The sequence below is a fragment of the Haloactinopolyspora sp. genome (genome assembly GCF_027324685.1).
Classification (GTDB): domain Bacteria; phylum Actinomycetota; class Actinomycetes; order Jiangellales; family Jiangellaceae; genus Haloactinopolyspora.
Genome location: NZ_DAHVSH010000008.1, coordinates 1 through 112,586 on the forward strand (window position 1 = coordinate 1; position 112,586 = coordinate 112,586).

Consider the following 112,586-nt stretch of genomic DNA (forward strand, 5'->3'; position numbering starts at 1 on the left):
CCACAATCGACCGAGGACATTTCCCGCCCGAAACACCCATCCACGCGAAGGGATGTTTCCGCACACTGTCGAACCGGTTCGACACCCGTCGACGCGGTCCGACGAAAGGAGTACGCACGAGCTCGGACAGGGACGGACGAGCACCGACGACCACCTGAGCGACGACCCAGGAGCAGCAACGATGGTGCGACCAAGTGCAGCACGGACCCGCGTCGTGGCAGTGTCCGCGGCGTTGGCCACAGTGAGCACCGGCCTGGTGGCCGGCAGCTTCGCCGTACCGGCGGGCGCCGCCGACCCGCCTGCGCCGATCCTGCAGTACGACTTCGACTCCGACGATCCGCAGAGCGGTACTATCACCGACACGTCCGGCAACGGCCTCGACGGCACGCTCGCCGGTACCGGCGCCGCGCACGTCGACGACGGCGATGGCGGCGACGCCCTGAGCCTTCCGGGAGGCGCCGCCGACTCCGGCGGCGCGTACGTCGAACTGCCAGCCGAAGCGCTCGACGGCACGGACGACCTGACGGTCTCCCTACGCGTCCGCTGGAGCGGGAACACGGCTCCGTGGCAGTGGATGTACGCGCTCGGCACCGACACCAGCCGCTATCTGTTCACCACGCCGCACCACGGCGACGGCCGGCTCCGCACCGCGGTGACCACGTCCGGCGCGGGCGGCGAAGCGACGATCACCGGCTCGGCCGCGCTGCCGGCCGAGGCGTGGAAGACCGTCACCGTCACCCTGGACACCACTGCGGAACGCATCACCACGTATCTCGACGGTGTCGCCGTCGCCTCTGCGCCGACCACCGTGAGCGCCGGTGAGCTCGTGGACGACTCGGCTGATGTCGCCGGCTACATCGGCAAGAGCTTCTACCCCGATCCGCTGTTCGACGGAGCGGTCGACGATTTCCGCGTCTACGGCTCCGCGTTGTCGGCCGAGCAGGTGGCCGCGCTTGTCGGCGGCGGCACCGCCACACCGACCGGACTGGCGCAGGACACGTTCGACCTGAGCACGACGGTGGGAACCGCTCCGGACCTGCCCTCGACGGTCCGCGCCACCTTCTCCGACGGCTACGACCGCGACGTGGACGTCGACTGGGCGGACGTGTCACCGGGCGACTACGCCGAAGCCGGCGAGTTCACGGTGGACGGGACCGCGGCCGGGATACCGGTCACCGCGACCGTCAGGGTGGTCCGCAATGAGCTGGTCGTGGACCTGGCCAAGAACACCGAGGCCTTTTACGGCGGCGCCTCCGGCAGCCTCTACGGCCTGTACGGGCCGGGCCTGCCCACGAACAACGTCATCGAAGGCATGAACGTCCGCACGGTCGCCACGAAGGGACAGGACGGAGCGCAGCATCCGGGGTCGGATGCCCTGGAGGTCGTCAAGCCGCTGGCCGACGCGAGCGACGGCGACGTCTACGTCCGGCCGACCGACTTCTATCGCGGCTTCCCGTACCAGTGGCCCGGCGACACCCCGGACGAGAAGCTGGACGGCTACGTCGACGTCGTCGAGCGTCAGCTCGACCAGATCGCGCAGCTCGCCCCGGAGTACCGCGACAACCTCGTCATCGAGCCGTTCAACGAGCCCGAGGGCAACATGTTCGGCACCGGCCAGTGGAGCTACGACGGGGTCAGCTGGCTCGACGACCCGACGGACTACTTCGCCGCCTGGGACCGGATCTACCGGATGATCAAAGACCGGCTGCCCGGTGTCCGGATCGCCGGCCCGAACACCAGCGCGCTGTACTCGCAGGTCAAAGGGTTCATGGAGCACGCCGTCGAGGCCGGGACCGTTCCGGACATCATCACCTGGCACGAACTGAGCCACCCCGAGAACGTCCGCGACAGCGTGGCCAGGTACCGCGAATGGGAGGCGGAGGTGTTCGCCGGCACCGCGCACGAAGGCACCGAGCTGCCGATCAACGTGGACGAGTACGCGTTCAATTACCACACCTCGGTTCCCGGGCAGATGATCCAGTGGTTCTCGGCGATCGAGGAGTCCAAGATCGACGCGATGCTGGCCTTCTGGAACATCAACGGCAACCTGTCGGACTCGGCCGTGCAGGCCAACCGGGCCAACGGCCAGTGGTGGCTGTTCAACGCCTACGGCCGGATGACCGGGCACACCGTGGAGGTCACGCCGCCGTTCCCGGGTGAGAACTACACCCTTCAGGGCCTCGCAACGCTCGACGAGAACAAGGCCCAGGCCAGGGCGCTGTTCGGCGGCGACGACGGAGACGGCAGCGTCCGGTTCGACAACATCCCCGCCGACCTGTTCGGCGACCGGGTGCACGCGTGGATCCGAGAGATCCCGTGGACCGGGCAGATCGGTGACTCCGCCCAGCCGGAGCTCGTCGACGAGCGCGTGGTCGAGGTGGAGGACGCCTCGGTGGAGTTCGACTTCGGTGGCGACCTGCCGGAGCTGACCGAGTCGTCGGCCTACGAGGTCGTGCTGGCGCCGGCCGGCGCGGGCACGCCGGGCGGTGTCGCGCCGGCGCTGTGGGAGCAGTCCCACGAGGCCGAGGACGCCGAGTACACCGGGTCCGGCTACAGCCTGAACGGGCCGGAAGGCTCACCCGACGACGTGTCGAAGTTCTACACTTCGGGCGGGTTCCACGTGGGCGGGCTTCGCACCGGCTCGGACGGTGTGCTCGACTTCACCGTCGACGTGCCGGAGGACGGCACCTACGACCTCAGCGTCTTCGCCAACTCGCTGAACACGCACGACCTTGTCCAGGAGCAGGGCCCGACCAACGTGTTCCTGCGGGTCGACGGCGGCGCGGAACAGGAATTGCACCTGCCGTTGGGTTACAAGTGGGTGGTCTGGGACCACGCCGACACGACGGTCGAACTCACCGAGGGCAGGCACACCATCTCGCTGGCGGCGCAGAGCCTCGACGGTTCCGGCGCCACGAAGGGCGATGCTCTCATCGACCGGATCGTGTTGTCGCTGCCGAACCCGGACGCCGAGGTGTCGACCTACGAGGCGGAACTGGCCGAGCTCGACGGGGCGGCAGCCGTCTACGACGACCCGCGGCTGAGCCGTCGCGGCGTATCCGGCGCCGGTGCCGCCGCGCTCACCGAGGGCGATGTCGCGACGTTCTGGGTCTACTCCGCGGAGGACGCCGAGTCGACCATCAGTGTGCACACGCTCGGCCGCGGCACGGCCGAGCTTGCGGTGAACGGCCAGGACGTCATGTCGGTCGGGCCGGCCCCGGCCGCGGCCGCGGTTTCACTGTCCGGCGGCATCAACAAGGTCACCGTCACCGGGGTGTCCCGGACGTTGCTCATTGACCGGATCGACGTCGAACCGACCTCGGGCACCCTGCGCACGTCGGTCTACGAGGCCGAGGACGCCGATACGGCCGGAACGGCCGAGGCTACGCCGTTGTCACTGGCCAGCGAGGGCTCCGCGGTCACCGGGATCGGCGGGGAACCCGGAAACTCGAACACATTGACGTTCGAGGTGACGGCTGAGCGCAGCGGTATGCACGCGATGCGGCTGCGCTACTCCAACCCGGAGCAGTCCGAGGCGTCGCACTACAACCCCAACCCGATGGGGCGTCGCGCGGACATCTCGGTCAACGGAGCGGAGGCCGAGAGCGTGCTCCTCCCGGGCACGTTCCACGAGAACAACTTCTGGCAGACGACGGTTCCGGTGGAGTTGACCGAAGGCACGAACACCATCGTGTTCTCGTCCGAGGAAAAGCCGAACTTCGACGGTGTCACGTACAGCGAGGACCTGTGGCCGGGGATCCACCTGCGCTCGCAGTACGCCCCGGTGATCGACAACATCTCGATCACGGAGTTCTCCAGCCGGACGCGGCCGAGTCGGCCGTGATGCCTGGCGGTTGACCTCAAACGGGCAACCGGGCGGCCACTGACTTCCAGGAGCCGGCCCGGTTGCCCTCCGGGTCGACTGATAGAGCCGTCGAACCGGTTCGGCAGAGAGTGAGGAGTCACGCGTGGTCACGATCGGCGATGTCGCGCGAGCGGCCGGGGTATCCCGGAGCACCGCGTCGTACGCCCTGTCCGGCAAGCGCACGATCTCGGCGGAGGTACGACAGCGGGTGAACGACGCCGTCGTCGAGCTCGGATACACCGCGAACGCGGGAGCCCGGGCACTGGCGACGTCGAAGACGATGGTCATCGGGTTGCTGGCACAGTTCCACGAGGACGAGTTCGCCCCGGCCATGTTGCAGTACATGCTCGGCGTCTCTGACGCGGCACGCGAGCTCGGCTACGACATCCTGCTGGTCACCGAGGCCGACGGCGCCCGCGCGCTCGGCCGGATCACCGACTCCCGGATGGTCGACGGCGTCGTGTTGCTCAACGTCGCCGAGGACGACCCGCGACTGTCCACGTTGCGTGCCGCTCCGCAACCGGGCGCGCTCGTCGGCCTGCCCGGCAACTGCTCCGGCCTCGACGTGTTCGACCTGGATTTCGAGGAAGCGGGCCGGACGATGGTCGACCACATGTACCGGCTCGGGCATCGTGAGCTGATCCTGGTCTCGCAGCCCGAGCACGTCGTCGAACGGGGTGGCGCCTACGTGTGGCGGCTGCAGAACGCGGCGCTGGAGCAGGCGAGCCTGCGCGGCGTCAGGCTGCACGCGGTGTTCGGCGACTCCAAGCAGCCCGCCGTCGGACGACTGCTCAACGACCTGCTGGACACGCACCCGGAAGCCACCGGGTTGCTGCTCAACAACGAGGCCGCAGCGGCCGCGCTGCCGTCCGTACTGCACGCCCGCGGGCTGAGCGCACCCGCGGATTTGTCCGTCATCGGCCGCTACTCCGACGAGTTCGCGCGCACGTTCTCGCTGCCGTTCTCGTCGATCGAGAGCGCACCCGACCGGCTCGGGCGGATGGCGATACGCCAACTCGTCCGCCGGATCGAGTCGCCGGAGGCCAGGAAACAGCCGCACGTCGTGCGGTTGGTCTCGCCCGAGCTCGTCGACCGCCGGAGTACCGCGGCTCCACCCACCTGAACCATCCCATTCAAGGAGGAATACCGTGATGCGTCCCTCGAACCGTGCCGCGAGCGCGGCCGGAACCGCCGTCCTGTGCCTGGCCGGGCTCGCCGCATGCTCGTCATCCGACGACAGCACGCAGGCCGGCAGCGACACCTACACCTGGTGGGACCCGTATCCGCAACACGACGATTCGTCGGACTGGGCACAACGGGTCTCCGCGTGCGGCGACGAGGCCGGCGTGACGATCGAGCGCACCGCCTACGACACCACCGCGCTCACCAACCAGGCGTTGCTGGCTGCCCAGGAGGGCACGTCGCCGGACATCATCCTGCTGGACAACCCCGCCGTGTCCACGCTCGCCGATGCCGGCATGCTCACCACGATGGAGGAGTTCGGCCTGGACACCTCCCGGTTCGACGAGAATCTGCTGAACGCGGGCGTCGTCGCCGGCGACGCGTACGGCATCCCGATCGGCGCCAACACGCTCTCGCTCTATTACAACCAGCAGATCCTCGACGCCGCCGGCGTCGACCCGGCGTCGATCACCGACTGGCAGTCGCTGACCGCGGCGCTCGAGCAGGTGGTCGCGAACGGCGACGAGGGCATCACGTTCGCCGGCATCGGCACCGAGGAGGGCTCGTTCCAGTTCCTGCCGTGGTTCTGGGGCGCAGGCGCCGACCTGCGTGAGCTCGACTCCCCGGAGGCCGTCGCGGCGCTCGAGCTGTGGAAGGGGTGGCTCGACGCCGGCTACGCGCCGAACACGGTGATCAACAACTCCCAGAACACGACCTGGGAGGAGTTCCTCACCGGGCGGTTCGCGTTCGCGGAGAACGGCACCTGGCAGGTGAACGCCGCCGTCGAGGCCGAGTTCCCGACCGGCGTCATCCAGATCCCCGGCCAGGACGGCGGGGTCGCGCAGACGCCCACCGGCGGCGAGTTCATCACCGCGCCGGTCCAGGAGGATGACGCCCGTTACGACGTCACCAGCCAGATCGTCGAGTGCATGACGACGCCGGAGGGCCTCGTCGAGACCGCGAACACGTTCGCCTACTACATCCCGTCGACGCAGGCCGCGCAGGAGGAGCTGCTGACGCAGAACGCCGCGCTCGAGCCCTGGGTCGAAGCGGTTCGTAACGCCAAGGGCCGCACGAGTGACGACCTCGGCATCGACTACCCGAAGATCTCCGAGGCGCTGTGGACGGCCGTGCAGAAGGCCCTGAGCGGCTCGATGAGCCCGCAGGAGGCCCTGGCCGAAGCGCAGACCAACGCCGAGGCCGAGACCGAGTGATCCTGCGGCGCGGGTATCACGCACGAGCCGGACGAGGAACCGTGAGATGAGATCCACCAGCCCCAAGACCAGCGGAGACGGCGCGTCCGACGGCCGGGTGGCGACGACGCCGCCCGGCCAGCCGGACCGCCCGGCGAACGCCCCGCCGGACGCACCGGCCGCCCCCGCACGCAGGTCCCGGCTACGCGAGCCACGGTGGGCGGCGTTCGCGTTCATCGCTCCGCTGCTCGCCTACCTGACGATCTTCTACGCCTATCCGCTGTACCGGAACATCGAGCTCAGCCTGCATGACTACACGCCACGCGCGTTCGTCATGGGCAACCCGGAGTTCCTCGGCCTGGCCAACTACGTGGACGTCGTCACGTCGGACGCGTTCGGCCTGGCGCTGCGGAACACGGCGCTGTTCACGTTCGTCTCGATCGCTGCGCAGTACACCATCGGCCTCGCCCTGGCGGTGTTCTTCCACAACAACTTCCGGCTGTCCGGGCTGCTGCGCGGGATGTTCCTGATCCCGTGGCTGCTGCCGTTGATCGTCTCGGCCTCCACGTGGTCGTGGATGCTGAACAGCGAGAACGGGATCGTGAACTCGGTGCTGGAGTCGTTCGGGATCGGCCAGATCAACTGGCTGACCTCCCCGGACTGGGCGCTGACCTCCGTCATCATCGCCAACATCTGGCTCGGTATCCCGTTCAACCTGGTGATCCTCTACGCGGGGCTGCAGAACATCAGCAAGGACCTGTACGAGGCGGCCGCGCTGGACGGCGCGACCGTCTGGCAGCAGTTCTGGCGGATCACGTTCCCGCTGCTGCGGCCCGTGTCGGCCGTGACGCTGCTCCTCGGGTTGATCTACACGCTCAAGGTCGTCGACGTCATTTGGATCATGACCACCGGCGGCCCGGGCAACTCGTCGACCACGCTGGCGATCTGGTCGTACCGCGAGGCCTTCGGCACCGGCCAGCCGGAGTTTTCGCCCGCCGCCACGGTCGGCAACCTGCTCATCGTCATCGCGCTGGTCTTCGGGTCCGTTCATCTGTACCTCCAGCGACGGCAGGAGCGGACATGACGGCACGACGTACCTGGTGGAAGACGGCGCTGGGCATCCTGTTCACCGCGCTGATGCTCTTCCCCGTCTATTGGATGTTCAACGTGTCGCTGACCAAGACGAGCGACATGCGCGCGGATCCCCCGCACTGGTTCCCATGGGATCCGACGGCAGAAGGATTCACCGACGTGTTTGCGCAGCAGCTGCCGGCGCTGTCCACGAGCCTCGGCATCGGCCTCGGCTGCGTGGCGCTGACGCTGGCGATCGCCGCGCCGGCCGGGTTCGCCATCGCCAAACTCCGGCCCTGGGGAGCAGGGCCGCTGAATTTCACGCTGCTGGTGGCGCAGATGATCCCGAGCGTGGTGATGGCAATGGGCTTCTACGCCATCTACGTACGGCTGGGCTGGCTGAACACCGTCTGGGGTCTGATCATCGCGGACTCGACCATCGCGGTGCCGTTCGGTGTGCTGCTGTTCACCGCCTTCATGTCCGGGATCCCGCAGGAGCTGATGCACGCGGCCAAGATCGACGGCGCCGGGGCGTGGCGCACGTTCCGGTCGGTGGTCCTGCCGGTCAGCAGGAACGCGATGCTGACCGTCTCGCTGTTCGCGTTCCTGTGGGCGTGGTCGGACTTCATCTTCGCCTCGACGCTCAACCGCAACGGCGACAAGATCCCGATCACGTTGAGCATCTACAGCTACATCGGCAACAACACGACCCAGTGGAACTCGATCATGGCCACCGCCGTGGTCGCGTCCATCCCCGCCGCGGTGCTGCTCGTCGTCGCGCAGCGCTACGTCGCCGGCGGCGTCACCGCCGGCGCCGTCAAGGACTGACCCGGCACCGCCGCCACTCCCTTCTGCACGAGGAGCACCACCCATGGTCACGTTCCACCCCACGGCGACCGCCCTCGAGGTCCGGCACCGGCACGAAGTGCTGACGATCGAGGCCTGGGGGACGGACAGCGTCCGCGTCCGCGCGGCGCAGTACCGGATCCCGCCGGACAGTCACGGAGCGCTGGACGCCGCGCCCGCGGCCGGCCCGCCGGCCGTCGACGTCGGCGACGGTTCGGCGCGCTTCGTGCACGGCGAGCTCACCGTCGACGTGGCGTTCGACCGCGACGCCGCCTACCCGGAGCCGCTGCTGACGTTCTCGCGGACGAGCACCGGCGCCGAGCTCCTCGCCGAGAGCCGGGAGCACTTCTGGCTGCCCGGGGCGCGGTACTTCCAGGGCAACCGGTCCGGCGCGTACGAGATCCACCAGCGGTTCGCCGCGTATCCGGACGAGCGGCTCTACGGCCTGGGCCAGCGCACGCACGGCCGGCTCGACCTCAAGGGGCTGACCCTCGACCTGGTTCAGCGCAACGCCGAGGTGTCCGTCCCGTTCGTGCTCTCCAGCCGCGGCTACGGGCTGCTGTGGAACGTCCCCGCCGTCGGACGGGTCGAGTTCGCCGAGAACGGCACCCGCTGGCAAGCAGGCCAGGCGCGGGAGATCGACTACTGGATCACCGCGGCGCCGACGCCGGCCGGGATACTCGCCCGCTACGCCGACGCCACCGGCCACGCCCCGGACCTGCCCGCATGGGCGAGCGGGTTCTGGCAGAGCAAGCTGCGCTACCTCGACCAGGAGGAGCTGCTCGGCGTCGCGCGGGAGTACCGGCGCCGCGGGCTCCCGCTGTCGGTCATCGTCACCGACTACTTCCACTGGTCCGCGATGGGCGACTACCGCTTCGACCCCGCGGAGTGGCCGGATCCGCGGGCGATGGTGGCGGAGCTGGCGGAGATGGGCGTCGAGCTCATGGTCTCGGTGTGGCCCACCGTCTCGCCGCTGTCGGAGAACTTCGCCGACTTCCGTGACCGCGGCATGCTGGTCGGCTCCGACCAGGGCGTCGAGTACCACCAGACCATCCAGGACAAGGGCATGGCCACCCCGATGCCGGTCGCGTTCTACGACCCCAGCAACCCCGCCACGCGCGAGTACGTCTGGGAGCTGATCCGCCGCAACTATCTCGATCACGGCATCCGGGTCTTCTGGCTGGACGCGTCCGAACCCGAGCTGAACCCCGCCCATCCGGGCAACCTGACCATGTACGCGGGTCCCGGGGCGGAGGTCGCGAACATCTACCCGCGGGACAACGCCCGGCTGTTCGCCGAGGGGATGGCCGCATCCGGGCGGGAACCGACCGTGTTGCTGTCCCGCTCCGCCTGGGCCGGCTCCCAGAAGTACGGCGCCGCGGTGTGGTCGGGCGACATCCCGGCCACCTGGGACTCACTGCGCCGGCAGCTGCGCGCCGGGCTGAACCTCGCGATCTCCGGCATCCCCTGGTGGACCACCGACATCGGCGGATTCCACGGCGGCGACGCCCGCGACCCCGCCTACCGGGAACTGATGATCCGCTGGTTCCAGTACGGCGTGTTCTGCCCCCTGTTCCGGCTGCACGGAGACCGCGAGCCCCGGACGCCGACGTCGTACGCGCAGACCGGCGGCCCGAACGAGATCTGGTCGTACGGCGACGAGGCCTACGAGATCATCTCCGGCCTGTTGCACCTGCGTGAGCGGCTGCGTCCGTACATCCACGAGCAGATGACGGCCGCGTCGCGGACCGGGCTGCCGCCGATGCGTCCGTTGTTCGTGGACCATCCCGCGGATCCGCGCGCATGGGACGTCGACGACGAGTTCCTGTTCGGTCCGGACATCCTGGTCGCGCCGGTGACACATCCCGGACAACTCTCCCGCAGGGTCTACCTGCCCGCCGGAACGCGCTGGATCGACGCCGCGACCGGCGAGGCCGTCGACGGCGGCTGCACGCGTGACGTCGACAGCCCGCTCGACCGCATCCCCGTCTTCACCCGCGAGGGTGCCGACATCCCCCTGACCGCATGACCGCAAGGAGCACCGTGACTGCGCACCGCACGTCGACCGGCACCGACCCCACCGGCGGGCGACCGGTCGTCCCCTCGCTCGGACGGCAACGCCCGCTCGGGCTGAACGAGGTCCAGCTGACCAGCGGGTTCTGGGCGACGCTCCAGGCCACCAACGCCGCAGCGACGTTCGAGCACTGCGAGCACTGGATGGAACGGCTCGGGTGGCTGGCGAACTTCGACCGGGTGGCGGCCGGAACCACCGGACCGGACCGCCCCGGCTGGTCGTTCTCCGACTCCGAGGTGTACAAGCTCATCGAGGCGTTGAGCTGGGAGTTCGGCCGGTCCGGGAACCCCGCTGCCGACGAGGCCGTACGCCGGCTGACCGCGCGCATTGCGCCCGCCCAGGACCCGGACGGCTACCTCAACACCTGCTACGGCCACGCACACCAGCAGCCGCGGTACAGCGACCTGGAGATGGGACACGAGCTGTACTGCACCGGGCATCTGCTGCAAGCCGCGGTCGCGCGGCTGCGCACCACCGGCGAGGACGAGCTGGTGCGGGTGGCGCGGCGGGCCGCCGATCACGTCTGCGAGACGTTCGGCGACGACGGGCTGCGCGCCGTCTGCGGGCATCCGGAGATCGAGATCGGGCTCGCCGAGCTGGGCCGTGCGCTATGCGAGGAAAGGTATCTGGAACAAGCGCGGCTGTTCGTGGACCGTCGCGGGCACGGAACGCTACGCGATATCCCGCTGGGCCGCGCCTACTTCCAGGACGACGTGCCGGTCCGGAAGGCGGACACGTGGCGCGGGCACGCCGTGCGCGCGTTGTATCTCGCCGCCGCAGCGGTCGACGTCGCCGTCGAGTACGACGACGCGTCGCTGCTCGACGCGGTGCGACGGCAGTGGGCGCACGCCGTGGCGCGGCAGACGTACCTGACCGGGGGGATGGGCTCGCGGCACCAGGACGAGGCGTTCGGCGCGGACTGGGAGCTCCCGCCGGACCGAGCCTACTGTGAGACCTGTGCGGGCGTCGCCTCGGTGATGGTGTCGTGGCGGCTCTACCTCGCCACCGGCGACATCCGCTACGCGGACCTGATCGAGCGCACGTTCCTGAACGTCATTGCGACCTCGCCGCGCTCCGACGGCCGAGCGTTCTTCTACGCGAACCCGCTGCACCAGCGCGTCGCCGGCAACTGGCCCGGCGAGGACAGGGTGAGCCTGCGCGCGGAGAGCGGGGCGCGCGCGGCTTGGTTCGACGTGTCGTGCTGCCCGACCAACGTCGCGCGGACACTGGCGACGTGGCACAGCTACGCGGCCACCGCAGGCGAAGGCGAGCTGACACTGCTCCAGTACGCGGGGATGCGGATCTCGGCGGATCTGGGCTGCGGCCGCACGCTGGGGCTCGAGGTCGCGACGTCGTATCCGGACGACGGCCTGGTGGTCGTCAGGGTGCGGCAGGCGCCCGCAGAGGCGGTGGCGTTGCGGCTGCGGGTGCCGTCATGGGCGCACGGCGCGATGCTGGAGGAGGGGGAACGGCGCCACGACGTCGCGCCGGGCACGGCGGTGGTCGACCGTGAGTTGGTCCCCGGCGAGGAGATCCGGCTGCATCTCCCGGTGACTCCGCGGTTCACCCGGCCGGACCGGCGCGTCGACGCCGTCCGCGGCTGTGTCGCGGTGGAGCGCGGCCCGCTGGTGTACTGCGCGGAATCCGTAGACCTGCCGCCCGGGACGCGGCTGGACGACGTGACCGTCGACACCTCTCATGCGCCGATGGACGGCGACGGCGGTGTGCTGGTCCGGGGCCTCGTCGGTCCCGAGACCGACGCTGAACCGTCCTGGCCGTACGCGGCGGCTGCAGACGGCGCCCCGGGTTGCGCCGAAGCCGCTGAGATCGTGCTCGTGCCGTACCACCGGTGGGCCGAACGCGGACCGTCGGAGATGCGGGTCTGGCTGCCCGCGACGGCCCGCGATCGAACCACCCGGTGACACAGCTCAGACGTCCCGGCGCTTGAACACGAGCGCGGCGGCCAGCGCCATCAGGACGTAGCTGGTGAAGACGGTCACCGCTGCCGGACGGACCAGGTCCTCACTGGTCCGGAGCCGACCCGGTGACGATCGTCGCGGCTGGTTCGGTTCGCTCGTACATCACCGTTCGCCCGGACCGGTGCCGGCTCAACAATCCAGCGTCGTGGAGCAGCCGGAGGTGGTAGGAGACCGTCGCGGGGCTCAGCCCGTGCCGGGCGGCCAGGTCGGCGGTGGAACGCGGTACGCCGAGGTCGGCGAGCAAGGCCGCCCGGCTGGCCCCGAGCGGACCGGCCGCCCCCACCAGCGGGGACGGGAGCGACCACACCTGCCCGCGGCCGTGTGCGGGGTAACCGATCATGGCTTGCCCGCGGCGACCCAGCCAGACCGCCGGGGTCGGCAGGAAGACCGACGGGGTGAGCACCACGCCCGACGCGCAACCGACACGCGCGGTGCGCGCGTGCTCGAGCTCGATGCACCCACCGTCGCAGGACAGCGCCGGATGCACCGTACCGACGATGTCGGCCAGCCCGGTCCGGCTCGCGAGCGTGGCGTGCCGCCGTACGTCGGCATCGAGCACCCGGCGTACGCCGTCCCACGAATCAGCGAGCAGCACCTTCCAGCACCGGAGCAGCTGGTCGGCCACGCACGCGGTCAGTGCTTCCACGCCGCCGTCGTCGAGCACCTCGGCGACTTCGCGCGGCAGCGGTGGACGATCGTCGCCGCCGGACCCGCCGGACCCGCCGGACCCGCTGGGCCAGCCGGGCCAGTCCACCCCGGCAGCCCCCGCAGACCCCTCGAGCCCCTCGAACCCCGCGAGCTCCCTGGCATCCGCCCACACCGGCGCCACGTCCAGCCGGAACGCCGTCGCGAGCTGGGCGAGCACCACCGCGGCCGGAGTCGCGACCAGCGCGGCGAGCTCCTCGTCGAGCGTCGGCTCGTATCGGTCCGGTACCGGCACCAGGAAGTCGGGGACGTACCAGTGATCGTGCTCGACCAAGGCGAGCACGACCGAGATGGCCGAGCGGTCGACCTGGCGGCGCGTTCGCCGGACCCATCGCTCGGCGTAGGGCGCACGACTCGGATGCGTCAGCACTTCCAACCCGTCGCTGAGCTCCACCAGCCGTGACAGGGCGAATCTCGAGCGGGCGAGACCGTGCGTGGCCAGGTCGAACGTGAGCACGTCGTGCCCCCGAGGTGAATTCGACGTCATTCGAATCCTTGGCGCGCACATCGCGCGCCGAGGTCGACTCACCGTAGCCGATGCCGAACGGACGGAGTACCTGTGAACCACGCGCACCTGATCGACCGACGTACGCTGCTTCTCGCCGCTGGCACCGCCGGCGCGAGCGCACTCACCCACGCCGCGGCCGGCGCTGCCCCGCCACCGCCGCGTGGCGTGGTGGCCACGCGCCATGTGGGCGCGGTGGAGGTCATGTGCTTGCTCGACGCCGCAGGACCATTCGGCCTGGGCACCCCGGACGAGGCATTCCCGGACGCGACCGACGCCGACTGGGCGGCAGCCCGCGCGGTCGACCCCGAGGCGTTCACCGCTGACGGCCAGTGGCATCTCAACTTCCAATGCTTCGTGATCACCGGCCCCGGCAGCCGTGTCACGCTGGTCGACACCGGCGTCGGACCCGCCGGCAGCCCCGCGTCGGGATGGGCGCCGGTACCCGGCCGGCTCCCTCAGGCCCTCGCCGACATCGGCATCGAGGTGAGTGACGTCGACCTCGTGGTGCAGACCCACCTGCACTCCGACCATGTCGGGTGGGCGGTCCACCCCAACGGCGACCCGGTCTTTCCGCGCGCACGCTACGTGGTGCAGCACACCGAGGTGGCCGCGTTGGAAGCCGCCGGCAGCGCGTTGGTGCCGTATGTCGTGGAACCGCTGCGAGCCACCGGACAACTGCACGAGGTGCACGGGCGCACCCAGCTGGCCGGCGGGCACGGCCGAACACGCCATCGCGTCACAGCGGTACCCACGCCGGGGCACACCCCCGGGCACCAGTCGCTCGTCGTCAGCGACGGCGCCACGGACATCGTCGTGACCGGCGACGTCCTCGTGCACGCCGTGCAGTTGGTGAACCCGGACGTCAGCTACGCGTTCGAAGACGACGACGCACGCGCACGCGGCACTCGCCGCAAGTTACTGCACCGCGCGCGGCGCCGCGGCGCCCTGCTCGCCACCGCGCACCTCAACCGGCCGTTCGTCAACGTCGTCTGAGCCGTTCGCCGACGTAGCCTGATCGGCGGTCGGATCGGCGGCCTGATCGGTGGCCTCATCGGTGGTCTGATCGACGAATGTAGGATCAGAAATCACATGGTCACAGCACCCGCATCCGCCCCGGCGGACATCGCCGCCGAGGCCCGCCGCCGTCGCACGTTCGCCGTCATCAGCCACCCGGACGCCGGTAAGTCCACCCTGACCGAGGCGCTGGCGCTGCATGCCCGAGTCATCGGTGAGGCGGGCGCCGTGCACGGCAAGTCCGGCCGTAAATCGGTGATCTCGGACTGGATGGAGATGGAGCAGGCTCGCGGCATCTCCATCACCTCGGCCGCGCTGCAGTTCGAATACCACGGACACGTGATCAACCTGCTCGACACCCCCGGCCACGCCGACTTCTCCGAGGACACCTACCGCGTGCTCGCCGCGGTCGACTGCGCCGTCATGCTCCTCGACGCCGCGAAAGGCCTCGAGCCGCAGACGCTGAAACTGTTCGACGTGTGCCGCCACCGCGGCGTGCCCGTCATCACCTTCGTGAACAAGTGGGACCGCCCCGGCCTGCACGCACTCGACCTCGTCGACCAACTGGCCGAACGCATCGACCTGCACGCGACGCCGGTCAACTGGCCCGTGGGTGAGGCGGGGACGTTCCACGGCCTGCTCGACCGCGGCACCGAGACGATGATCACGTTCGAGCGCGCCCCCGGCGGTAGCCGGATCGCCGATGAGTCCGTGCTCTCCGCGGGAGAGGCGAAGGCGGCGTACCCGAACGAGTGGAGCGCTGCTCTGGACGAGCTCGCCCTGCTCGACCCCGTCGACGACGAGTCGTTCCGCGCCGGGTACTCCACCCCGATGCTCTTCGGAGCGGCCGTGTCGAACATCGGCGTGCGTGCCTTGCTGAACACCCTGCTCGAGCTGGCCCCGGCGCCGTCAGCTCGCGAGGACGTCGACGGCTCGCCCCGCCCCGTCGACGCCCCGTTCTCCGGACTGGTCTTCAAGGTCCAGGCCGGGATGGATCCGGCTCACCGCGACCGGCTCGCGTTCGTGCGAGTGTGCTCCGGGCGATTCGAACGCGGGACCGTCGTCACCCATGCCGCCACCGGAAAGCCGTTCGCCACCAAGTACGCGCGCGCCATGCTGGGCCGCGAGCGCGGAACCGTCGACATCGCCTTCCCCGGCGACATCGTCGGGCTCGTCAACGCCTCGGCGCTCACCGTGGGCGACACGTTGCACGACCACGACGCCCCCGTCACGTTCCCGGGCATGCCGAGTTTCGCACCCGAACACTTCGCCACCGCGCGCACCACCGACACCGGCAAAGCCAAGCAGTTCCGGCGCGGCATCGAGCAGTTGGCCGAAGAGGGCGTGGTGCAGATCCTGCACTCCGACCGCCGGGGCGATGGCGCGCCGATGCTGGCCGCGGTCGGCCCGTTGCAATTCGAGGTGGCCACCGCCCGGTTGAAGCAGGAGTTCGGCGTGCCTGTCGCGCTGGACTCGCTGCCCTATTCGCTGGCCAGGCGGACCGCGGCCGAGCACGTGGCGCTACTGAACGGTGAAGCCGGGGTCGAGGTCGCCGAGCGCCGCGACGGCGCCCTGCTCGCGTTGTTCCCGGACAAGTGGCGACTGTCCTCCGTGCAGCGCCGGCACCCGGACGTCGTGCTCGAACCGCTGGTGGCCGGGACGAGCTGACGCGCCGGTTCAGCGCGCCCCCGGTCCGTCCGATCCGGCCGGGTACTCCTCCAGCGGGACCTCTCCTGCCGTCCATGCCGCGAGCACCGGCTCGACGATGCGCCAGCACTCTTCGGCCTCGTCGCCGCGGACCGACAGCGTGGTATCGCCCGCGACGACCTCGCGCAGCAGCCGGCTGTAGGAAGGCAGACGCTGCTCGCCCACGTCGGCCACGAACGCCTGCGACTGCAACTCCGCCGGGTCGCCGGCGCCGTTCAGATTGACGTCGAAGCGGATGGAGTCCGGCCCCATGGTGAACCGCAACTGCTCGACAGCGCCTCGGTTGTCGAACGGCTGGTGATTCGGCGGCCGGAACCGGACGACGATCTCACGGCGATCCGCGCCGAGTGCCTTGCCGGTGCGCAACCGGAACGGCACGCCGGCCCATCGCACGTTGTGGATGCTGAACGTCACCTCGGCGTAGGTCTCGGTGGCCCGATCGGCGTCGACGTCGGGTTCGTCGACATAAGCCGGTACGGCCGAGCCGTCCGGAGACCGTCCGGCACTGTAGCGGGCCCGGCGCGACGCTTCGCGCATCCGTGCCGGCTCGGGTGGCCGTACCGCCCGCAACACGTCGGCCTTGCGGTCACGCAACTCGCGCTCGTTCAGTTCGGTGGGCGGCTCCATGGCGACCACGGCGAGCATCTGCAGCAAGTGGTTCTGGATCATGTCACGCAGCGCGCCCGCGTGGTCGTAGTATCCCGCGCGGCCCTCGAGCGCGATGGTCTCGTCGAAGACGATGTCCACCGATTCGATGTGCTCGGCGGTCCAGGCGGATTCGAACAGCCGGTTGCCGAACCGCAAGCCGAGCACGTCGAGGACGATCTGCTCGCCGAGGACGTGGTCGATGCGGAAGACGTGATCCTCGCTGAACTCCTGCCGGATCAATGCGTTGAGCTGCTGTGCATCAGCCTGGTCGACGCCGAACGGCTTCTCCACGACCAGCCGGCTGCCCGGCGGCAGGCCGACCTCGCCCAGCGACGCGATGGTGTCATGGAACACCGCGTTGGGCAGCGCGAGGTAGACCGCGATCGCTCCGTCCAACCCGGCCACCGCGGCGCGGAGGTCGCCGGCCTCGGTGGCGCTGCCAGGCCGGTAATCCAGCCGCGAGCACAGCTCGGCCCGAGTGCGCTCGGGCAGGTGTGGGGCGTGCTGGCGCAGTTCGTCGACGACGTGATCGCGGTAGTCGGCCGTGTCGATCTCGGCGCGGTCGACGGCCACGATCCGCAGCCGGGCCGGGAACAAGCCGGCGTCGATGAGTTCCGCTGCTGCCGGTAGCAGGTATCGCGTCGCGAGGTCACCGTGGCCCCCGAGGATCAGCAGCGTGTTGACGGCCGGACTCCGTGTCGGTGGATCACCCATCGATACAGTGTGCGCCATGACCGCCCGACCACTGCACGAACTCGTGGAACCCGGATGGGCCCGGGCTTTGGAGCCCGTCGCGGGAAAGATCGCGGAGATGGGCGAGTTTCTGCGCGCCGAGCTCGCCGCCGGACGCAGCTACCTGCCCGCCGGCCCCAACGTCCTGCGGGCCTTCACCCAGCCGTTCGACGACGTACGCGTGCTGATCGTCGGGCAGGATCCCTATCCGACGCCCGGCCATGCCGTCGGCTTGAGCTTCTCCGTCGCGCCGCACGTACGCCCGCTACCCCCGAGCTTGGTCAACATCTTCCAGGAGTACGTGTCCGACCTCGGTCATCCGATGCCGAGCACGGGCGATCTGTCGCCGTGGGCGGACAACGGCGTGCTTCTGCTCAACCGCGCCCTCACGGTCGCGCCGCGTTCGCCGGCGTCACACCGGGGAAAGGGATGGGAGCAGGTGACCGAACAGGCCATCCGAGCCCTCGTCAACCGTCCCACGCCGTTCGTCGCCATTCTTTGGGGACGCGATGCGAGAAACCTTCGGCCACTTCTTCATAACATTCCGTGCATCGAATCCGCCCACCCGAGCCCGATGTCAGCTCGCAACGGATTCTTCGGCTCCCGGCCGTTCAGCCGCGCAAACGCCTTGCTGCAGGACACAGGGCTGCCGCCGGTCGATTGGAAGTTGCCCTGAGACCCGGGCTCTCCCCTGTTCACACAGCGAGATTCGCACTTGTGCATCAAGGCTCGAACCATCGTATGCTTCCCGGCGCGGGCCCAAGGTGGTACTGTTTCGGCGGTTGCAGTAACAGTTCCTCGCACGTCCTTGAACGCCCGTGGGATGTTATCGCGGGCGTTTTTCGCTTCTCTGTGCCCAGCACTGTGGTAGCGGGAGACGGCGGCAGCAACCCGGAGTCGCACGGTGCGGCTTCCGACACCGTCCCGTAGGAGGACACAGCACATGGCACAGGGAACCGTCAAGTGGTTCAACGCCGAGAAGGGCTTCGGCTTCATTGCGCAAGACAACGGCGAGCCCGATGTCTTCGTGCACTACTCGGCGATCCAGACCGAGGGCTACCGCACGCTGGACGAGAATCAGCGGGTGGAGTTCGAGATCACCCAGGGCCCCAAGGGGCCGCAGGCGGACTTGGTGCGTCCGGTCTGACCAACCCGTCACACCGCTGCCCCTTCACCATCCAGGTGAGGGGGCAGTGGTGCGTCTGGCCCGGCTCACCCGTCGGATCCGAGCAACCAGCCCATCAGCAGCTCGCCGCGCGCGTCATCGTCCATGACCGGACAGGCCAAGCAGTACTGGGCCGTGTCGCGATAGACGAAGCAACATCCGCCGCGCACCATCCAGGTCACGGCCCCGCCCGGACCGGTCACCCGCAAGCGCCGGGGGCGCGCGGACATGCTGGGCACCCGCTGGGCCAGCGCGTCGATCAGAGCGGTGGAACGCGACCACGCATGCCTCGTCGCGGCGGGCAGCGCACGCGGCGAGCCGGCGGAGCGCGCAGCCCAGGCCAGTCCGATCGCCATGATCGAGTCAGGCACCGTGCTCCACAGAACCCGACCGCCCAGCCCACTGCTGCGGTGAAGGTGGTCGACGACCGGAGTGAGCACCTCTAGAGCCGACTCCGCCACCCGGTCCTCGAATTCGCCCGGCTCAGCGGGCACGATGTCGAGAGCCTCGTAGGCCACCCGGTCACAGAACCCACCGGCCCGGAAGCCGAACCACGCTCCAGCCGGTTGCGGCGGCGGCACCACCCCAGGCCCCAGCGAACCCGCGACGGTCGGGCCGACGACGGCGTAAGCCACGCCCTGGAGGAAGGCCATCGCGGCAGCGTTGCGACTGCCGCCCACCGCGCGGAGAGCGTCGAACGCCGTCGCCACCACAGTCGGCTCACCCAGCCGCGCGGCCGGGACCCACGTCGTCGAGCCGGGGTTCGCGATCGCGGTGGCCGGCTCGGGCACCGGCACGCCAGGCACGAGCCGGCAGGCCGCGCGCAGGCTCGCCATACCGCGGGTCACCGCCATGATCTCTGCCACCTCCGCAGCTCACCGGTCTACCCGCAACTGGGCTGCTCCGAGCCGTAGCGGGCCGGTCAATGCCATCGGTTGCACCAGCGATGCTGGTACGAACCAACCGAAAAACTTCGCCGACTCGTACTTGATAACAGACCGATAACGTGATTCTGTGTGACTACGTGGTCAAGCAAACGCCACTCCGCTTCGATCTGGAGAGGTGCTTGGCCATGACCATGAAGGCACTGCCCCCCGTCGATGCACGTACGACAAACCCGCACGCCGACCGCAACGAGCTGACCAATCGCCTCCTCAAGGCCGCGGCCAGCGCGTCAGAACCCGAGCGACGCCGACTCATCGACGAGGCCGTACTGCTCAACCTCGGCCTGGCCGAGTCCATCGGCAAACGCTACAGCGGTCGCGGCATCGAACGCGACGACCTCGTCCAGGTGGCCTACCTGGGTCTGGTCAACGCCGCGCGGCGGTTCGACCCCGACATGGGTAAGGACTTCGCCTCGTTCGCCGTCCCCACGATCACCGGTGAGGTCAAACGGCATTTCCGGGACCACGGCTGGGCGGTACGACCACCGCGGCGAGTTCAGGAGCTGCACTCTGCCCTCGCCGCCGCCTCGTCAGAGGTGGCCCAGCGGCTCGGCACGTCGCCGACCGCGGCAGATCTCGCCGAACACCTCGAGGTGGACCTCGATGAAGTGCTCGAGGCCAGCGCCTCGCACGAGTGCTTCACCGTGGCCTCCATCGACTACCGCGGCACCGACGGCGAGGACACCCCGCTGGCCGATGCGCTCGGCGACGACGAGACCGGCTTCGACCGGGCCGAGGCCGTGGTCGCGTTGGGTCCGGCCTGCCGAGGCCTGCGCGAGCGGGACAGGCGAATCGTGTACCTACGGTTCTTCCGCGGCTGGACCCAGCAGGAGATCGCTCGGGAACTCGGCGTCACCCAGATGCAGGTGTCACGTCTGCTCGCGCGCATCCTGACGCAATTGCGTCGCGACCTCGGGGTGGACGAGCAAACGACCACCGGAAAGGCTGCGGCGACACCTGCGCCGTGATGCACCAACCACGGTGGCCTCGCCGGACGGCGGGGCCACCACCGCCGCGGTGACCGTCAGCCCGCGGCGTTGACGGTGTCACAGTCGCGCCGGGCCGCTTGGCGCGCGGCCATGGATGCTTCGAGGGCATCGCCGATCTCGTCGTAGAACGAGGGCGAGATCGGCGACCCGGCCGCGGCCGCGCTGACTTGCGAGCGCACGCCGTCTTCGCGCGTGACGAAGCAGACTCCGCCCCCGCGCTCCTGCGTGCGCCGATGCAGCGCCGCCAACACGTCCGCCGCCGCGGGATGAACCGCGCTGGCGTTGCCGAGGTCGAGGACGACATGGCGGACGTCGTCGGCAGCCGCGGACGCCTTGATCTCGTCCGCGCTTCCTTGATCGACGTCGCCAGGTACCGTCACGATCGTGCATCCCCCGAAGTCTCGGTAGGTCACAGTGACGTCGTTGCTCACTGCCGCCTCACCACCATCCGGGCTGAGAGCACAGAGACCACCGGGTGCGCTCCTTCATCGGTGCCAAGATCCGACGCCTACGATTACCGAGAGTGACAGAACGTGTCAAGAGCGTCTCGGAAGATCACGCGCCGTCACTCTCGCACGTTGGACGGCACATTTCAAGATCGTTTAGTTTGGCGGCGTCGTCCGGTTTGGCGCGCGGGCCTGCCGTCAGAGGAGAACGTCAGCGCGTCTCGTCGCGCACCCACGTCAGGTACTCAGGACTACCAGCGGTGACCGGGACGACGACGACCTCAGGAACGTCATAGCCATGGTGCTCGATGATGTAGGAGCGCAACGCCTCGCTCCGGTCGGCCGCCGTCTTGAACTCCAGGCGCCACTCCGCCTCGGTCTGTACGTCGCCTTCCCAGCGGAACACGCTGGTGATGGGGCCGACGATTTGCGCGCACGCCGCGAGCCGCTCGCGGACCGCACCAGCGGCGAGCTGCTGAGCCGCCTGCTCACTGTCGGTGGTCGACATCACGATGACGTGTTCGGCATCCATGCAGTCGCAGAATAGCGCCTCGCCGACCCGCGAAGGCGGCCCCACGGCATGCGCGCCCCGAACGCGCCAGGACGAGCAAGGAGGTTGCGGCCCCGGCCTCCGCAGCGAGCCGGGGCCGCAACCCGTGACCCGGTTGCGACGCTTTCGCGTCGGCCGGGCGCTCATGGGCCCTACCGTCGTCGAACGGCAGAGCGGCTTTCTGACTTCCCGCCCGTCTGGTCAGCGCTCGACGACTGACCGGACGAGTTCCCCTGTCCGGGGTGCTCTGACGGCTTCTGCCCGGGCGAACCCTTGCCGTTCGAGTTCCCCTGTCCGGGGTGCTCCGACGGCTTCTGCCCAGGCGAACCCTTGCCGTCGGAGTCCCCCCGCCCCGGATGATCCGACGGCCGGCTCGCAGGGAGCTCGTCTTCGCTGGTGCCCGACGCGGAGCGGCCGGACTCGCCGCTCTGCTCGGCCCGGCCGATGCCCGAGTAGGGTTCGGGGTCTGCGGCCGGCTCCAGCACGCCGGGCGACTCCGTGTCGACATCGTCGGCGATCTCGTCGGACTCATCCCGCTCATCGGCTGTGAACGGCAGCACCGTCTTGATGATGGAGTCGACAGTGCGCTGGGCTCCGTCAGGCCATGCACCGGCCATGGTCACCCCGGTGCAGGCGGTGAGCACGACGGCCATCCCGGTCGCGAAACGCGCCCGAGCACCCATTCCGGCCATCCGGCGGCGGCGCGTCTGCCGGCCCACCGAATCCGGCGGCGCTACCGGCTCGATGCCGCTGAAATCGCCGGTGGCCATGCGCTGGGCGAGTTCGCGGCTCGGCGCGACGCGAACGGTCCCCGCGGCCTTGACCTCCTGCACGAACTCGGCGACCGGCCGGAATTCGGGCACGACGACGTCGCCACGCAGCACAGCCTCAGCCGTGGCGTCGTCGATCTGGCGTTGAGTACGCATCTCGTTCATGTCATCGCTGGGCGCGCTCACAGGGGTACGCCTTCAAGCAGAATTTTCTTCCGCAGCGCCGTCAGGCCTCGCCGCTGCAGCGCTTTGACCGCACCGACGGACTTGCCGAGGACTTCGGCCACCTGGTCGACGGTCAGGTCGGCCACCACCCGAAGCAGCAACACCTCGCGCTGGTCCGCGGAGAGCTGAGCGCACAGTTCGTCGACCCGGCCGCGGCCGAGCGCCGCCAACGCGTCCTCTTCAGCGTCGCCATGTCTGCGGTCGAGCAGATCGATACGGTCGGTCACCGTGACCGGCCGGCGGGCCCGCCGACGCCGCTCGTCGACCAGCCGCCGGTGCGCGATGGTGAAAACCCAGGAACGAAACTGCCGCTCATCACCCTCAAAGGCGGCAAGACCGGCGAAGACGCCGAGAAACACGTCGCTGGCGAGATCGTCGGGCTCGTCCGAGCCCTGCAGCCTGGCGTAGCCCGTCACGACCGGGGCCAGGTCGGTGTACAGGCGTTCCAGCGCCCACGACGCACCACAGCGCGCCGCGTCGATGATCGGGCCGAACTCCTCGCCGACGGACAGAGTGTCCTCCTCGCCGCACCGCCGGACGGACGGTGCGATCACGAGGTTACGGGCAAGTAGCCGATTCTTCGAGATCCCGTCCGAAATGAACACCGCCGGCGGTTCCGCGTCGCCAGGTCTGCTCGACCCGCGGTCCGGCTCGGTCGACAATGGCGGGGTGGACACCGAGACGTTCGACCTGACGACCGGGACCGAGCTGGTCACCGACGTGACGGGCCTGGTGCGGGAGTATTGCCGTGGCCGTGGCGACGGCCTGTGTCACGTGTTCGTCCCGCACGCGACGGCGGGCCTCGCGCTCATCGAGACCGGCTCCGGCACTGAGCCCGATCTCGGCCAGGCCATCGACCGGTTGCTGCCACGCGAGGACATCTACCGACACCGCCACGGCAGTACCGGTCACGGCCGGGACCACGTGCTACCGGCGTTCATCTCTCCGTCTCTGACCCTTCCGGTCGTCGACGGCATGCCCGCCTTGGGGACCTGGCAATCCGTGGTCGTCGTCGACAGCAACGTCGACAATCACCACCGGCAGCTCCGGCTGTCGTTTGTCGCCGGCTGAGCTCGCAGCCGTCGTCGCACGACCGGCCGCGCCGAGGCGTGTCCTGAGCCGATTCGTGGGTACGGACCATCCATCCGACGGAGGTGATGGTCATGCAGACTGTCGAGTGGGACATCGACGTGGCGTTTCAGGAGGACACCGACCGTACGGAGGCCACCGTGACGCTAGCCCTGGCCGACGGGTCGCAACTGCGGGCGCACGGGACGGCCAAGCGCAACCCGGACGACCCCGCGCGGCCTCGCATCGGTGAGGAGATCGCCGCGGCCCGGGCCCTGGCGGACATGGTGCACCAGTTGATGGACCGGGCCGCGACGGAGATCGAGGACATCACCCACGAACCCGCTCACCTGAGCGTGTGAGCCGCGACGGCGAACTACACCCAGCCTTGCCGGGCGGCCTCCCAGGCCAGCTGCATGCGGGTACGTACGTGTGCGAGGTCCATCAGTGCGTGCACCCGGCGCTGAACGGTGCGCACGCTGGTACCCCGGTGTGCCGCGATGGCTTCGTCGGTCAACCCGGACAGCAGCAGTGACAGCAACCGCCGATCGTCGTCGCCGAGCACCGAGTTGTTGCGCGCGGGCGGGGTGTGCTCGCTGTCCACGTGCAACGGGACAGCCGCGGCCCACACGAACTCGAACAGCTCCAGCAGCGCGTCCAACACCGCGCCCTGTCGGATGAGCACCCCGACCGGCGTGCTGTCGCGCTGCGCCAACGGCAGCAGTGCGATGGAACGGTCGATCGCGAGCATCTTGATCGGCAGTTTCGTGTGTACGCGTACGAGGTCACCGTCGCGCAGGCCCTCTTGCACCGCCGCCAGGCTGCCCGGGTTCTCCAGCGCCTCGGTCTCGAAGACCGCTCGCCCGCGCGCGGACGGGTGAGCCTGTACGCGTTCCTCGGACTCGACGACGATGGCCGGCGGCTTGATGAGGTTGAGCACCTCGTGGCGCGCCGAGGCGAACAGGTTCATGGTGCACTGCCGCAACGCTTCTTGACCCCGAACGATCTCGAAGACACCGGAGGCGTCCATCGCCAGGCTGGTGGCCCGGTGATGCGCCGACAGCCGGTCCAGGGCGTCTTGCGCTTCGCGCAGCTCGCGTAGCCGCTCGGCGATCATCGACTCGACGACCCCCGGCGAAGCGGCCACGAACCGCGGCGGGACATCGCCGGTCGTGCTGACGAGCCCACGCCCGGCGAGGGCGGCCAGGGCGGTGCGAATCGCCGCCGGCGACAGGTCGGTGGCCTGCGCGATCTCCGCCTCCGTGGCCGACATCGTCGTGACCAGATGCCCGTAGACCCGGTCTTCGTCCGGGCTCGCGCCGAGAACGGTGAGCATCAGAAGCCCGCGCCGATCATGGTCACTGAGGTCGCCGGCATCGTCCCCTCCCTGCATGACGTGCACCGATGGGCAGACTAGCGCGCCGGGCTTCCCGGCGGCGGCGCGGCCCGGCACGGTACGGCGCGAAGTCTGGTGAGTACTTTCGCCTCAACTGGGCATGATGGGCACCGATGAGACGCCAACGTTCCCCCCTGCGAGCCGCCACCGTCGGCGCCGCAGCACTCGCCTTGACCGCCGCTGCCTGCCAGGACGACGAGCCCGCCGCGTCGTCGCCGACCGAGGAACCCCACGTCGGTGCCCCGGCGGAATTCGTCACACGGCCGGAGCTGACGCCCCCGCTGATCGAAGTCGAGACGTCCGGGCAGGTGGACCCGGCCGACGACGACCTCATGCTCGTGGCGCCCAAGGGCGAGGAGTCACCGATGAACTCCCTGCTCATCGCCGACGCCGAGGGCGAGCCGGTGTGGATCCAGGACACCGACGGGAAGAGCTACGACTTCCGCGTGCAGCAGTATGAGGGCGAGCCGGTGCTCACGTACTGGCGCGGGGAGAGTAGGGAGCAGGGCTACGGCATCGGTGAGTTCGTCATCTTGGACACCTCGTATGAAGAGATCGCCACGGTCACCACGAAGGGGACCAAGGCCGACCTGCACGAGATGACCATCACCGATGACGGCACCGCGTTCCTGGTCAGCTATCCCACCGTCGGCGGCCAGGACCTCACCGAGCTCGACGGCCCGCGGGACGGCTACGTCCTCGACGGCGTCATCCAGGAGATCGACATCGCCACCGGCGAGGTCCTGTGGGAGTGGAGCGCGCTGGACCACGTCGAGCTGTCCGAGACGCTGAACAAGTTCGAGTATCGCGAGAAGCAGGACGGCAGCAAGGAACAGCCGTTCGACTACTTCCACATCAACTCCGTCACCGAAGACGGTGACCACCTGCTCGCCTCGGCGCGCAGTACCCACGCCATCTACCGGATCGACCGGCGCACCGGCGAGGTCGATTGGACGCTCGGCGGTTCGGCCAGCGACTTCGAGATGGACGACGATGCGGTCTTCGCCTGGCAACACGACGCCCAGCGCCAACCCGACGGCACCATCACGCTGTTCGACAACGAAAGCTCGCCCGCTGTCGGCGAGGAGTCCCGCGGGATGCGCCTCGATGTGGACACCGAGACCATGACCGCCCGCGTGGTCACCGAGTACCTGCCTCCCGATGGGCGCCTGGCGCCGAGCCAGGGCAACCTGCAGGTCCGTGAGAACGGCAACGTCGTCGTCGGCTGGGGCTCCGAGCCCTTCTACTCCGAGTACACCGCGGACGGCGAGTTGCTGACCGACTGGCAGTTCAGCGGAGGCCAGAGCTACCGCGCCTACCGATTTCCCTGGCGTGGGCAACCGAGCGAACCGCCGGCCATGGTGGTCGAGGACGGCACGGCCTGGGTGAGCTGGAACGGCGCGACCGACGTGGCGTCGTGGCGGTTCCTCGCCGGCGCCGATGCCGACAGCGCCACCGAAGTCGCCACCGTCGAACGCGACGGGTTCGAGACCTCCGCCGAGGTCCCGGATGAGCCGTATGTGGCCGTCGAGGCGTTGGATGCCGACGGCGAGGTCCTGGCCACCGCTGAACCAGAGGCTGCCTCGGACGGATCCTGACCGGCGTCCCGGACGAATCAACTGCGCGCGGCTGGGTACCCACCGCGTGTGACGAACCAGAGCCTGAGCCCAGAGCTGAACATCACCGAGCTGGGGCGACAGCTGCGGGTCGACGCCGTGCGTTGCGCCGCCGCCGCCGAATCGGGTCACCCCACGTCGTCGATGTCGGCGTCGGACCTGATGGCGACGCTGTTCGCCCGCCATCTGCGGTACGACTTCGACAACCCGGACGAGCCGAACAACGACCACCTGGTCTTCTCCAAAGGCCACGCGTCGCCGTTGCTGTACGCGCTGTACAAAGCCGCCGGCGCGATCACCGACGAGGAATTGCTGACCTTCCGCACGCTCGGCAGCCGGCTCGAGGGTCACCCCACTCCACGGCTGCCGTGGGTCGACGTCGCCACCGGTTCCCTCGGCCAGGGGCTCCCGTTCGGCGTGGGCATGGCCATGGCGGGCAAGTTCCTCGATCAGCTGCCGTACCGGGTCTGGGTCCTCTGCGGCGACAGCGAGCTCGCCGAGGGATCGATGTGGGAGGCCTTCGAGCATGCCGGCTACGAACGGCTGAACAACCTCGTCGCCATCGTCGACGTGAACCGGCTCGGCCAGCGTGGACCCACCCGACACGGCTGGGACACCGCGGCCTACGCCCGCCGCATCGGCGCCTTCGACTGGAACACCATCGAGATCGACGGCCACGACGTGAACGAGATCGATCAGGCGTACACACAGGCGGTGCAGTCCGACCGGCCGACGGCGATCCTCGCCCGGACCGTCAAGGGCGCCGGCGTGGCCGCCGTCGCCGACCAAGAAGGCAAGCACGGTAAGCCGGTGGCCGAAGCCGATGACGCCATCGCGGAACTCGGCGGGCCGAGCGACCTGCGGGTCACGGTGTCGCCACCGCAGACCGGCACGCGGCCGCACGACTTCGGCACCGCTTCAGCCATCAAGCTGCCGGAATACGAGGTGGGCACCGAGGTGGCGACGCGGACCGCGTTCGGCGAGGCGCTGGCTGCTCTCGGCACCGCTCGGCCCGACGTGGTCGGGTTGGACGCCGAGGTCGCCGACTCCACCCGGATGCAGTTCTTCGCCGATGCGCATCCGGAGCGGTTCTTCCAGTTCTACATCGCCGAGCAGCAGATGCTGGCCGCGGCCGTCGGGATGCAAAGCCGTGGCTGGATTCCGTACGTGGCGACGTTCGCCGCCTTCCTGACCAGGGCACACGACTTCGTCCGGATGGCAGCGGTGAGCGGTGCCGATCTCCGCCTGATCGGCTCGCACTGCGGCGTGTCGATCGGCGAGGACGGTCCGTCGCAGATGGGGTTGGAGGATCTGGCCGCGTTCCGAGCCGTGTACGGCAGCGTGGTGCTCTATCCGTCGTGCGCCAATCAGGCGGCCGCGCTCGTGGCGGGGCTGGCGGACTATCCGGGTATCGCCTACCTGCGTACCACCCGCGGTGACACGCCCGTGCTGTACGGCGCGGACGAGGAATTCTCCATCGCCGGCAGCCGGGTGTTGCGCTCGTCTCCGGCCGACCAGGTGACCCTGGTCTCGGCCGGCATCACCCTGCACGAGGCGCTGAAAGCTGCGGACGAGCTCGCCCGCCAGGGCGTGGCCGCGCGCGTCATCGACCTCTACTCGGTCAAACCGGTCGACGCACAGACCCTGCGCCGGGCCGCGGCGGACACCGGGCGCATCGTCACGATCGAGGACCACTGGCCTGAGGGCGGACTCGGCGACGCCGTCCTCGAGGTGTTCTCTCACGGTGAGCCCTCGCCGCACGTGCTCAAGCTGGCCGTGCACGGCATGCCTGGTTCCGCATCGCCCGCAGAACAGCTGCGCGCGGCCGGCATCGACCACACCGCAATCAACGAGGCCGTCTTGCACCTGCTCGGGCAGTGACACCGTCCACGCGGAGGCGGCCGGCCATGATCGTCCTTGGAGACAGTACCCATGACGTTCCGAGACCGTGACGACGCAGGTCGCCGCCTGGCCGACAAGCTCAGCGGCAAACCTTTCGATCGGCCCGTCGTGCTGGCGCTGCCGCGTGGCGGCGTCCCGGTCGCCGCGCATGTCGCCGACCGCTTGGGTGCGCCGCTGGAAGTCTTCGTCGCCCGCAAGATCGGCGCACCCGGTCAGCCGGAGTTCGGTATCGGCGCCATCGCCGAGGGCGACGACCTGATCATCGAGACCCGTGATGCCCGCCGGCTCGGGATCAGCGGTGCCCGGATGCGTGCGTTGGCCGCGGCTGAACGCCGCGAACTGAACCGCAGGGTCGAGACCTACCGCGGCACCGTTGACCTGCCCGACCTCGAAGATCGCGATGTCATCCTGGTCGACGACGGCCTGGCCACCGGCGTCACCGCCGAAGCCGCCCTACGCGCGCTACGGCGACACCGGCCACAGCGGCTGATCCTCGCGGTCCCGGTGTGCCCGCCCGAGACCGCCCGCCGTTTGACGGGCATCGCCGACCAGGTCATCGCGGTGGAGTCGCAACCTGGCATGGGCTCGATCGGCTCGTGGTATGAGAACTTCACCCAGACCAGCGACGAGCAGGTGGTGGCGCTGCTGGCCACCCGGCGACCCCGGCAGGCCGAGATCGCCGTGCCCGGCGGCGGCAGTGTGTACGGCGACTTGGAGAGCCCTCCGGACCCGGTGGGCGTGGTGTTGTTCGCGCACGGCAGCGGAAGCAGCCGCAACAGCCCCCGCAACCGCCACGTGGCCCGGGCCCTGCGCCGCCGCGGGCTCGCGACGCTGCTCATGGACCTGCTCACCGAGACCGAGGAACTGCAGGACGCCGCAACCGGCAGCCTGCGCTTCGACATCGAGCTCCTGGCCGACCGGCTCGACCTGGCCCGCGAGTGGCTCAGCGATCAGGCCTCGACCGCTGGGCTGCCGTTGGGCTGCTTCGGCGCGAGCACCGGCGCCGCGGCCGCGCTGATCTGTGCGGCCCGCGCCGCGGACCAGGTCAGTGCCGTGGTGTCGCGCGGCGGGCGCCCGGATCTCGCCGGGAACGCCCTGCGACAGGTCAGTGCGCCCACCTTGCTGATCGTGGGCGGGCGCGACGAAGTGGTACTCGACCTGAACCGGCAGGCGCTGGAGCAATTGAGCGGGCCGAAGCGGCTCGAGGTGGTCGACGGCGCCGGACACCTGTTCGAAGAGCCCGGCGCACTGGATGAAGTCGCCCGGTTGTCCGGCGACTGGTTGATCGACCACCTAGCCCAGCGACCGTCGGTGTCGAACCGGGCCTGATGATGTCCGGCGGGCTCAGCCGGCCCACTCCAGCAGCGGTTCCCGGCGCTGCGGGTCACGCAACTCCGCGATCGACTGCTTCTCGAGCTGGCGCACGCGCTCCTTGGTCAGCCCCACCCGCTCGGCGACTTCCTGCAACGTGTGCTGGCGGCCGTCGGTCAGGCCGTAGCGCAGGCTGACGATCAGCGCCTCGCGCGGCGGCAGGGTCGCCACCAGCGAGCGGATCTCCTCCCCCAGCGCTTGGAACTCGACCACGTCCGGGGCCCGCAGGTCCTCGGTGTCCTCGATCAGGTCGCCGACGTTGGCGCTGCCGTCGTCGCCGACCGGTAGGTCGAGGCTCACCACGTCGCGCGAGATCGTGCGCAGTTCCTCCACGCGCTCCGGAGTGAGATCGGCCTCCTCGGCGACCTCCTCGGTCGTCGGCTCACGCCCCAAGCTCACCTGCAGCTTGCGGTCCACGCGGGCGAGCTTGGAAATGCTCTCGACCACGTGCGCCGGCAACCGGATGGTTCGCGCCTTCTCGGCCCGGCCGCGTTCGATCGCCTGGCGGATCCACCACATCGCGTAGGTGGAGAACTTGAACCCCTTGGTGTAGTCGAACTTCTCGACCGCCCGGATGAGGCCCAGGTTGCCGTCCTGCACGACGTCGAGGAACGACAACCCCGTGTTGCGGTAGTACTTTCGCGCCGCCGCGACCACCAGGCGCAGGTTGGCCCGGATCATGTGGTCTTTGGCGCGCTCTCCGTCTTCGGCGATGGCCTGCAGCTCCGCGCGGGGATGAGCCAGCTCCTGCCCCTCCTCGTCAGCTCGCCGCAGAAGCTCGGCCGCGTAGACGCCGGCCTCGATCCGGCGGGCCAACTCGACCTCTTCCTGAGCAGAGAGCAACGGCGTGGAACCGATCTGCTTGAGGTAGTGGCCCACGAGGTCGTAATCCTGGTCGAGCTCGCGCGGCTCGTTGCGCGCGGCCGCCTCGATGCCGCGCTCAGTCACCATCGTCATCGCCTCTCCTCAGCGTTCGTACAAACCCACCAACGTGCCACGCTCGAGCATGGCGGCATCGGCAGCACGGTAGATGTCCTCGACGGTGGGTGCGTCAGGTAGGTCACCCCGGGCGGACAGCGCATATACCGTGAAGACGTATCGATGCGGACCGTCGCCCGGTGGCGGCGCAGGACCGCCCCACCCGTTCTCGCCGAAACCGTTGGGCCACTCTAGGCCTCCGGCCGGCGTTACATGTTCTGGAACGCCACCGGCATGCGGATCTATTCCAGTGACGAGCCAGTGGAGGAACGATCCACCAGGCGCATCGGGATCTTCGCACATCAACAGCAATTCCACGGCATCGGGAGGTACACCGACCCATTCCAGCGACGGCGACACGTTGCCGGCGTCGTGTGCGTGCCGATCGGGAATCACCCCGAGGTGTTCGAAATCGGGGCTTCGTAGTTCGATCGCGCCCATCGTTGGCGCCACCTTCCGTCGTGAGCCGGCCGGCTCGGCTCCGACGACACGCGCCACAGGGGGCGGTTCCAGTCCATCGGATTCCGGCCGAGTTCGAGTAACAGAGCTGATCTTCGCGGTTGCCGCCATGACCCCACCGTCCCGTACCCGCCACTGTGATCCAGACACCCGTGCTGCAGGCATCTGCAGGTACGACGCGCACCCGGACAGTTCCGACCTGTCGTTTGCCCTCGACGAGCGGGGGTAGAGCCAAGGACATGTCGAACGAATCAGTGACCGACGCTGCTGGCCGAGAACGCCCGACCGGCTTCCCGCCGCAGCAGCAACAGCCCCCCGGGACCACCGACGCCATGACCCCGGTTCCGGACCACGGCGAGGACACCTACCGTGGCCACGGCCGCCTCGAAGGGTTGCGGACGCTGATCACCGGTGGCGATTCCGGCATCGGGCGGGCCGTCGCGATCGCGTTCGCCCGCGAAGGCGCCGACGTCGTCATCTCGCACCTGCCGAGCGAGACCGCCGATGCCGAGGCGACGATGGCCCACGTCGTCGCGGCCGAGCGCAAGGGACTGGCGGTCGCGGCGGATCTCACCGAGCCCGACGCCTGCGCCCACCTCGTCGCCCGGGCCACCAACGAGCTCGGCGGGCTCGACGTGCTGGTGAACAATGCCGGCTACCAGATGGCCCGCACCGTCGGCATCGAACAGATCGACACCGCCCAGCTCGACCGAGTCTTCCGGACCAACCTCTACGCGCTGTTCTGGATGGTGCAGGCGGCGTTGCCGTCACTGGGCCCGGGCAGCGCCATCATCAACAACTCCTCGATCCAGGCGTACGAGCCGTCGGTGTCCCTGCTGGATTACGCGGCGACGAAAGCGGGCATCAACAACGTCACGGTCAACCTGGCAGCCGAGCTCGGCCCGCGCGGCATCCGCGTCAACGCCGTGGCGCCCGGTCCCATCTGGACGCCGCTGCAGCCGGCGACCCAGCCGACGGAAAAGGTCGAGAAGTTCGGCCAGGACACCCCGCTCGGCCGGGCCGGGCAACCGGCTGAGGTCGCGCCGGCTTTCGTCTTCCTCGCCTCGCCCACCGAGGCCAGTTACGTCTCTGGCACGGTGCTCGGCGTCACCGGGGGCAAGCCCGTCTTCTGACCACCACCGGCGTGGCTGGACGATGATGCCTCTATGGACGCTTCCACGGCGGGCACCGACCCGATGCCTCGATCGCTGACCCCGATGGCCGCGACGCCGTCGGTGTTGCCGGCCGACGAGTCCGGCTGGGGCTTCGAGATCAAGTGGGACGGGGTACGCGCCGTGGCCTTCTGCGACCGCGGCGCGTTCCGGCTGACCGGACGGACCGGGAGCGATTTCACGAAACGCTATCCAGAGGTCGGCGGCCTCGCCGAGCAGCTCGGGTCGCGCCGGGCGGTGCTGGACGGCGAGATCGTCGCCTTCGACGACGACGGCCGGCCGAGCTTTCAGCGGCTGCAGCCACGCATTCACGTCAGCTCCGACGCCGACGTCCGGGAGCGGCAGCGCACGATTCCCGTCGTCTACGTCATGTTCGACCTGTTGTACGACGACGGCCGCTCGTTGCTCGCGCTGGGATACGAAGACCGCCGCCGCGAGCTCGAGGCCTTGGGCCTCGGCGGCCCGCACTGGCAGGTGCCCGCCTATCACCCGGGCGAGGGACGAGCGCTGCTCGAGGCCACCCGGACTCGAGGCTTGGAAGGCATCATCGCCAAGAGGCTGGCCAGCCGGTATCGACCGGGGAAACGCACCCGCGACTGGCTCAAGATCAAGAACGTCCGGCGCCAAGAGGTGGTCATCGGCGGCTGGGTCGCCGGGAAGGGCCGCTTGAGCGGCGGATTCGGCGCGTTGCTCGTCGGCTACTACGACGATGGCCAGTTGCGCTACGCCGGCAAGGTCGGCACCGGGTTCGATCGCGCCGCGCGCGACCAACTGCAAGCCGCGCTCGATCCGCTGCGCCGGGCGGACAGCCCGTTCGCTGGGCGCCAACCGCAGAGCGACGCCGTGTTCGTGGAGCCCCGGCTCGTGTGTGAAGTCGAATTCGCCGAATGGACCAGCTCAGGCACGTTGCGGCATCCGTCGTACGAAGGGCTGCGCGACGACAAGGATCCCACCGAGGTGGTCCGGGAGGACCCGCAACCACCACCCGACGCGGAATGACCCGCTTGGTCAGCTGTCGCCGGTTCGAGCCTGCCGGCGTTCGGCCGTCATTCTCCGGCGCAACTGCCGACGCTCGGAGGTGTCCATTCCGCCCCACACACCGTGTTGCTCGTCGCGCTCCAATGCCTCCTCGAGGCATGACTTCTGTACCGGGCACCGACTGCAGATGGCTTTCGCCTGACGCTCCTGTTCGCGTTTACGCCGCAGGGGCACGCCGTCGGGTACGCAGAACAGATCGGCGTCGACGGATCGACAGGCGGCGTACTCCCACCACGGCGCATCCAGCATCGACCGGGCGCGACCGACGGACGGAGCATCGGCAATAGTCATGCGGGGTGCGTACCCGCGCCGGCGCTGCCGAAACGCCAGCGGCGCGGTTTGCCTCAGCCCCGCGCGGGTAGCCCACGGGCATGGCCACCACCGAGCCGAGCGATCGTGCCAGAGCCGTCCTCGACCGGCACGGCAAGACCTATGCCGAGCAGGCCGGCATCAAGCTGAGCGACAAACCCTCTGCGCTGTATCGGCTGCTCGTGCTGTCCATGCTGCTCTCGGCACGCATCGACGCCGGCATCGCGACGGCCGCGGCCCGGGAACTGTCGAAGGCGGGCTTCCGCACGCCCGAGCGGATGGCCGCGGCCACCTGGCAACAGCGGGTCGACGCTCTCGGCCGCGGCCATTACCGCCGTTACGACGAGCGGACCTCGACGATGCTCGGCGACGGTGCCCAGTTGCTTCTGGACGACTATGCCGGTGACCTTCGCCGCCTGCACGGTGCGGCCACGAGCACCCGGCAACTGGAGAGCCTGATCCAACGGTTCCCCGGTGTCGGTCCCACCGGCTCGGCCATCTTCTGCCGCGAGGTCCAGGGCGTCTGGCCCGACGTCGCCCCGTATGCCGACCGGCGCGTGCACGACGGCGCCCGCAAGCTCGGCCTGCCGGAGTCGGCCGAGAAACTGGCCGAACTCGTGCCCAACGCCGAGTTCCCCCGGCTGACGGCGGCTTGCGTACGAGCAGCGCTCGACCCGAGCATCGCCGACGATCTCCCGTGAAGCCGGCTCAGGGCTCCTCGGAGAGCTTGCCGTTGGTGATGACGCGCTGCGCCACGACGCGCAACTTGATGTTGTTGTCGCGGGAGTAGCGCCGCAACAGGGCGAAGGCGCGATCGTGATCGAGGCCGTAGCGTTCCATCAGGATGCCTTGCGCCTGCCCGATGAGGTGCCGGGCGCCGATGGCCTGGCGCAGCCCCTCTTCCTCACGCGCCGACGCCAGGGCCACCGACGCATGCCGGCCGAAGATGTCGGCGACGTCCAGATCGTCGTCATCGAAGGTGCCCGGCTGGTGGCCGTAGAGATTGAGCGCACCGACCGTGGCGGTCGCCGTGTGCAGCCGAATCGACAGGACGCTACGCAGCCCCAGCTCAGCAACTTTCGGGCCCCAGTTCGGGAACCGCTCGTCGGACGCGGTGTCGTCGGTGATGAACACGTCGCGGTCCCAGATCGCCTGGATGCACGGCCCCTCGGCGAGATCGACCTGCAGTTGGTCGGCCTGGTAGACCCGGTCATGGGTGGCCACGGCGGTTTCGATGCGCCCGCGCGAGTGCAGCAACATCAACCCGGCATCGTCACATGCGGTGGCGTGCTGCGCGTATTCGACCACCCGGTCGAGGGTGTGTTCGGTGTCGGACTCGTTGAACATGGCCAGCGCCATCTTCGCGAACTCGTTGGCGTCCGGTTCGTGCACAGCCCTGCCTCCTGACTCCGTCAACCACAGCCCCAACAGGGAGAACGGGCAGGCGTCTCCAGTTGTGCCCCCGACGCTGCCCAGCGTACCGCTCCATCGTGTCGTTCAGGCCGCGCTGGGTATGTCCTTCAGCGAAGGTTCCCCGGTACCGGTCGCCGAACGGATTGTGAGGGCCATGGGCAAGGAGACGAACAGGCACATTCGGGCCGTCGTCATCGGGGGAGCCGGTTTCATCGGCTCGCACCTCTGTGAAGCACTGACCGAGTCCGGCGCCAGCGTCACCTGCGTCGACAACTTCGAGACCGGGCGTCTGACCAACCTGCGTGCCCTGGTGGAACGACCGGGCTTCCGGCTGCTGCGGCAGGACATGCTCGACGGCATCGAGATCGCCGGCCCCGTCGACGTCGTCTACCACCTCACCGCACCGGCCACGCCGAGCGACTACCTGCTCGACCCGGTACGGGCGACGCGGGCTGCCAGTGTGGGCACGCTGAACGCCCTCGAACTCGCCCACCATCACCACGCCCGGTTCGTGCTCCTGTCGACCTCGGAGACGTACGGCCCACCCACGCCGGAGCCGCTGGACGAGGCGCATCCGGGCGCGATCGACCCGGTGGCCGCCTACGGCGCCTACTACGAGGCTCGCCGGTTCGCCGAGGCCGCCACCTCGACGTATCGCGCGGCGTACTCTCTGTCCACCGCCATCGCCCGGATCTTCAACACCTACGGGCCCCGGATGCGCCTCGACGACGGGCGGGTCCTGGCCCGGCTCATTCGCCAGGTCCTCACCGACGGCGCGGTGACGATTCCGGGCTCCGGAGCACAGCGCCGCTCGCTGTGCTACGTCGACGACACCGTCGCGGGCGTGCTGGCGCTGGCGAACAGCGCACATCCGGGCCCGATGAACGTCGGCAACCCGGACGACGTCTCGATCTTCTCCCTCGCCCAGCAGTTGATCGACCTCACGGACGGCCACTCTCCCGCGGCCTTCGTGGAGGCGCCGCCCAACTTGGGCCATTCCCGCCGCCCGGACATCACGCTGGCCGGCGAGGTGCTGGGATGGCGGCCGCGGGTACCGGTGAAGGAGGGTCTGGCCACCACGATCGCCTGGTTCAGGGAGAACGGATCGGCTCATGGCTGGCGGTGACGACCGCGCCCGGCACTCGGGCGTGCTCGTTGTTCGAAGACGCCACGCAGCCCGTCTTCGGCGACGGGCAGCGCACGGCACGGATCATGATGATCGGCGAGCAGCCCGGCGACATGGAGGATCGTGCGGGCCAGGCGTTCGTCGGCCCGGCCGGACGGCTGCTGTGGCAGGCGGTGGACGAGGCCGGCCTGGTGCGGACGGATCTGTACGTGACCAACGCGGTCAAGCACTTCAAGTTCCGCCGCGCCGAGCGTGGCAAACGCCGGATTCACCAGAAGCCGAACGCGGCCGAACTCGCCGCCTGCCGGCCGTGGTTGCGCGCAGAACTCGCGGCCGTACGACCGGAGATCGTCGTCGTGCTCGGCGCCACGGCCGCGGCGACGACGCTGGGTTCGTCGTTCCGGGTCAGCCGGCAGCGTGGGCAAGTGCTGGCGTGGTCGGACCTCGCGGACGGTTCCCCGCTGGCCCGTGATGGCGAGCTGCCGATCGACGACGCGCTCGTGGTCGCCACCGTGCACCCGTCCGCGGTGCTGCGCTCGCGTGAGCGCGCAGCGGATCATGCGGCCTTCGTCGCCGATCTGGACGTCGTGGCCCGGATCGAGCCCGGCTCCGTCACCGCGCAGGGTTGAGCGCTACCTGCGGCCACGACACCGGGCCGCAAGCGCTCAGCTCTTGCGCGACTCCATCAACCTCGACGCCGCGATCACGCCGAAGGCGGCCAAGGCGACCTGCACGATGAGCTCGATCCAGTCGATGCCGGAGGTGTCCCGGAGCGGGCCGACGATGGCCGTCCCGATGAGCGCGGCGACGACGCCGATGAGGATCGTGAGCCAGATGGCGATTTTCTGCTTGCCCGGAACGATGAGCCGGCCCAGTGCACCGATGACGATACCGACGATCAGTGCGGAAATGATTCCACCGATTTCCACGAGTTCCTCCCGGCGCCGTTGCCGCTACCGAACTACCTGCACACACCCTACTCCGCGATAGTCAAATGATCATGTTCACTTGGCAATTCCCTGCCACACCACCCGTGCACGCCTCGTGATGCGACACAACGCCTAGTGGTGCAAGCCACCCCGCGCGCGCCTGCCCCATGCCCACCGCCGCCGCGTTCGCGTCCGGCGCCGTTGGGTACGAGGTCAGCGGAAGGGTGGTGGCGACATGGCACGGTCGATCTGGAGCGGCGCGCTCACCTTCGGCATGGTCTCGATCCCCGTCCGGCTGTACAGCGCGACGGAAGAGCACGAGGTCAGGTTCCATCAGTTCGAGCGCGACACATCAGACCGGATCCGCTACAAGCGCGTGAACGAACGCACCGGCAAAGAGGTCGAGTACGACGACATCGTCAAGGGCCACGACGTCGGCGGCGGCGACTACGTCATGGTCGAGCAGGACGAGCTCACCGAGATCGCCCCGGGCCGCTCACGCACGCTCGAGATCTCCTCCTTCGTCGACCTGGCCGAGATCGACCCGATCCACTTCCAGAACAGCTACTACCTGGCGCCGTCCGACGAAGACAACCAGACGCCGTACGCGGTGCTGCGCGACGCGCTGGCGAAATCGGACCGAGCCGGCATCGCGACGTTCGTCATGCGCAGCAAGGAATACCTGGCACTGGTGCGGGCGTCCGGCTCCGTCCTGGTGCTGGAGACGATGCTGTTCGCCGACGAGATCCGCGACCCGCAAACCGAACTGCCCGACTTGCCGGCCGAGACCTCGCAGCGCAAACAGTTGTCGATGGCCATCGATCTGATCGAGGCCATGACCGAGCCGTGGCGTCCCGAGGACTATCGCGACACCTACACCGAGCGAGTCGAGGAATTGGTCGAGGCCAAGCGCGAGGGCGAGGAGGTCGTCAAGGGCGCTGAGCCCGAGCCGGCCACAGGCGTATCCGACCTGCTCAGTGCGCTCGAAGCCAGCGTGGAGTCGGCCCGTGGCCGACGTAAGGGCGCCGGCAAGAGCAAGGGCAAAACCAACGGCAAGGGCAGCGCCGAGGATCAGCGCGGAGAGCCGAGCGAGCCGTCGAAAGACGACCTCAGCCAAGCGTCCAAAGCCGATCTGGTCGAACTCGCCCGCAAACTCGATATCTCCGGGCGCTCGACGATGAACCGCGACCAGCTCGCCGAGGCCATCCTCGAGGCTCGCAAGGCCTCAGCAGCCTGACGTCGCCCGCTCGGCGCCGACGAGGCCACAGTTGCACGCACTCGAAACCGACAGTCGGCGGAAGCGAGCGTTTAAGCTCGGTGCATGACCGGCTCCAGGAGGACGGAGATGGCAGCAGAGAACGACATCATGGCCAGAGTCCGGGAACTCGTCGAGCAGGAGCGCCAACTCCGCGATCGGGCGCAAGCCGGCGAACTGTCCACCGACGAGGAACGCGCCCAGCTCAAGCAGGTCGAAGCCCAGCTCGATCAATGCTGGGACCTGTTACGGCAGCGGCGCGCTCGGGTCGAGGCCGGCCAGGACCCCGACGACGTCGAGCCTCGCCCGGTCGACGAAGTCGAGGGTTACCTGCAGTAGCGCGAGCATGGACGTCGAGTCCGACATCACCGCGCTGTACGCGCTGCCGCTGGAGGAGTTCGTCGCGGCGCGCAACGCGCTGGCCAAGAGGGCCAAGTCCGAGGCGAGTGCGGAGCTGGCGGCGAGCATCAAGGCGCTGCGCAAACCAACGACGACGGCGTGGCTGGCCAACCAGCTGGCCCGCGAGCGCGCCGACACCGTGGACGAGTTGGTCGGCCTGGGCGAGCAGATGCGCGCGGCGACCGACTCCCGCGACGGCGACCGGCTGCGTGAGCTGGCCGCGCGACGCAAGGAACTGGTCGACGAGCTGCTGACCGCTGCGGCAGCCCTGGCCCGCACGGCGAACTACGGCATGAGTGACGACGTCAGCTCAGGACTGGGCGAGACGTTCCACGCGGCCGTCGCCGACCCGGATGCCGGCGCGGAGCTGCGCGCCGGTCGGCTCAGCAAGGCGCTGCAGAACGTGGGGTTCGGCCCGGTGAGCGGCAGCGGCGAAGCAGCCGAGGTGATCTCGCTGAGTCGTGCGCGAGAGGCGCGCAACCGGCAGGAGCCGGCACCGGCGGCGTCCCGTGACGGCACCGGCGGCACCGGCACCCGCACCCGCAGCACCCGCACCGAGCCGGACCAGCCGGCGGAGGAATCGCCCCAGCAAGCCCAGCGCCGCCGCATGGCCGAGGCGCAGGCAGAGTTCGAGGAGGCTCAGTCCGCCGTCGAGGCCGCTGACGACCGCGTGGACGATCTCACTGCCGAGCTGGACCGTCGCCGCAAGGCGCTCGAGGACGCCGAGGCCACGGTCGAAAGTCTCGAGGCGAAACTGAAGGCCGCCCGCGCCGAGGCCGAGGACGCCAAGGCCGACGTCGACGCTGGTCGGCATCAGCTCGATCAGGCCGAGGTGGACGCCGAAGCTGCCCGCAGCCGGCGTCGCGAGATCAAGCAGCGCCTGGCCCGACTCCGCGACGAACGGCTGGGGCGAACCTGAGATGGTGCGAGTGGAGCGGCTACGCGCGGATCACGCGCCTGCGGTGCTGGCTTTCGAGCTCGAGAACCGGGAGTACTTCAGCCGGTCGATCCCGGACCGCGGCGACGCGTACTTCGCCGAGTTCGCCGCGCTGCACCGCGCCCGGCTCGCCGAGCAGGATGCCGGCGAGTGTCACTTCCATGTCGTGTTCGACGACGACGGCGCGCTGGTGGGCCGCGTCAACCTCGTGGACGTCGAGGACGGCATCGCCGAGCTCGGGTACCGGGTGGCCGAGCGAGCCGCAGGGCGCGGGGTGGCGACGGCCGCGGTCGCCCAGGTGTGCCAGCTCGCCGTGACGTCGTACGGGCTACAGGCTCTGCGCGCCGTCACCACCCTCGACAATGCGGCCTCCAGGGCCGTGCTCCGCCGCCACGGGTTCACCGCCGTCGGAGACGTCACCGTCGACGGCCGGCCCGGCGTGCGCTACGTGCGTCGTCTCGTCGACTAGTTCACGACGATCACAGATACAGGATGTCGCGCAGCACGCCGGGATAGTTCGTGATGATGCCGTCGACGCCGAGGTTGATGTACTCACGCATCAGCTGCCCGGTGTCGATCGTGTAGACGCTGATCGTCATCCCGAGCTCGTGAATGCGATCCACCAGCTCCTGATCGGTCACCCGATAGCTGGGGTTGACCTGCTCGGCCCAGGTGCTCGCGTCGACCAGCTCGTCGTCACTGGGCCGGGACCCGTAGAGCAGCCCGATCGGGACCTCGGGCGCGATGTCGTGGTACGTGCGCATGGAGTCGATGTCGAACGACTGGACGACGAGCCGGTCGGTGCGCAACGAGCGCGGCAAGTAGCCCGGAATGGACGACAGTTCCTCGTGGATCTGGGCCTCGATGCCGGGATACAGGTCGGGGCTCTTGAGCTCGAGCAGGAATCCGGTCCGCGGCCCGAGGGCCTCGACCACCTCGCGCAGGGTGGGCACGGGCTCGCCCGCGAAGTCTGGGGAGAACCACGATCCGGCGTCGAGCTGGCGGATCTCTGCCAACGTGAAGTCGCCGACGTTCCAGGGCGCGCGGTCCGGGAAGACCTCTTCGACGTTGGTGGTGCGCTCCAGCGTGGTGTCGTGGATGATGACGAGCTCGCCGTCGGCGGAGCGTTGCACGTCGACCTCGACGAAGCTCGCCCGCTGCTGGACGGCGTACGCGACCGCGGCGACGGTGTTCTCGGGCGCGATGCCGGAGGAACCACGGTGCGCGACATCGATGACGTCCGGCGCGGGGTCGGCCTGGGCGGGTGCCGCCAGGGCTAGCGCGGAGACGAACACGGCGGCGGGCAACAGCGTCAAACGCATCGGTGCGCTCCTTCGTCCGGACGGGTCGTCGTCCGGCTCGGTCGGCCTATCGTGACGGTTGTCACTTTTGTCAAACAGAGTGTCATATCCCTGACTACTTCGTGAACACGCAGAGACTTCTCATCCTCGACGCATGGTTCAGTAGCCCGATGATCTGTTCACGCGGACGCCGTGGCCCTGATCAGGCCTCGGCGCCGAGTGGCGCGACGATGCGGCCGTCGTCCATCCCCAACCGGAACAAACCGATCGCCGCCCGGGCCCGGGCGTGCGCGCTCGCGGCGTCGGGCCCGGTCACCAGGATGTGCCCGAGGCGGCTGTTGTTGTCACAGGGGTGGGCCACGCGCTGCGGCGTGGTGATCTCGCACCGCACGACGGTGTCGTCACCAGCCAGCTGTTCCACGCCTTCGACCGCCGTCACCCTGCCCGGCTCCGGCGACATCACGAAGGCGACAGCGCTCGCGGGCGCCTGAGCCGGGTGCCGCTGCGCGGACGCGGGATCCCCCAGAGCGAGCGCGACGAGCAGCTCGAGCGGGTCGACGCCGGTGACCAGGCGGACCAGGTCGAAGATGTACCCGCCGCCCTGCCGAGGGTTGATCTCCACGATCCGCGGTCCAGCCTCGGTCAGACGGACCTCGGTGTGACTGAGCCCGTGGCGGTGGCCGACGGCCGTCAGCGCCGCGCGCACGTGGGCCTGCACCTCACGCGCCTGGTCCGGCGCGATCATCGCCGGAAAGACATGCCCGGCTTCGACGAACGCCGGCGCGCCGGCGACGTCCTTGCCGGTGATGCCGAGCACGGTGGTCACGCCGTCGTAGGTCATCGCCTCCACACTCACCTCGGGGCCGTCGAGCAGTTCCTCCACGAGCACGAGCCGGGCGAGCCGCTGGCCCCTGGTGTTGTGCTCGGCCGCGGTGATCTCCCCGTACGCGTCCTTCAGCGCGGCCTCGTCGTCGGCTCGGCAGACCGACGTTCCCGAGTTCAGGTCGACCGGCTTGGCGACGACCGGATACCCGATGCGCTCGGCTGCGGCACGGGCCACCGGCCACGTGTCCGCCGCCGCGTGCGCGGGCGTCGCGAGCCCGGCGCGGGCCGTCGCCGTACGGACCTCGTGCTTGCGCAGCATGCGCTTCACGACGTCGGGAGCTGGTCCCGGCAGCCGCAATGCATCCGCAGCGTGGGCGACGGCCTCGAGGTAGTAGTCGCAGGTCGTGACGACGCCGTCGATGCCGCGACGAGCAGCGAGCGACTTCGCGGCGGCCACGACGGCGCCGTGATCGTTGGTGTCCACGATGACGATGTCATCGGCGTCTCGCACCACCGGGTGCGCAGAGCCGTCCGCTGCACCCGGGTACAGCGCCGGGTCGCGAGTGAGCAGGACGTATCGGTGACCGAGCGCATGGATCAACGGCGGGAGCCGGAGCCCGGTCGAGTGCAACCAACTCTCGACCATCAGCAGGGTTGCCATGTCACTGCCCACTGCTGGTGCGAGCCAGCACGACGGAGTTGATGACGTCGTTGACCGGGTGGACGACGGACAGGACGTCGTAGGCCGTCATCGCATCGACGTCGATAGCCGGGTACAAAACGGTGCGCAGGCCGCGGGCGCTCCGGGCGAGCAGGATCGACCGCGGCGCCATGGCCGATGCCAGGTGGGCCAGGATCCGCTGTTTCTCTCCGGGGCCGGTTCCCACCAGAGCGGCGAGGACGACGATGTCGTACCGGGACAGGTCCGCGTTTGCGGCATCAGCTTCGACAAGCCGCAGGTCAGGGTAGCCCAGCGTGTGCGCCACTGCGCCCGCGGCGTCCAGGGCGAGCGGGTCACGGTCGATGAGGTCGACAGGCACGTTCAACTCACCGGCGATGAACAGCGCGCTCAACGGCAACGGCCCGGCACCGACGAAGGCCACCGACCGCACCCTGGTGGTCGCCGCCGACGCGAGAACCCCGACCTCCATCCGGCTCAGCCGACGGTAATTGTCGAGGTAGGGAAACTGCTCCAGCTCGGCCCGGGGGGTTGCAGCGGTCGCGATACGCGCTGCCCAGGCCGTCTCGAGCGCGGTCTCGCCTCGTGCGCACAGCTCACGCAGCCGAGCACCGATCACGGCGATCGCCGGATCGCGCATGATCTCGGCCACGCATGCATCCGGGACGGCGAGCACCAGCCGCACCAACCGGTCGAACAGCTCGTCGACGGCCGGGCCCGGCTCCAAGCTGGGGGCCGCATCCAGTTCGCGGGACAACGTATGCAGCGCGGTGATCACGGTATCGGCACGAACGGCGCGCCGATCCGTGGTCGTGTCGATTCTGGACGAATTGGTAGTGAGACTCATGTTCATCAACACGGATGTTGTCACACCGCGACCGCGCGGGCGGGCGAACCGGCGAAAAAGCAGGTCGATCTCCGGCGGTACCTCGTGCCACGATCGGCCCCATGCGACCACCATGGATGCTCGATGAGCTCGCGCACGCCGGCCCCGAACATCTCGACCCGGAGTTCGTCGCCAACTTCGACCGCAAGCAGGGCCACCCGGACCCGTCCGACGACATCGCGGCGTTGACCACCCACGGCGTGGACGACACCGCGACGGTCGTCGACCTGGGCGCCGGTACGGGGCAGTTCGCTCTTGCCGCAGCGGCGCGGTTCGCGCGAGTAGTGGCCGTGGACGTCGCCGCACCGATGGTGGAACACCTGCGCGCGCGGGCCCGCGAGGTCCGCGCGACGAACGTGGAGGTCGTCCAGGCCGGCTTCCTGGGCTACGAGCACACTGGGGCGCCGGCCGACGCCGTGCACACCCGGCATGCGCTGCACCAGCTACCGGACTTCTGGAAGGTGCTGGCGCTGCGGCGGATCGCCGCGACAATGCGCCCCGGCGGTGTGCTGCGGGTGCGCGACCTGATCTACGACCTGCGCCCGGACGAGGCCGCTGCCGCGTTCGACTCGTGGCTGGCAACCGCAGGTACCGACCCGGCCACCGGTTACACCGCCGACGACTACGCCGAACACATCCGCACCGAGCACAGCACGTTCCGTTGGCTGTTCGAATCGATGCTGGACGAGACCGGATTCGACATCGTCGACGTCGAGTTCACCGGGCCGTTCTTCGGCGCCTACACCTGCCTACGCCGCTAACGGCCGGGCACGAACTCCTGCATCTTGGTCTTCGCTCCCTGCACGAGCACCCGCCAGGCATTGGGGTCGCCCTTGAGCAACGCCTGAGTCGTCGCCGTCATCTGCTCGAACGTCGCATGCGGCGGGATCGGCGGCACCTCCGGGTCGCAGCGGACGTCGAGCACCGTGGGGCCGCCGGCGGCAAGCACGCGATCCCAGGCGGGGCCGAGGTCGTCCGGGTCGTCCACCTCCACGGCTTCGAGCCCGAGCTCGCGGGCGACCCGGGCGTAGGAGATGTCCGGCAGGGTCTGTGACTCCTCGAACTTCGGCGCCCCGCCCATGGCACGCAGCTCCCAGGTCACCTGGTTGAGGTCGTTGTTGTGGAAGACGCACACAACCAGGCGCCGGTCGGTCCACAACTCCTGGTAGCGCGCGATCGTGACCAGTTCGGCCAGCCCGTTCATCTGCATCGCACCGTCGCCAACGAGCGCCACGACCGGCCGGTCCGGATGGGCGAACTTGGCGCCGATGGCGTACGGAACCCCCGGCCCCATGGTCGCCAGCGTGCCGGACAGCGAGCCGCGCATCCGCCCGCGCATGCGCAGGTTGCGCGCGTACCAGTTGGTCGACGACCCGGAGTCCGCCGTCACGATCGCGTCCTGCGGGATACGTTCGGACAGCTCATGCACGACCCGCATCGGGTTCACCGGCGTGGCGTCGACCATCGCCTGCTGCTCCATGGTCGTCCACCAGGACGCGACATTGCTCTCCACCGCTTCGCGCCACTGGCGATCCGGCTTACGCTCCACCAGCGGCAGCATCGCGCGCAGCGTCGCCTTGGCCTCGCCGACCAGGTTCACCTCGGTCGGGTAGCGCATCCCGATCATGCTGCCGTCGATGTCGATCTGCACGGCGCGTGCCTGCCCGAACTCGGGGAGGAACTGCGTGTAGGGGAAGTTCGACCCGACGATCAGCAACGTGTCGCAGTCGCGCATCATCTCGTAGCTCGGCCTGGTGCCCAGGAGCCCGATCGCGCCGGTGACGTAGGGCAGGTCGTCGGGGAGCACGTCCTTGCCCAACAGGGCTTTCGCCACTCCGGCACCGACCAGCTCGGCGAACTGCTTGACCTCCTCGGCCGCATTGCGGGCGCCCTGCCCCACCAGCACGGCCACCTTCTCCCCCGCGTTGATCACCGCAGCCGCCTCGGCGACCTCGTCTTCCGGTGGGATCATCACCGACCGGGACGCACTCGGTGGGCTGGACGGCACGTGCTTGAACTCGTGCTCCGGGGCAGCGTACGGCTGTTCTTGCAGATCACCAGGGATGATCACCGCTGTCGGAGCACGGCGCGACGCGGCGGTCCGAATCGCCCGGTCCAGTGCGTTGGGCAGTTGCTCGGCGACGTTGACCTCCACGAGGTAGTCCGAGGCCACATCCTTGAACAGCGCCTGCAGGTCGATCTCCTGTTGGTAGCTGCCGCCCATGGCGCTGCGCGCGGTCTGCCCGACGATGGCGACCACCGGAACGTGGTCGAGCTTCGCGTCATACAAGCCATTCAGCAGATGGACCGCGCCCGGACCCGACGTGGCGGTACACACGCCGACCGTGCCGCTGAACTTCGCGTAACCCACGGCCTCGAACGCCGACATCTCCTCGTGCCGCGACTGCACGAACCGCGGATCGTTGTCCGCCTCGCCGAAGGCGGCGAGGATTCCGTTGATGCCGTCCCCGGGGTAGCCGAAGACCTGCTGGACGCCCCACTCGCGAAGTCGTTGCAGCAGGTAGTCGGCAACCGTGTCAGCCATGAGTCTCTCCTTGCCACGAGTCGTCGAGGAGATGACTACCCGATGGCGACCGGCCCAACCCGCCCGTGCGACGATCATGAGTCACTGACGGCGCGCGGACGCCGTGGGCGGCTCATGATCGCCCCTCAACACACCGATCCAGGCGGAAGTGCCTATTCAGTCACGGGAGCCTCGGCACCGGTGTAGAAGGCGGTCGTCCGCTCCTGCATCGCGGTCGCGGTGGCCTCGTCGGCCCCGTCCGCGATGTGCGCCTCGGCCCACCGCCGCGCGCTCAGGGTCATGAACTCGCGGCCGTCATCGGAGCCCATGAATGCCATGAACTCTTGCGGGTCGACCGCCTCGCCGCTGGAGATGTGCAGGCCCAGTCCCATCAGGCCCATATCCCAGCCGACACCGGTCGCGCCGGGACCGAACTGGGCCCAATGGTTGTCGACGGGAACCGTGTGGTGCAGCTCGAGGCGGGTACGCTCCGCCGACTCCGCACTCAGCCGAAGCTCGATCCAGCTGATGTCGCCGGCGTACTCCCAGGTGGCGGCGAAGCTGTGCGGCGGGTCACATCGGCTGATCGTGCCGCCGGCGTTTCCCTCCAGTTGGAACCGACCGCCGGCGCGCAGCTCGCCGGTCACGGGGAGGAACCAGCGCGGGATCCGTTCCGGGTTGGTGCAAGCGTCCCAGACGTCTTCGACGGCGGCGTCGTAGCTGCGGCTGAGCACACACGTGCGCCCTGCACCGGATTCGAGCTCGGCGGGGCCTACACGGCGGTGCGTGGTGTTGATCTGTTCGACGACGTCGATCACGATTCGCTCCTCGGTTCAGTGTCGGTTTGCCGGTGCAGTCTGCGTTCGCGACGGCCGCGGGCGAGCTCGGTCGCCAGCGCCTCGAGCGGTGGCGTCCAGAACCGCCGGAACCGGTCGAGCCACTCGTCGACCTCTTGGAGCGGGGCCGAGTTCACGGCGTAGAGCCGCTTGGCCCCCTCCGGGCGCACGGAGGCGAAGCCGGCCTCTCGCAACACCTTGAGGTGCTGCGAGACCGCCGGCTGCGTGATGCCGAACTCGTCCCGGATCACCGCCGTCACCGAACCGGCCGGTCGTTCACCCTCGGCCAGCAGTTCGAGGATCCGACGTCGAACCGGATCGCCGAGAACGTCGAACGCATGCACAAGACGGAAGATTACAGTCGTTACTTATATAAGCGCAAACTGAATCCCGTCTCGCCACAGCCCCGGTAAGCTCCCCGCCCATGACATACGTGGACGAGCAGGGCCGACCCGAACCTCCAACCGCCGCCGGGGAAGTCGAGACCCTCCTGGGTTTCCTGGACTACCTGCGCGCCACGCTGGAGTGGAAATGCGCCGGACTCGACGCTGCCGGCCTGGCCGCGACCACGTCGTCGTCGACGATGACCTTGGGCGGCATGCTCAAGCACCTCGCCTACGTGGAGGACCACTGGTTCTCCCGGTCGCTGCACGGCCGCGAACCGGAGGCGCCCTGGGACACCGTGGACTGGGCGGCCGACTACGACTGGGACTGGAACTCCGCCGCCGACGACACCCCCGACCAGCTGCGCTCCCTGTGGCGCGACGCCGTGCAGCGCTCGCGGTCTCTGGCCACGAAGGCACTGGACGACGGGGGCCTGGATCAGCTCGCGCAGCGAAGCCGGTCCGACGGCAACACCCCGAGCCTGCGGTGGATCCTGGTCCACATGATCGAGGAGTACGCGCGCCACTGCGGCCACGCCGACCTGCTGCGCGAGTCCATCGACGGGCAGACCGGAGAGTAGCCGCGAACCCCGACCACGCCACCGGCGCGTCCGCCGACCCACGCGTAGAGTGAGCCCTTGATGCTTGATTCCCTGGTAGCCGTGGGCCACGTCCGCAACCACCGCACCGACCCTGGCGACAGCGACGGCTGGGGTGACGTCGTGAGCCGCATCGAGCTGGACGAACGCTTCGGCGACCAAGCCCTGACCGGCCTCGAGGAGTTCTCCCACGCACTGGTGTTGTTCCACTTCGATCAGCTCGCCGAACGCTCGGACTACACCGGGGTTCGACGTCCCCGCGGACGAGACGATCTACCCGCAGTCGGCCTGTTCGCTGACCGCGGGCCACGCCGGCCGAACCGGATCGGCGTGACGGCTGCCGAGATCGTCTCGGTGGGAGCGCGGGTGCTCGAGGTGCGCGGGCTCGATGCCGTGGACGGCACCCCGGTCATCGACATCAAGCCGGTCATGCGCGAGTTCGAGCCGGTGAACATCCGCCAGCCGGAGTGGGTCGCTCGGCTGATGAGCGAGTACTTCGTCCGCTGACCATCAAGGCGCGCTGGGCCGCACTCAGCCGCCGTCGCGCACCTCGTGGACCTGCTCGCCGACGCCCTCGGCCACCGCGCCGGACAGAACCGCACGGAGCAAGCCTGGGTAACGGACCTCCAGATCGGCGTCGCGCAGCGCGACATAGCAGCGCGTGCCCTCCTGCCGCGTACGGGTGATGCCCGCGGCCCGCAGCACGCGTAGGTGATGGCTCAGCGTGGACTTGGCCACCGGCACGCGCAACTCACCCCAGCCGCGCTCGCGTCCGTCGGACAACAGCCGGACCAGACCGACGCGAACCGGGTCGCTCAAGGCGCTGAGCACGTCGGGGAGCGAGATCTCCTCGACGTCTGGATGCGCGGCTGCCTTCACGGCCACGATGCTACATTCTTCGACGTTCTACGAACATCGAACAAAGGATTCTCATGCCTCACCCGGACCTGACCGGCCGCGTCGTGATCGTCACCGGCGCCGGCTCCGGCATCGGACGAGCCGCAGCCGTCGCATTCGCCCGGGCCGGTGCAAACGTCCTCGGCGTCGGTCGCCGCCGAACGGCGCTGCAGGAGACCGCCGCTGAACACCCGAACGTGGCGACGTTCCCGGCCGATCTGCGCGCGGACGGCGCCGGCGGCACGATCGTTCGAGCGGCAACCGAACGATGGGACCGGGTCGACGTCGTGGTGAACAATGCCGGCGTCACGGCCGCTATGCCGCTCGCCGACACCGACGCCGCACGCGTCTCGGATCTGTTCGCACTCAACGTCGTCGCACCAAGCCTGCTCGCCACCGCGGCGCTGCCGTACCTCCGCACGACCCATGGTGTGATCGTCAACGTCTCGAGCACCTACGGGCATCGCCCGATGCCCGGCGCCGCGCACTACGCGGCCTCGAAGGCGGCGTTGGAGCAACTCACTCGCTCGTGGGCGGTCGAACTCGCGGCCGACGGGGTGCGGGTGAACGCGGTGGCCCCAGGGCCGACCGAGAGCGAAGCCCTGACCGCGGCCGGACTCAGCGAGGGCGTCGTCGAATCGATCAAGGCCGAGGAAGCCCGCCGGATCCCGCTCGGTCGTCGCGGGGAGCCCGACGAGGTCGCGTCGTGGATCGTCCGGCTCGCCGACCCCACGGCGACCTGGCTGACCGGTCAGGTCCTGACGGTCGACGGCGGCCTGGAACTCGTCGGCTGATGCGCGTCACGCGGGCAAGCCGGTGAGGGCCGCCCACGCGGCCGCGTCGGGCCCGTCACCGCTCACGCGCGCTGCCGCCAAGGCTTTAGCCGACCCATAAGGCCGGCCGGCGGCCAGTCCCTTCGCCCACTGCTCACTCGCCCCGCCCCACCCGGCGAGCGCGGCGACCGCCCACGGCGTCGGCAGCAGGTCGTACCAGCGCAGGAACATCGCCGCGCGCCCGGACGGCGTCGGGGCACCGATCGCGCGGAAGCGCGCGAGCCCGCCGTCGGGATGGATGTCCAGCCGGAGCTGGGCGACATCGCGGTCGGAATCCAGCAGGAACCGGTTGGCGGTGTCGGGTTGCAGCCGCACCCGTGGCATCAGCTGCGCCGGCTCGGGCTGCAGCGCCGAGACAACTGCCGCGCCGGGTGCGTTGCCGACGAAGCACGTCGTGTCGATCTCCAGCCGGCCCACGACGCCGTCGGTCGCGAGGTCGATGACGACCCAGTCGTGGCCCTGATCTCGGCGGCGAGCGGTCTCCCAGCCCTCCCCCATGACGCGTGCGGGCCCGGGGATCAGCAGATTGGCCGGCGAGCTGTAGAACGTGTCACTGCAGTCCGCGATCGCCGCACCGTGCTCCAACGCGGCCAGATCGAACGACCGGCCCGCCACCCACCGGGGATCACCCACCGGTTGGCCGTGGACGCGCAGCCGGGCGATGCCGCCGTCGGGATACTGCCGCAGCCGAACGTGGGTGACCAGTCGCGAATGCTCGACGTCGAAGGTGGCCCGGGCGTTGCCCTCCACCGGGGATCTGGCGACGATCTCCTCCCACGCGGGCTCGTCGACCTGCGCCGCCCTCGCCTCGCCCAGGGGGTCGACGCCGGCCGCGTCGATGGCACACTCCGGCGGATAGTTGCCGGTGAACCAGGTGGTGTCCACGACGATGCCGTGGACGATGCCGGGCATGCCCAGCCGCACGACCGCCCAATCGTGGCCGTGATCACGCCGGCGCCGGGTCTCCCAGCCGTCGACGATCTGCCCGCGGTTCCCGAACGTGCGCGGCTGGAAGGCCGGGTCACCGGGCTTGATCAGGTTCTCTTTCTCACCGAACATCTCGTCGTTGGCTGCGATGACGCTCCCACCGCTGGTGCGCACGGCGAGGTCGGGTAGGTCACGCCACGTGGGCATCGTCACCCCTTCGTTCCAGGAGCTGACCCCGTGGAGCCTGCCCGTCGACCAGTTCACCGCGCAGCCAGGTCGCGTGAACCACGCCGGACATCGCGCGTCCGGCATACGGGGTGTTCGCATGCCGGTGATGCAGCTGAGCGGCGTCGACGACGAACTCAGCGTCCGGGGCGAAGGCGACGAGGTCGGCGTCGCGCCCGATCTCGATCGCGCCCTTGGCCACCAAACCGGCCAATGCGGCTGGGCCGGTCGACATCCACCGGGCGACGTCGGTGAGTCCGAACCCTCGCTGCTTCGCCTGCGTCCACACCGCCGGCAGCCCGACCTGCAGGCCGGCGACGCCGCCCCAAGCTGTCGCGAAATCCGCCGTCTTGAGCTCCGGCGGACACGGTGAATGGTCGGAGACGACGACGTCGATCACCCCCGAAGCCAAGCCCAGCCACAACGCGTCGCGGTTCGCGGCCTCGCGGATCGGCGGACAGCACTTGGCGGAGGTGTCGCCGTCGGCGATGTCCGCGGCGGTCAGGAAGAGATAGTGCGGACACGTCTCGGCCGTGATCGCCACGTTCTCGGATCGGGCAGCGGCGATCAGCGGCAGCACTCCCGCACTGGAGACATGCACGACGTGCACGCGCGCGCTCGTCCGCCGGGCCGCCTCGATCAGCCTGGCCACCGCGGCATGCTCCACCTCCGGTGGCCGCGACGCCAGGAACCGCGCATAGGTAGGCCCCGCAGCGGCGGGTGCGGCGTCGATCACCTCCGGCGCCTCGGCGTGGACGATGCACAGCGCCCCGAGCCGGGCGGTCTCGGCCAGAGTCTCGTCCAGGGCCGCGCCGACGAGGTGGCCGAACTCCGGAACCCCGGACGGCGACAAGAACGCCTTGAAACCGAACACGCCACCGGCATGCAGCTTCTCCAGGTCACCGAGATCGCCCCCGGCCGCACCGCCCCAGAAACCGACGTCGACGTGGATCTTCGGCTCGGCGGCTGCTCGCTTGGCGGCCAGGCTCTCCACGGTGGTGGTCGGCGGCAGACAGTTCAGCGGCATGTCGATCAGCGTGGTGACGCCGCCGGCCGCGGCTGCTTTGGTTGCCGTCGCGAAGCCCTCCCACGAGGTGCGACCGGGCTCGTCGACGTGCACGTGGGTGTCGACCAGACCGGGCAGCAGGGCGAGCTCACCCAGATCGATCAGGCCGGGGTCGGACACGCTGCCGAACGGCTCGATCGCGTCGATCCGACCCGCCTGCACGACGACGTCGGCCGGCCGTGTTCCACCGGGCCGGACGACTCGGCGTGATCGAAACGCGGTCACCGCACCACCTCGCGCAGCGATCCGGCTTCGAGCTCGTCCTCGGTGAACGCACCGCAGTCCAGTCCTCGTCGCACGAAACCCGCCAGCGCGTGCACCGTCGCCGGTTCATCCTGGACACCCCGCACACCGCCCTCGCCGCCGTAGTCCCGTAGCCGCGCTGACGCATCGGCCATACCGGCCCGGAAGAAGGCGTAGGTGGCCAGGTACCGGGTGGGCAACTGCGCAGGGTGCAGGTCCCACCCCTGGTAGAAGCCACGCTCCAGGGACCGCCGGACCAGGCGGGCATGCAGCGCCCAGGCCGAGCGCACCGCCGCCGAGTCTCCGACCGGGACGACGTTGGTGGACCCATCCGAGATCGACACGCCGGTCCCGGCCGCGGCGAGTTGCATCACCGCTCGCGCGTGGTCGGCGACCGGATGCTCCAGGCTCTGGTACCCGGCGGCGATACCGCACGCCGCGCTGTAGTCGTACGTCCCGTAGTGCAGTCCGCTCAGCCGGCCGGAGGCCGCGTGCACGATGCGAGCCACGGTCGCCGTGCCGTCCGCGGCGAGGATCACCTGTGGCGTCTCGACCTGAACCTCGAACCGCAGCCGGCCACGAGGCAGGGCGTACGCATCTTCCAGCCGTTCGCACAGCCGGTCCATCGCCTCCACCTGCGCCACCGTCGTCACCTTCGGCAACGTCACGACGAACCCGTCCGGCAGCGGCCCGCCCGCCAGAACGCCACCGAGAAACAGATCGAGCGTCCGGATCCCCCGGGCGCGAGTCGCAGCCTCGAACGACTTGACCCGGGGGCCGATGCTCGGCGGGCACGTGCCCTGCTCGACGGCGCGGCGCACCGCCGCACCGGCCGCCGCGGCCAGCGCGTCCTCGTCGTCGTCGGAACACGGGCCGAGCCCGTCCTCGAAGTCCACGCGCAGGTCTTCGATCGGCTCTCGAGCGAGCTTGTCGCGCACCAGCGGTAACGAAGCAGCGACCACCGCCGGAGGCAGGTCGAGCAGCCGCGCGAGCTCATCCGTCCCGGGCGCATGATCAGCCAGCGCGGCCAGCGCCGCAGCGCCCCAGCTCCGAACCGCGTCCGCAGTGTAGGTGTGAGCCGGCACGTAGACGGTGTGGACCGGCTGCCTGGCGTCCTGGTCACCGGGATACATCCGGGCCGCGTCGGCGTCAGCGCCGGCCAGCATGCCGTCGACCTCGGCCAGGACCGTGTGGTCCAACCGCGCCTTCATGGTGTGGTCCCGGTGAGGTGCTCGGGCCGGACCGGGATGCGTGTCAGCCCGTGACCGGTCGCCGCCCGCACCGCCGCCACGATCGCCGGGGTGGACGAGATGGCCGGTGGCTCGCCGACGCCGCGCAGCCCGTACGGTGCGTGCGGGTCGGCCAGTTCGAGGACGTCCACCTGCATCGGTGGCATGTCGAGGATGGTGGGTATCAGGTAGTCGGTGAACGACGGGTTGGCAATGGTGCCGTCGACCACCTGGACCTCCTCCATCAGCGCCAGGCCGAGCCCTTGCGCGCTGCCGCCGATGATCTGCCCGCGGACCCCGTCCGGGTTCATCGCCTTGCCGACGTCCTGGGCGGTGGCCAGCTCGACGACCTTGATCAGACCCAGCTCGGTGTCCACGTCGACCACCGCCCGATGCGCGGCGAAGGCGTACTGGACATGGGCATTGCCCTGGCCGTGCTCGTCCAGTGGTGCCGTGGGGCGATGCCGCCATTCGACGGTCTCGTCGACCACCGTCGCGTCGTCCAGGGCGGCGGGGTCGGGTGCGCGAGCGCGCACCGCCCGGCACGCGGCAAGTACGGCCCCACCGGTCATGTACGACTGTCGCGAGGCCGACGTCGAACCGGCGCTGCCGATACCGGTGTCGGCCGGCAAGACGGTCACCTGGTCGACGCCGAGCTCGGTCCGCACGATCTGGGTCAGCAGGGTCACCAGGCCCTGCCCGACCTCGGCCGCGGCGGTGTGCACGGCGACGGCCGGAACGCCGCCCACCTTCTCCAGGCGCACGCTGGCGGTCGCGTAGTCGTCGAAAGCCTCGGAGAAGCACACGTTCTTGATGCCGATGCCGTAACCCACGCCGCGTACCACGCCCTCGCCGTGCGTCGTGTTGGCTACGCCGCCGGGCAGCTCACGCAGGTCGAACGTCGCTTCGTTCGTCGAAGCGGGTGGCAACGGCGCGGCCTTGACTCGCTCGAGCAACTCCGCGACCGGCGCGGCGGAGTCGACGACCTGCCCGGTCGGCATGACCGAGCCTTCGCTCATCGCGTTGACCACCCGTAGATCGGCCGGATCCATACCGAGCTCGGCGGCCAGCAGGTCCATCTGCGACTCGTAGGCGAACGCGACCTGGACGGCACCGAAACCGCGCATCGCCCCGCAGGGCGGATTGTTGGTGTAGACGCCCCAGCACTCGATGTTCACGTTCGCCACGTCGTACGGGCCGACACCGAGCGTGGCGGCATTGGCCACGACGGCCCGAGTGCTGGACATGTAGGCCCCGCCGTCGAGGATGATCTCCGCCTTGACGTGAGTCAGGCGTCCGTCGCGGGTCGCTGCGTGCTCGTAATGCAGCCGGGCCGGGTGCCGGTGCACGTGGCCGAAGAACGACTCTTCGCGGGAGTAGACCATCTTGACCGGCCGGCCGGTGTGCAGCGCGAGCAGGCACGCGTGGACGTGCATGGACAAGTCCTCGCGGGCGCCGAACGCGCCGCCGACCCCGGCGAGCGTCAGGCGCACCTTGTCCGGTGCCAGCCCCAGGCACGCGGCCACCTGGTCGCGATCGACGTGGAGCCACTGGGTGGCGACGTACAGGTCGACCCCGCCGTCGTCGGCCGGCACGGCCAGCCCGGACTCCGGGCCGAGGAACGCCTGGTCCTGCATCCCCACTTCATAGTCGCCGGACACCACCACCTCGCCCGGTGCTTCCGGGTCGCCGGCGCGCACGGTCAGGTGCCGGACGACGTTGCCGTCCGGGTGCACTCGCGGCGCGGTCGGGTCGATGGCGCGTCGGGGGTCGGTCAACGGTTCGAGGACGTCGTAGCCGACGACGATGCGGGCCGCGGCTCGCCGGGCGGTCTCGGGATGGTCGGCGGCCACGATCGCGACGGGCTCCCCCTGGTAGCGCGCGATTCCGTCGCACAGCACCGGCTGGTCGGCGTGTTCGAGTCCGTACCGCGGGTGGCCGGGCACGTCGGCTTGGGTCAACACCGCGTACACGCCCGGAATCGCCAGCGCCGGCCCGGCGTCGAACCGCGTGATCCGTGCGTGCGGGTGCGGACTGCGCAACGTCGTCCCCCACACCATGTCATCGGCCCACAGGTCGCTGGAGTAGGCGAACTCGCCGCGCGCCTTGAGCGCACCGTCCGGACGGAGCACGCGCTCGCCCACGCCGCCGGTGCCGACGCCGATGAGCGGACGGCGTACGTCGGTGGTCGGTTGCGGCACGCTTACCCCGCCTTCCGTTCCGCGGCCAGGCGCACCGCGTCGAGGATCTGCTCGTAGCCGGTGCAGCGGCACAGATTGCCCGCCAGCGCCTCCCGGATCTCGACGTCGCTCGGCCGCGGCACCCGTTCGAGCAGGTCGTGCGTCGCGACGATCAATCCGGGTGTACAGAAGCCGCACTGGACCGCGCCCGCGCTGACGAACGCCTCCTGGACCGGGTCGAGGCCCTCGTCGGCGCCGAACCCCTCCACCGTGCGGATCTCGTGCCCGTCGGCCTGGCCCGCGGCGACCAGGCAGGCGCACACCACCGCTCCGTCCAGCTCGACGGTGCACGAGCCGCATTCACCTTGCTCGCACGCGTTCTTCGAGCCCGGCATGCCCAGTCGCTCACGCAGCACGTACAGCAGGCTCTCGCCTTCCCACACGTCGTCGACCTGCCGGCGTTCTCCGTTGACGGTCGTTGTCAGCCGCACGGTGCGCTCACCCCCTCCGGTAGGCGTCCCACGTCCAGCCCAGCGTGCGCCGTGCCAGCACGGCCAAGGCATGCGCCCGGTACCGGGCCGAGCCGCGCACGTCGTCCACCGGATCCGCCGCTGCGGCCACCAGCTCCCCGAAGCGCCGGGCCACGTCGTCAGACAGCGGGCCGCCGCCGTCCCAGTCCAGCTCACGTGCCGCGAACCGTTCGGCGGCGCCAGCGCGTCGTGGTGTCGGGGCCGCCGACCCGATCCCGGTGCCGACACGTCGTACGTGCGGATGCAGCGCGACCGCGACCGAACACACCGCGATCACCATCGCGTTGCGGGTACCGATCTTCGCGAACTGCTGCGGGCCGGTCGCCGACGGCACGAGGATCGCCGTGATCAACTCGTCGGCTTCGAGGACATGCTGTTTGACGCCGGTGCAGAACTCGCTCAGCGCGACCGTGCGAATTCCGCGGACCGATTCCACCTCGACCTGCGCCTCGGCCGCCAGCAGCGGCGGGAGCGCGTCGCCGGCCGGTGACGCGCTGCCCAGGTTGCCGCCCACCGTCCCCCGGTTGCGGATCTGCGGCGAACCGACCGTGCGCGCGGCCATCGCCAGCCCCGGAAGCCGATCGCCGAGCTGATCGATGATGTGGCTGTACGTCACCCCGGCCCCGAGCCGGACGGTGTCACCGTCGACGGCCCACTGCTGTAGGTCGCCGGCCCCGGCCAGGTCGAGCAAGGCGTCGGGGCGCAGCCGGTCGAAGTTCACGTCGACCATGACGTCGGTACCGCCGGCGATCGGCACCGCGCCCGGATGGTCGGCCTTCGTCGCCACGGCGTCCGCCCTACTCCGTGCTCGCAGGAACTCCATCGCCGCGCCCGTATCCCCTCGTCCTGCTCGCATTAGACACCCCGCCGCACGGCGGGCACAGCCACCGCGGCCACCAAGACACGGTGGTTTCCGACCCCTGCGGTTGTACGATCCTCCAAAGGGAAGGCCTCGCCGACATGGACCTGCGCGACCTCGTGGAAGCCCCCGGGCTCGGCCTGACGTTGCTGTACGGCGAGCAGGCGTTGTCCCGCCCGATCCGGTCGGTCTTCACCACCGACCTGATCGACCCGGGGCGGTATCTCACCGAAGGCGCTCTCGTCCTCACCGGCTTGATGTGGCGCCGCGACCCGGACGACAGCGACAGGTTCGTCCGGGTCCTCGCCCACGCACGGGTGGCCGCCCTGGCTGCTGGGGAGGCAGCGTTCGGTTCGATCCCGGCCGGCGTCGTGCAGGCCTGTCGCCGACACCGAGTGCCTCTCGTGGCCGTCCCGGTCGATGTGTCATTCGCACAGGTCAGCGAGCTGGTGACCACGCGCGACGACGCCGAGCGCGAGCGCGCCCTGGCCACGGCCCTCGGCCGCGAACGCCGACTGCTCGCGGCCATCACCGAGGGCCGGTCCCTGGATGAGCTGCTCACCATGATCGGGCACGACACCGGCGTCACCTGCCGGGTGCTGACGCCGACCGGTCGCAGTGTCGCGGCACCGGCAGGACCACTCGACACCGCGGACACCGACGCCGTCTGCCGCACGTTCCAGCTCGCCGAGCGCCTGCCCAGCGCAGTGTCCCTGCCGACCGGGCGGACGGTGTCCGTCGTCGATGTCGAGCCGCGGCTCGGGCAGTCGATGACACCGTGGTTCCTCGTCTGCGACGGCGACCACCGCACCTGGGACGACGACGCGCACGTGAGCTTGCGCGACCTGGGCGCCGTGATCGCTGCGCAGCGCCGTCGTTGGGACGAGGACCGGCGGTCCACGCGGCGCAGCGCCGATGACGTGATCGCGCTGACCGTCACGGGCCAAGCCTCCCGCGCCGAGCTCGCCGCCCGGATGGGCGACCTCGGCGCCGATCCCGGCAGGCCCTGCCTCGTCGCCGCGGCCATCGGCGCCGACGAGTTCCTCGACACCACGTGCGCCGTCCTGCACGACGCTGCCTCGCAGATTGCCGACCACCCGATCACCGGCGTCCGCGACGGGACCGCCATCACGATCCTCACGCGGGTGGCCGCTGGTGGCAGCGCCACCTTGCGGCGCGCCTTCGAGCGCCTGGCCGTCGGTTCCGGCCGGCTCGCGGTGGGGCTGTCCGGCGAGGTGTCGATGGACGCGCTGGCCGGCGCCATCGACGAGGCGGTGCACGCCGTGCGGACCGCTGAGCTGCGCGACCAGAAGGTCGCCGTCGTCACCAGCGATGAGATTCGCTCGCACGTGCTGTTGCTGGGCGCGGTGCCGGACGGGGTCCGCCACGCCTTCGCCGTCCGGGTGCTGGGAGGGGTGCTGGACTACGACGCCCGGCACGCCAGTGCCCTGCTGCCCACCCTGGACGCGTTCCTCCGGGCGGACGGGTCGTGGAGCCGGTGCGCTGCGGAGTTGCACGTCCACGTGAACACCGCCCGCTACCGCATCGGGCGGGTGGAGCAGCTCACCGGCCGGAATCTGTCGCGGCTGGAGGACCGTGTGGATCTCCTGTTGGCCCTGCGGTCGTTGCCGGCCCGTTGAGACCCGGGCCGTCGAAGGGGTGCCTACGCACGCCAAAGTGCCTTTTGTAGACCCCGCCTCACTAACTCATGATGGTGTTACGCACTCTCAGTGAGGTGAGAGCATGGCTGACCAACCGGCACCATCCGAGGGGTCGAAAGTCGCGATCCCACGGCGGCACGGCCGCCGACCTCCTGCGGCTCGGATAGCAGATGCAGAGGGTCGCGCGAACCGAGGGGCTCGACTACGCCATCGAGCGCCCTGACCGCCAACACCTTCGATCTGCATCGCGTGGTGCAGTACGCCAGAGAGCAAGGCCACGGGCACGAGTTCTTCTCCCGTGCTCAGGACGGCTTCTTCACCGGGACCCTCAACCCGTTCGGACCGGACGCCTTGGCCGAGACCGCAGAGTCGGTCGGACTGGACGCGCAGCGCGTCCGCGAGATCCTCGCGAACGACGAGTACGCCGATCGCGTGCACGCCGATCGCCGTGAGGCCCTCGACATGGGCGCCTCCGGCGTACCGTTCATCGTCTTCGACCGCCGGGTGGCTGCTCCGGGTGCCCACAAGGTCGCCGCGTACGGCCAGCTGCTGGAACAGGTGGCCGGACCAGTCCCGAGCGGGAGTGTGGCATGAGCGAGACGAGCCGGCTGCAGATCGTGACCGGACCGGTCAGCGGGTGGTGTGATCCGGTGACCGGGGTGTGCCACATCGAGACCGACGACGAGGTCGCGACCGAGCCCGACGACACCGCCGGCACCGAACCTGACGCTGCGAGCTGACCAGCGCCGCCGGCGGCTCAGTCCGCCGGCGCGCCGGCCCGCGCCTTCTCTCGGCCCACACCGGTCAGTTCACTGTTGGCGCGGTGTCTGGCGATCTCGTCGTGATGTGCGGCGGCCCACCCAGCCATCGCCATCACTGCGTCCAGCAACGACCGGCCCAGGTCCGTCAGTTCGTACTCCACGCGGGGCGGGACCTCGGCGTAGGCGGTTCATGTGAGCAGGCCGTCACGCTCCAGGTGCTTGAGGGTCTGGGTCAACATCCGCTGCGAGATGCCCGGGATGCTGGCCTGTAAGTCGGAGTAGCGCAGCGAACCGGAACCGAGCGTGCTGATGACCAAGACGGTCCATTTGTCACCAATACGGTCCAGCACCTCGCGGATGAACGCGCTGCCCTCCGGCCACGCCTGACACGGTCCGCTGATCCGTCGCGCCGCCGTCACCCCCTCACCCTTCCCAGCTGATCTGTAACCGCACTTCCAGTATGTGACATCGACACACGCCCGCGACACGCCACGACGGCTCACCGTGCCCGATCGCCCGGCGCGGACGGCGCTCCTCCGGAAAGGACATCCATCCTCATCGACGAATTCCTCGGTGCCGGCACCTACCTGTTCACGGTGCCGATGTACAACCTGACGATGCCGTCGGTGTTCAAAGCCGCGCCGTGAGAGGTGGTGGACCTCGTGATCAGGTCACCGTGGCTCGGGCGACGAGGAGCTCCCGAACGTCGGTGATGGCCATCTCGATGCGACCGTGGACCCGTGGCGTGAGCAATGTCGTGCCGTCGAAGTCGCCGGCGGAGGCGAAGACGGCGACGGGCACCGTCAACGACTGGAAAAACCCGAACAGCGGCCGCAACGCGTGCTCGAGCACCAGCGCGTGGTGCTCACCACCACCGGTGGCGGTCAGCAACACCGGCTTGTTCGCCAGCGCGTACTGGTCGACCAGGTCGAAGAAGTGCTTGAACAGGCCGGTGTAGGACCCGCGGAACACCGGGGTGGCGGCGATCAGCAGGTCCGCCTGCTCGGCTCGACGCAACGCGGCTTCGATCTCGGGTGCGACGCCCTCGCGCTCATGCGCGCCGGTGAAGGCGGGGCCGAGGCGGTAGGTGTCGATCCGGGCCGACTCGATGGTGACGCCGTCGTCGGCGAGCACCCGGGCGAGCGTCTGCAACACCACGTCGACCAGCCCCATGGTCTTGGACTTCTCGTTCGGGCTGCCGTTGACGACGGCGACCCGCAGGGTGCGTCGCGGGGTGACTCCGTTCTGGGCGCCGGCCGACGCCGGAGGCGTGCTGTCGATTCCGGTCGTCATGCCGCTACCTCCTTTCGTGCTGCGACCTCCTGGCGGACGACTGGAGCGACCTCGGTGCCGAGCAACTCGATCGCCGTCAGCACGTCCTTCTGTGGCATGCCACCGAATCCGATCTGGATCAGGGCCCGGTCCAGGCCGTAGATCTGGTGGTAGGTGAGCAGTTTGTCGATCACCTCCTGCGGGCTGCCGACAACGAGCCCGGCAGCGGGCGAAGTCTGTGCGTCGAACACCGCACGTGGCATGGTGAAGCCGCGTCCGCGCTGGTGGTTGTTCTCCTGCATCCCCTGGGCGAAGTAGGGATACATGATGTCGCGCGCGGCCTGGCTGCTGCTGGCGACGTAACCGTGCAGGTTGATGCTGGTCCGCAGGGTGGCCGGGTCGTGCCCGGCTTGCTCGGCGGCCTGGCGGTAGGCCTCGACGGCCTGCTCCTGCTGGGTGATCGGGCCGAGCAGCAGGGCGAGCGCCATGGGCAGGCCCAGGCGTCCGGTGTTGATCGCTGAGGCCAGCGTGCCACCGACACCGACCCAGATCGGCAGCTGGTCTTGCAGGGCACGCGGACCGACGTCGGCGTGGTCCAGGTCGGGCCGGAGCCGGCCGCGCCAGGTGATCGGATTCTGCTCGCGGATCTGCAGGAGCAGATCGAGCTTCTCTCGGAACAGGTCGGCGTAGTCCTGGAGGTCGTAGCCGAACAGCGGGAACGATTCGGTGTACGAGCCGCGCCCGGCGATGATCTCCGCGCGGCCGCCGGAGAGCTGGTCGAGGGTGGCGAACTGCTCCCACACCCGGACCGGATCGTCCGAGCTGAGTACGGTGACCGAACTCGTCAGCCGGATCCGCTCCGTTGCTTCGGCAGCCGCTGCCAGTACCACCGGCGGCGCGGAGCCGACGAAGTCGGTCCGGTGATGCTCACCCACCGCGAAGAGGTCGAGGCCGACCTGGTCAGCGACCCGAGCCTGCTCGATCGTCTCCCGTGCGCGTTGGTGCGCCGACGGTGTCGTGCCGGTGACGGGGTCCGCGGTGATCTCGACGAAGGTCATGTGCCCGATTTCGAATGCGGAGCGCGCGGCTGCGGTGCCCGCTCGGTCGACCTTGGTGGTGTCGGTGTCGTTCATGCTCTGTCTCTTTCGATGGGGACCTGGAGCTGGTCGACGACTGCCGACGCCGACCAGCTCCGGGTGCGACGTGATTAGGACGGATCAACTGGGCGAGGTCACACCTCGGTGTCGGGGAGGCCCCAGATGTCCCGGGTGAGGGCGAATCCGGCGGGGTCGATGTAGGCGCCGTCGTGCGCGATGCGGCTGTGCGCATGGCCCAGCGTGTGCACCGCGAACGCCGCTTGGAGTGCGTTCCACTGGCCCTGGATGTCCGCTGTCTGGTTCACGGACTTCTTGGCCATCCGGAGGCCGAATGCGGGACGTTCGGCGATGCGCTCGGCGAGGGCGAGCGTGGCGGACTCCAGTTCATCGCGCGCGACGACGCGAGAGACCATGCCGATCTGCTTGGCTTCCGCCGCCGTCATGGTCTCCCCGGTGAACAGGAACTCCTTGGCCCTGCGCGCACCCAGCTCCCACGGATGTAGGAAGAACTCGACGTGGCCGATGCCGAACCCGGTCACCGGATCGGCGAAGGTCGCGTCCTCGCTGGCCACGATCAGGTCGGCGGGCCACATGGTCATCATGCCGCCGGCGAAGACCCGCCCCTGGACCGCCGCGATGACCGGCTTGGGGAAGTTGCGCCAGCGCCAGTGCAGTTCGAGGAAGACCTCGGTCTCCCACGCCAGATCACCGGCGACACCGCCGCTGCCGAATCCACCTTCCAGCGTGACCTGCTCCATACCTTCCGTACTGAACAACGCTTCGACGTCGTGGCCGAGCGAGAAGTCGTCGCCCTCCGCCGCGAGCACGAACACGGCGACCGAATCGTCGGCCGCGGCTCGCTTGTAGGCCGCATCGAGTTGATAGAAGAGCCGCACGTCCTGCAGGTTCCCGTTCTCCGAGCGAGTCAGCGTCGCCCGAGCAACCCCCGGCGCCGGCTCGTCATACCGCACGCGATCGCCGGTCACCGCGGATTCGGGTTCGGGTCGGTCGTTCTCGGCCATGTCGTTCCCTTCTGCCATCGTGAAGCGACGCCTTGTGACGTCTCGACCCGCAGAACATTGTCTGCGCAGGCAGATATTCCCCGAATCATCTGCCTGCACAGACATGTGTCGCAGTAGACTGCCGACATGGCCAACCCACGCCTGAGCGAGCTGGAGCACGAAGCCTGGCAGGGCTTCCTCTACACCCATGACCACGTGTGGCGAGAGATCGAAGCCGGCCTGGCTCCGTTGAACGTCAGCATGGCGGAATACAGCGTGCTGGCCTTGCTCGGGGAAGCCGGCCGAAACGGCATGCGGATGTCCGAGCTCGCCCGGCGGCGCTTGATGTCCACCGGGGGTTTCACCCGCCTGGCCGACCGGCTCGAGCGTCGTGGCCTCATCGAGCGGCGGCAGGCTGCGGATGACGCGCGTGGCTTCGTCGCCGTACTGACCCCCGAAGGGCGCAACGTCCTGCGCCGGGCGTGGCGGCAGCAGTACGCGGACCTGCGCCGTCTCTTTTTCGACCGGCTCGACGACGACGACCTGCGCCACCTGGCGCGCATCTGGGCCAAGCTCGGAGCTGGGTCACCGACGCGCTAGCTGAGGAACTCGACGGTGAGGGCGACGACCATGCCGCCACCGAACAGGACGAGGAAGCCGCCCGAGAGCCTCGTGAGCCACGGGAGGATGCGGTCCAGGTGGGCCAGAGCACGTCGTGACCCGAGACCGACGGCGACGAAGACATCCCACACCAGAACGACGCAGAACATCCAGATGCCGTAGAGCACGAGTGTGAGCGGTGCCGCGGCTCGTACTGCGGCGGCGAGGCTGACGTAGAACAGCGCGTTCTTCGGGTTCAGCAGCCCTGAGGTCAGGCCGAGCCCGAGGTTCCTCAGCCAGGTCGTCCGCTGGGCGGTCAAGTCCTGATCGAGGTCGATCCGGCCACGTGATCTGAGGAATGCGGCGCCGATGAAGATCAAGAATCCACCGCCGGCGAGTTGGAGCGGGTCGAGCAGCGCCGGATGCGAAAGGAGTGAGAGTCCGGAGAACGCGGCCGCGATGAAGATCCCGTTCGCTGCGGCGATACCCAGGCACGCGCCGGTGGCGTTGCGCCAACCGCTGGTCATCGCGGTGCGCGCGATGAGGAAGAAGTCGACGCCGGGGATCAGCAACGCCAGGAGGTGCGCGATGACGACGGCGACGAACTGTTCCATCTCTCCCCCGGTGCGTGACGATGAGCCCGTCAAGCATTCAGGGGTTGTTCGGTCCGAGTCTTGTACGTTGTTGCAGTCAGCCCCGGTACGTGCCGGGCGAGGCCGCGACATGTGCGCGGAAGACGCGGTGGAAGTGACTCTGGTCGGTGAATCCCAGCGCGTGCGCCGTCTCGGCGATGGGATGACCCCCTCGAAGCATGCGCCGAGCCTGGATGATCCGGGCATTCTGTCGCCAGGCCAGCGGGGACAGTCCCGTGGCACGTCGCATCGCGCGGACGAGCTGGTACTTCGTCATGCCGATCATGCCGGCCAGCTCGCTCAACGCTGGATTCGACTCGTCGTGACGAAGACGATGCATGACCGGAGAAAGCCGGGCCGACAACTCGGGGTCGGCCTCACTCGCTACCAGATGAGCCGGTGACGCTGCTTCCAGTTCCGCGAACAAGACGGCCAACCGTGCCTCGATCGGTTCGGGGGCCGCGTCGGTGCAGATCGCGTCGGTCAGCGCACTGACCACCTGGTGCAGGCCGGGGCGACGTAGCACTCTGACCCCGTCGAGAAGGCGACTGGCTCGCATCCACCGCGCGAGTGAGGCCACCCAGTCTTGGTCCAGGTGAACCATCTGATACCGCCAGCGGTCCCCGTCCGGATTGCAGGCGTGTACGTGACCGGACGGGATGACGACGACGTCACCGGGTTCCAGTCGAATCGTGCCGTGCAGCGGACCGGTGAGCACCGAGGTTCCCGCATCGATCGCGCCGACCGAGAACGAGTCGTGGGTATGCGGCCGGTAGCAACGATTCTCTTGGCACGATCGCCGGGCCTCCAGATGCGGCAACGCCGTACTGCGCCAGAATTCAGCCACGGGACCTCCTTTTTCGGCTCGCGACACTGTGTCCGGCTTCCGACTGTGGCATCCGAGGTTACGCCGAGCCGGACCCCAGCGAGCCCGGCTTCACGTGCCCGAGCGCACGAGCACGCTGGCCCCGACGAGCAGGGCGAGCATGAGCGCACCGAACGTGAGAACGGCGGCGGCGGCCGGGACGGCCTGCAGCAGGATCCCGAGCAGAATGATCGGGACCGACATGCCGGCGTAGGCGGCCACGAAGAACCCGGCGAGCGCCTCGGCTCTGTTGGCCGCATCTGCGACCGAGACCACGGTCGTCACACTCGCTTTGAACAGCGTCCCCGTCCCCGCGCCCGTGACGATTCCACCGGCGAGAAAGGCGGGGAAGGCCACAACGAGAATCGCGAGGACGAGCAGGACGAGGCCCGTCGCCAAGGCCGTGACGCCGACCGCGCGCTGCACGCCGTTCGACCATCGCGCGGTGGCGATCTGAGCGGTCGCGGCCGCGCCGAACGCCGAAAACGCGATCAGCCCCGTCACGGCATGCGACGTGATGTGGAGTTGATCGGCCAGGAACGAGCCCGAGAGCGCGCTGAACACGCCGAACATCGCGAAGCCGACGAAGCCGGCGGTCAATGCTCCGGCATAGGCCGATCGGGACCGGTCGGGGACGACGACCCGTTGCGGCCGGTACCGCCACGATCCGTGCGCGACAGCGACGGTCTCGGGAACCAGCGACACCAGCAGCAAGCCGGCGATCATCGCGAACAACAGAATCAGGTACGGCGTGTACAGAGGTGCGGCCACGACATCGGCGAGGACCCCCGAGACGAGCATCCCCACCCCGATGCCACCGATGTTGGCGGCCGTGGCGGCCATCTCGGCACGGCCGCCACTCGCCTGGACGGCTGGGCTGCCGCCTCGCGCCCGGCTGGCCGCGTGCAGTTCGGTCATGTACGCCGTCGCCGTCGCCGTGAGCATGCCGACCCCGAAGCCGGAAACCGTCCGGGCGGCGATCACCCAGAGCAGGTCGGTCGACGTGAGAAAGACCAGGCCGGTCAGAATGTTGAGGAGCACGGCTGGCCCGAGCAGGCGCACGCGACCGAAGCGGTCCGACAGATGACCGGCCAGGAACAACGCCGTGCCGACGCCGACTGCGAACGCGGCGAACGCGACGGTGATACCGATGGTGCCGTAGCCACCTCGAGCCTGGTAGATCACGAACAGCGGCGCCGGAGCACCAGCGAACGCCATGGTGGCGGCGTAGGTGTAGCCGATGATCCAGAACCCCCGGGCGTGTGGCGCGGAGGTCGTGGCCGCGACGGAGGTGGCCGGTGGGGAGCCAGCAGGAGGGTTCACGCAGTCGAGCCTGCGCGAACCACGTCATCGAATCCAACGAATCTTCGAGATCCACAGTATCGCGATCAGTGATCGACGCCTGCCACACCGTCGAGCAATTCGGTGGCCAGAGCAGCTGCCGCCGCCGAGAGCGGCCGGCTCGCCGGGCGAGCCAGCCGTGCCGTCCAGACCAGCGCCGGCTCGACGTCCAGAACAGCGACGCGCGCATCGGTCGCCAGCACCGACTCCTGGAGGAACGCAAGGCCGAGCCCTTCCTGGACCAACCTCTGCGTCAGCGAGAAGTCGCTGGTCTCCAGGTGGACGTTGCGCTGCAGGCCGGCTCGCGCGAACGCGGCATCGACCACCGAGCGGTTGCCCCAGCCGATCGGGGAGTCGATGAAGGTCTCGTCAGCGATCTGATCGAGGGAGACGGTCCCTGAGCCGGCCAGGGGATGCGACGCATGGCACGCCAGCCGCAGCCGCTCGCTCGCCACGTGATCCAAGACGAGACCAGGCACGACGTCCGTGGTGGTGGCCACGAACGCAAGGTCGAGGTCGCCTCGGCGCAGCGCTTCGATCTGCCCCTGCGAACCTCGAGTCGACGACCGGCCGCGCACGACGACGTCGGGGTGTTTGTGCCGGAACGCCGCCAGGCGGTAGGCCATGTCGTAATCGCCGAACCGGAACATCATGCCGAGATTCACCGTCCCGGTGACCTGCCCACGGGTTGCGGCGACGGCGGCGGTCGCGGCTTCGAGGGCGGTGATGACTTCGCGGGCCTGAGGCAGCAGCGCCTCTCCGGCCGGCGTGAGGCTGATGGTGCGACCGCGGACGAACAGCGTGGCACCGAGCTCGCGCTCGAGCTGCCGGATGGCTGTCGACACCGCCGACTGCACCACCCTGGAGCGCTGGGCGCCAGCGGTGAAGGTTCCGGTCTCGGCGACGGCCAGGAAGTACTCGAGTTGATGCGGCTGCATGGCTTCAGGGTCGCACACTCATCTCGGTTGGAGATACATCGATTCACCAGGATTCGTTAGACACGATGACCACGCCAGCGCACGATCGAGGTGTGGCGCTGTTCAGAACAACTCGCGTCACACCTGCAAGGCGTCAGTAATTCCGACGCTCGGGACTCCCCCACGAAGGAAGTGTCATGGCATACACGCCGCTCACGGCCGACAACAGCGCAGTCGTCCTGATCGACCACGAGGTCGGCTTCTCGAACCTGATCGGGTCGCACCCGATCGCCGACAACCTCAACGCGACGCTCGCACTCGCTAAGACCGCCAAGGTTTTCGAGCTCCCTCTGGTGGTGACCTCGGCATACGAGGACTCGCCCGCGGGTCCCCTGTATCCCGAGCTGGTCGAGGTACTCGGCGACACGCCGGTCATCCACCGCGACCCCGTGTTCGACGCGTTCGACAGCGCCGAGTTCAGTGCGGCTGTCGAGGCCACCGGCCGCAAGAAGCTGATCATGGCGGGTGTGCTGACCGAGATCTGCCTCGCCTTCACCGCCCTCACCGCCCTGGACCAGGGTCACGAGGTGTACATCGTGGTGGACGCGTCGGCCGGGTCCACCAAGGAGACACACGATGCGGCGCTGATGCGACTGGTCCAGGCCGGGGCAGTCCCGGTGGATTGGATGACGGTGGGGTCCGAGGTCATGCGCGGATGGGTCGACCAGCCGAAGGCGCCGGCCTTCGGCGAGGTCATCTACACGCACTCGCCGGCCTGGCGCCACCTCGGTGCGCACACGTCGAGCGTGCGTGAGTTCGCCCAGAAGGCGTCGTGACGTCAACGCGTCGCCCGTAGCCCGGCGGGCTCATCGAGGTGCTGCCCGGAGATGGAACCGTTGGCCTTGCGGGCCGAGGATGCTGAGGAACTCCACAGGATGCTCGTCGGCGTTGCCGTACCAATGCGGGAGGTGCGTGTCGAACTCGGCGACCTCGCCGGTGGACAGGACGAAGTCGTCGTCGCCGAGGATCATCCGCAGGCGCCCGCGCAGCAGATAAAGCCAGTGATAGCCCTCGTGCGACTTCAATTCCGGTGTCGTCCCGTCGGTCAGCCCGGATGGCAGGATCTGCTTGTAGACCTGCAGCCCGCCGGGATTGCGCGTCAACGGGATCACGGTCATGCCGTTGTACGTGAACGGTCGCAGATGGACCCGCGGGTCGCCGCTCGGGGGCGCACCGACCAGATCGTCGAGCGGCACGTTGTAGGCGCGAGCGAGCGGTAACAGGAGCTCCAGCCCCGGACTGCGCTTGCCCGACTCGAGCCGGGACAACGTACTGACTGGGATGTCGGTGAGCTCGGCGACCGCGGCGAGGGTCAGTCCGTGCCGACGGCGGTGCGCCCTCAACCGGGCACCCACCGTGCCGAGGACGTCGTCGAAGTCCATGGCCATCCATCGAGGCTCCCAGCTATTTGCGGATATCGCAAACTTCGTTGGCGGGCTGTCAACAGCTCGCCGAAGCTGGAGCCCAGGAACACACAGCCAGATGACGTGGGCCCACTCGCCCACCGTCGGCAGCGCTACGACGTGATCCCCAGGCCTGAATCAGCAGCCATGCCCGCCGGTAGCAGAGACCGTCTTCGCTGGTGGATTCTCGCGGCGCTGTCCGCCACTCAACTCCTGCTCGTTCTCGATTCCACGGTCATGAACGTGGCGCTGCCGACCACGCAGACCGACCTCGGCTGCCATGTTGACCGGACTACTGGCGATCGCCGGGCTGATAGACCTCTTGGCGCATCAGACGTCTGTGGGAGGTACCTGGCCTTGGCTCGTGATCTTGAAGAGCTGCGCGTTGACCGGCGTGGTTCCGTCCGACCCGGCGCTTCGGGCGTGGCGTGGCTCGTCTACGACGACACAGGCCACGCCATCAGGCCAGTTGCGGAGTTCCTCCGGGACTTCGCGGCGCGCGGCAACAGCCGGGGAAGTGTGCGCTCCTACGCCTACGCGCTGCTGCGCTGGTGGCGTTGGCTTGAGGCGGTCGGCGTCGATTGGGATCGGGCGACGCCGGCAGAGGTTCGCGATCTGACGTTGTGGCTGCAGTTGCACCCCAAGCCGCGTCGTTCGCCGCGCACGGGATCGGCGACAACCGCCGGGACCGTGAATCAGGTGACGGGCAAGCGATACCTGGATGACCACTACGCGGCGCGCACGATCCGGCACAACAACGCGGTGATCTCGGCGTTCTATGAGTTCTTCGGTGACCAGGGGCTGGGGCCGGTGGTGAACCCGGTCGTGCGCGACCACCGCGGGCAGGGCCGCCCCAACGCACATCACAATCCGATGGAGCGATTCCGGCCCGAAGGGCGGGTCCGGTACAACCCGAAGGTGCCGCGCCGCCGGCCGCGGGCGCTCGACGATGACGCCTGGGGGTCGCTGTTCGACACACTGGGATCGAACCGCGACCGGGCACTGCTCGCGCTGACGGTGAGCAACGGGGCCCGCGCTGCAGAGGTCCTCGGCCTGCGTGGCAGCGATGTGGACTGGGGCAACCAGCGGGTCCGGGTGATCCGCAAGGGCACCCGGGCCGAGCAGTGGCTGCCGGGAAGCAACGAGGCATTCGTGTGGCTGCGCCTCTACCTCGCCGAGGTCGGCGGCGTCGGTCCGGCCGATCCGCTGTGGGTCACGCTGCGCAAGCGACGCGGCACCGATGGCGCCATGACCCGGATCCCACTGACGTATGAGGCGTTGCGGGCAGTACTGCGACGGGCGAACCAGAAGCTGGGGACGAACTGGTCGATGCACGATCTGCGACACACCTGCGCGTTGCGGATGGCCGGCGACGACGAGGTTTCACTGCGCGACGTGCAGACGATCTTGGGCCACGCCCATCTGGAAACGACCGCGGAGATCTATCTCGTCGAGGACGAGCGGCACACCATCGAGCGGGTCGCGGCGCACCTGGCCCGGCTCGCTGAGCCAAGACCAGAGCCAGTCCCGGTCGATCACGGCTACCGGCCCAGCGACCTGGCGGTGCTGTTCGGCGACGGGACGCTGTGATGAAGAGCGTGCTGACACGCGAGCAATTGCTGCTGTGCGGGCCCCGCTATCTCCAGCATCCGGAACTGGTCGGCCAGATGTTCGCCGGGCCGTACGACACCATGCCGAAGGACGAGGTGCTGGTGGTGGTCCAGAAGCTGCCGGACTGGCCCGAAAGCCAGTACTGGCGCGACCGCTACCTCGAGGGCACCTCGTGGGTGCTGGACTGGCTGCTCACCTTCCCCGGCGACGGATGGCGCGACCGGTGGGTGGCCGCCAACGCTGACGCCGACTGGACCAGCTGGATAACAGCACGACACGGGAACGATCGCCGGGCAACGACCACGGTGCACCAGATCGCCGTCGAAGGCCTGCGCACGCTCGTCGTCTCGCGGGTGATCTTGCCGGGCTGGCAGTTCTTCTCCAGATGGAAGACCAAGGCCTACCGCCAGATCATCGAGCAGCAGAACACGGCCCTGGTGGCCCAGATGAACGCCTACGCCGACCAGACCAACATGAGCGGCCGCCGGCTGCGCGACGCGTGGGCAGTCCTCGGCAAGATGATGCTCCACACCGGCAAGGACCTGCCCGACCTGACGGCCGAGGACATCTTCGCCCTCCGGGCGCACTACCAGGCCCTTCACGACAGCCCCGCTCCGGGCTTGGGCGCAACGTGGATGCTCCTGGCCAACGTCGGCATCCTGCCGAAGGGGTCCTCGCTACGCGCCGCGCTGCGGCCCGGGCAACGCAGCATCGCCTACCTCGTCGACCGATACGGCATCGCTCACGGGCCGGTGCGCGACCTGCTGATCCGCTACCTGGAGGAGCGCAAGACGCGTGTGGACTACACGACGCTGAAGTCCCTGGCACGGATGCTGGTCGGCAACTTCTGGACCGACCTCGAGCGCCACCACCCCGAACTCGCGGGCACCGACTCGATCGCGCTGCCCAAGGAGATGGTGACGGCGTGGAAGGAGCGCCTGGCCGTTATCGTCGCCTCCGACGGGTCCACCCGTCCACGCGCCGACTACGGCGACGTCGTGATGACGGTGCGCTCCTTCTACCTGGACATCCGGGACTGGGCCCTGCACGACGACTCGCTCGCCCCCTGGGTGGTCGCCTCACCCATCACCCGCACGGACGTGGCAGGAAACGCCAAACGCAAGCTGTTGAACCAGGCCCGGATCCATCAGCGCATCCGCGAGCGGGTGCCGTTGGTTCCGCAGATGCTGGCGCGACTGGAGCAGGAGCGACGCGACGCGGACCAGATGCTCGCGCTGGCCAAGCAGACCGCGATCGGAGACACGTTCTCCTTCGCCGGGCTCACCTACCGACGGACCGCCACCCGGGTCCGCGCCGGCCGGGGCATGCCTCCCGAGCTGGCCTGCGACGTGGTCTGCCTCGAAACCGACAAGCACCTCAGCGTCGGCAGAGTCGAGGAAGACGCGTTCTGGACCTGGGCGGTCATCGAGACCCTCCGGCACACGGGCCTACGGATCGAGGAACTCCTCGAGCTCACCCATCTGGCGTTGGTCTCCCACCGGCTCTCCACCACCGGCGAGCTCGTCCCGCTGCTGCAGATCGTGCCGTCGAAGACGAACGAGGAGCGGCTGCTCCTGGTCACTCCCGAACTGGCCAGCGTGCTGGCCTCGGTCATCAGCCGACTCCGGAACCGCTACAACGGATCGGTCCCGCTCGTGGCCCGCTACGACAACTACGAGGCCACCACCGGCCCGCTGCTGCCGCACCTCTTCCAACGCGAGTTCGGCACCGGCCCGGCAGTCATGAGCCCCACCACGGTGCGCGACGTACTCCGCGACGTGTCCCGACGAATGGGGTTGACCGACCGCGCCGGGAACCCTCTGCACCTCACACCACACGACTTCCGTCGAGTCTTCACCACCACCGCCGTCCAAGACGGGCTGCCGTTGCACATCGCCTCGAAGATCCTCGGCCACCGTCACCTCAACAGCACCCAGCCCTACACGGCCGTCTTCCAAGACGACCTGATCCGCACATACCGCGCCTTCGTCGACCGACGCCGCTCGACCCGGCCACCCGAGGAGTACCGCGAACCCACCCATGAGGAGTGGGACGAGTTCGAGGAGCATTTCACCCTCCGCAGCGTCGAACTCGGCTCCTGCGCCCGCCCCTACGGCTCGACCTGCGAACACGAGCACGCCTGCATCCGCTGCCCAGTCCTCCGCGTCGACCCCGCGCAGCTCGACCGGCTAGAGGCGATCGCAGCCAGTCTCAAGGAACGCATCGCCGAAGCCGAAGAACGCGGCTGGGCAGGCGAGGTCGAGCAACTCACCATCAGCCTGCAGGCCGCCCGCGACAAGATCCTGGCCACGGCCCCGCCCCGCGACGGCAGCGTCCTGCTAGGACACCCAGCCATGCCCCCGAGCAACCGACCAGGGGTCTGACCACAACTCACTGCCCAGGAGGACCACGATGCCCGAGGTGTCGTTGAACGCGACGGACGCGGCCGAGCTGGTCGAGATGCTCGACCTCATCGTCGGCTGGTTGGCCCGTGACCACGCGGCACTGCAACGCTCCCTGCTCAACTTCGTCGGCACCGACGGCTACGACGTCGACTCCTTGCGAGCAGACCTCGCCCGGTTCGCGTTCCTGCTTGGCGGCGACGCAGAGCCACTGTTCGGTCCAGAGTCGCACTGATCGGCGCGGAACCGACCAGGATCAGGCCGTATCAACGCCGACGCGTTCACCCGCCATCAACTCGTAGTCCAGAAGAGGTGCGTTCGGCTGGAGGCCGCTGGGCTACGAAGGGTGGGTTTCTCGGTGGAGGTGCATTCGCCAGTAGGTGAACTCCTTGACTCCGTCCTGGGTTCCGATCCGGTGCTCCAGGTACTCAGTTCGTCCGGTGGTGAACCCCACTGGGCTGCGGAAGTACGGCGCGTTCCACACGAAAGTGTGATACTCGCCGGTCTCTCCGCAGGGGTCGCAGTTCGCGGGCAGCGCGTCGATGAAGGCTTCGTCCACCGGGACACCAAGGTGGTCGCGGCCGAGGAGGCTCGCGTCCACGACCACCGTGATCGACTGGATCCCCGAGCCGAGGTATTCGGCCATGCACTGATCTGATGTCATGCCCCACAGGGGCTCGACCATCTCCACGCCGTGCGGTGTGAACTGATCCTCCCGATACGCCAGCGCCCCAGAGTGCTCTAAATCCCCGAACGCGAAAGCACGGATCCCGTCCCGGTGCAGTTCCCGCGTCGCCGTGTTCATGACCTCGACGTAGTCGTCCAACCCCGGCCCAGACAGCGCCACGGTGAGGAGCGGCAAGCCAGCGGCGTCGGCTTGGGCGCGCAACAGATGCGTAGGGAGCCCGTGCACCGACGACTCCTCACGAGTGGCATCAATGGTGGTGACCAGGCAGCGGACCTCGTACCGGGCATCAGCCAGCAGACGCCCCAAGGCGTGGGCCGAGTCCTTGCCCCCACTCCAATGAAGGGCCACCGGGATCCGCGACGACGGCACGATCTCAGTCGTCCAATCCGATGCACACCTGCGCAGGATAAGTCACCGCCCCGGGTCCTCGACGCGCCACCACCCGTGGCGCCGTTAGTCCAGAAAATCACCGATGCCGACCGCCCCTGGATCATCACCGCCTACGCGCTCACGTTCGGCAGTCTCCTGCTGGTCGGCGGCCGGCTGGCGGACACCTTCGGGCGCAAACGGCTGCTGCTGATCTCCCTGAGCGGGTTCGTCGGCGCCTCACTCGTCGGCGGCTTCGCCACCGGCTTCCCCATGCTCGTCGTCGCACGGGCGCTCCAAGGCATTTCCGGCGCGCTCATGGCGCCAGCGACGCTGTCGCTGCTCGCGACATCGTTCGCGGACACCCCCGCGCGCGGAAAGGCCTTCGGCATCTTCGGTGCCGTGTCCAGCAGCGGCAGCGCCATCGGGCTGATCGCGGGCGGCTACCTCACCGAGTACCTCGACTGGCGCTGGTGCCTGCTCATCAACGTCGTCATCGGTGTCATGATCGCGGCGCTGGCGATCAGGCTCCTGCCGGCCGACGACGCGCCGCGTCGCGCTGCCGGACGTCCCGACGTGCTCGGCGCCGTCACGTCGACGCTCGGCGTTCTCGCCATCGTCTACGGTCTCACCGTCGCCGAGTCCGCTCCTGGACCAACCCCCTCACCGTCGGGGTCGTCGCCGGTGGACTGGTTCTGCTGGCGCTGTTCGTCGGCATCGAGAACAGGGCCGCGCGGCCCATCCTGCCGATGCGCGTCGTGCTGGATCGCAACCGCGGCGGCGCGTATCTCATGGTCGCCGTCGCCGGTATCGGCATGTTCGGCGTCTTCCTGTTCCTCACCTACCACCTGCAACTCGTTCTCGGCTTCACGCCGCTGGCCACGGGGCTGGCCTTCCTGCCGTTGGTCGTCATGCTGGTGGTCGGGGCGATTCTCGCGGGCAGTGCGCTGTTGCCACGTTGGGGAGCCCGGACGCTCGCGGTCGCTGGTCTCGTCGTCGCGGCCTCCGGCGCCGCGTCGTTCACCTTCATCGACTCGGGCTCGGCCTACGCCTCGGCGATCCTGCCCGGACTCGTCGTCGCCGGCACCGGATTCGGGCTGATCTTCGGTCCCGCGATGAACCTCGCCACCCTCGGCGTCCGGCCCGACGACTCCGGAGCCGCCTCTGCCATGGTCAACGCCGCACAGCAACTCGGCGCCGCGTTCGGCACCGCACTGCTGAACACCATCGCCGTCAGCGCGACCGCGGCGCATCGAGCCGCAGATCCGGAGACCACCGACTCCGCGGTGCAGTCCCTCATCCACGGCAACACCGTCGCGTACTGGGCCACCAGCGCCATCCTGCTCTCCGGTGCACTGGTCTGCGGCATGCTCATCAGGCCGCGACGAGTCACTCCGCCGGCCGGCTCGTCCGACAGCGCTGCGGTCGCGAGTTCGTGAAACGGCGTCGACGGTCTCAGGCGCTCCACGACGGGCCAGGCGGCGCGTCATCACGTTGAACGGTCGCGTCGATCAGGCCGTACGGGCGGTCGGCGGCGTGGAACACCTCACCGGGATTGTCCAGGCCGAACGGTTCGAGATCGACGACGAAGTGGTGCAGGTTCGGCGCTGTCAGGCGGATCTCGGCCAGATCCGGCTGGGCGTCCAGCACCGCCCGGCCCATCGACCACAGCGTGTGTTGCAACGCGCGGCTGTGGGTGGCCGCGAACGCGTCGAGCAGCATCGAGCGGATCGCGGCGTGGCGGGCGCTCCAGTCGACGAGGCCGGGCGCCGTGTCGCCGTCGAGGTGGCGCCACCGGGCGGTCAGGGCCGTCGCCAGGATGCGGTCGTCGGCTTCCTCGAGCGTCGTGTACCGATCACGTCGGAAGCCGCGGAACTGTGAGCCCGACGATTTCATCACCGTCAGCTCTTTCACCCCGGACACGACGTGCGCCCCGCCTGCCTGCACCGTCACCGTCGTGGTCCGGCTCTCCCGGCCGCTTCGGACGAAGGCGTGATCGTGGTCGCCGATGCGTTGCCAGCCGCCCTCGTCGACCTCGATGCGGGCGGCAGTCACCGACTCGATCCCGGTGAAGTACCGGCCCAGCGCGAGCGCGAAATCCTCGATCTCGCCGACCCCGTGCTCCTTGGCGTAGGCGAACACCGCGTTCTTCTGCGAATCCGTCGGCAGTACGTCCGCTTGGTCGCCGCGGACATGGGCGGCGTCGAAATCGCCTCGCAACGACGTCGACACCAGCACGTCGCGGATCTCATGGCGCGCGGTGTCGCGGTACACGCGCACCAGGTGGATCTCGGCCTTGCCGTAGTGATTCGGCCCCAAAACGATCGCCATCGGACTAACTCCCCCGGTAGGTGGTGAAGCCGTACGGGCTCAGCAGCAGCGGCACGTGGTAGTGCTGGTGCGGATCCGCGATGTCGAAATCCACCGTCACGTACGGATAGAACGTCTGCTGTCCATGCGTGGCGAAGTAGTCTCCGGAGCCGAACACCAGCCGGTAGTGGCCGGCTGGTGCGTTCTCGGGGCCGATTTCAGCGATCCGGCCGTCGCCGTCGGTCGTCGCCTGAGCCAGCGGCTGCGCCGTGGCGTCGACGACCCGGTCGAGGCGGACCGTTACGCCGGCGGCCGGCCTACCGCGCGAGGTGTCCAGGACGTGGGTGGTCACCGTGCTCACGGCTATCGCTCCCCTTTCGTCGCCCGCTTGTCACGTGCCGACCAGCAGTTTCTGCAGCCGGATCCGGTTGATCTCACCGAGTTCGGCCCGCACGACCGCGCGTTCCGTCGCCGGATCGTTGTCCAGTCGTCGGTGCAGGATCGTCAGCAGCTCGTCGGCGCTGCGACCCGTCGCCCGGACCAGGTAAACGCGCCCGAAGCGCCGCTCGTATTCGCGGTTGCCCGCGGCCAGCGCCTCACGGATCGCAGCCGCGGCGTCCTGCACGCCGGCCTGCTCATGGTGCGACGCCGTCGTCGCGGCGGCGCTCTCGTCTGGTGCTGCCCCGATGCGTGGATGCGCCGCCAGCGCCTCGTCGACGTCGTCCTCGCTCATCGCGGCGAGCGCGTCGTTCGCGGCCTGCATCAGGTGTGCCCCCGAAGCGTAAGGCCGACCAGCGAGCACGGCGCGGACCCAGGCGGTCGACGCGCAGCACGCAGACAACGCTTCGGCGGCGGCATTATCGGGCATGGCGTTGAACGCCACCGGTTCACGGGCGTCGAGATGATCCGCCATACCTGGCACAGTAGCTGGCGTGCCGGATCGGATCGTCGTCGAAAACGCCGCGATCGCCACCGTCGACGCCCACGACACCGAGATCGACTCCGGCCACGTGGTGGTCGAGGGCCGTCGGATCGTGGCGGTCGGGCCAGGCCCGGCGACGGTGACCGGCGACGCATCGACGCGGTGGGTCGACGGCACGGGGCACGTGCTGACCCCCGGCCTGGTCAACACGCACCACCACTTCTACCAGTGGTTGACCCGCGGCCTGGCGCCCGACGCGATCCTGTTCGACTGGCTGGTGGCGCTCTACCCGACGTGGTCGCGCATCGACGAAGACTCCGTTCATGCTGCCGCGCGCGGCTCGATCGCGGCGTTGCTGCTGTCCGGTTGTACGACGACGGCGGACCACCATTACGTCTTTCCCCGCGATGGAGGTGACGTGTTCGCCGCTACCGTCCGCGCGGCGAGCGAACTCGGCGTGCGCCTGCACGCCGCCCGCGGCTCGATGGACCTGGGCGAATCAGCGGGTGGCTTGCCGCCGGATTACGCGGTGGAGAGCATCGACGGGATCCTCGCCGCGACCGCCCAGGCGATCGAGGATCATCACGACCCGGCACCGGAGGCGATGACCAGGGTCGCCGTCGCGCCCTGCTCACCGTTCTCGGTCACCAGCGACCTGCTGCGTGAGAGCGCGGCGTTGGCCCGCTCGCACCGTGTGCGGCTGCACACCCACGGCTCGGAGACGGCCGAGGAGGAGCAGTACTGCCTGGAGCACTTCGGGATGCGGCCCACGGACTATCTCGACGGACTCGGCTGGCTCGGTGCCGACGTGTGGATGGCGCACTGCGTGCACATGAACGACGCCGACATCGAGCGCTTCGCCGCGACCGGCACCGGCGTCGCGCACTGCCCGTCCTCCAACGCCCGGCTCGGTGTCGGTATCGCGCCGCTGCCCGAGATGCTCACCGCGGGCGTCCCCGTCGGGCTCGGTGTCGACGGCGCCGCCTCCAACGAAAGCGGCCGTCTGGCCCCCGAGGTGCGGGCCGCTCTGCTGTTCGCGCGAGCGCGCCGCGGGCCGTCGGCGCTGACCTCACGGCAAGCCCTGCGACTGGCGACCATGGGCGGGGCGAGCGTGCTGGGCCGTGCCGAGGAGATCGGCTCGATCGAGCCGGGCAAGCTGGCCGACTTCGCCGTCTGGCGGGTCGACGGCGTAGAGCACTCGTCCATCGGCGACCCGGTCGCCGCCCTGGCCCTGGGGGCGCCGCCTGCCTTGTCGATGCTCGTCTGCAACGGCCGGGTGGTGGTGGAGGACGACGTCCTGCTCACCAGTGACGTCGAGGCGATCGCCCGGGCGGCAAGAGAGCAGTCCCGCCGACTGCTCGACGCTTCGTGATCCGCCCGTCACAGAACGTGGCGCTGGGTGACCTTCACTGACGTCGTGATCATGAGGAGGTGGCGGCGTCATGGCGGAGACCCAAGGGAACATCCGCTACGCCGTACACCACCTGCTCACCGCCTGGAGCGACTACGACCGCCACTGCGCCGACGCAGTAGCCCAGGCTCGGCGCGAAGCTGACACCCTGGCCCGCATGCTGGGCGCAGTCCCCGGCGGTGACGCCCTGACTACCGAGGTCACCGACATCATGACCGCCGGGACCGCGCGAGCTGAAACCGAGCTTCGTCAGGCCGGGGAAAGTTACAGCACCGAAGCTCGAACGCTGCTCGGTCTGCTCACCGGGCAGCCGGATCTCGCCTCCGCGCCATTCACCCTCCCTTCGCCCGGCTCCGGCCTGTCCGGCATCGTCGCGACGTTTCCGACCATCGAGTCCCGCCGCTACGTCGAACACGTCCTCACCGACCACACCGACAGCGATGTCATCACCACCGCCAGTGCCCGATCCGCCGCGTCCAACGGGCCGAGCGCCCCAGCTGGTCAAGTCGCCGCGTTCGCCGCCCAGTTCCCATCAGAGCTGCACGAGATGATCACCAGGATGCAGACTCATTCCAGAAGTCACGCTCTTCAAACCCACGGCCCCGACGTCACCGACGACGCCCTCAAGGCTCGGCTCACCTGGCGCAAAGACCCCGCCGGGCGAACGAACAGTGCCAATCGCTGGGCTCTGAACGACGACGGCACCGTCAGCACCAACCACGTCGTCGGCCCATTGGCTGGCAAGTTCACCACCATGGAGGCCATGGCCAAACCTCTGCGGGCGCTGCTGGCCGCTACCGGGAACACCGTGGCCGGCCTCGAGACCTATCTCACCAGCAAGGCGGTCGGTCGAACCGCGCGGATCTTCGTGCCCGCGCACGAGTGCGGTCTGGAGCCCGGCGATACCGCCGCGTACCGGGGTGCCGGAACCCAGACTGAAGACATGGCCCGAGATTGGGCCCAGGCCCGCGATTTCGCGATGGGCTCCGGCGCTGATCCGATGCCGATCGTGCCCACCGATCCCATCGCTGACGGACTCGACCCGGGCGCCGCCATGAGCTTTCGCAAGTCCGGTGATCATTGGATCATGACCACGTGCTATCCCGTACCAACGCCAGATGAGCGGTTCACGCGACTAAGGAGTACAGATTCGTGACGCCGATGACCGAGATCTACCGGCTGTGGGTCGGGAACTGGTTCGCCGGCGGCGACGAACCCGAGACCTACATCGAAGGCTGCGAGATGGCCCCGGAATGGCTCGCGGAAGACACCGATGGCTTCCGCGCCTTCCGCGACGAACTCGCCGCCCACATCCGCGACTCCTCCGACCGATCCCTACCCGGGAACGAGCCCCAATGGGTCAACGACGAGTGGTTGCGCAACCTCTACTACGACCTCTTCGGGCCCGAACCACCCCCTGAGGACCCCTACCCCGTGCCCGCTGAAGACTGGAGCCAGCGACGCTGGACCCCCTACATGCTCTACGGCGTCGGTCGCAGCGAAGAACTGCTCAGCGATTCGGCTCGCGCGTGGCTCGCCGCCCGCGGTCTCACCATCAACGACGTCAACAAAGGCAGCCACCGCCGGGCAGAACCCGACGACTACCAGGAGCGTCTCGAACGTCTCACCCGCGAGGGCGCCCGCCCGTCCCATCCCGACGAGCCGTGGCACGCCGAACTCGCCTGACCCGCTGTCGACATCCGAACGACCTCACCGATAGCCGGTCGTATCGGCCGGACCGCCGACGTCCTGCACCTCCACGATGTAGCGCCAGGCATCGGGGCGGCTACCGTCCACGTCGGTGAATCCGTACTCCTGCGCCAGCCCGCCACTGGACACCGAGGCACCGTTCCAGCGCGCCACGTCCGGATCGGCGGCCAAGGCGACCACGGCCCGCCCGACGAAGCGCGGCGTCTCGGAGATACCGAAGTGCGGCTCCGTGGTCAGCGCGTCGCGCCAGTTCGACTCCTCGACGCCGTAATGCTCCAGCATCATCTCCGAGCGCAGCCACCCGGGCGTCAAGGCAAGCGCCGTCGCGCCCCGCGGCCCGAGCTCGTGCCCCAGCCCGAACGCCATCCGCAGCACCGATGCTTTGACCAGGTCGTAGAAGAACGACACCCGGTAGTTGTCGCGGTTGTAGTCCGCCGTTCCGTCGGTCATCTCCACGACCAATCCGCCCGGCTTCCGCAGCAGCAGCGGCATCGCATAGTGACTGGTGATCGCATGTGTCTCCACCCCCAGGCGAAGCAGGCGCAGCCCGTTGTCGAGATCGTGCTCCCACAGCGGCGCGTCCCACGCGAACAGGTTCTCTCCGCCCCAGATGTCGTTGACGAGCACATTCAGCTGTCCCTGCTCGGCGTCGATGCGCTCGACCAGCGCCTGCACCTCGGCAGCCACCAGGTGGTCGGTGGGGACGGCGATCCCTGTCCCACCGGCGGCGGTGACCAGTTCGGCGGTCTCTTCGATCGTTTCGGGCCGGTCGTACTCCGAACGGCGTTGCCGAGTAGTGCGACCGGTCACATACACCGTCGCCCCGGCGGCGCCGAGCTCCACGGCGATCCCCCGTCCGGCTCCGCGTGTCGCGCCGGCGACCAGAGCCACGGTCCCGTCGAGTCGTGTCGTCATCCATGCCTCCTGCTCATCGCGCACGTCGTTGGCGTGCCGCTGCTCCGAGCATGAACCAGAACACCTGACATCTGCTGTCAGGAACTCGGCATGGAATCCATGGAATGTGGAGTTCCCGCTCCTCTGCGCGCACGACATCGAAAACCCTCACTGCGAAGGACCAGGCTGAACGATTGACCCCGTTAGGGTCGACGCGGCACCAGCCCGGACGACCTAGGGACACGATGAACGTCAACCGCTCGACCACCCGCCGCACCCTGACGTCGATGCTGGCCACAGGTGTTGCCGCACCGCTGTTCATCGGGCCGGCCTTCGCCGCAGCCGACGACCCGCGGGGCATCGCGGAGCAGGTCGACGCCCCCGTTCCGACGCTGGATTGGCGCTCGTGCGGCGACGGTCTCGAAGCGTTCGAGTGTGCGACGGCTGAGGTCCCGACCGACTACGACGAGCCCGAGGGGGCGACCACCACCATCGCTCTCACCAGGCTTCCGGCCACCGACCCGGAGGCGCGCATCGGTTCGCTGTTCACCAACCCCGGTGGTCCGGGTGGATCGGGCGTCGACTTCGTCCACACCGCCGGCTTGACGGCCTACGCCGACGACGTGCGCGCGCGTTTCGACATCATCGGGTTCGACCCGCGCACGGTATCTCGGTCCGACCCGGCCACCTGCTTCGACTCGCTGGAAGAAGAGCAGGCAGAGCTTGCCAAGCAGCCGGCGTTTCCCGTGAGCACGGCCGAGGAGTACGAGTTCCTCGGACTCAACGCCCGGCTGGCGGCCAAGTGCCGCATGACCTCCGGCGACCGGTTCGCCCACGCGTCGACGGCCAATGTCGCGCGCGACATGGACCTGTTGCGCCAAGCGGTGGGCGACGAGGAGCTGACCTATGTGGGCTACTCCTACGGCACCGCGCTCGGTGCCACGTATGCCCGACTCTTCCCTGATCGGGTCCGTGCCCTCGCGCTGGACGGCGCGTTCCCACCATCGAAGTACACCGGGCAGCCCGGAGCCGAGGACGTGTCGGTGGGCGTGCGCATCGACCAGGGTGAAGGCGCCACCGAGACGTTCGGCGAGTTCCTGCGCACCTGCGCCGATGCCGGTCCGCAGCATTGTGCGCTGGCAGCGCTCGGCGACCCGGCAACGGTGGTGGACGACACGTTCGAGCAGCTGAAGACCGAGCCGGTCACCATCGCCCTGCCCGACGGCACCGAGGTCGTCATCGACTACCCGACCGCCGTGGCCTTGTCCTTCAGCAGCCTTTATCACCCCGGCGACTGGACGGGCCTGGCGCAGTTGCTGGCCCAGGTGGCGACCGCGGAGCAGACACTGTCCGGGGCCGGCGCGGAACTGGCCGAACGGTTCGCCGGCGACGTGACCGAATCCCGGCGCGGTCGCAACGACTACCCCTCGACCGGCGGTGCGTTGGCTCCGATGTGCGCGGACGGAGGGACCACCGGTCGCCCGTTCAGCTACCCGGAGATGGTGGACGAGGCCGCTGAAGGCATGCCCCACTTCGGCCGTTACCGCGCCTGGATCGGAGTGACGTGTGAGTTCCTGCGTATCACCGACGACGACGCCTACACCGGGCCGTGGGATCAAGACACCGACGAGCCGGTGCTCGTCATCGGGACTCGGTTCGATCCGGCTACGCCGTACTTCAACACCGAACCCTTCGCCGAGCGGTTCGAGAACTCGCGGGTCCTCACCATCGAGGGCTACGGACACACCAGCCTCGCCAAGAGCAGCTGTGCCGACGCAGCCATCAGCGATTACCTGATCGACCTCGAGGTGCCGGAGGAGGGGGCGACCTGCGATCAAGACGTCGAGCCGTTCGAGACGTCCACGGCCGGCGACGAGCACGCCGTCACACCGCCGTTCCTCCTCCCTCCCCTGCTCGCCAAATGATCATGTTCACTTGGCGATTGCCTGCTCCACCACCCGTACACGCCTGGTGTTGCAGGCAATCGCCTCGTGGTGCGAGCACAGACCCGCCGAGCGACCTCGTCGTCAACGGTCGGAGCTGACGGCGCCGACGGTCTCGCTGATCGCCATCCGCGCCTGATTCGACTGATCCACGTCTACTTGCTCGGTGTCCACTCTTCGCCGAGGCCCCAGGACTCCACCGTGTGCTCGGCGTTGTCCTGGCCGCCGAGGAACACGCCGGCTCCATGATCGACTTTGTCGTCGAACGGGGTCCCGTCGCCGGTGTTGTTGGCGTCTGTCCACTCGGCAAAGGCACGCATCGCCTCTTCACTCTTGGCGATGTCCTCCACCGGGAGTAGGTTCCCGTTCTCGTCAGTGATCTCGTCCGGCAGTTCGGTGTGTGGGTAGTCGGCGTCCAGCAATGCCTCGGCGACCATGTAATGCATCGTCAAAGCCATCTGGTGATCTTCGGCTTCGACCTGATCGACCCGCGTCTCGCCGCCTTCGGTGTAACTCGACAGACCCTTCCCGACGACGTACGTGAACGCCTTCCAGCCGAGCTTTGGAGCAATCGTCTGTGGCGTGGGAACTTTCCCCAGACCGAACGTCAGGACCTGGGCGATACCCTCGCGAATCGCCTTGTCACGTTCGTCCATGTCGCCACGAACGTCGAGCATCGCGGTGTTCTGCAAACCCGCGAGGTTACCGAAGGCCGTCATCATTTTCTCGAACTGACGCGGGTCCGGCTCGCCATCCTCCTGCGCTCGCTGGTCGCCACCGGCCGCCTGAGACGGCAACAACTCGAACATCTCACCCATGGCTTCATCGAACGGCGCCATCAGCTCGTCGGTGTCAGCGAAACCGTGGAGGAATCGATAGGTGTCCTCCGGCGACAGGTAAAAGGCCGGGTCCACGTTGTAAAGGCCGTCGAAGTTGTCCGGCGCAGACATCGAAGAGTCGCGGAACTTCGCATCGTCCATGCTGGCGCCGGTCAAGATCTCTTGCCGATACGACGCTGCCAGCTCACCCATGTGCTGCTTGATGCCCCAAGGGACCTCCGGATGCTCCCCGGCGGCGAGCATGAAACTGAACGCGAACTGGGCGGCTTCGTCGCTGTGGTCGCGCCAATACTCGTCGTTGACGCCGGCGCCGGAGTTGATGGCCCGTCCGAACGCATCCGCGACATCGTCGTTACCGACCGACCCGCAATAGCCGAACACGGAATCGACGACGTCACTCATGTCGCCGGGCATCCCGTTGATGACGTTGCGCGAGGCTTCCGGGTGGTTGCCCAAGGCTCCGAACGCGAGCGCGATCACGTCATCGGGAAGGCCGGCGTTCCCGGCAACATTGCCGCCGCCCCGGTAGTCGAAGTTGTTGTTCTCGCCGAACTGATCGAGACCGTTCGCGGTCACGGCATTCTCGACGAACTCTTGATCGAAGTTCCCGCTCTGCATCAGCGCCAGCCGACCCCACGCCACCGGCGTGACCAGGTTGCCGTCGTGAGTCGGCGCGGTAGTGAATTCCTCGACGAACTCGGTGAACTCTGCGCTCGGGTCGGTGTCCATGGTGGCGGCACCCAACCCTCGGCTGAAGGCCTGGATGTCCTCCTGCATCGTCTCGCTCCCTGTTTCGTACATCAGGGAGATCAACTGTTCGGCCTGTTGCACGCCAAGGCGCCCGAAAAACTCCGACATGATATCCGGATCACTGGTGTCCAGTTCCCCAGCCACATCGTGGATGATCTCGGCCAGCTCGGCGTCGGTGTATCCGTGATTGTTGATCCGGTCGGCGAGATCGCGTGCCTCGCTGAGTTCGTCTTCCGTTGGCAACGTCACGGGCTCGAACACCGAGGCCGACAACTCGTCGGGTTGGCCGCCGTGCGCCACCTTCGCCAAGCTCAAGCGACGCCTGAGCATCGGAAGCTCGTCTTCGACCCAGTCGAAGATCGTCAAGAGCTCTTTGGCGTCACTCGTGTCGACGCCATCGGCTTCCATCCCTGACTTGATCCCCGAGACCTCGTCGTGTGAGTCTTCGGATCGGCGTTCGAGCGTCGAGATCATCTCCTCGAACGACTCCACATAGATGCTGGAGTAGTTGCTCGCGCCCCCGTCGTCCTCGGTTGGCCCCATGTGTCGCCCCTGTCCCCTGTGTACGTAGCGTTCGCCCTACTCCGTGGAGTCGCCCGATTCGCCGACCTCGCTCATTCGCGCCTCGATCGCGTCGATCATGCCGTCGACCAGCCCCGGAATTCGGCGATGACGGCCCGCGACCTCCTCGGCCCAGGGAGTGGCTGCTGCTGAACCTGTCCACGTGTCACCTTCGTCCATGCGATTCTTGGCGTCCTTCAACGCCTCCTCGATGGAGTCCCGATTGTTCGTGACGCGGTCTTTGAGGTCCTTCAGCCGCTCATATTCCGGATTGGTGGACTCATCGTCACCGCACATGGCTCTCCGTTCGCACTCCAGTGCCCGACGCAAGTAGGTGTGCAAAACCTACCGCATGACTTGAAGAATGGCTTCCTGGGCGCCGTTTGATCATTACGGGTGCGGCAACAGGCCGGACTGTCCGTTACAGTGACCGCTGATCACGTGAACAAGGCGGCCGCGGATCCGCGGCACGGAGGTGGAGAAGTATGCGGGCGCGTCCGCAGGCCCTCGTCGTTGTTTTCCTCGCCGTCGGCCTGAGTGCCTGCCAGAGTGGTCCTGACCTGGACGAGATCGCCCCGCAGTTCGAGCAGGACGCGACCACGATCTTCGATTATCTTGTCGATCAATACAGCGCTGACCCGGAAGCTGCCGAGATCGTCGACGACGGTAGCGAGGACGTCCCGTGCGACGAAGGCGCGCGCCGCAAGTTCGAAGCGACGTTCCCCATGATGGACGGCGAGCCCGACAGCAACCTGGACCTCTTCGCCAGCGGCGTGTTCGCCAGCTTCAACGTCAACGATCCCGACTACTACACGGTCTCCGAAGTCGGTGAGCCGGACGACCTCGGCGGCGAACGCACCTTCCGCGCCACCAACGACGACGAAACCATTTCATTCGAGGTGCGCGCGGCCGGTGAGCCGGGCAGCGAAGTCGTCATCACCGGCCAGACGACGTGTGCAAACGTCTAGAAACGGGCTTACCGACGATCACCCCGCGGGCCGCTACCCGGATCCAAGACTCAGCTCTCGTGACGGGCGTCGTCAGAGGTCGGAGTTGACGGCGCCGACGGCCTCGCTGATCGCCATCCATGCCGTGAACGCCAACGCGCCACCCTCGAACCACACCAACCGGCGGTCCCACCGGCCCGAGCCGGCAGCCGCGCGCCGCACGAGCATCAGACCAGCACCGAGGTTGAGCGCACCCCAGGCCACGTTCACCGCCGGCGACGAGCGCCGCCCGGCCAGCGGCGTCAGGTGCTCGTGTCCCGCCACGCCGCTGGCCAGGTGCGGCACGCTGTTGGCGACCAGCGCTCCGGCGATGAACGATTTCCACTGCGCGGACAACGGCATGGCCGAACGATTCAGCAATCGGCTCCTGCCTGTCAATCCGCGCGGGTCTGCCTACCAGAACCAGCCCCTGCATGCAGTGACCCGCTGTTCAGATGCACCCCTGCAGCCGTGGTCGCCGCCTGCGCACACCACCAGGGCTTGTGCAGGTCCACCACCCTGGCACGGGTGGTGGACCAGGCAATTACCAAGTGAACATGATCATTCGACGAGGGTCAGGCGCGGGCAGCAGACTTGATGAGGTCGGCGCAGCGTTCGCCGATCATCATCGTGGTGATGTTCGGGTTGACGGTCGTCAGCTCGGGCATCACCGAGGCGTCGGCCACGCGCAGCCCCGCCACACCCTTGACGCGCAACTCCGGGTCGAGCGGGGAGCTGTCGTCGTCGGGCGCGCCCATCCGCACCGTGCCGGCCGGGTGGTAGACGGTGTTGTGCGTGCGCTTGATGTAATCGGCGATCTCGTCATCGGTCTGCACGTCCGGCCCCGGGTACAGCTCTGCGCCGGCCCAGTCCGCCATCGCCGGCTGCGAGACGATCCGCCGGGCCAGCTTGATGCCGGCCACCATGACGCGCATGTCGTGCGGATCGGTGAAGTAACGCGGATCGACCTTGGGCTTGTCGCGGAAATCGATGCTGCGCAGCCGGACCGTCCCACGCGAGCGGGCGTGCGTCACATTGGGCGTCAAGCAGAAACCGTTCTCGGTGGTCGGGTAGCCCTGCCGCAGCGTGTGCATGTCGAACGGGACCGAACCGTAGTGAAACATCAGGTCGGGGCGGTCCAGGCCGTCCTCGGTGGTGGTGAAGATGCCGATCTCCCACCATTGGGTGGACGTCGACGGCATCGGCTGCTTCGCCTCCCACTGGATGACGCCCTCGGGGTGGTCCTGCAGGTTCGATCCGACACCCGGCGCGTCGACGATGACGTCGATGCCGAACTCACGAAGATGCGACGCCGGACCGATTCCGGACAGCATCAGCAGCTTCGGCGAGTCGATGGCGCCCGCGGACAGCACCACCTCACGGCGCGCGGAGATGCGCCGGGTGTGGATCAGGTCGGGGTCGAGCACGTCCACCCCGGTGCAGCGACCGCCCTCGATCACCAGCTTCTTCGCCCGCAACCCGGTCAGCAGCGAGAAGTTCGACCGGTTCCCGATGATCGGGTGCAGATACGCCACCGACGACGAGGCGCGTACGCCGTCCTCGCGGACGTTGATCTGGAAGAAGTTGGCGCCGTTGACGACGGTCTCACCGCTGTTGAACCGGACCCGCGGGATCCCGGTCTGCTCGCACGCGTCGAGCAGGGCCACCCCGCACGGGTCGGACGGCGGCACCGTACGGATCCGCACCGGACCGTCGGTGCCGTGGTGTTCTCCGCCGTCGGCGTTGTTCTCCAGCCGGCGGAACAGCGGGTAGGTGTTGGCCGACTCCCAGCCGGTCGCACCGTACTTCATCGCCCACTCGTCGAGGTCCTCGCGCGGGGCCCAGAACGCGATGCAGGAGTTGTGCGACGAGCAGCCGCCGAGCACGCGGGCGCGGGCATGACGCATGAACGAGTTGCCGTTCTCCTGCTCCTCGATCGGGTAGTCCCAGTCATAGCCGGACTCCAGTAACGCCATCCACCGGTCGACCTGCAGGATCGCATCGTCGCCGACATCGCTCGGACCTGCTTCGACCAGCGCGACCGTGACGTCGGCGTCCTCACTGAGTCGAGCGGCCACCGCCGCTCCGGCGGACCCGCCGCCGACGACGACGTAGTCGTACTCCTCGATGCCGACCTCGCTCATGACGCGCTCACCCTTCCCGGTCCGGGAACCATCCGGTCACCTGTGGCTTGATGTTCTGGTAGATGTGCTTGGCCTCTTGGTACTCGGCCAGGCCAGTCGGCCCGAGCTCGCGCCCGATGCCGGATTCCCCGAACCCGCCCCATTCGGCCTGTGGGAGGTACGGGTGGAAGTCGTTGATCCAGACGGTACCGTGGCGCAGCCGCTGCGCCACCCGCTGCGCCTTGCCCGCGTCCTGCGTCCAGACGCCGGCCGCCAGGCCGTAGCGGGTGTCGTTGCCGATCCGGACGGCCTCGTCCTCGGTGGTGAACGTCTCGACCGTCACCACCGGCCCGAACCCTTCGTCCACCACCACCGACATGCCCGAGCGGACGCCGTCGAGCACGGTCGGTGCGTAGTAGAAGCCGTCGGCCAGGTCTCCCTCGCCCCAGGTGCCGCCGCAGCGCAGGATCGCGCCTTCCTCGACTCCGCGGCGTACGTACTCGGTCACCTTGTCCCGGTGTGCTGCGGAGATCAGCGGGCCGGTGTCGGCGGAGTCGTCGAACGGCCCGCCCATCCGGATGCCCTTCGCCCGGCGAACCAGCTCGTCGACGAACACATCGTGGATCGATTCTTCGACGACGAGGCGCGCTCCGGCCGAACACACCTGGCCAGAGTGGACGAAAGCCGCGTTCAGCGCGTTGTCCAGCGCGGCGTCGAACTCAGCGTCGGCGAACACGACGTTGGGGTTCTTCCCGCCGAGCTCGAGTGCGACCTTCTTCACCGTCGACGCGGCCGCGGCAGCGATCACCCGCCCGGTGTGCAGCCCGCCGGTGAACGACACGAGGTCGACGTCCGGGCTCTCGGACAGCGGCGCTCCAGCTTCCGGACCCGGCCCGAGCACCAGGTTCGCCACCCCGGCCGGGACACCGACGTCGGTGAGGACCTCCATCAACAGCATCGCGGTGTGCGGGGTCAACTCGCTGGGTTTGAGGACGAACGTGTTGCCTGCGGCCAACGCGGGCGCGACCTTCCACGCCGCCTGCAGCAGCGGGTAGTTCCACGGCGAGATCAATCCGCAGACACCGACCGGTTCGTAGGCGATCCGGCTGACCACCGAGGCGTCGCCGGCGTCCACGAGGCGCCCGGCTTCGAGACCGGCGAGTTTGCCGTAGTAGTCGAAGCAGTTCGCGATGTCGCTCATGTCGATCCGGCTCTCGACGATGCGCTTGCCGGTGTCGAGTGATTCCGCCCGGGCGAACTCTTCGGAGCGTTCGCGCAAGGCCGCGGCAACGCGCAACAGCAGATCGCCTCGCTCGGGGGCCGGCGTCCTCGGCCACGGGCCGTCGTCGAACGCCCGACGTGCTGCCTGGATCGCGCGCTCGGTATCGTCGCGCCCGCCTTCGGACACCACACCGACCAGGGCGCCGTCCGCCGGACACCGGATCTCGCGGACCGCTCCGGACTTCGCTGCCTCCCAGCGACCATCGATGAACAGCGTCTGACTCATCACCATGCTCCTCACGCCTGTCCGGCCGGCCGTTTCCCGCCGGAACCGGGCTCGTCATCCATGGTCTCTGCTGCCGTCGTGCCGTCGGAACCCAGGGTCGATTCGTTCGCCGAGTCGCCCCGGTTCAGCCGGAGGAACTCGAGGTGCCGCTCGTACTGGTCGAGGATGTCCCCGATGAGCTGGTCCTTGCTGTACCCCATGACGTCGTAGCCCTGCCCGCCGTGGGCCAGGTGCACTTCGATACGGATGTGGGTCTCGTCGAAGCGTTGGGAACGGACCGCGAACGACGGCGTCAGCGCTTCGACCGGCTTCATGCGATAGGCGAACCGCTGTTCGTCGGCCAGGTCGACCAGCAGCTCGACGCTGGGCAATCCGAGACCGGGCGTGTCGCTCTCTTCCACGGTCACGTCGACGTCTCGCGCGCGCAACTCCTCGGCGACCTCGTGGACCGCCGGACGGCCCACGTCGTCGATGAACGCCGCGGCGGCGCGCCGGCCGGGGAAGCTCGTCGCCCGCTCCAGCCGCTGGCGCCACGTTCGCGCCATCGCCCGTCCCTCGGCGGACGTGCGCACCGACAACGACGACGCCAGCGTGGCCCGGAACGCGGCGTCGCGATGCCGCTCCACCCGCAGCGCCCGGTACAGCCCCAGCATCAGTAGGAACATCACGAACGAGAACGGCAGCCCCATGATGATCGTGGCGTTCTGCAGGGTCGGCACACCGCCCACGATCAGCATGCCCAGGGTGAGCAGCCCCGTCGCGACCGCCCAGAAGACTCGGACCGGTGGCGAGGCGTCCGACGTGGACGACGGCAGTAGCGAGGTGAAGTTGCCCATGACCAGCGCCCCGGAGTCCGCCGAGGTCACGTAGAACAGCAGCCCGACGAACGTCGCGATGCTGGCGCTGAGCGTGACGCCCGGGTACTGGTCGAGCAGCGTGTAGAACGCCTGCTCGGGCTGGTTCATGGCGGTCTGGCCGAACTGCTCGTTCCCGTCGATGACGATGTCGAGCGCACTGTTACCGAAGATCGAGATCCAGATCAGGATGAACAGGAACGGGATGATCAAGGTGGCAGCGACGAACTGGCGGATGGTCCGCCCGCGCGAGATCCGGGCCAGGAACAATCCGACGAACGGCGCCCAGGCGATCCACCACGCCCAGAAGAACAGCGTCCAGAGGTTCAGCCACTCGACGGGACGATCGAAGGCGAACGTGTCGAGCGTCATGCCGGTGAACCCGTTGACGTAGTCGCCGATGTTCATCACGACGGCGTTGAGCAGGAACACAGTGTCGCCGCTGAACAGGATGAACAGCATCAGCCCGATGGCCAGCAGGACGTTGAGCTCCGACAGCCGGCGGATGCCCTTGTCGACCCCGGTGACCACCGACACAGTCGCCATCGCCACCGCCACCACGATCAGCCCGATCTGGGCGGCGGTGCCTTCGGGGATGTCGAACAGGAACTTCAACCCGAAATTTAACTGGACCACGCCGATGCCCAGAGAAGTTGCGATCCCGAAGATCGTGCCCAGGACCGCAGCGATGTCGACGGTGTGTCCGATGCGGCCGTGGATCCGCTTGCCGAAGATCGGATAGAGCGCCGAGCGGATGCTCAGTGGCAGGTTGCGCCGGTAGGCGAAGTAGCCCAGCACCATGCCCATGAGGGCGTACATCGCCCAGCCGGTGATGCCGTAGTGGAACAACGTCCACACGACCGCTTGCCGCGCGGCCTCGATGGTCTCGCCGTCACCGGTCGGCGGTGCGAGGTACTGCGAGACCGGCTCGGAGACCGAGAAGAACATGAGATCGATGCCGATGCCCGCGGCAAAGAGCATCGAACCCCAGGTGAACAGGTTGAAGTCCGGCTTGGAGTGATCGGGGCCGAGCTTGATCTTTCCGTACCGCGATGTTGCGATGAAGATGACGAACACCAGGAAGATGGTCGCGGCGAGGAAGTAGTACCAGCCGAAGTACTCCGAGATCCAGGCGACGACCTCGCCGATCACCGTGGACGCGGAGTCGGGCGCGACCATGGCCCACACCGTGATCGCGATGATGCAGACCGACGATCCGTAGAAGACCACCGGGTTGACCCGGCTGGTTCGCGGGCTGGTGCCGGATGCCGCTGTGTCGGTTCGACTCATCGCATGCCTCCTGCCTGGGCAACGTGGTGGCCGACGTCACGGACAGCCCCGCCGACCGAGCCGGGTTTCACCGTATCGGCATGAGGCGTGCACGCCAGAGTCCTAGGACCGCCGTGTCGCTTGTCTCGACGGGCGAAGGCCTCGACCGAGACCGCGGTCGGGTTTGCGGCCGGGATCGGTCAGTCCTCCTGGGTCCGCGGCGCAACAGGCTGGCCGACGATCGCCGAGGCCAGTGCTTCGACCGGTTCTCGGGGTGCTCGCGGGTTCGCGACGAGGGTGAAGTCGACGTCGCCCAACTCCGGCAGGCCGAGCGAAGCCGGCAGCGCTTGCAGGTCGGGCGGGACCAGGCTGCTCGGGAACACCGCGACGCCGATTCCCGCGCGCACGGCCGCCAATACGCCGATGACCTGCAGCGTCTTACACGAGATGCGCCACGTGCGCCCGGACTCGGCCAGCACGCGCAAGGCCGTCACGCGGCTCACCGACGGCGCGGAGTAGGTGATGAGCGGAATGGGCTCGTCGGCGGCGATGCGAGTGCCGGGCAACCCGATCCACACCAATCGGTCGCGGCGCACCACGCGCCCTTCGGTCTCGCCGGGAGGCTCCTTGATGAAGACGAGGTCGAGTTGGTTGGCTGCCAGCCGGCGGCGCAACGCGCTGGTCTGAGCGACGGTGAGCTCGAGGTTGATCCGCGGATGCAGCTGCCGGAAAGCGCGCAGGACAGCCGGCAACTGCGCCAGCGCGAGGTCGTCGGCCGCACCGAAGCGCAGCCGCCCACGCATCGCCGAGCCGGTGAAGTACTCGGCGGCGTCGTCGTGAGCAGCAAGGATCGTGCGAGCGAAGCCGGCCATCGCCTCCCCGTTGTCGGTCAGCGCGACCGCTCGAGTGTCACGCTGCAGCAGCTGTCGACCGGCAGCGTCTTCAAGCCGCCGAACGTGCTGACTGACGCTGGGCTGGCTGATGCCGAGCTGCCGAGCAGCTTCGGTGAAGCTCAAGGTCGACGCCACCGCGAGGAACGTTCGTAGGTGGACGGGATCGAACATGGGCAAGCCTCCGGGACCGGCGTCGTCATCGTCGATTTATTGCGATGGCCTATGACACTAATAGCCTTTATCTGTTTTGCGAATTACTGTTCAGGAGCTAACTTGGATGTTGGTCCTGCCACTTGCGGGGCCAGCCCCCTTGATCCTTGACCTCGACCCAGCACGACCAAGGAAAGCCACAGTGAGCTCGGCGTCAGCCGCCCCGTCCATGTCCACCACTACGTCCACCACTACGTCCACCACGTCAGATCCCGAGTCGACCGTCACCACGTCCGCTACCACCACCAGCAAGCCCACCAGCTCCACGGGCAGCTCCACCGGCGATTCCAACGCTCCTACCGCTACGGCCGACCGCCGCGACAACGCCGCCGCGTCGGCTCCGCGCCCCGGTTGGCGCGACTCGTTCGCCGCGCTCCGTGCGCGCAACTACCGCCTCTACGTCAGCTCGCAGGTCCTGACCAATACCTGCGGCTGGATGCAGCGCATCGCCCAGGACTGGCTGATCCTCAGCCTCACCGGCAACGTCGCGCTCGTCGGGTTGACCGTCACACTCCAGTTGGGCCCGATGCTGCTGTTCGGGCTGTGGGGCGGTGTCATCGCCGACCGGTTCGACAAGCGGCGGGTGTTGATGATCACCCAGTCGCTGTTCGGCGTGTCCGCACTCGCCGTCGGGCTCCTGACGCTCACCGGCGTGGTGCAGCCCTGGCACATCCTCGCAAGTGCGGCATTCCTCGGCTTGGCGACCGTCGTCGACAATCCGGCCCGGCAGGCCTTCGTACCCGAGGTGGCCGGCCACCAGCACCTGCGCAGCGCCATCAGCCTCAACTCCACGGTGTTCCAAATGGGCGCCCTGGTGGGGCCAGCGCTGGCCGGAGCCGGCATCGCCGCTGTGGGCGAGGGCTGGGCATTCGTCGTCAACTCCGTCGCGTGCACCGCAGCCGTGCTGCTGCTCGTCGCCATGCGCCCGAACGAACTGTCGCGCCCTCCAGCTGTGCGGCGGGCCCGGGGCCAACTGCGTGAGGGCCTGCGCTACGTCTCCGGCAAGCCCGAGATCCTGTGGACTGTCGTGCTCGTCGGCTTCGTCGGCCTCACCGGGATCAACATGGCCACGGTTCTGGCGGCCTACGCCTACGACGTGTTCGACACCGGGTCCGGCGGCTTCGGCCTACTGAACTCCTGTCTGGCCGCAGGCGCGGTCGTCGGTGCTCTGGCTAACACCCGACGGCGCTCGCTGCGGCTGCGGCACCTGGTGTTCGGCGCTGCCGCGCTCGGCTGCCTCCAACTGCTCGCGGCGGGCCTGCGTTCCCAGGTCCTGTTCAGTGTGGTGCTGGTCAGTGTCGGCGCCGCAGCACTGCTGTACCTCACCGGCGGCAACACCCTGATCCAGACTTCGGTCGCGGCAACGATGCGCGGGCGCGTGATGGCGCTGTACATCCTGGTGTTCTTCGGCGCACAGGCCGCGTCCGGTTCGATCATCGGCTGGGTCGCGCACCATCACGGTGCGCCGTGGGCCATGGTGGCCTGCGCCTCCGGCCCGCTGATCGGCGCGCTGATCGTCGGTTCGATCCTGGCGCACCGGGGTGGCTTCGCTCCCAAGGTGATCCTGCGCGATCGCCCCGGGCGTGGCGTGATCTACGTCGTGTCGCGTGACGAGCTCGCCGCTCGCGCTCGGCAGGAGCCCAAGCCGTCGCGAACCGGCGAGGGTCCGCGACGACTGACCACCGGCGCCGGGGTCACCGCGGCGCTTCGCCGCCGAGGACGGCGGGTCCCCGTGCTCACGGCACCTCCACACCGTGCGCGCGTCCGTACCCGAAATGAACGCGGCGCTGAGCACCAGGGCGCCACGGCGCCGCGTGGCCAGCGCCGGTCGCAGAAGCTCAACCGAGCGCCGCTGCCGTCTCGCGTTCGGCGGTCAGCGCGTGGTCGCGCAGCCCAGCGCACAGGTGACCGTTAGCGTCTCGGCCTGCTGGGTACCACGCAGGGTCGCTGGGAGGAGGCACTCATGACCAGGACTCGCACCGTGGGAGAGCTGATGAGCTCCGACGTCGTCAGCGTGCCCACACACACGACGGTGGTCGCGGCGGCCGAGGTGATGCGCGAACACGACGTCGGCGACGTGATCGTGACCGCGAACGGCGTGGTGCGCGGTCTGGTCACCGACCGCGACCTCGTCGTCCGGGCGCTGGGCAACGGTCTGGACCCGATCACGACGGCGGTCGAAGACGTCTGCAGCATGGACATCGTCGGTGTTCAGGTCGATACCGACGCCGAGGACGCGGCGCTGACCATGCGCGACTTCGCCGTTCGGCGGCTGCCGGTGCTCGACGACACCGGTCACGCCGTGGGCATGATCTCCATCGGTGACCTCGCCGCCGCGCGAGAACCCGATTCCGCCCTGGCCGACATCAGCGAGGCGCCGCCGAACTGGTGACGTCGCCGACGCCGGCGTCGTCCGGTCCGTAGGTGCGACGCGGCAGTCGGACGACACGGCCCTCGTCGACGGCGACGTGCAGCGCGGCGCCGAATCGTCCCGGCCCCCAGTATCGGGCTCCGACCAGCCGGGCGAGCTCACTGCGGCGGGTCGGGCCGTGTTCGGCGAGCGTGCGGGCGACGATGTCGATCTCGCGGTCCAGGGCGCGCTCCTCCGCCCGCACGGCGGTGTCGTCAGTGCCCAGTCCCCAGGCGCGGCTGATCCCCCGTCCGGGCCCCGGCCGCCACCGGTGCAGTCCGGCGCGCGTGGACGTGCGAGCGTGGCTGCGCCGAGGGCGGGTCGAAGACGTACGACTCAGCTGAGCAGGCCCGCCACTTCGACGCCGAGGACCGCGCCGACATCGGGCGGCGCGCCCCGCTGCTCGGCATGTTTCCGTTACGGCTGGCGCATGCGTTGCGCCGCAGCTTGCGCTCGGGCGCGGGCGGGAGTGAGTGACGCTCGCGCTGCGCATGAACATACGCCGGCGGGGTACGTCTCTAGGCTCGACGGGACGAGAGGGAAGACATCATGCCTAAAGGACGCCATGCTCGTCGACGCGGCGAACGGCCGGATGAACGCCTGCCGACCGACCCGGACGGCGGCGACTTCGCCGAGGAGCACTCATCAACCACATTCGCTGACGACATGCCCGGTGGGCCTGAAGGCAAGCCGGAGCCGGAGACACCCTCGGGCGAGGGCGGGCCGGGCGGAATGGATCCGAAATCGTCGCCCAAGCGCTGAAGCTGATCCGTCATTGCTTCGCCGGGCCGCCTCAACGGTTTCGCCACGCACCGGCGGCGGCAGCATCACGCACGTAGGCCTCGAAGTCTTTCGGCGCTCGCCCCGTCACCTGCTTGATGTCGTCGTTGGGGGCGTCGTCCCCGACGGCGGCCAAGGCCTCGAATGCCCGCACGGCACCCACGGCTTCATCCCGCGGCCGTCCCGCTGACGTCATGGCCGCCAGATAGTCTTCCGGGGCACCGGAGAAGCGCACCGTCCAGCCCGTGGCACGGCTGATGATCTCGACCGCTTCACCGAACGACGCATGGGCCCGTCGGTTCGTGGGATCACCCGACGTGCCCCTCCTCGACGAGCGCCACGGCTGCCACGGCGGCGACAGCAGCCGCCCAGGTGCTGGGGTCCGCCCAGTCGAACCGGGCCGGCCCATGGCGCGACGCGGCGCGCACTGATCTGCCGCTCGCCGACAAGGTCGTGGCTACCCGCCGCCCGATGGACCCGGTGCCGCCGAGGACCAGAAGCAGTGACTCATTCATGGCCTCGAGTCAAACATCTGCCACCGACAGCCTTGCCGCGACGAAACCGGCGGCGGCCGAAGTCCACCGGATCGGTCGACGTTGGACCGACGGCACCGGACTGCTTAGCGTTGATCACAGAACGTCAATGGTGACCGCGATCTCGCGAAGGATGACGACACCCATCATGACTGCCATCCCCGACATCACACTCAACAACGGCGTCACGATCCCCCAGCTCGGCTTCGGCGTGTTCCAGATCGACCCCGCCGACACCCGCGACGCCACACTGGCCGCGCTCGACGTGGGCTATCGCCACATCGACACCGCCGAGCTCTACGGCAACGAGAAGCAGGTCGGTGAGGCCGTCCGGGCGTCCGGCCTCGACCGGTCCGAGGTGTTCGTGACCAGCAAACTGCGCAACGACGCGCACGCCTACGACGACGCCCTGAAGGCCTTCGAGCGCACGCTCGACGAACTCGACATCGACTACGTCGACCTGTTCCTGATCCACTGGCCGCTGCCGCGTAACGCCACCGACTACGTCGAGACGTGGCGGGCGATGGAGGAGATCCACCGCTCCGGCAACTGCCGCGCCATCGGCGTCTCGAACTTCCAGCCCGAGCACCTGCGCCGCATCGTCGACGAGACCGACACCGTGCCGGCGGTGAACCAGATCGAGGTCCACCCCTACCTGACCCAGGACGACGTGCGGGCCGTGGGGAAGTCGCTGGGGATCGCGACCGAAGCGTGGGCGCCCATCGCCAAGGGCAAGGTGAACGGCGACGACGTCATCGCGCGCATCGCCGAACGCCACGGCAAGACCCCGGCGCAGGTGACGCTGCGCTGGCACATTCAGCGCGGCGACATCGTCTTCCCGAAGACGGTGCGCCGCGAGCGGATGGAAGAGAACATCGACGTCTTCGACTTCGACCTGGACCCCGACGAGATCGCCGAGATCAGCGGGCTGAACCGGAACGAACGCACCGGCCCGCACCCCGACGAGCTCAACTGAGTCCTGACCGACCTGCCGGGTCGCCGAATCTCGAGGCGTACTCGGCGATGGCTGCACGAACGGCCGCGGCCATGTCCTCACCGCCGTGGCCGTCGTCGGCCACGACGAGGCGGCTGCCCGGCCACGCCCGGTGCAGCCGCCAGGCCGTGCGCAGCGGAGAACTCACATCCAGCCGGCCGTGGATCAGCACGCCGGGGATACCCTCGAGGCGGTGCACGCCGTCGTGCAGGTCGCGATTGCCGGTGAAGGCCGCGTGCTTCCAGTAATGGATGACCAGCGTGGCGAAGACCTGGCGGAACTGTGGATCCTCGAACCGCGGTGAGGGCCTGTGATCAGGCGCGAGCGACACATGGACGTCCTCCCAGGCACACCAGGCTGCAGCGGTGCGCTCGCGGACCTGCGGGTCCGGATCGGTGATGGCGTCGTAGTAGGCGTCGATGAGGCGCTGGCCCGGACGCCGTTCGACGGCGGAGGCGAACTGGTCCCACTCGCGCGGGAAGACGTTGCCCATCGCCTCGGTGATCCACTGCACTTCCGCCGCCGTGGTCGTGGTCACGGCGAACAGGATCAGCTCGGTGACTCGGGCCGGGTGCGCCTGCGCATGAGCCAGAGCGAGGGTCGTCCCCCACGATGCCCCCGTGACCAGCCAGCGATCGACTCCGCGGTGGGCTCTGAGCGCCTCGATGTCGGCCACGAGGTGCGCGGTGGTGTTCGTGCTCAGGTCTGCGCCTTCCTCGGTGACGAGTGGGTGGCTGCGACCACATCCACGCTGGTCGAAGCTGACGATCTGGAACACGTCGGGATCGAAGAGCCGCCGATATCCGGGCGTCAGTCCACTCCCGGGACCACCGTGCAGGTACAGCGCCGGGATGCCGTCCGGGCGGCCGGAGGCCTCCCAGTAGATCTGGTGTCCGTCGCCGACGGCCAAGTATCCGGACTCGAACGGCTCGATCGGGGGAAACACCCGGGCAGTGTAATCAGCGGCTGCGGGCCGCTCAGCGACCGTGTCGCGCACCGTGTGGCGATCATGAGCACGCTGCGGCGCTCCAGCGCCAGCAGCGCCTCATCAATCCAGGCACGAATCGCCAGTCTCCGCCGTGCATCAGTACCCGACGGTGAATCGGTCCCGTTGGTGCTTGGGCCGCTCGGCTTCGTCGAGCAGCGCGACCGCCAGGTCCTCGAGCGAAATCCACGACCGCCCGTCGGCATCGGTCACGAGCTCGTCCGAGCCGGTCCGGTACGACCCGGTGCGGGTGCCCGGCTCCATCGACGCCGGTGGGCTGAGGTAGGTCCACCCCACCGCGGTCTCCGCGCGGCACACCGCCAGCTGATCGTTGCAGGCCAGCGCGATGTCGCGGTATCCGGCCGAAAGGTAGCGCGGGTCGTCGAGGACGGTGACGCCAGGCGACCCGGGCACTTTCAGACTCGCGGCGCCGCCGACCACCAGCAGCCGTACGTCGGTACCGCGCAGCCCGGCCAGCAGCGACCTCGTCGTGGTCACCAACTCCTGCTCGCGGCCGTCCGGCGGCCGTGTCGCGCTGATGACGAGGTCGTGACCGGCGCTGACGGCAGCCACATCAGCCGTGCGCGCCGCATCACCGACCCATGTCCGAACACCTGCCGGGAGCCCCGGCACCCGCGCCTGGTCGCGGACGACCGCCGTGACGTCGTGGCCGCGCGCCAGCGCCTCGGCCATCGCTCGACTGCCGACCTGACCTGTGCCACCGAAGATCGCGATACGCATGTGACTCAACTCCTTGGGTGGAGGCCGACGAGACGTCGGGCCGTGGCTGGTGACAACTGGGCGGCGACGATGGACGTCAAGGCCAGCGCGAAGCCGCCCGCCTGAGCCCATGTCAGCGTTTCGTTCAGCACGAGCCACCCCAGGACGGTGGCGACGACGGGGGAAAGCAAGGGAAGGAACGATGTCGGCGCGACCGACAACCGGCTCAGGCCCTGGAACCACAACGTGTAGGCGATCAGCGTGCCGACGACGGCGAGCCAGGCGTATCCGGCCACAGCCGAGAGGTCGAGTGCCGGTGGCGCACCCTCGACCGCCAGCGCGAGCGGAGCCAGGAACAGCCCGCCTGCGGTGAGCTGCCAGCCGGTGAAGGTCAACACACCGACCGGGCGCCCCCAGCGTTTGAGCAGGACCACGCCGGCCGCCATGCCGGCCGTGCCGCTGAGGCCGGCGACGACGCCCACGACGTCCATGCCCCAGTTCCCGCGGAGCACCATCAGCCCGACGCCGACGACACCGGCCACGCCCCAGCCGATCCGCCACCGCGTCGGGCGTTCACTCAGCAGGCCGAAGGCCAGGGCCGCCACCAGCAACGGTTGGACCGCTCCCAGGGTGGCTGCCACGCCGCCGGGAAGCCGGTAGGCCGCGACGAACAGCAGCGCGAAGAACGCTCCGATGTTGAGCATGCCGAGCACGCTCGCGCGCCACCACCACTGTCCCGACGGCAGCGTCCGCGTGATGGCCAGCAACACCAGCCCGGCCGGCAGGGCCCGGATCGCCGCGGAGAGCATCGGGCGATCCGGCGGCAGGAGTTCCGTCGTCACCAGGTACGTGGTGCCCCAGGTCGCCGGGGCGATCGCGGTCAGCGCGACGAGACCGCCGGTGCGCACCGGACCGACGGACGCCGGAGGGTCGGCGGTGTGGGTCGTCATCATGACTCCTCAACATTGAACTATTTAACGTTGAGGATCGTAACCACTATGTTAGCGTGACGTCAAACAGTTCAACGTTGAGGTGTTTGATGACTGACAGCGTCGACGTGTATCTGCAGCAATGGCGCACCCAGCGCCCCGACATCGACCCGTCGCCGATGGGGATCATCGGCCGGATCTCACGTGCGCAGCTGTTTCTGGGCCGCGAGCTGCAGAAGAACTTCGCCGCGCATGGCCTGCAGTCCTACGAGTTCGACATCCTGGCGACGCTGCGTCGGTCCGGGCCCCCGTTCCGACTCACCGCCGGAGACCTGGTCAAAACGTCGATGGTCACCTCAGGTGCCATCACTCACCGCATCGACCGCCTCGCGGCCAAGGAGCTCGTGACCCGCGAAACCGACCCCGCCAACCGGCGCAGCGTGCTGATCACGCTCACCGACCAGGGCCGGCGCCTGGTCGACGACGTCGTGGTGCATCACGTCGACCGAGAGATGCAGCTGCTCAGCGGTCTCGACGAGGACGAACGTGAGCAACTGGCCGCACTGTTGCGCAAGCTGCTCCTCGGCCTCGGCGACACTGCCCCCTCCGTGCCGCCCGGAGCAGCACCGCCTGCCTAGACCGCCGCTCGCTCGGCCAACGGACGCCGTCGCCGGCCGGGATCGGTCAGGACCGGCCGGGTCCAGCCGCCGTCCGCGGTGTACATGTCCGTCCCGGGCGGCACGATCTGGTCGATCCGGTCCAGCACGGCGCCGTCGAGCGCCAGCGAAGCGCCCTTGAACAGGTGCTCGGCCTGCTCTATGGTCCGCGGGCCGATGATCACCGAGGTCACCGCCGGGTGCGCGACGACGAAGGCGACGGCCAATTGGGGCAGCGTGCAGCCGACCTCCTCGGCGAGCTCGACGAGTTGCTCCACGATCTCGAGCTTGGTGACGTTCTCCGGGATCGACGGGTCGAAGCGTTCCGGGTTGAGTGCCGCCCGCCCGGAGCTCAGGTCGACCGGCTGGCCCTTGCGGTACCGACCGGTCAGGAAGCCCGCAGCGAGAGGCGACCACGTCAGTACGCCCATGCCGTACTCCTGGCACACCGGCAGTACCGATGCCTCGATCCCACGGGCCAGGATCGAGTACGGCGGCTGCTCGGTGCGGAAGCGGCCCAGGCCGCGGCGCTCGGCGGCGTGCTGGGCCTGCACGATCTGCTCCGCGGGAAACGTGGAGCAGCCGAAGGCCCGGATCTTGCCCTGCTGCACCAGATCGCTGAGCACCCACAGCGTCTCTTCGATGTCGGTGGACTCGTCCGGACGGTGTACCTGATAGAGGTCGATCCAGTCCGTGTTCAGCCGCCGCAGGCTGTCCTCGACCGCCTGGGTGATCCAACGCCGCGAGCTTCCGCCCCGGTTGGGTCCCTCGCCCATGGGAAAGTGCACCTTGGTCGCCAGGACGACGTCGTCTCGGCGGCCGGCCAGGGCCTTGCCGACGATCACCTCTGACTCACCGGCGGAGTACACGTCCGCGGTGTCGACGACGTTGATGCCCTGATCGAGCGCGGCGTGAATGATCCGCACGCAGTCGTCGTGGTCAGGATTTCCGGCTGAGCCGAACATCATGGCACCGAGGCAGTGTGCACTGACCTCGATACCCGTGCCGCCCAGTACTCGATGGCGCCGTGTCATGCGCGGCAAGCTAGGGCTTCGAGCGCGCTCGAAGTCATCTCGCCGACCTCAGAACCTGGCGATGACGGCGTCGAGCTCGCCGCCGACGTCCGGCACGCTGCGGTGGCGGCCATCGCGCACCACCACCGTCCCGTCCACGACCAGGGTGGTCACGTCCGCCGCGGTAGCGGCGAAGATGACATGAGCCAGGACGTCACCGGAGCGTGCCCCGGCCGTGCGGGGCGAGTCCAGGCGGACGGTGACCAGGTCCGCCGGCGTGCCCGCGGCGATGGTCCCGGTGTTCCAGCCGATCGATCGCGCACCGGCATCGGTGAGGGCGTGGGCGAGTTGGTGCGCGCGCACGTGTCCGCGCCGGCCGCTGACCGAACGCTCGTCCAGCTCGATGGCGCGAGCTTCCTCCCACAGGTCGATCATCATGTGGCCGTCGCTCCCCACGCACAGCGGCGAGCCGGCCGCGGCCAGCCGGACCGCTGCACCGAATCCGTCGGCGAGGTCCCGCTCGGTCGTACGGCACATGCTGATCGCCGTCGACGACGACCCCAGCGCTACGACGTCGGCGTCGGTCAGGTGCGTCGCGTGGACCGCCGTCGTGCGCGGACCCAGGACGCCTTCGCCGGCCAGCAGCCGCGTCGGTGTGACGCCGAACCGCGCCTGGCACGCTTCGTTCTCCGCCGGCTGCTCGGAGAGGTGAAAGTGCAGCGGCATGCTCCGTTCGCCGGCATAGGCGGCAACCGCGCCCAGCGCATCCCGCGGCACCGCGCGCACGCTGTGGATCGCGGCACCGATGCGGAGGCGTTCACCGTCGGTCAGCTGATCGACGCGGTCGGCCCAACGCTGCCAGGTGCCGTCGTCGAAGCGGCGCTGCACCCCCGTCAACGCGCCCCCGCCCACGTCGGCCTGTAGATAGCAGGTGTCGAGCAGGGTGATGCGCAGCCCTGCGTCATGGGCGGCTCGGACCACGGCGCGCCCCAGCTCGTTGGGGTCGGCGTAGGCCCGGCCGTCGGCGTCGTGGTGCAGGTAGAAGAACTCGCCGACGCTGGCGATGCCCGCCAGCGCCATCTCGGCGTAGGTCGCCCGGGCCAGGGCGTACAGCGAGTCGGGGTCGAGCCGGCCCGCGACGTCGTACATCAGCTCGCGCCAGGCCCAGAAATCGGCCACTCCACTCTGGCTGCGCCCGCGGATCACCCGGTGGAACACATGCGAGTGGGTGTTGACCAGACCCGGCATCGTCAATCCGGGCAGCCGCACAGCGTCGTCAGCCGGGGGCGCGTCCGCGGGCACGCCCGGGGATACCCCGACGATCGTCCCGTCGGCGACCTCGATGAGGACGTCGCGCACGGCGGACTCGTCACCGAGCCACGCGTACTCCGCGTGAAAGGCCTGGCGGTGCTCGGCGCCGCTCGGTGGCCGTGACGCGGGCTGCCCGGCGGCGGTCACGGACGCGGAGGACGCAGCGACTCGGTCAGTACGCGGCCCTGGGACCCCGCCGGCGGCTGCGCCGACAGCAGGTGCGCGATGGTGGGCGCGACGTCGACCAGCCGCGGGTCGTCCGGGGCACGGTTCGGGCGTACCCCGGCACCGCTGATCATGAAGGCGACGTCCAGATCCTGGGTGGTGCCGTGCCGGCCACGAGTGTCCGGCGCGTCAGCGGCGAACATGGCCCAGCCAGGCTCGGGCTCGACGACGAGTTGCCCGTAGGCGGGAGACATCCGCATGGCCTCCTGGTCCTGCTTGTCGTAGATACCGCCGATGCCCTCCACGCCGGCCAGGGCCTGCCGCACGTCCGCCAGCGCGGCGGCGTCGTCGGCCAGCTCACCCAACAGGTGTACCGATGTCAACCCACCGCCGGCCAGCGCGACCTGGGTTCCCTCGGATGGCGCGTCGCCGGTGCTCACCCACTCCGCCTCGTATCCGGCGGCATCGATGGCAGCCTCGGCCTGGGGTCCGTTGACGTGGTCGTACGACGTGATGCCGTGGTCGCCGGCCAGGATGAACGTGGTCTGAGCGTAGGTGCCGGCCTGCCGGGTCGCCTGCACCACCCGGCCGATCTGCTCGTCGACCCGGACCAGCGCCTCGAGGGTCTCCTGGCTGTTCTCGCCCGTGGCATGTCCGGCCGAGTCGATGTCGCTGCAGTACATGACCAGCAGGTCGGGCTGTTCGGGCACCGTGACCTGGGTGCCGTCGGAGTCGACCGGGCGGCCCTCGATGATCGCCACGGCGTCGTCGCCACGACGATCGCAGTCGCCGCCCGGCTGGGTGTACAACGCGTCCGGGTCTCCGTAGGTCACGCCGCGGTTCTGCAGGATGAACCACTGCACTGATGCGATGGTCCGCCCGTGGTCGACCAGAGCCTCGGCGAGCGTCTCCACCGCGATCGACCTCGACTGACCGTGCACCACGCCGGAGTCGGAGTCGAGATAATAGGCCGCGTTCAACGTGCGCTCGGGATAGGCGCCCGAGGCCGTGGACGACCACGCCTGGTTCGTCATCGTGGACATCACCGACGTGCCTGTGGTCAGCGATCCGCGCCGCGCCAACTGCTGGATGTTCGGCAACGGGGCGCGGCCGTCGAGGTAGTCCGCGTCGAAACCGTCGATCGCGAAAAAGACGACCTTGCGCTCGTCAGCAGGGGTGGTGCTCGCCGGGTCGGCGTTCACCACCGGCGAGACCAGCACGGTCGGCACGGCTGCGGCCATGATCGCGGCGACGGTACGGGCGGTACGGCGAGAGAGTCCCGGACGCTTCGTCAAAGTCACGACTCCTGTCGAGCTGAGTTCGGACGAGGTCAATTGCGGAAGATCATCACATATCTCGCCGGTCCGCGCCGTGAACTGAGCGCGTCCGCCACCTGTCCGCTGCGCGAAGATCTCGGCCGCGGACCCGGCGCGAACAGGGCGCGAGTGCCGCGCCGAATCCGTCCGCCTGCGGCGAAACACCGTCCTACGCCGGCCCGCGCACCGGTAGCGTGAAGCCACTCGCCTCCGCGATCAGGTCCCCGCAGCGGCCAGGAAGGTACGACGATGTCGGATCCGACCACGTTCGACCCGGCCCGCCGCAAGCCGCGGCCCCGCCCTCTGCTGCGCACACTGGTCGGCGACGTGTTGCGCCGCACTCGGCGCGAGCAGGGCCGCACCCTCGCCGACGTAGCCCGCACGGCCCGCGTCTCCATGCCGTACCTGTCCGAACTGGAACGCGGGCGCAAGGAAGCCTCGTCCGAAGTACTGGCCGCCGTCTGTGACGCGCTGCGTATCGAGTTGGCCGACGTGTTGGACGAGGTCCGGCGCGGGCTCATCGACACGCGCGCCACGCAACGCGCGGCCAAGGCGCCGGTCATCCGCTTGGACGCCGCTCGACGCAGGCGCGCTCCGGCGCACCGCGACGGCGACGTCCAAGCACTCGCTGCCTGACGAGTTCAGGCGATGGCCCGCTCGGGCCGGTGGGTCTCCCGCTCAGTGATCACCTGGTCCGCGAGGCCGTACTCGATGGCCTCGCGGGCATTGAACGTGATGTCCCGGTCGATGTCGGACCTGATCTTGGCCACCGGGTGGCCGGTGTGGCGGCTGAGGATCTCTTCCATCTCGGCGCGCACCTTCGCCACCTCTTTGGCCTGCACGGCCAGGTCCGGCAACGTCCCCCGGGCCTGACTCGACGGCTGGTGCAGCGTCACCTTGGCATGGCGGAGCATCGATCGTTTGCCGGGAGCACCGGCGGCCAGCAGCACAGCCGCTGCCGACGACGCCTGCCCCATGCACACCGTCGCGACGTCGGGCCGGATGAAGTGCATCGTGTCGTAGATCGCGGTCAGCGCGCTGAACGAGCCGCCCGGTGAGTTGATGTAGAGGCCGATCTCGGCGTCGGGGTCCGAGAACTCCAGATGCAGCAGCTGGGCCATGACGACGTTGGCCACGCCGTCGTCGATCTCGGTACCGAGGAAGATGATCCGGTCGGACAGCAGCCGCGAGTAGATGTCGTAGGCCCGCTCGCCGGTGGGGGTGCGTTCGACGACCGTGGGAATCGTGTACTGGCTCATGCGCCCACCCCCACCGGCTGACGCACGACCGAGGGCCGGACGTCGTCGACGGTCTCCACGATGTGGTCGATGAAGCCGTAGGCCAACGCCTCCTCCGCGGTGAACCACCGGTCGCGGCGGCTGTCGGCCTCGATCGTCTCCGGCGACTGCCCGGTGTGCTCGGCCGTCAGCCTCGTCATCAGTGCGCTGGTGCGCTCGAGCTGCTGCGCATAGATCTCGACGTCGGCAGCGGTGCCACCGAAACCGGCCGAGCCCTGATGCATCAGGACCTGAGCGTGCGGGAGGCTGAACCGCTTGCCTGGTGTCCCCGCGCACAGCAGGAACTGCCCCATGCTCGCCGCCAGGCCCATGGCCAGCGTGCTGACGTCGTTGGGGATCAGCCGCATGGTGTCGTAGATGGCCAGCCCGGCACTGACCGAGCCGCCGGGCGAGTTGATGTAGAGGCTGATGTCGCTGCGCGGATCTTCGGCCGACAGTAGCAACAGCTGTGCGCACAGCCGATTGGCCACCGAGTCGTCGACCTCGGCGCCGAGCACGATGATGCGCTGGTGAAGCAGCCGCGTGGACAGTTGCTCGTCGAGCCTGCCCGCGGACGCCGCGTCCTGCGCTACCGCAGTGTTCATGGTGTCTCCCCTGGTTGGCGATGCATCGCCGGCTCGTGCGGCGACACGTTCGATCCTGTGCCGCCGCCGCTGACCCGACCAAGACAATCTGCTGCGAGCAGAGAAACGCTGCTGCGAGCAGAAACGTCGGTGCGGGGGCGAACGATGCACGCACGCCGGGACGATCGCCTCTAGCCGGGTGTTGCCGGGCGCAGGTGGACTGAGACCGGTCGAACGAAAGGAGGAACACATGAACCAGGCACCCGACGTACGCCGGACCATCCCGGATCTGTTCGACTGGGTCGAGGATCTGCCGAACCTGTTTCCGTGGCCCAGCCCGCTCGCCGGCCAACGGACGTTCCGGCTCGAGGAGCGCATCGACGACGACAAGTACGTGGTGCGCGCGGAGCTCCCCGGCATCGACCCGGATCGAGACGTCAGCGTCGAGGTCGAGGACGACCGGTTGACCATTCGCGCCGAGCGTCGCGACGAGCGGCAGGAGGAAGGCCGCTCGGAGTTCCACTACGGCCGGTTCCAGCGCCGCACGCTGCTGCCGAAAGGCGCCGACGGATCGAAGGCGTCCGCCACGTACGAAGCGGGAATTCTCGAAGTCACCGTCCCGATCGTCGAGACTCCTGCGGCGTCGAAACGCATCCCGGTCAAGACCAGCTGACCGCGGCCCTGGGGCGCGGCCCGGCGTTCGACGTTCATCGTGACGGTGACCGGGGGCACTGAGGAGGCGTGTCCTCGTCGATGCACAGGTTCGCGACGTGAGCGCCGGGCCCGTCCACCCGCCGGTCGTCGAACTGGACCCGGATGATGCGGCTGTGGCCCGGCTGGATGATCTCTCGCCGCGGCTGGATCTAGCAGCTACTGATAATCCGAATTATCCCTGCGCGAAGTCTTGACGCCGACAGGTCGCGCGGTCGAGAGTCGTCGAAGTCGACCCCGGCCAGCGAAAGGTGTCCGCCCCGATGCCCTCGACCCGTCTCGTCGCCACCCGTGCCGCACGCCGGGCTCTGGTGATCTTTCTGGCGCCGATGCTCCTCGCACCGATCCTGCTGGCGGCGCCCTCGGCAGCGGCCGGCGTCGAGACGCCTCCGGACCGGTCCGCGCGGGGGTCGGCGCAGCTGGCGGTGGTGCCGCTCGACGACCGGCCGGCCAACGTCTACGTCCCGGCGATGACGGCCGCGAGCGCCGGAGTCGACACGGCGTTTCCACCCTCGGACATCATCGGGACGTTCACCACACCCGGCGACGGACCAGCGATCGGCGCCTGGCTGCTCGACCAGCGCGACGCGGACGGGTTCGTCATCTCGGTGAGCATGCTGGCCTACGGCGGACTGATCGCCTCGCGCACCGGGACCATGAGCGAGGCCGATGCCCGCCAGAACGTCGACGTCCTGCGCGAGCTGCGCGCGCGGCGCCCGGACACGCCGATCCTGGCCTACGACACCATCCAGCGGCTGGCCGTCACGGCTCTCGGCGATCATGCCGCGGAGTATTACGAGCTCATCCGGCAGTGGGCGATCCTCGTCGACCGCGTGGAGAACCTGGGCCACGAGGAGTACCGCGAGGAGATGGAGGAGCTCCGGGCCCGGATCCCCGACGCCGTGGTGGAGGGTTACCTGGCAGCTCGGGCCCGCAACCACGCGATCAACCGGCTTCTGGTGCACTGGGCGGCCGAAGGCGTCGTCGACCACCTCGTTCTCGCCCAGGACGACGCCGCGCCGTACGGATTGCACCGCGCCGAGCGCGAAGAACTGGTCGCGTTGGTCCACGACCTGGGTGCCGAGGCGCGGGTCCAGATCTTCCCGGGCGCTGACGAGGTCGACGCGACCCTGGTCAGCCGGTTCGTCCTAGCACGGTCAGGTGCGCAGCCGACCGTCAGCGTCGAGTACTCCGGCTTGGACGGCTCGCAGTGGACCGCCCCGTTCGAGGACACGACCTACGACGTGAACATTCAGCGTCACATCGTCGCCGCGGGGGCCGTCCCGGTCGACGACGACGGCGACATCCGGCTGCTCGTCAACACGCCGTCGGCCGAAGGCGCCGACCGGGGCGCCGAGTTGGACGCCTTCGTCGAGCGGATGGCCGCCTTGCAAGCTGCGGGCGAGGACGTCGTGGTGGTGGACGCGGCGGAGGTCAACCGGGCCGACGCGGCGTTGATCGACCGGATGGAGGCTGACGTCTCGCTGTCCGGGTTGCTGTCCTACTGCGGCTGGAACACCGCCGGAAACGCGCTCGGCATGGCCGTCGGGCACGCGTTTGCCCGGTGGAGTCTGCTCGAGCGACCCCGCCAGCTCGACGTCGCATCGCTGGCGCAGGCAGCGCGCGTCCACGCGTCCTACCTGCTGTACCGCTACGTCCTCGATGACCGCTGGAAGAACGTCGTCCAGCCCGAGGCCTACGCGAGGGCCCAAGAACGCGGCTGGAACGTCTTCGAGCTCACGCCCGAGCAGACTCAGACGATGCAGGACTACGTCCGGGCCGAACTCATGCCCCGGACCGAGTCGTTCTACGCCGAACACTTCGCCGGCCGCCCGGTCACCATCGGCCGGCGCGGCGCACACACCTTCACCGGCGTCGTCGACGGCCTCGAATCCGTTCACGTCGCCCTGCCGTGGCCGCGCCTGTTCGAGACCGAACTGGAGCCCGACGTCACGCTGCGCTGGCCGCACCGGTGAGCGCTGGCTAGCATCGCCACACCTGGAACCCCTGCGGGCGGAGGCCATCGCCACCGCGCGGCTGGACCTGGTGCCGTTGCTCGTCGAGCATGCCGACGAGATGGCCACGGTTCTGGCCGACTCGGCGCTGCACCGATTCATCGGTGGCGCACCCGCCGACCGCGAAGCGTTGCGCACCCGCTATCGACGCCTCGTCGCCGGCCCCGCCGATCCGGCGGTCAGTTGGCTGAACTGGGTGATCCGCTGGCGTGCGGCGGCGTGTCTGACCGGAACGGTCCAGGCGACGGTCAGCCCCTCGGCCACCGGGCCGATCGCTGAGGTCGCGTGGGTGGTGGGTACGCCGTGGCAGCAGCGCGGCATCGCCTCCGAAGCCGCTCACGGGCTCGTCGCGTGGCTGTGCACCCAGCCGGTGACCGAGATCGTCGCGCACATCGACCCGCAGCACCATGCCTCAGCCGGGGTGGCGACCGCGGCGGGTCTCACCCCCACCGACGAATGGCAGGACGGCGAGTTGCGCTGGCGCCGGCCCACCGCGGAACTCTGAGCGAAGCCGATTCGTTCTGCACGGACGCGGCGTTAGGGCCGACAACCACATGTCGTCGCGGTGGACAGGGCGCCGCGACCATCGACAGATCGCTGACCACATCACCATCTTCTCGCCTCTCCTCCCCACAGTTTCGGGCCACCGTGAAGCGGGCACCCATAGGTGATGTTCCGGTGCGGTTCGCATATCGAGGAGTTACATGATCAAGAAGTTATTGGCCGCCGCCAGCACGGCAATGCTGCTGTTCGGCCTGTCGGCCTGCGGTGATTCGGCTGACGAGGGTGGCGACGGCGGCGCCGAGAACAGCTCGCCGAACGCCGCGCCGGAACCCGACGTGGCCGACGTGCCCGACGTGGTCGCCGAGGTCAACGGCGAGGAAATCCCGAAGGACGAGTTCGTCGCCACTTACAAGGCTCAGTTCCAGCAGATGGCCATGCAGGCCCAGCAGACCGGCCAGGAGCTCGACCAGGACCAGCTCAAACAGCAGACCGCTGAGGGCATGGTCGACAACATGATCCTCGTCCAGGAGGCCGACAAGCGCGGCTTCACCGCGAGCCAGAAACAGATCGATCAGACGCTGGAGGACCTGGTCCAGCAGAACGGCATGGGCTCGGTCGACGAGTTCTTCTCCGCTCTGGAGGAACAGGGCATGAGCAAGGAGGACGTCATGCCCCAGCTCGAGCGCCAGGTCATGCTCGACCAGCTCCTCGCCGAAGAGGCCGGCGACGTCAAGCCCACGGAGCAGCAACTGCGCAAGATGTACGACCAGTCCGTGGCGCAGCAGAAGCAGATGGGCACCGAAGAATCACAGATCCCGAAGTTCGAGGAGATGAAGCCGCAGCTCGAGGAGCAAGCGGCCAGCCAGAAGGAGGCCGAGGCGGCCCAGAGCCTGGTCGACACTCTCCGCAAGGACGCCGAGATCAAGATCAACCTGTGAACACGCCGGTGCCCCGCCGGATCGGACGGGGCACCGGACGTGTCAACGGGGTCAGGCTTGGCTGGCGAGCAGGTCGTCGAGCTTCTCGTACCCTTCGCGGACTCCGACCTCCATCCCGCTGGCGACCATGCCGTCGCGGGCCTGTATCGAGTCGAACAAGCTCTCGGAGACGATTCTGGTGCGGCCGTCGCCGAGATCCTCCAACGTCATGGTCTCCAGACTCACCGAGTCCGGGAAGCCTTCGTAGGTGAAGGTCTGCACGAGCCGTTCGTTCGGGCGCACCTCATGGAACGATCCGAAGAAGTTGTACTCGTTACCGTCGCTGTCGGCATGGGTGTAGCGGTAGGACCCGCCGGTGCGTACGTCGAAGGTGTCGATGCGCATCGTCAGTCCACGTGGGCCGATCCACTGCGCGAACAGGTCGGGCTCGGCATGGGCCCGGAACACCTTGTCGGGGGTGGCGTCGAAGACGCGGGCCATCCGGATGACCGGGAGGTTCGGGTCGACCTGGATCTCGGTCTCGTGCTTGGTGGTCGCGCTCATGATGCTTGTCCTTTCCTGCGTTCCTGGTCTGGTTCTGCTGCGTTCATCTGTTCGAGGACGGCGTCGAGTCGCTGGTACCGCTCTTCCGCCTGCTGCCGGTAGCGTTCGATCCATTTCGTCATCAGGTCGAAGACCTCAGCTTTGAGATGGCACGGTCGGCGTTGGCCGTCCCGAGACCGGCCCACCACACCCGCGTCCTCCAGCACCTTGAGGTGCTTGGACACCGCCTGCACGCTGACGTCGTACGGCGCGGCCAGCTCGTTGACCGTGGCGTCGCCCACGGCCAGGCGCGTGACGATGCTTCGGCGGGTGGGGTCCGCCAGGGCGGCGAACACCCGCGACAGCTGGTCGTCTGTCACACCTCACCTCCGCGTTCAACCAATTGGTTGATAACAACGTACGGCACGGCGGTGACGTATTCAACCCCTTGGTTGAATAACTCTCTTCGCGCGGGCTTCGGCCCGACTCAGGACACGCCCGCATCGTCCGGATGCAGGGGCGGCGTCGAGCCCCCGGACCCTTCGGCGACGCCGTCGAGCATGACTCGTAGCGCCTCGGTCCCGGAGTGGCGAGGCTGCCAGCCCAGCTTCCTGATCCGCTGGGTGTCGAGCGTCGGCAGGCTCAACAACAGCCGCAGCAAGCCCTCGTCGGCTGGCACCGCCCGTAGCCGCCACGCCGCCCCGACCGCTACCTGGGCCACGGTCGGCGGGACGGAGACCGGGCGCGCACCGACCACCTCGCCGAGCACGCGGGCGTCGATCACCGGATCCGCCGCGACATTGAACGCACCGTGCGCGCCTGCCACCACCACGAGCCGGAACGCCTGGGCCAGATCGTCGGTGTGCACGGCTTGGAACGCCAAGCCGGCCGGAACGGGCAGGACCGGTAGGCGGCCGTGCTGCAGCAGTGGTCGCGGGACGAACGGCCCGGCGAAGATCCGCCGCTGCTCGCTGGCCGATTCCCATTGGAACGCGAACGCCGGGCGCAGCCGCGTCACCGAGATCTGCGGGTTGGCCAACTCGAACGCATCGAGACAACGCTCCAGGTAGGACTTCTCCCGGCCATAGGCGGCCACGGGCAGGCTGTGGGTGGGCCAATCCTCGTCCACCTGCGTGCCGGCACCGGGCGAGTAGGCCCCCACCGACGACGAGTAGACCAGCGACCGTACTCCGGCACGCCGTACCGCGTCGAACACGGCGATACCGCCGAGCACGTTGACCTCCCACGTCGCCGTCGGGTCGTGCGTGGGTTGGAACGCCCAGGCGAGGTGGACGACGACGTCCGCTCCGCTCAAGGCGGCCACGAAGTCGTCGGATCGAATGTCGACTGCCGCGAACGTC

The 112,586-nt window shown here is 68.9% G+C and carries 114 protein-coding genes and 3 pseudogenes (1 of these 117 running past the window's edge); 56 read left to right on the forward strand and 61 right to left on the reverse strand.

What is annotated here, in order from left to right; genetic code table 11:
- Nucleotides 1-181 precede the first annotated feature (181 nt).
- The 7 genes from M6444_RS01035 (at nt 182) to M6444_RS01065 (ending at nt 12,153) form a co-directional block, all read left to right on the forward strand.
- Nucleotides 182-3,844: a LamG-like jellyroll fold domain-containing protein gene (locus M6444_RS01035; protein ID WP_298322022.1), complete on the forward strand. Its 3,663-nt coding sequence runs from the start codon at nt 182-184 to the stop codon at nt 3,842-3,844.
- Nucleotides 3,845-3,968: 124 nt separating this feature from the next.
- A complete protein-coding gene (locus M6444_RS01040) occupies nt 3,969-4,988 on the forward strand; it encodes a LacI family DNA-binding transcriptional regulator (protein ID WP_298322025.1) in 1,020 nt (339 codons plus the stop codon).
- Between the two features lie 28 nt (nt 4,989-5,016).
- Nucleotides 5,017-6,261, forward strand: a complete 1,245-nt coding sequence (locus tag M6444_RS01045) for an extracellular solute-binding protein (RefSeq protein ID WP_298322264.1) — start codon at nt 5,017-5,019, stop codon at nt 6,259-6,261.
- A 46-nt stretch (nt 6,262-6,307) separates the two neighbouring features.
- Nucleotides 6,308-7,324, forward strand: coding sequence for a sugar ABC transporter permease (locus M6444_RS01050; protein WP_298322027.1), 1,017 nt, complete (start codon nt 6,308-6,310; stop codon nt 7,322-7,324).
- Nucleotides 7,321-8,139 carry a carbohydrate ABC transporter permease gene (locus M6444_RS01055; RefSeq protein WP_298322028.1) on the forward strand — a complete coding sequence of 273 codons (819 nt, stop codon included), beginning with the start codon at nt 7,321-7,323 and terminating at the stop codon, nt 8,137-8,139. Before M6444_RS01050 ends, M6444_RS01055 begins: the two co-directional genes overlap by 4 nt.
- Nucleotides 8,140-8,182: 43 nt before the next feature.
- Entirely contained in the window at nt 8,183-10,186 is a 2,004-nt protein-coding gene (locus M6444_RS01060) for a glycoside hydrolase family 31 protein (RefSeq protein WP_298322030.1), read from the forward strand.
- 14 nt (nt 10,187-10,200) lie between these two features.
- Nucleotides 10,201-12,153 carry a beta-L-arabinofuranosidase domain-containing protein gene (locus tag M6444_RS01065; RefSeq protein ID WP_298322032.1) on the forward strand — a complete coding sequence of 651 codons (1,953 nt, stop codon included), beginning with the start codon at nt 10,201-10,203 and terminating at the stop codon, nt 12,151-12,153.
- A 100-nt stretch (nt 12,154-12,253) separates the two neighbouring features.
- Here M6444_RS01065 and M6444_RS01070 read toward each other — a convergent pair whose 3' ends face one another.
- On the reverse strand, nt 12,254-13,402 hold the full coding sequence (locus tag M6444_RS01070) for a helix-turn-helix domain-containing protein (RefSeq protein WP_298322034.1): 1,149 nt from the start codon (nt 13,400-13,402) through the stop codon (nt 12,254-12,256).
- A gap of 72 nt (nt 13,403-13,474) precedes the next feature.
- On the opposite strand from M6444_RS01070, the gene M6444_RS01075 reads away from it, so the two are divergent.
- Both M6444_RS01075 and M6444_RS01080 read left to right on the forward strand, forming a co-directional pair.
- On the forward strand, nt 13,475-14,416 hold the full coding sequence (locus M6444_RS01075; RefSeq protein WP_298322036.1) for an MBL fold metallo-hydrolase: 942 nt from the start codon (nt 13,475-13,477) through the stop codon (nt 14,414-14,416).
- 96 nt (nt 14,417-14,512) lie between these two features.
- The gene (locus M6444_RS01080) at nt 14,513-16,105 is read left to right on the forward strand and encodes a peptide chain release factor 3 (protein WP_298322038.1); all 1,593 of its coding nucleotides are present in this window, start codon (nt 14,513-14,515) and stop codon (nt 16,103-16,105) included.
- Between the two features lie 9 nt (nt 16,106-16,114).
- Here M6444_RS01080 and M6444_RS01085 read toward each other — a convergent pair whose 3' ends face one another.
- Nucleotides 16,115-17,506: a glucose-6-phosphate dehydrogenase gene (locus tag M6444_RS01085; protein ID WP_298322040.1), complete on the reverse strand. Its 1,392-nt coding sequence runs from the start codon at nt 17,504-17,506 to the stop codon at nt 16,115-16,117.
- Between the two features lie 16 nt (nt 17,507-17,522).
- Here M6444_RS01085 and M6444_RS01090 point away from each other — a divergent pair, with 16 nt between their 5' ends.
- Together M6444_RS01090 and M6444_RS01095 are read left to right on the forward strand one after the other, a co-directional pair.
- Entirely contained in the window at nt 17,523-18,200 is a 678-nt protein-coding gene (locus M6444_RS01090; RefSeq protein ID WP_298322042.1) for a uracil-DNA glycosylase, read from the forward strand.
- Between the two features lie 267 nt (nt 18,201-18,467).
- Nucleotides 18,468-18,671, forward strand: coding sequence for a cold-shock protein (locus M6444_RS01095; protein ID WP_298322044.1), 204 nt, complete (start codon nt 18,468-18,470; stop codon nt 18,669-18,671).
- Between the two features lie 65 nt (nt 18,672-18,736).
- Here the strand turns inward: M6444_RS01095 and M6444_RS01100 are convergent, their stop codons facing one another.
- The gene (locus M6444_RS01100; protein ID WP_298322046.1) at nt 18,737-19,543 is read right to left on the reverse strand and encodes a hypothetical protein; all 807 of its coding nucleotides are present in this window, start codon (nt 19,541-19,543) and stop codon (nt 18,737-18,739) included.
- Nucleotides 19,544-19,761: 218 nt separating this feature from the next.
- Here M6444_RS01100 and M6444_RS01105 point away from each other — a divergent pair, with 218 nt between their 5' ends.
- A complete protein-coding gene (locus M6444_RS01105) occupies nt 19,762-20,601 on the forward strand; it encodes a SigB/SigF/SigG family RNA polymerase sigma factor (protein WP_298322047.1) in 840 nt (279 codons plus the stop codon).
- A 56-nt stretch (nt 20,602-20,657) separates the two neighbouring features.
- On the opposite strand, the gene M6444_RS01110 is transcribed toward M6444_RS01105, so the two are convergent.
- The 4 genes from M6444_RS01110 to M6444_RS01125 all read right to left on the reverse strand — a co-directional run bounded on the left by M6444_RS01110 (nt 20,658) and on the right by M6444_RS01125 (nt 23,167).
- Nucleotides 20,658-21,053 carry an STAS domain-containing protein gene (locus M6444_RS01110; protein ID WP_363326194.1) on the reverse strand — a complete coding sequence of 132 codons (396 nt, stop codon included), beginning with the start codon at nt 21,051-21,053 and terminating at the stop codon, nt 20,658-20,660.
- Nucleotides 21,054-21,279: 226 nt separating this feature from the next.
- Nucleotides 21,280-21,600, reverse strand: coding sequence for a divalent-cation tolerance protein CutA (gene cutA / locus M6444_RS01115; RefSeq protein WP_298322049.1), 321 nt, complete (start codon nt 21,598-21,600; stop codon nt 21,280-21,282).
- Between the two features lie 170 nt (nt 21,601-21,770).
- On the reverse strand, nt 21,771-22,574 hold the full coding sequence (locus M6444_RS01120) for a hypothetical protein (RefSeq protein ID WP_298322051.1): 804 nt from the start codon (nt 22,572-22,574) through the stop codon (nt 21,771-21,773).
- A complete protein-coding gene (locus M6444_RS01125; RefSeq protein WP_298322053.1) occupies nt 22,571-23,167 on the reverse strand; it encodes a sigma-70 family RNA polymerase sigma factor in 597 nt (198 codons plus the stop codon). Before M6444_RS01125 ends, M6444_RS01120 begins: the two co-directional genes overlap by 4 nt.
- 115 nt (nt 23,168-23,282) lie before the next feature.
- Here M6444_RS01125 and M6444_RS01130 point away from each other — a divergent pair, with 115 nt between their 5' ends.
- Nucleotides 23,283-23,684: a YjbQ family protein gene (locus tag M6444_RS01130; protein WP_363326197.1), complete on the forward strand. Its 402-nt coding sequence runs from the start codon at nt 23,283-23,285 to the stop codon at nt 23,682-23,684.
- A gap of 92 nt (nt 23,685-23,776) precedes the next feature.
- Nucleotides 23,777-24,043 (forward strand): DUF1876 domain-containing protein, encoded by a 267-nt coding sequence (locus tag M6444_RS01135; protein ID WP_298322057.1) that lies wholly within the window; start codon nt 23,777-23,779, stop codon nt 24,041-24,043.
- 14 nt (nt 24,044-24,057) lie between these two features.
- On the opposite strand, the gene M6444_RS01140 is transcribed toward M6444_RS01135, so the two are convergent.
- Complete coding sequence (locus tag M6444_RS01140) at nt 24,058-25,074, reverse strand: helix-turn-helix domain-containing protein (RefSeq protein ID WP_298322059.1); 1,017 nt, start codon at nt 25,072-25,074, stop codon at nt 24,058-24,060.
- A 116-nt stretch (nt 25,075-25,190) separates the two neighbouring features.
- Between M6444_RS01140 and M6444_RS01145 the strand changes: the two genes are divergently transcribed.
- The 3 genes from M6444_RS01145 to M6444_RS01155 are packed head-to-tail and all read left to right on the forward strand — an operon-like array spanning nt 25,191 to nt 29,924.
- Complete coding sequence (locus M6444_RS01145; protein WP_298322061.1) at nt 25,191-26,675, forward strand: arylsulfotransferase family protein; 1,485 nt, start codon at nt 25,191-25,193, stop codon at nt 26,673-26,675.
- 48 nt (nt 26,676-26,723) lie between these two features.
- A complete protein-coding gene (locus M6444_RS01150) occupies nt 26,724-28,574 on the forward strand; it encodes a transketolase (RefSeq protein WP_298322063.1) in 1,851 nt (616 codons plus the stop codon).
- A 51-nt stretch (nt 28,575-28,625) separates the two neighbouring features.
- Entirely contained in the window at nt 28,626-29,924 is a 1,299-nt protein-coding gene (locus M6444_RS01155) for an alpha/beta family hydrolase (protein WP_298322065.1), read from the forward strand.
- 15 nt (nt 29,925-29,939) lie between these two features.
- On the opposite strand, the gene M6444_RS01160 is transcribed toward M6444_RS01155, so the two are convergent.
- Nucleotides 29,940-30,917 (reverse strand): sigma-70 family RNA polymerase sigma factor, encoded by a 978-nt coding sequence (locus M6444_RS01160; RefSeq protein ID WP_363326198.1) that lies wholly within the window; start codon nt 30,915-30,917, stop codon nt 29,940-29,942.
- A gap of 15 nt (nt 30,918-30,932) precedes the next feature.
- Nucleotides 30,933-31,385, reverse strand: coding sequence for a YbhB/YbcL family Raf kinase inhibitor-like protein (locus M6444_RS01165; RefSeq protein WP_298322070.1), 453 nt, complete (start codon nt 31,383-31,385; stop codon nt 30,933-30,935).
- Between the two features lie 257 nt (nt 31,386-31,642).
- On the opposite strand from M6444_RS01165, the gene M6444_RS01170 reads away from it, so the two are divergent.
- Both M6444_RS01170 and ligD read left to right on the forward strand, forming a co-directional pair.
- Nucleotides 31,643-32,536, forward strand: a complete 894-nt coding sequence (locus tag M6444_RS01170; protein WP_298322072.1) for an SDR family oxidoreductase — start codon at nt 31,643-31,645, stop codon at nt 32,534-32,536.
- Between the two features lie 33 nt (nt 32,537-32,569).
- Nucleotides 32,570-33,574 (forward strand): non-homologous end-joining DNA ligase, encoded by a 1,005-nt coding sequence (ligD, locus tag M6444_RS01175; protein ID WP_298322074.1) that lies wholly within the window; start codon nt 32,570-32,572, stop codon nt 33,572-33,574.
- Between the two features lie 9 nt (nt 33,575-33,583).
- On the opposite strand, the gene M6444_RS01180 is transcribed toward ligD, so the two are convergent.
- Complete coding sequence (locus M6444_RS01180; protein WP_298322076.1) at nt 33,584-33,904, reverse strand: WhiB family transcriptional regulator; 321 nt, start codon at nt 33,902-33,904, stop codon at nt 33,584-33,586.
- Between the two features lie 80 nt (nt 33,905-33,984).
- On the opposite strand from M6444_RS01180, the gene M6444_RS01185 reads away from it, so the two are divergent.
- Entirely contained in the window at nt 33,985-34,623 is a 639-nt protein-coding gene (locus tag M6444_RS01185; RefSeq protein ID WP_298322078.1) for a hypothetical protein, read from the forward strand.
- 7 nt (nt 34,624-34,630) lie between these two features.
- Here M6444_RS01185 and M6444_RS01190 read toward each other — a convergent pair whose 3' ends face one another.
- Nucleotides 34,631-35,314 (reverse strand): GAF and ANTAR domain-containing protein, encoded by a 684-nt coding sequence (locus M6444_RS01190; protein ID WP_298322080.1) that lies wholly within the window; start codon nt 35,312-35,314, stop codon nt 34,631-34,633.
- A 175-nt stretch (nt 35,315-35,489) separates the two neighbouring features.
- On the opposite strand from M6444_RS01190, the gene M6444_RS01195 reads away from it, so the two are divergent.
- Together M6444_RS01195 and M6444_RS01200 are read left to right on the forward strand one after the other, a co-directional pair.
- Complete coding sequence (locus M6444_RS01195; protein ID WP_298322082.1) at nt 35,490-36,461, forward strand: NAD-dependent epimerase/dehydratase family protein; 972 nt, start codon at nt 35,490-35,492, stop codon at nt 36,459-36,461.
- Entirely contained in the window at nt 36,458-37,090 is a 633-nt protein-coding gene (locus M6444_RS01200; RefSeq protein WP_298322084.1) for a UdgX family uracil-DNA binding protein, read from the forward strand. Before M6444_RS01195 ends, M6444_RS01200 begins: the two co-directional genes overlap by 4 nt.
- A 36-nt stretch (nt 37,091-37,126) precedes the next feature.
- On the opposite strand, the gene M6444_RS01205 is transcribed toward M6444_RS01200, so the two are convergent.
- Complete coding sequence (locus M6444_RS01205; protein ID WP_298322086.1) at nt 37,127-37,390, reverse strand: hypothetical protein; 264 nt, start codon at nt 37,388-37,390, stop codon at nt 37,127-37,129.
- Between the two features lie 235 nt (nt 37,391-37,625).
- Between M6444_RS01205 and M6444_RS01210 the strand changes: the two genes are divergently transcribed.
- The 4 genes from M6444_RS01210 (at nt 37,626) to M6444_RS01225 (ending at nt 40,450) form a co-directional block, all read left to right on the forward strand.
- Complete coding sequence (locus M6444_RS01210) at nt 37,626-38,627, forward strand: Ku protein (protein ID WP_298322088.1); 1,002 nt, start codon at nt 37,626-37,628, stop codon at nt 38,625-38,627.
- Nucleotides 38,628-38,735: 108 nt separating this feature from the next.
- Nucleotides 38,736-38,984, forward strand: a complete 249-nt coding sequence (locus M6444_RS01215) for a DUF2630 family protein (protein ID WP_298322089.1) — start codon at nt 38,736-38,738, stop codon at nt 38,982-38,984.
- A 7-nt stretch (nt 38,985-38,991) separates the two neighbouring features.
- Nucleotides 38,992-39,963 (forward strand): hypothetical protein, encoded by a 972-nt coding sequence (locus M6444_RS01220; RefSeq protein ID WP_298322090.1) that lies wholly within the window; start codon nt 38,992-38,994, stop codon nt 39,961-39,963.
- 1 nt (nt 39,964) lies between these two features.
- Nucleotides 39,965-40,450 (forward strand): GNAT family N-acetyltransferase, encoded by a 486-nt coding sequence (locus tag M6444_RS01225; protein ID WP_298322091.1) that lies wholly within the window; start codon nt 39,965-39,967, stop codon nt 40,448-40,450.
- A 10-nt stretch (nt 40,451-40,460) separates the two neighbouring features.
- Here M6444_RS01225 and M6444_RS01230 read toward each other — a convergent pair whose 3' ends face one another.
- The 3 genes from M6444_RS01230 to M6444_RS01240 form a co-directional block, all read right to left on the reverse strand.
- Entirely contained in the window at nt 40,461-41,303 is an 843-nt protein-coding gene (locus tag M6444_RS01230; RefSeq protein WP_298322092.1) for a glycerophosphodiester phosphodiesterase family protein, read from the reverse strand.
- A gap of 181 nt (nt 41,304-41,484) precedes the next feature.
- Nucleotides 41,485-42,768, reverse strand: coding sequence for an ATP-grasp domain-containing protein (locus M6444_RS01235; RefSeq protein WP_298322093.1), 1,284 nt, complete (start codon nt 42,766-42,768; stop codon nt 41,485-41,487).
- A 1-nt stretch (nt 42,769) separates the two neighbouring features.
- Entirely contained in the window at nt 42,770-43,633 is an 864-nt protein-coding gene (locus tag M6444_RS01240; protein WP_298322095.1) for a nicotianamine synthase family protein, read from the reverse strand.
- Between the two features lie 101 nt (nt 43,634-43,734).
- Here M6444_RS01240 and M6444_RS01245 point away from each other — a divergent pair, with 101 nt between their 5' ends.
- Nucleotides 43,735-44,433 (forward strand): class I SAM-dependent methyltransferase, encoded by a 699-nt coding sequence (locus tag M6444_RS01245; RefSeq protein ID WP_298322097.1) that lies wholly within the window; start codon nt 43,735-43,737, stop codon nt 44,431-44,433.
- Here the strand turns inward: M6444_RS01245 and M6444_RS01250 are convergent.
- The 3 genes from M6444_RS01250 to M6444_RS01260 form a co-directional block, all read right to left on the reverse strand.
- Complete coding sequence (locus tag M6444_RS01250; protein WP_298322099.1) at nt 44,430-46,217, reverse strand: thiamine pyrophosphate-requiring protein; 1,788 nt, start codon at nt 46,215-46,217, stop codon at nt 44,430-44,432. The two genes, M6444_RS01245 and M6444_RS01250, sit on opposite strands and share 4 nt — an antisense overlap.
- A 152-nt stretch (nt 46,218-46,369) precedes the next feature.
- On the reverse strand, nt 46,370-47,014 hold the full coding sequence (locus M6444_RS01255; RefSeq protein WP_298322101.1) for an SRPBCC family protein: 645 nt from the start codon (nt 47,012-47,014) through the stop codon (nt 46,370-46,372).
- A complete protein-coding gene (locus M6444_RS01260; RefSeq protein ID WP_298322103.1) occupies nt 47,011-47,376 on the reverse strand; it encodes a metalloregulator ArsR/SmtB family transcription factor in 366 nt (121 codons plus the stop codon). Before M6444_RS01260 ends, M6444_RS01255 begins: the two co-directional genes overlap by 4 nt.
- A gap of 80 nt (nt 47,377-47,456) precedes the next feature.
- Between M6444_RS01260 and M6444_RS01265 the strand changes: the two genes are divergently transcribed.
- Nucleotides 47,457-47,996 carry a DinB family protein gene (locus M6444_RS01265; protein WP_298322105.1) on the forward strand — a complete coding sequence of 180 codons (540 nt, stop codon included), beginning with the start codon at nt 47,457-47,459 and terminating at the stop codon, nt 47,994-47,996.
- A gap of 60 nt (nt 47,997-48,056) precedes the next feature.
- Nucleotides 48,057-48,521: an SAM-dependent methyltransferase gene (locus M6444_RS01270; RefSeq protein ID WP_298322106.1), complete on the forward strand. Its 465-nt coding sequence runs from the start codon at nt 48,057-48,059 to the stop codon at nt 48,519-48,521.
- 24 nt (nt 48,522-48,545) lie between these two features.
- On the opposite strand, the gene M6444_RS01275 is transcribed toward M6444_RS01270, so the two are convergent.
- Nucleotides 48,546-48,902, reverse strand: coding sequence for a metalloregulator ArsR/SmtB family transcription factor (locus M6444_RS01275; RefSeq protein ID WP_363326199.1), 357 nt, complete (start codon nt 48,900-48,902; stop codon nt 48,546-48,548).
- 44 nt (nt 48,903-48,946) lie between these two features.
- Between M6444_RS01275 and M6444_RS01280 the strand changes: the two genes are divergently transcribed.
- Entirely contained in the window at nt 48,947-49,705 is a 759-nt protein-coding gene (locus M6444_RS01280; protein ID WP_298322110.1) for an SDR family oxidoreductase, read from the forward strand.
- A 6-nt stretch (nt 49,706-49,711) separates the two neighbouring features.
- Here M6444_RS01280 and alc read toward each other — a convergent pair whose 3' ends face one another.
- The 6 genes from alc to M6444_RS01310 are packed head-to-tail and all read right to left on the reverse strand — an operon-like array spanning nt 49,712 to nt 56,967.
- The gene (alc, locus tag M6444_RS01285; protein WP_298322112.1) at nt 49,712-50,878 is read right to left on the reverse strand and encodes an allantoicase; all 1,167 of its coding nucleotides are present in this window, start codon (nt 50,876-50,878) and stop codon (nt 49,712-49,714) included.
- Nucleotides 50,862-52,187, reverse strand: coding sequence for an allantoinase AllB (gene allB, locus M6444_RS01290; protein ID WP_298322115.1), 1,326 nt, complete (start codon nt 52,185-52,187; stop codon nt 50,862-50,864). Before allB ends, alc begins: the two co-directional genes overlap by 17 nt.
- On the reverse strand, nt 52,184-53,416 hold the full coding sequence (locus M6444_RS01295) for an aldolase/citrate lyase family protein (RefSeq protein ID WP_298322117.1): 1,233 nt from the start codon (nt 53,414-53,416) through the stop codon (nt 52,184-52,186). Before M6444_RS01295 ends, allB begins: the two co-directional genes overlap by 4 nt.
- Nucleotides 53,413-55,599, reverse strand: coding sequence for a molybdopterin cofactor-binding domain-containing protein (locus M6444_RS01300; RefSeq protein ID WP_363326200.1), 2,187 nt, complete (start codon nt 55,597-55,599; stop codon nt 53,413-53,415). Before M6444_RS01300 ends, M6444_RS01295 begins: the two co-directional genes overlap by 4 nt.
- Nucleotides 55,600-55,637: 38 nt before the next feature.
- Complete coding sequence (locus tag M6444_RS01305) at nt 55,638-56,105, reverse strand: (2Fe-2S)-binding protein (protein WP_298322121.1); 468 nt, start codon at nt 56,103-56,105, stop codon at nt 55,638-55,640.
- Nucleotides 56,106-56,112: 7 nt separating this feature from the next.
- Complete coding sequence (locus M6444_RS01310; protein ID WP_298322123.1) at nt 56,113-56,967, reverse strand: FAD binding domain-containing protein; 855 nt, start codon at nt 56,965-56,967, stop codon at nt 56,113-56,115.
- A 137-nt stretch (nt 56,968-57,104) separates the two neighbouring features.
- On the opposite strand from M6444_RS01310, the gene M6444_RS01315 reads away from it, so the two are divergent.
- The 3 genes from M6444_RS01315 (at nt 57,105) to M6444_RS01325 (ending at nt 59,404) form a co-directional block, all read left to right on the forward strand.
- Complete coding sequence (locus M6444_RS01315; protein ID WP_298322125.1) at nt 57,105-58,643, forward strand: PucR family transcriptional regulator; 1,539 nt, start codon at nt 57,105-57,107, stop codon at nt 58,641-58,643.
- A gap of 273 nt (nt 58,644-58,916) precedes the next feature.
- On the forward strand, nt 58,917-59,258 hold the full coding sequence (locus tag M6444_RS01320) for a DsbA family protein (protein WP_363326195.1): 342 nt from the start codon (nt 58,917-58,919) through the stop codon (nt 59,256-59,258).
- Entirely contained in the window at nt 59,255-59,404 is a 150-nt protein-coding gene (locus M6444_RS01325; protein ID WP_298322127.1) for a hypothetical protein, read from the forward strand. Before M6444_RS01320 ends, M6444_RS01325 begins: the two co-directional genes overlap by 4 nt.
- A 17-nt stretch (nt 59,405-59,421) precedes the next feature.
- On the opposite strand, the pseudogene M6444_RS01330 reads toward M6444_RS01325, so the two are convergent.
- Nucleotides 59,422-59,844, reverse strand: a pseudogene (locus tag M6444_RS01330) (helix-turn-helix domain-containing protein).
- A gap of 135 nt (nt 59,845-59,979) precedes the next feature.
- Between M6444_RS01330 and M6444_RS22835 the strand changes: the two are divergent.
- Nucleotides 59,980-60,063, forward strand: a pseudogene (locus tag M6444_RS22835) (FMN-dependent NADH-azoreductase); the annotation flags it as partial.
- Between the two features lie 28 nt (nt 60,064-60,091).
- Here the strand turns inward: M6444_RS22835 and M6444_RS01335 are convergent.
- From M6444_RS01335 to M6444_RS01345, 3 genes are all read right to left on the reverse strand, one after another.
- Nucleotides 60,092-60,718, reverse strand: coding sequence for an NAD(P)H-dependent oxidoreductase (locus M6444_RS01335; RefSeq protein WP_298322129.1), 627 nt, complete (start codon nt 60,716-60,718; stop codon nt 60,092-60,094).
- Complete coding sequence (locus M6444_RS01340; protein ID WP_298322131.1) at nt 60,715-61,830, reverse strand: LLM class flavin-dependent oxidoreductase; 1,116 nt, start codon at nt 61,828-61,830, stop codon at nt 60,715-60,717. The genes M6444_RS01335 and M6444_RS01340 overlap by 4 nt, the downstream gene beginning before the upstream one ends.
- Nucleotides 61,831-61,928: 98 nt before the next feature.
- Nucleotides 61,929-62,816 (reverse strand): enoyl-CoA hydratase, encoded by an 888-nt coding sequence (locus M6444_RS01345; protein ID WP_298322133.1) that lies wholly within the window; start codon nt 62,814-62,816, stop codon nt 61,929-61,931.
- Nucleotides 62,817-62,942: 126 nt separating this feature from the next.
- Between M6444_RS01345 and M6444_RS01350 the strand changes: the two genes are divergently transcribed.
- Nucleotides 62,943-63,395 (forward strand): MarR family transcriptional regulator, encoded by a 453-nt coding sequence (locus M6444_RS01350; RefSeq protein ID WP_298322135.1) that lies wholly within the window; start codon nt 62,943-62,945, stop codon nt 63,393-63,395.
- Here M6444_RS01350 and M6444_RS01355 read toward each other — a convergent pair.
- The 4 genes from M6444_RS01355 to M6444_RS01370 all read right to left on the reverse strand — a co-directional run bounded on the left by M6444_RS01355 (nt 63,392) and on the right by M6444_RS01370 (nt 67,171).
- Nucleotides 63,392-64,009, reverse strand: coding sequence for a LysE family transporter (locus tag M6444_RS01355; protein ID WP_298322136.1), 618 nt, complete (start codon nt 64,007-64,009; stop codon nt 63,392-63,394). The genes M6444_RS01350 and M6444_RS01355 overlap by 4 nt on opposite strands.
- Before the next feature lie 76 nt (nt 64,010-64,085).
- Nucleotides 64,086-64,874 (reverse strand): AraC family transcriptional regulator, encoded by a 789-nt coding sequence (locus M6444_RS01360; protein WP_298322138.1) that lies wholly within the window; start codon nt 64,872-64,874, stop codon nt 64,086-64,088.
- Nucleotides 64,875-64,964: 90 nt separating this feature from the next.
- Nucleotides 64,965-66,215 (reverse strand): MFS transporter, encoded by a 1,251-nt coding sequence (locus tag M6444_RS01365; protein WP_298322139.1) that lies wholly within the window; start codon nt 66,213-66,215, stop codon nt 64,965-64,967.
- 65 nt (nt 66,216-66,280) lie between these two features.
- On the reverse strand, nt 66,281-67,171 hold the full coding sequence (locus M6444_RS01370; protein ID WP_298322141.1) for a LysR family transcriptional regulator: 891 nt from the start codon (nt 67,169-67,171) through the stop codon (nt 66,281-66,283).
- Between the two features lie 176 nt (nt 67,172-67,347).
- On the opposite strand from M6444_RS01370, the gene M6444_RS01375 reads away from it, so the two are divergent.
- Nucleotides 67,348-67,986, forward strand: coding sequence for an isochorismatase family protein (locus tag M6444_RS01375; protein ID WP_298322143.1), 639 nt, complete (start codon nt 67,348-67,350; stop codon nt 67,984-67,986).
- A 30-nt stretch (nt 67,987-68,016) separates the two neighbouring features.
- Here the strand turns inward: M6444_RS01375 and M6444_RS01380 are convergent, their stop codons facing one another.
- Nucleotides 68,017-68,598: an XRE family transcriptional regulator gene (locus M6444_RS01380; protein WP_298322145.1), complete on the reverse strand. Its 582-nt coding sequence runs from the start codon at nt 68,596-68,598 to the stop codon at nt 68,017-68,019.
- Nucleotides 68,599-68,970: 372 nt separating this feature from the next.
- Between M6444_RS01380 and M6444_RS01385 the strand changes: the two genes are divergently transcribed.
- Genes M6444_RS01385 through M6444_RS01395 form a run of 3 tightly spaced genes read left to right on the forward strand, consistent with a single transcriptional unit; the run spans nt 68,971 to nt 72,861 of the window.
- Entirely contained in the window at nt 68,971-70,203 is a 1,233-nt protein-coding gene (locus M6444_RS01385; RefSeq protein WP_298322147.1) for a site-specific integrase, read from the forward strand.
- Nucleotides 70,203-72,608: a site-specific integrase gene (locus M6444_RS01390; RefSeq protein ID WP_298322149.1), complete on the forward strand. Its 2,406-nt coding sequence runs from the start codon at nt 70,203-70,205 to the stop codon at nt 72,606-72,608. Before M6444_RS01385 ends, M6444_RS01390 begins: the two co-directional genes overlap by 1 nt.
- 28 nt (nt 72,609-72,636) lie before the next feature.
- Nucleotides 72,637-72,861 (forward strand): hypothetical protein, encoded by a 225-nt coding sequence (locus tag M6444_RS01395; protein WP_298322151.1) that lies wholly within the window; start codon nt 72,637-72,639, stop codon nt 72,859-72,861.
- Nucleotides 72,862-72,963: 102 nt separating this feature from the next.
- Here the strand turns inward: M6444_RS01395 and M6444_RS01400 are convergent, their stop codons facing one another.
- Complete coding sequence (locus tag M6444_RS01400; RefSeq protein WP_298322153.1) at nt 72,964-73,662, reverse strand: hypothetical protein; 699 nt, start codon at nt 73,660-73,662, stop codon at nt 72,964-72,966.
- Between M6444_RS01400 and M6444_RS22840 the strand changes: the two are divergent.
- Both M6444_RS22840 and M6444_RS01410 read left to right on the forward strand, forming a co-directional pair.
- A pseudogene (locus tag M6444_RS22840) lies at nt 73,651-74,142 on the forward strand (MFS transporter); the annotation flags it as partial. The gene M6444_RS01400 and the pseudogene M6444_RS22840 overlap by 12 nt on opposite strands.
- Nucleotides 74,143-74,153: 11 nt before the next feature.
- Nucleotides 74,154-75,119: an MFS transporter gene (locus M6444_RS01410; protein ID WP_298322157.1), complete on the forward strand. Its 966-nt coding sequence runs from the start codon at nt 74,154-74,156 to the stop codon at nt 75,117-75,119.
- 16 nt (nt 75,120-75,135) lie between these two features.
- Here M6444_RS01410 and pucL read toward each other — a convergent pair whose 3' ends face one another.
- From pucL to uraD, 3 genes are read right to left on the reverse strand one after another with little or no spacing between them, the layout of a single operon-like run.
- Nucleotides 75,136-76,011: a factor-independent urate hydroxylase gene (pucL, locus tag M6444_RS01415; protein WP_298322159.1), complete on the reverse strand. Its 876-nt coding sequence runs from the start codon at nt 76,009-76,011 to the stop codon at nt 75,136-75,138.
- A gap of 4 nt (nt 76,012-76,015) precedes the next feature.
- A complete protein-coding gene (gene uraH / locus M6444_RS01420) occupies nt 76,016-76,351 on the reverse strand; it encodes a hydroxyisourate hydrolase (RefSeq protein ID WP_298322161.1) in 336 nt (111 codons plus the stop codon).
- A gap of 30 nt (nt 76,352-76,381) precedes the next feature.
- Complete coding sequence (uraD, locus tag M6444_RS01425; RefSeq protein ID WP_298322163.1) at nt 76,382-76,903, reverse strand: 2-oxo-4-hydroxy-4-carboxy-5-ureidoimidazoline decarboxylase; 522 nt, start codon at nt 76,901-76,903, stop codon at nt 76,382-76,384.
- Between the two features lie 19 nt (nt 76,904-76,922).
- Here uraD and M6444_RS01430 point away from each other — a divergent pair, with 19 nt between their 5' ends.
- The 3 genes from M6444_RS01430 to M6444_RS01440 all read left to right on the forward strand — a co-directional run bounded on the left by M6444_RS01430 (nt 76,923) and on the right by M6444_RS01440 (nt 80,009).
- Complete coding sequence (locus M6444_RS01430; RefSeq protein WP_298322165.1) at nt 76,923-78,284, forward strand: 8-oxoguanine deaminase; 1,362 nt, start codon at nt 76,923-76,925, stop codon at nt 78,282-78,284.
- A gap of 70 nt (nt 78,285-78,354) precedes the next feature.
- Nucleotides 78,355-79,479, forward strand: a complete 1,125-nt coding sequence (locus M6444_RS01435; protein ID WP_298322167.1) for a hypothetical protein — start codon at nt 78,355-78,357, stop codon at nt 79,477-79,479.
- A complete protein-coding gene (locus M6444_RS01440; protein WP_298322168.1) occupies nt 79,476-80,009 on the forward strand; it encodes a hypothetical protein in 534 nt (177 codons plus the stop codon). The genes M6444_RS01435 and M6444_RS01440 overlap by 4 nt, the downstream gene beginning before the upstream one ends.
- A gap of 24 nt (nt 80,010-80,033) precedes the next feature.
- Here the strand turns inward: M6444_RS01440 and M6444_RS01445 are convergent, their stop codons facing one another.
- On the reverse strand, nt 80,034-80,948 hold the full coding sequence (locus M6444_RS01445; RefSeq protein WP_298322170.1) for an SDR family oxidoreductase: 915 nt from the start codon (nt 80,946-80,948) through the stop codon (nt 80,034-80,036).
- A gap of 224 nt (nt 80,949-81,172) precedes the next feature.
- On the opposite strand from M6444_RS01445, the gene M6444_RS01450 reads away from it, so the two are divergent.
- Entirely contained in the window at nt 81,173-82,852 is a 1,680-nt protein-coding gene (locus tag M6444_RS01450) for an alpha/beta hydrolase (RefSeq protein ID WP_298322171.1), read from the forward strand.
- Nucleotides 82,853-83,025: 173 nt separating this feature from the next.
- Here M6444_RS01450 and M6444_RS01455 read toward each other — a convergent pair whose 3' ends face one another.
- A complete protein-coding gene (locus M6444_RS01455) occupies nt 83,026-85,002 on the reverse strand; it encodes a hypothetical protein (protein ID WP_298322172.1) in 1,977 nt (658 codons plus the stop codon).
- A gap of 36 nt (nt 85,003-85,038) precedes the next feature.
- The gene (locus M6444_RS01460; RefSeq protein WP_298322174.1) at nt 85,039-85,317 is read right to left on the reverse strand and encodes a hypothetical protein; all 279 of its coding nucleotides are present in this window, start codon (nt 85,315-85,317) and stop codon (nt 85,039-85,041) included.
- Nucleotides 85,318-85,505: 188 nt separating this feature from the next.
- Here M6444_RS01460 and M6444_RS01465 point away from each other — a divergent pair, with 188 nt between their 5' ends.
- A complete protein-coding gene (locus tag M6444_RS01465) occupies nt 85,506-85,988 on the forward strand; it encodes a hypothetical protein (protein ID WP_298322176.1) in 483 nt (160 codons plus the stop codon).
- Between the two features lie 72 nt (nt 85,989-86,060).
- Here the strand turns inward: M6444_RS01465 and M6444_RS01470 are convergent, their stop codons facing one another.
- From M6444_RS01470 to M6444_RS01490, 5 genes are all read right to left on the reverse strand, one after another.
- Nucleotides 86,061-86,387: a hypothetical protein gene (locus tag M6444_RS01470; RefSeq protein ID WP_298322178.1), complete on the reverse strand. Its 327-nt coding sequence runs from the start codon at nt 86,385-86,387 to the stop codon at nt 86,061-86,063.
- Nucleotides 86,388-86,581: 194 nt separating this feature from the next.
- Nucleotides 86,582-88,150, reverse strand: coding sequence for a GMC oxidoreductase (locus M6444_RS01475; protein WP_298322179.1), 1,569 nt, complete (start codon nt 88,148-88,150; stop codon nt 86,582-86,584).
- 7 nt (nt 88,151-88,157) lie between these two features.
- Nucleotides 88,158-89,642: an aldehyde dehydrogenase family protein gene (locus M6444_RS01480; protein WP_363326196.1), complete on the reverse strand. Its 1,485-nt coding sequence runs from the start codon at nt 89,640-89,642 to the stop codon at nt 88,158-88,160.
- Nucleotides 89,643-89,647: 5 nt separating this feature from the next.
- Nucleotides 89,648-91,780, reverse strand: a complete 2,133-nt coding sequence (gene betT, locus M6444_RS01485; protein ID WP_298322183.1) for a choline BCCT transporter BetT — start codon at nt 91,778-91,780, stop codon at nt 89,648-89,650.
- Nucleotides 91,781-91,959: 179 nt separating this feature from the next.
- Nucleotides 91,960-92,823 (reverse strand): LysR substrate-binding domain-containing protein, encoded by an 864-nt coding sequence (locus tag M6444_RS01490; protein WP_298322185.1) that lies wholly within the window; start codon nt 92,821-92,823, stop codon nt 91,960-91,962.
- A gap of 208 nt (nt 92,824-93,031) precedes the next feature.
- On the opposite strand from M6444_RS01490, the gene M6444_RS01495 reads away from it, so the two are divergent.
- Nucleotides 93,032-94,777, forward strand: a complete 1,746-nt coding sequence (locus M6444_RS01495) for an MFS transporter (RefSeq protein WP_298322187.1) — start codon at nt 93,032-93,034, stop codon at nt 94,775-94,777.
- Between the two features lie 48 nt (nt 94,778-94,825).
- Nucleotides 94,826-95,254, forward strand: coding sequence for a CBS domain-containing protein (locus M6444_RS01500; protein ID WP_138977356.1), 429 nt, complete (start codon nt 94,826-94,828; stop codon nt 95,252-95,254).
- Here the strand turns inward: M6444_RS01500 and M6444_RS01505 are convergent.
- Nucleotides 95,229-95,477, reverse strand: coding sequence for a hypothetical protein (locus M6444_RS01505; RefSeq protein ID WP_138977357.1), 249 nt, complete (start codon nt 95,475-95,477; stop codon nt 95,229-95,231). The genes M6444_RS01500 and M6444_RS01505 overlap by 26 nt on opposite strands.
- 344 nt (nt 95,478-95,821) lie before the next feature.
- Between M6444_RS01505 and M6444_RS01510 the strand changes: the two genes are divergently transcribed.
- Nucleotides 95,822-96,034, forward strand: coding sequence for a hypothetical protein (locus M6444_RS01510; RefSeq protein WP_298322193.1), 213 nt, complete (start codon nt 95,822-95,824; stop codon nt 96,032-96,034).
- A 31-nt stretch (nt 96,035-96,065) separates the two neighbouring features.
- Here the strand turns inward: M6444_RS01510 and M6444_RS01515 are convergent, their stop codons facing one another.
- Both M6444_RS01515 and M6444_RS01520 read right to left on the reverse strand, forming a co-directional pair.
- Nucleotides 96,066-96,215: a hypothetical protein gene (locus M6444_RS01515; protein ID WP_298322195.1), complete on the reverse strand. Its 150-nt coding sequence runs from the start codon at nt 96,213-96,215 to the stop codon at nt 96,066-96,068.
- A 145-nt stretch (nt 96,216-96,360) separates the two neighbouring features.
- Complete coding sequence (locus M6444_RS01520; protein ID WP_298322196.1) at nt 96,361-96,567, reverse strand: hypothetical protein; 207 nt, start codon at nt 96,565-96,567, stop codon at nt 96,361-96,363.
- 166 nt (nt 96,568-96,733) lie between these two features.
- Between M6444_RS01520 and M6444_RS01525 the strand changes: the two genes are divergently transcribed.
- On the forward strand, nt 96,734-97,561 hold the full coding sequence (locus M6444_RS01525) for an aldo/keto reductase (protein ID WP_298322199.1): 828 nt from the start codon (nt 96,734-96,736) through the stop codon (nt 97,559-97,561).
- On the opposite strand, the gene pip is transcribed toward M6444_RS01525, so the two are convergent.
- The 3 genes from pip to M6444_RS01540 form a co-directional block, all read right to left on the reverse strand.
- The gene (gene pip, locus M6444_RS01530) at nt 97,554-98,525 is read right to left on the reverse strand and encodes a prolyl aminopeptidase (RefSeq protein ID WP_298322201.1); all 972 of its coding nucleotides are present in this window, start codon (nt 98,523-98,525) and stop codon (nt 97,554-97,556) included. The genes M6444_RS01525 and pip overlap by 8 nt on opposite strands.
- 138 nt (nt 98,526-98,663) lie before the next feature.
- On the reverse strand, nt 98,664-99,305 hold the full coding sequence (locus M6444_RS01535) for an NAD(P)H-binding protein (RefSeq protein ID WP_298322203.1): 642 nt from the start codon (nt 99,303-99,305) through the stop codon (nt 98,664-98,666).
- 5 nt (nt 99,306-99,310) lie between these two features.
- Nucleotides 99,311-100,234, reverse strand: a complete 924-nt coding sequence (locus tag M6444_RS01540; RefSeq protein ID WP_363326201.1) for an EamA family transporter — start codon at nt 100,232-100,234, stop codon at nt 99,311-99,313.
- Nucleotides 100,235-100,323: 89 nt separating this feature from the next.
- Between M6444_RS01540 and M6444_RS01545 the strand changes: the two genes are divergently transcribed.
- Nucleotides 100,324-100,851 carry a MarR family transcriptional regulator gene (locus M6444_RS01545; protein WP_298322207.1) on the forward strand — a complete coding sequence of 176 codons (528 nt, stop codon included), beginning with the start codon at nt 100,324-100,326 and terminating at the stop codon, nt 100,849-100,851.
- Here M6444_RS01545 and M6444_RS01550 read toward each other — a convergent pair.
- Genes M6444_RS01550 through M6444_RS01560 form a run of 3 tightly spaced genes read right to left on the reverse strand, consistent with a single transcriptional unit; the run spans nt 100,848 to nt 104,659 of the window.
- The gene (locus tag M6444_RS01550; RefSeq protein WP_298322209.1) at nt 100,848-101,903 is read right to left on the reverse strand and encodes an aldo/keto reductase; all 1,056 of its coding nucleotides are present in this window, start codon (nt 101,901-101,903) and stop codon (nt 100,848-100,850) included. The genes M6444_RS01545 and M6444_RS01550 overlap by 4 nt on opposite strands.
- A gap of 48 nt (nt 101,904-101,951) precedes the next feature.
- Nucleotides 101,952-103,340 (reverse strand): formimidoylglutamate deiminase, encoded by a 1,389-nt coding sequence (locus tag M6444_RS01555; RefSeq protein WP_298322211.1) that lies wholly within the window; start codon nt 103,338-103,340, stop codon nt 101,952-101,954.
- Nucleotides 103,337-104,659, reverse strand: a complete 1,323-nt coding sequence (locus M6444_RS01560; protein ID WP_298322213.1) for an alkaline phosphatase family protein — start codon at nt 104,657-104,659, stop codon at nt 103,337-103,339. Before M6444_RS01560 ends, M6444_RS01555 begins: the two co-directional genes overlap by 4 nt.
- A gap of 264 nt (nt 104,660-104,923) precedes the next feature.
- Between M6444_RS01560 and M6444_RS01565 the strand changes: the two genes are divergently transcribed.
- Nucleotides 104,924-105,310: a helix-turn-helix transcriptional regulator gene (locus M6444_RS01565; protein WP_298322215.1), complete on the forward strand. Its 387-nt coding sequence runs from the start codon at nt 104,924-104,926 to the stop codon at nt 105,308-105,310.
- A gap of 5 nt (nt 105,311-105,315) precedes the next feature.
- On the opposite strand, the gene M6444_RS01570 is transcribed toward M6444_RS01565, so the two are convergent.
- Both M6444_RS01570 and M6444_RS01575 read right to left on the reverse strand, forming a co-directional pair.
- Entirely contained in the window at nt 105,316-105,933 is a 618-nt protein-coding gene (locus tag M6444_RS01570) for an ATP-dependent Clp protease proteolytic subunit (protein WP_298322217.1), read from the reverse strand.
- Entirely contained in the window at nt 105,930-106,556 is a 627-nt protein-coding gene (locus M6444_RS01575) for an ATP-dependent Clp protease proteolytic subunit (RefSeq protein WP_298322218.1), read from the reverse strand. The genes M6444_RS01570 and M6444_RS01575 overlap by 4 nt, the downstream gene beginning before the upstream one ends.
- 229 nt (nt 106,557-106,785) lie before the next feature.
- Between M6444_RS01575 and M6444_RS01580 the strand changes: the two genes are divergently transcribed.
- From M6444_RS01580 to M6444_RS01595, 4 genes are all read left to right on the forward strand, one after another.
- The gene (locus M6444_RS01580) at nt 106,786-107,208 is read left to right on the forward strand and encodes an Hsp20/alpha crystallin family protein (RefSeq protein ID WP_298322220.1); all 423 of its coding nucleotides are present in this window, start codon (nt 106,786-106,788) and stop codon (nt 107,206-107,208) included.
- 301 nt (nt 107,209-107,509) lie between these two features.
- Nucleotides 107,510-109,222, forward strand: a complete 1,713-nt coding sequence (locus M6444_RS01585) for a DUF4127 family protein (protein WP_298322222.1) — start codon at nt 107,510-107,512, stop codon at nt 109,220-109,222.
- A 22-nt stretch (nt 109,223-109,244) separates the two neighbouring features.
- Nucleotides 109,245-109,766, forward strand: coding sequence for a GNAT family N-acetyltransferase (locus M6444_RS01590; protein ID WP_363326202.1), 522 nt, complete (start codon nt 109,245-109,247; stop codon nt 109,764-109,766).
- A gap of 199 nt (nt 109,767-109,965) precedes the next feature.
- Nucleotides 109,966-110,703, forward strand: a complete 738-nt coding sequence (locus M6444_RS01595) for a SurA N-terminal domain-containing protein (protein WP_298322225.1) — start codon at nt 109,966-109,968, stop codon at nt 110,701-110,703.
- 51 nt (nt 110,704-110,754) lie between these two features.
- Here M6444_RS01595 and M6444_RS01600 read toward each other — a convergent pair whose 3' ends face one another.
- From M6444_RS01600 to M6444_RS01610, 3 genes are all read right to left on the reverse strand, one after another.
- A complete protein-coding gene (locus M6444_RS01600) occupies nt 110,755-111,246 on the reverse strand; it encodes an SRPBCC family protein (protein ID WP_298322227.1) in 492 nt (163 codons plus the stop codon).
- Nucleotides 111,243-111,605: a metalloregulator ArsR/SmtB family transcription factor gene (locus M6444_RS01605; protein WP_298322228.1), complete on the reverse strand. Its 363-nt coding sequence runs from the start codon at nt 111,603-111,605 to the stop codon at nt 111,243-111,245. The genes M6444_RS01600 and M6444_RS01605 overlap by 4 nt, the downstream gene beginning before the upstream one ends.
- A 107-nt stretch (nt 111,606-111,712) precedes the next feature.
- A protein-coding gene (locus tag M6444_RS01610) for an NAD-dependent epimerase/dehydratase family protein (protein WP_298322230.1) crosses the window boundary here: on the reverse strand, nt 111,713-112,586 show its 3' portion. It continues 131 nt past the right edge of the window; 874 of the gene's 1,005 nt are visible here — the last part of the coding sequence; its start codon lies beyond the right edge, outside the window — the gene reads right to left on this strand; the stop codon is at nt 111,713-111,715.

Coding starts and splice junctions, on each gene's coding strand:
- M6444_RS01035 (WP_298322022.1), top strand. CDS start 182: ATGGTGCGACCAAGTGCAGCACGGACCCGCGTCGTGGCAGTGTCCGCG.
- M6444_RS01045 (WP_298322264.1), top strand. CDS start 5,017: ATGCGTCCCTCGAACCGTGCCGCGAGCGCGGCCGGAACCGCCGTCCTG.
- M6444_RS01050 (WP_298322027.1), top strand. CDS start 6,308: ATGAGATCCACCAGCCCCAAGACCAGCGGAGACGGCGCGTCCGACGGC.
- M6444_RS01055 (WP_298322028.1), top strand. CDS start 7,321: ATGACGGCACGACGTACCTGGTGGAAGACGGCGCTGGGCATCCTGTTC.
- M6444_RS01060 (WP_298322030.1), top strand. CDS start 8,183: ATGGTCACGTTCCACCCCACGGCGACCGCCCTCGAGGTCCGGCACCGG.
- M6444_RS01070 (WP_298322034.1), bottom strand. CDS start 13,402: ATGACGTCGAATTCACCTCGGGGGCACGACGTGCTCACGTTCGACCTG.
- M6444_RS01080 (WP_298322038.1), top strand. CDS start 14,513: ATGGTCACAGCACCCGCATCCGCCCCGGCGGACATCGCCGCCGAGGCC.
- M6444_RS01085 (WP_298322040.1), bottom strand. CDS start 17,506: ATGGGTGATCCACCGACACGGAGTCCGGCCGTCAACACGCTGCTGATC.
- M6444_RS01090 (WP_298322042.1), top strand. CDS start 17,523: ATGACCGCCCGACCACTGCACGAACTCGTGGAACCCGGATGGGCCCGG.
- M6444_RS01095 (WP_298322044.1), top strand. CDS start 18,468: ATGGCACAGGGAACCGTCAAGTGGTTCAACGCCGAGAAGGGCTTCGGC.
- M6444_RS01100 (WP_298322046.1), bottom strand. CDS start 19,543: ATGGCGGTGACCCGCGGTATGGCGAGCCTGCGCGCGGCCTGCCGGCTC.
- M6444_RS01105 (WP_298322047.1), top strand. CDS start 19,762: ATGACCATGAAGGCACTGCCCCCCGTCGATGCACGTACGACAAACCCG.
- cutA (WP_298322049.1), bottom strand. CDS start 21,600: ATGGATGCCGAACACGTCATCGTGATGTCGACCACCGACAGTGAGCAG.
- M6444_RS01135 (WP_298322057.1), top strand. CDS start 23,777: ATGCAGACTGTCGAGTGGGACATCGACGTGGCGTTTCAGGAGGACACC.
- M6444_RS01140 (WP_298322059.1), bottom strand. CDS start 25,074: ATGCAGGGAGGGGACGATGCCGGCGACCTCAGTGACCATGATCGGCGC.
- M6444_RS01145 (WP_298322061.1), top strand. CDS start 25,191: ATGAGACGCCAACGTTCCCCCCTGCGAGCCGCCACCGTCGGCGCCGCA.
- M6444_RS01155 (WP_298322065.1), top strand. CDS start 28,626: ATGACGTTCCGAGACCGTGACGACGCAGGTCGCCGCCTGGCCGACAAG.
- M6444_RS01160 (WP_363326198.1), bottom strand. CDS start 30,917: ATGGTGACTGAGCGCGGCATCGAGGCGGCCGCGCGCAACGAGCCGCGC.
- M6444_RS01165 (WP_298322070.1), bottom strand. CDS start 31,385: ATGGGCGCGATCGAACTACGAAGCCCCGATTTCGAACACCTCGGGGTG.
- M6444_RS01170 (WP_298322072.1), top strand. CDS start 31,643: ATGTCGAACGAATCAGTGACCGACGCTGCTGGCCGAGAACGCCCGACC.
- ligD (WP_298322074.1), top strand. CDS start 32,570: ATGGACGCTTCCACGGCGGGCACCGACCCGATGCCTCGATCGCTGACC.
- M6444_RS01180 (WP_298322076.1), bottom strand. CDS start 33,904: ATGACTATTGCCGATGCTCCGTCCGTCGGTCGCGCCCGGTCGATGCTG.
- M6444_RS01185 (WP_298322078.1), top strand. CDS start 33,985: ATGGCCACCACCGAGCCGAGCGATCGTGCCAGAGCCGTCCTCGACCGG.
- M6444_RS01195 (WP_298322082.1), top strand. CDS start 35,490: ATGGGCAAGGAGACGAACAGGCACATTCGGGCCGTCGTCATCGGGGGA.
- M6444_RS01210 (WP_298322088.1), top strand. CDS start 37,626: ATGGCACGGTCGATCTGGAGCGGCGCGCTCACCTTCGGCATGGTCTCG.
- M6444_RS01215 (WP_298322089.1), top strand. CDS start 38,736: ATGGCAGCAGAGAACGACATCATGGCCAGAGTCCGGGAACTCGTCGAG.
- M6444_RS01220 (WP_298322090.1), top strand. CDS start 38,992: ATGGACGTCGAGTCCGACATCACCGCGCTGTACGCGCTGCCGCTGGAG.
- M6444_RS01225 (WP_298322091.1), top strand. CDS start 39,965: ATGGTGCGAGTGGAGCGGCTACGCGCGGATCACGCGCCTGCGGTGCTG.
- M6444_RS01230 (WP_298322092.1), bottom strand. CDS start 41,303: ATGCGTTTGACGCTGTTGCCCGCCGCCGTGTTCGTCTCCGCGCTAGCC.
- M6444_RS01235 (WP_298322093.1), bottom strand. CDS start 42,768: ATGGCAACCCTGCTGATGGTCGAGAGTTGGTTGCACTCGACCGGGCTC.
- M6444_RS01240 (WP_298322095.1), bottom strand. CDS start 43,633: ATGAGTCTCACTACCAATTCGTCCAGAATCGACACGACCACGGATCGG.
- M6444_RS01245 (WP_298322097.1), top strand. CDS start 43,735: ATGCGACCACCATGGATGCTCGATGAGCTCGCGCACGCCGGCCCCGAA.
- M6444_RS01250 (WP_298322099.1), bottom strand. CDS start 46,217: ATGGCTGACACGGTTGCCGACTACCTGCTGCAACGACTTCGCGAGTGG.
- M6444_RS01265 (WP_298322105.1), top strand. CDS start 47,457: ATGACATACGTGGACGAGCAGGGCCGACCCGAACCTCCAACCGCCGCC.
- M6444_RS01270 (WP_298322106.1), top strand. CDS start 48,057: ATGCTTGATTCCCTGGTAGCCGTGGGCCACGTCCGCAACCACCGCACC.
- M6444_RS01280 (WP_298322110.1), top strand. CDS start 48,947: ATGCCTCACCCGGACCTGACCGGCCGCGTCGTGATCGTCACCGGCGCC.
- alc (WP_298322112.1), bottom strand. CDS start 50,878: ATGCCCACGTGGCGTGACCTACCCGACCTCGCCGTGCGCACCAGCGGT.
- M6444_RS01295 (WP_298322117.1), bottom strand. CDS start 53,416: ATGAAGGCGCGGTTGGACCACACGGTCCTGGCCGAGGTCGACGGCATG.
- M6444_RS01310 (WP_298322123.1), bottom strand. CDS start 56,967: ATGGAGTTCCTGCGAGCACGGAGTAGGGCGGACGCCGTGGCGACGAAG.
- M6444_RS01315 (WP_298322125.1), top strand. CDS start 57,105: ATGGACCTGCGCGACCTCGTGGAAGCCCCCGGGCTCGGCCTGACGTTG.
- M6444_RS01325 (WP_298322127.1), top strand. CDS start 59,255: ATGAGCGAGACGAGCCGGCTGCAGATCGTGACCGGACCGGTCAGCGGG.
- M6444_RS01335 (WP_298322129.1), bottom strand. CDS start 60,718: ATGACGACCGGAATCGACAGCACGCCTCCGGCGTCGGCCGGCGCCCAG.
- M6444_RS01340 (WP_298322131.1), bottom strand. CDS start 61,830: ATGAACGACACCGACACCACCAAGGTCGACCGAGCGGGCACCGCAGCC.
- M6444_RS01345 (WP_298322133.1), bottom strand. CDS start 62,816: ATGGCCGAGAACGACCGACCCGAACCCGAATCCGCGGTGACCGGCGAT.
- M6444_RS01350 (WP_298322135.1), top strand. CDS start 62,943: ATGGCCAACCCACGCCTGAGCGAGCTGGAGCACGAAGCCTGGCAGGGC.
- M6444_RS01355 (WP_298322136.1), bottom strand. CDS start 64,009: ATGGAACAGTTCGTCGCCGTCGTCATCGCGCACCTCCTGGCGTTGCTG.
- M6444_RS01370 (WP_298322141.1), bottom strand. CDS start 67,171: ATGCAGCCGCATCAACTCGAGTACTTCCTGGCCGTCGCCGAGACCGGA.
- M6444_RS01375 (WP_298322143.1), top strand. CDS start 67,348: ATGGCATACACGCCGCTCACGGCCGACAACAGCGCAGTCGTCCTGATC.
- M6444_RS01380 (WP_298322145.1), bottom strand. CDS start 68,598: ATGGCCATGGACTTCGACGACGTCCTCGGCACGGTGGGTGCCCGGTTG.
- M6444_RS01390 (WP_298322149.1), top strand. CDS start 70,203: ATGAAGAGCGTGCTGACACGCGAGCAATTGCTGCTGTGCGGGCCCCGC.
- M6444_RS01395 (WP_298322151.1), top strand. CDS start 72,637: ATGCCCGAGGTGTCGTTGAACGCGACGGACGCGGCCGAGCTGGTCGAG.
- pucL (WP_298322159.1), bottom strand. CDS start 76,011: ATGGCGATCGTTTTGGGGCCGAATCACTACGGCAAGGCCGAGATCCAC.
- uraD (WP_298322163.1), bottom strand. CDS start 76,903: ATGGCGGATCATCTCGACGCCCGTGAACCGGTGGCGTTCAACGCCATG.
- M6444_RS01435 (WP_298322167.1), top strand. CDS start 78,355: ATGGCGGAGACCCAAGGGAACATCCGCTACGCCGTACACCACCTGCTC.
- M6444_RS01445 (WP_298322170.1), bottom strand. CDS start 80,948: ATGACGACACGACTCGACGGGACCGTGGCTCTGGTCGCCGGCGCGACA.
- M6444_RS01450 (WP_298322171.1), top strand. CDS start 81,173: ATGAACGTCAACCGCTCGACCACCCGCCGCACCCTGACGTCGATGCTG.
- M6444_RS01455 (WP_298322172.1), bottom strand. CDS start 85,002: ATGGGGCCAACCGAGGACGACGGGGGCGCGAGCAACTACTCCAGCATC.
- M6444_RS01460 (WP_298322174.1), bottom strand. CDS start 85,317: ATGTGCGGTGACGATGAGTCCACCAATCCGGAATATGAGCGGCTGAAG.
- M6444_RS01465 (WP_298322176.1), top strand. CDS start 85,506: ATGCGGGCGCGTCCGCAGGCCCTCGTCGTTGTTTTCCTCGCCGTCGGC.
- M6444_RS01475 (WP_298322179.1), bottom strand. CDS start 88,150: ATGAGCGAGGTCGGCATCGAGGAGTACGACTACGTCGTCGTCGGCGGC.
- M6444_RS01480 (WP_363326196.1), bottom strand. CDS start 89,642: ATGGTGATGAGTCAGACGCTGTTCATCGATGGTCGCTGGGAGGCAGCG.
- betT (WP_298322183.1), bottom strand. CDS start 91,780: ATGAGTCGAACCGACACAGCGGCATCCGGCACCAGCCCGCGAACCAGC.
- M6444_RS01490 (WP_298322185.1), bottom strand. CDS start 92,823: ATGTTCGATCCCGTCCACCTACGAACGTTCCTCGCGGTGGCGTCGACC.
- M6444_RS01495 (WP_298322187.1), top strand. CDS start 93,032: ATGTCCACCACTACGTCCACCACTACGTCCACCACGTCAGATCCCGAG.
- M6444_RS01500 (WP_138977356.1), top strand. CDS start 94,826: ATGACCAGGACTCGCACCGTGGGAGAGCTGATGAGCTCCGACGTCGTC.
- M6444_RS01510 (WP_298322193.1), top strand. CDS start 95,822: ATGCCTAAAGGACGCCATGCTCGTCGACGCGGCGAACGGCCGGATGAA.
- M6444_RS01520 (WP_298322196.1), bottom strand. CDS start 96,567: ATGAATGAGTCACTGCTTCTGGTCCTCGGCGGCACCGGGTCCATCGGG.
- M6444_RS01525 (WP_298322199.1), top strand. CDS start 96,734: ATGACTGCCATCCCCGACATCACACTCAACAACGGCGTCACGATCCCC.
- M6444_RS01535 (WP_298322203.1), bottom strand. CDS start 99,305: ATGCGTATCGCGATCTTCGGTGGCACAGGTCAGGTCGGCAGTCGAGCG.
- M6444_RS01540 (WP_363326201.1), bottom strand. CDS start 100,234: ATGACGACCCACACCGCCGACCCTCCGGCGTCCGTCGGTCCGGTGCGC.
- M6444_RS01545 (WP_298322207.1), top strand. CDS start 100,324: ATGACTGACAGCGTCGACGTGTATCTGCAGCAATGGCGCACCCAGCGC.
- M6444_RS01550 (WP_298322209.1), bottom strand. CDS start 101,903: ATGACACGGCGCCATCGAGTACTGGGCGGCACGGGTATCGAGGTCAGT.
- M6444_RS01565 (WP_298322215.1), top strand. CDS start 104,924: ATGTCGGATCCGACCACGTTCGACCCGGCCCGCCGCAAGCCGCGGCCC.
- M6444_RS01570 (WP_298322217.1), bottom strand. CDS start 105,933: ATGAGCCAGTACACGATTCCCACGGTCGTCGAACGCACCCCCACCGGC.
- M6444_RS01575 (WP_298322218.1), bottom strand. CDS start 106,556: ATGAACACTGCGGTAGCGCAGGACGCGGCGTCCGCGGGCAGGCTCGAC.
- M6444_RS01580 (WP_298322220.1), top strand. CDS start 106,786: ATGAACCAGGCACCCGACGTACGCCGGACCATCCCGGATCTGTTCGAC.
- M6444_RS01585 (WP_298322222.1), top strand. CDS start 107,510: ATGCCCTCGACCCGTCTCGTCGCCACCCGTGCCGCACGCCGGGCTCTG.
- M6444_RS01595 (WP_298322225.1), top strand. CDS start 109,966: ATGATCAAGAAGTTATTGGCCGCCGCCAGCACGGCAATGCTGCTGTTC.
- M6444_RS01600 (WP_298322227.1), bottom strand. CDS start 111,246: ATGAGCGCGACCACCAAGCACGAGACCGAGATCCAGGTCGACCCGAAC.